This window comes from Pseudorhizobium banfieldiae, assembly GCF_000967425.1.
GTDB lineage: Bacteria > Pseudomonadota > Alphaproteobacteria > Rhizobiales > Rhizobiaceae > Neorhizobium > Neorhizobium banfieldiae.
The window spans coordinates 113,071-227,572 of record NZ_FO082821.1 but is presented as its reverse complement, the minus strand read 5'-3'; the positions used below and the strand labels follow the sequence as shown (position 1 = coordinate 227,572).

The 114,502-nt window shown below is 61.0% G+C and carries 105 protein-coding genes and 8 pseudogenes (1 of these 113 cut by a window edge); 48 read left to right on the top strand and 65 right to left on the bottom strand.

Translation table 11 applies throughout. The features are described 5' to 3' along the window. Positions 1-95: 95 nt before the first annotated feature. The 9 genes from acs to NT26_RS21530 form a co-directional block, all read right to left on the bottom strand. On the bottom strand, positions 96-2,054 hold the full coding sequence (gene acs, locus NT26_RS21570) for an acetate--CoA ligase (protein WP_052642791.1): 1,959 nt from the start codon (positions 2,052-2,054) through the stop codon (positions 96-98). 34 nt (positions 2,055-2,088) lie between these two features. After that, complete coding sequence (gene glcF / locus NT26_RS21565; RefSeq protein WP_052642790.1) at positions 2,089-3,399, bottom strand: glycolate oxidase subunit GlcF; 1,311 nt, start codon at positions 3,397-3,399, stop codon at positions 2,089-2,091. Positions 3,400-3,402: 3 nt separating this feature from the next. Further along, entirely contained in the window at positions 3,403-4,491 is a 1,089-nt protein-coding gene (locus NT26_RS21560; protein WP_052642788.1) for an FAD-binding protein, read from the bottom strand. Continuing rightward, complete coding sequence (locus NT26_RS21555; protein WP_052642786.1) at positions 4,488-5,921, bottom strand: FAD-linked oxidase C-terminal domain-containing protein; 1,434 nt, start codon at positions 5,919-5,921, stop codon at positions 4,488-4,490. The genes NT26_RS21560 and NT26_RS21555 overlap by 4 nt, the downstream gene beginning before the upstream one ends. Before the next feature lie 34 nt (positions 5,922-5,955). Next, a complete protein-coding gene (locus NT26_RS21550) occupies positions 5,956-6,381 on the bottom strand; it encodes a GlcG/HbpS family heme-binding protein (protein ID WP_052642784.1) in 426 nt (141 codons plus the stop codon). A 60-nt stretch (positions 6,382-6,441) separates the two neighbouring features. Further along, positions 6,442-8,574 (bottom strand): malate synthase G, encoded by a 2,133-nt coding sequence (locus NT26_RS21545; protein ID WP_052642782.1) that lies wholly within the window; start codon positions 8,572-8,574, stop codon positions 6,442-6,444. Positions 8,575-8,741: 167 nt separating this feature from the next. Beyond that, positions 8,742-9,155, bottom strand: a complete 414-nt coding sequence (locus NT26_RS21540; RefSeq protein ID WP_052642780.1) for an aconitase X swivel domain-containing protein — start codon at positions 9,153-9,155, stop codon at positions 8,742-8,744. After that, on the bottom strand, positions 9,152-10,378 hold the full coding sequence (locus NT26_RS21535; protein ID WP_052642778.1) for an aconitase X: 1,227 nt from the start codon (positions 10,376-10,378) through the stop codon (positions 9,152-9,154). Before NT26_RS21535 ends, NT26_RS21540 begins: the two co-directional genes overlap by 4 nt. Positions 10,379-10,890: 512 nt before the next feature. Continuing rightward, positions 10,891-12,702, bottom strand: a complete 1,812-nt coding sequence (locus NT26_RS21530) for a SulP family inorganic anion transporter (RefSeq protein ID WP_052642776.1) — start codon at positions 12,700-12,702, stop codon at positions 10,891-10,893. Positions 12,703-13,167: 465 nt separating this feature from the next. Here NT26_RS21530 and NT26_RS21525 point away from each other — a divergent pair, with 465 nt between their 5' ends. The 8 genes and pseudogenes from NT26_RS21525 to istA form a co-directional block, all read left to right on the top strand. After that, positions 13,168-14,202, top strand: a complete 1,035-nt coding sequence (locus tag NT26_RS21525; protein ID WP_152338686.1) for a TRAP transporter substrate-binding protein — start codon at positions 13,168-13,170, stop codon at positions 14,200-14,202. 50 nt (positions 14,203-14,252) lie between these two features. After that, a complete protein-coding gene (locus NT26_RS21520) occupies positions 14,253-14,732 on the top strand; it encodes a TRAP transporter small permease (protein ID WP_162197816.1) in 480 nt (159 codons plus the stop codon). Beyond that, on the top strand, positions 14,729-16,021 hold the full coding sequence (locus tag NT26_RS21515; RefSeq protein WP_082077846.1) for a TRAP transporter large permease: 1,293 nt from the start codon (positions 14,729-14,731) through the stop codon (positions 16,019-16,021). Before NT26_RS21520 ends, NT26_RS21515 begins: the two co-directional genes overlap by 4 nt. Before the next feature lie 13 nt (positions 16,022-16,034). Further along, entirely contained in the window at positions 16,035-16,904 is an 870-nt protein-coding gene (locus tag NT26_RS21510) for a GntR family transcriptional regulator (protein WP_052642768.1), read from the top strand. An 8-nt stretch (positions 16,905-16,912) separates the two neighbouring features. After that, the gene (locus NT26_RS21505) at positions 16,913-18,511 is read left to right on the top strand and encodes a GMC family oxidoreductase (RefSeq protein ID WP_052642766.1); all 1,599 of its coding nucleotides are present in this window, start codon (positions 16,913-16,915) and stop codon (positions 18,509-18,511) included. A gap of 39 nt (positions 18,512-18,550) precedes the next feature. After that, positions 18,551-19,123: a hypothetical protein gene (locus NT26_RS21500; RefSeq protein WP_065814609.1), complete on the top strand. Its 573-nt coding sequence runs from the start codon at positions 18,551-18,553 to the stop codon at positions 19,121-19,123. A 45-nt stretch (positions 19,124-19,168) separates the two neighbouring features. Continuing rightward, positions 19,169-19,771 carry a thiamine pyrophosphate-dependent enzyme gene (locus NT26_RS21495; RefSeq protein ID WP_052642763.1) on the top strand — a complete coding sequence of 201 codons (603 nt, stop codon included), beginning with the start codon at positions 19,169-19,171 and terminating at the stop codon, positions 19,769-19,771. Positions 19,772-20,541: 770 nt separating this feature from the next. Beyond that, a pseudogene (gene istA, locus NT26_RS21490) lies at positions 20,542-21,462 on the top strand (IS21 family transposase); the annotation flags it as partial. Between the two features lie 300 nt (positions 21,463-21,762). Here istA and NT26_RS21485 read toward each other — a convergent pair. After that, positions 21,763-22,872, bottom strand: coding sequence for an IS110 family RNA-guided transposase (locus tag NT26_RS21485; protein WP_052642759.1), 1,110 nt, complete (start codon positions 22,870-22,872; stop codon positions 21,763-21,765). A gap of 80 nt (positions 22,873-22,952) precedes the next feature. Then, the gene (locus NT26_RS21480; protein ID WP_052642761.1) at positions 22,953-23,540 is read right to left on the bottom strand and encodes a recombinase family protein; all 588 of its coding nucleotides are present in this window, start codon (positions 23,538-23,540) and stop codon (positions 22,953-22,955) included. 164 nt (positions 23,541-23,704) lie between these two features. On the opposite strand from NT26_RS21480, the pseudogene NT26_RS21475 reads away from it, so the two are divergent. The 3 genes and pseudogenes from NT26_RS21475 to NT26_RS21465 all read left to right on the top strand — a co-directional run bounded on the left by NT26_RS21475 (position 23,705) and on the right by NT26_RS21465 (position 28,900). Beyond that, positions 23,705-26,589 (top strand): annotated as a pseudogene (locus tag NT26_RS21475) (Tn3-like element ISRsp12 family transposase). An 80-nt stretch (positions 26,590-26,669) separates the two neighbouring features. Continuing rightward, positions 26,670-27,779 (top strand): IS110 family RNA-guided transposase, encoded by a 1,110-nt coding sequence (locus NT26_RS21470; RefSeq protein WP_052642759.1) that lies wholly within the window; start codon positions 26,670-26,672, stop codon positions 27,777-27,779. A gap of 800 nt (positions 27,780-28,579) precedes the next feature. Beyond that, positions 28,580-28,900, top strand: a complete 321-nt coding sequence (locus tag NT26_RS21465; protein ID WP_052642757.1) for an H-NS histone family protein — start codon at positions 28,580-28,582, stop codon at positions 28,898-28,900. Between the two features lie 88 nt (positions 28,901-28,988). On the opposite strand, the gene NT26_RS21460 is transcribed toward NT26_RS21465, so the two are convergent. From NT26_RS21460 to NT26_RS21435, 6 genes are all read right to left on the bottom strand, one after another. Beyond that, positions 28,989-30,011: an RES family NAD+ phosphorylase gene (locus NT26_RS21460; RefSeq protein WP_052642755.1), complete on the bottom strand. Its 1,023-nt coding sequence runs from the start codon at positions 30,009-30,011 to the stop codon at positions 28,989-28,991. Between the two features lie 4 nt (positions 30,012-30,015). Continuing rightward, positions 30,016-30,954 carry a sce7725 family protein gene (locus tag NT26_RS21455; RefSeq protein ID WP_052642753.1) on the bottom strand — a complete coding sequence of 313 codons (939 nt, stop codon included), beginning with the start codon at positions 30,952-30,954 and terminating at the stop codon, positions 30,016-30,018. Between the two features lie 7 nt (positions 30,955-30,961). Further along, positions 30,962-31,819 (bottom strand): sce7726 family protein, encoded by an 858-nt coding sequence (locus NT26_RS21450; RefSeq protein ID WP_052642751.1) that lies wholly within the window; start codon positions 31,817-31,819, stop codon positions 30,962-30,964. A gap of 349 nt (positions 31,820-32,168) precedes the next feature. Beyond that, positions 32,169-33,104 carry a DUF2493 domain-containing protein gene (locus tag NT26_RS21445; protein WP_052642969.1) on the bottom strand — a complete coding sequence of 312 codons (936 nt, stop codon included), beginning with the start codon at positions 33,102-33,104 and terminating at the stop codon, positions 32,169-32,171. A 378-nt stretch (positions 33,105-33,482) separates the two neighbouring features. Beyond that, positions 33,483-34,514: a DUF7146 domain-containing protein gene (locus tag NT26_RS21440; RefSeq protein WP_052642749.1), complete on the bottom strand. Its 1,032-nt coding sequence runs from the start codon at positions 34,512-34,514 to the stop codon at positions 33,483-33,485. 11 nt (positions 34,515-34,525) lie between these two features. Next, the gene (locus tag NT26_RS21435) at positions 34,526-38,980 is read right to left on the bottom strand and encodes a bifunctional class I SAM-dependent methyltransferase/DEAD/DEAH box helicase (protein ID WP_052642747.1); all 4,455 of its coding nucleotides are present in this window, start codon (positions 38,978-38,980) and stop codon (positions 34,526-34,528) included. Positions 38,981-39,163: 183 nt separating this feature from the next. Between NT26_RS21435 and NT26_RS21430 the strand changes: the two are divergent. The 3 genes and pseudogenes from NT26_RS21430 to NT26_RS21420 all read left to right on the top strand — a co-directional run. Beyond that, positions 39,164-39,367 (top strand): annotated as a pseudogene (locus tag NT26_RS21430) (hypothetical protein); the annotation flags it as partial. 83 nt (positions 39,368-39,450) lie between these two features. Beyond that, positions 39,451-39,714, top strand: a complete 264-nt coding sequence (locus NT26_RS21425; RefSeq protein ID WP_052642745.1) for a hypothetical protein — start codon at positions 39,451-39,453, stop codon at positions 39,712-39,714. A 48-nt stretch (positions 39,715-39,762) separates the two neighbouring features. Further along, complete coding sequence (locus NT26_RS21420; protein ID WP_244467742.1) at positions 39,763-40,404, top strand: nucleotidyl transferase AbiEii/AbiGii toxin family protein; 642 nt, start codon at positions 39,763-39,765, stop codon at positions 40,402-40,404. On the opposite strand, the pseudogene NT26_RS21415 reads toward NT26_RS21420, so the two are convergent. Beyond that, positions 40,376-40,768 (bottom strand): annotated as a pseudogene (locus NT26_RS21415) (antitoxin of toxin-antitoxin stability system); the annotation flags it as partial. The gene NT26_RS21420 and the pseudogene NT26_RS21415 sit on opposite strands and share 29 nt — an antisense overlap. Positions 40,769-40,964: 196 nt before the next feature. Between NT26_RS21415 and NT26_RS21410 the strand changes: the two are divergent. Genes NT26_RS21410 through NT26_RS21400 form a run of 3 tightly spaced genes read left to right on the top strand, consistent with a single transcriptional unit; the run spans position 40,965 to position 44,106 of the window. Then, on the top strand, positions 40,965-42,191 hold the full coding sequence (locus NT26_RS21410) for a site-specific integrase (protein WP_244467741.1): 1,227 nt from the start codon (positions 40,965-40,967) through the stop codon (positions 42,189-42,191). Then, on the top strand, positions 42,185-43,102 hold the full coding sequence (locus tag NT26_RS21405) for a tyrosine-type recombinase/integrase (RefSeq protein WP_052642742.1): 918 nt from the start codon (positions 42,185-42,187) through the stop codon (positions 43,100-43,102). Before NT26_RS21410 ends, NT26_RS21405 begins: the two co-directional genes overlap by 7 nt. Continuing rightward, positions 43,099-44,106 (top strand): tyrosine-type recombinase/integrase, encoded by a 1,008-nt coding sequence (locus NT26_RS21400; RefSeq protein WP_052642740.1) that lies wholly within the window; start codon positions 43,099-43,101, stop codon positions 44,104-44,106. The genes NT26_RS21405 and NT26_RS21400 overlap by 4 nt, the downstream gene beginning before the upstream one ends. A gap of 91 nt (positions 44,107-44,197) precedes the next feature. Here NT26_RS21400 and NT26_RS21395 read toward each other — a convergent pair. The 10 genes and pseudogenes from NT26_RS21395 to NT26_RS21355 form a co-directional block, all read right to left on the bottom strand. Beyond that, positions 44,198-44,458: pseudogene (locus tag NT26_RS21395) on the bottom strand (antitoxin of toxin-antitoxin stability system); the annotation flags it as partial. Beyond that, positions 44,451-44,870 carry a hypothetical protein gene (locus tag NT26_RS21390; RefSeq protein ID WP_052642738.1) on the bottom strand — a complete coding sequence of 140 codons (420 nt, stop codon included), beginning with the start codon at positions 44,868-44,870 and terminating at the stop codon, positions 44,451-44,453. The pseudogene NT26_RS21395 and the gene NT26_RS21390, both read right to left, overlap by 8 nt. 275 nt (positions 44,871-45,145) lie before the next feature. After that, positions 45,146-45,436: pseudogene (locus tag NT26_RS23200) on the bottom strand (DUF6915 family protein); the annotation flags it as partial. 133 nt (positions 45,437-45,569) lie between these two features. Further along, positions 45,570-47,630 carry a tyrosine-type recombinase/integrase gene (locus tag NT26_RS22905; protein WP_162197815.1) on the bottom strand — a complete coding sequence of 687 codons (2,061 nt, stop codon included), beginning with the start codon at positions 47,628-47,630 and terminating at the stop codon, positions 45,570-45,572. Positions 47,631-47,653: 23 nt separating this feature from the next. Further along, the gene (locus NT26_RS21375) at positions 47,654-48,763 is read right to left on the bottom strand and encodes a tyrosine-type recombinase/integrase (protein ID WP_052642963.1); all 1,110 of its coding nucleotides are present in this window, start codon (positions 48,761-48,763) and stop codon (positions 47,654-47,656) included. A gap of 71 nt (positions 48,764-48,834) precedes the next feature. Beyond that, positions 48,835-48,918 (bottom strand): annotated as a pseudogene (locus tag NT26_RS23440) (DUF6915 family protein); the annotation flags it as partial. 10 nt (positions 48,919-48,928) lie between these two features. After that, complete coding sequence (locus tag NT26_RS21370) at positions 48,929-49,420, bottom strand: DUF6878 family protein (protein ID WP_052642734.1); 492 nt, start codon at positions 49,418-49,420, stop codon at positions 48,929-48,931. Positions 49,421-49,518: 98 nt separating this feature from the next. Beyond that, positions 49,519-50,034, bottom strand: a complete 516-nt coding sequence (locus tag NT26_RS21365) for a hypothetical protein (protein WP_052642732.1) — start codon at positions 50,032-50,034, stop codon at positions 49,519-49,521. Between the two features lie 120 nt (positions 50,035-50,154). Next, positions 50,155-50,595 carry a JAB domain-containing protein gene (locus NT26_RS21360; RefSeq protein WP_052642730.1) on the bottom strand — a complete coding sequence of 147 codons (441 nt, stop codon included), beginning with the start codon at positions 50,593-50,595 and terminating at the stop codon, positions 50,155-50,157. 125 nt (positions 50,596-50,720) lie between these two features. Next, entirely contained in the window at positions 50,721-51,920 is a 1,200-nt protein-coding gene (locus NT26_RS21355) for a hypothetical protein (protein ID WP_052642728.1), read from the bottom strand. 150 nt (positions 51,921-52,070) lie between these two features. Here NT26_RS21355 and NT26_RS21350 point away from each other — a divergent pair, with 150 nt between their 5' ends. Both NT26_RS21350 and NT26_RS21345 read left to right on the top strand, forming a co-directional pair. Further along, entirely contained in the window at positions 52,071-52,421 is a 351-nt protein-coding gene (locus NT26_RS21350; protein ID WP_052642726.1) for an MbcA/ParS/Xre antitoxin family protein, read from the top strand. Beyond that, positions 52,421-52,933: an RES family NAD+ phosphorylase gene (locus tag NT26_RS21345; RefSeq protein ID WP_052642724.1), complete on the top strand. Its 513-nt coding sequence runs from the start codon at positions 52,421-52,423 to the stop codon at positions 52,931-52,933. Before NT26_RS21350 ends, NT26_RS21345 begins: the two co-directional genes overlap by 1 nt. 69 nt (positions 52,934-53,002) lie before the next feature. On the opposite strand, the gene NT26_RS21340 is transcribed toward NT26_RS21345, so the two are convergent. Beyond that, on the bottom strand, positions 53,003-53,407 hold the full coding sequence (locus tag NT26_RS21340; protein WP_052642722.1) for a single-stranded DNA-binding protein: 405 nt from the start codon (positions 53,405-53,407) through the stop codon (positions 53,003-53,005). Between the two features lie 423 nt (positions 53,408-53,830). Here NT26_RS21340 and NT26_RS21335 point away from each other — a divergent pair, with 423 nt between their 5' ends. Next, complete coding sequence (locus NT26_RS21335; RefSeq protein ID WP_052642720.1) at positions 53,831-54,148, top strand: H-NS histone family protein; 318 nt, start codon at positions 53,831-53,833, stop codon at positions 54,146-54,148. A gap of 118 nt (positions 54,149-54,266) precedes the next feature. Beyond that, entirely contained in the window at positions 54,267-55,361 is a 1,095-nt protein-coding gene (locus tag NT26_RS21330) for a Fic family protein (RefSeq protein WP_052642718.1), read from the top strand. A 144-nt stretch (positions 55,362-55,505) separates the two neighbouring features. Here NT26_RS21330 and NT26_RS23045 read toward each other — a convergent pair whose 3' ends face one another. The 4 genes from NT26_RS23045 to NT26_RS21315 form a co-directional block, all read right to left on the bottom strand. Further along, a complete protein-coding gene (locus NT26_RS23045) occupies positions 55,506-55,670 on the bottom strand; it encodes a hypothetical protein (protein WP_168624922.1) in 165 nt (54 codons plus the stop codon). 398 nt (positions 55,671-56,068) lie between these two features. Then, a complete protein-coding gene (locus tag NT26_RS21325; RefSeq protein WP_052642716.1) occupies positions 56,069-56,542 on the bottom strand; it encodes a hypothetical protein in 474 nt (157 codons plus the stop codon). Positions 56,543-56,641: 99 nt separating this feature from the next. Further along, positions 56,642-58,804: a ParB/RepB/Spo0J family partition protein gene (locus NT26_RS21320; protein ID WP_052642714.1), complete on the bottom strand. Its 2,163-nt coding sequence runs from the start codon at positions 58,802-58,804 to the stop codon at positions 56,642-56,644. 184 nt (positions 58,805-58,988) lie between these two features. Then, entirely contained in the window at positions 58,989-60,614 is a 1,626-nt protein-coding gene (locus tag NT26_RS21315) for an ISL3 family transposase (protein WP_244467740.1), read from the bottom strand. Positions 60,615-60,695: 81 nt separating this feature from the next. Here NT26_RS21315 and NT26_RS21310 point away from each other — a divergent pair, with 81 nt between their 5' ends. Beyond that, positions 60,696-61,064, top strand: coding sequence for an EamA family transporter (locus NT26_RS21310; RefSeq protein WP_082077842.1), 369 nt, complete (start codon positions 60,696-60,698; stop codon positions 61,062-61,064). Positions 61,065-61,192: 128 nt separating this feature from the next. Here NT26_RS21310 and NT26_RS21305 read toward each other — a convergent pair whose 3' ends face one another. Then, entirely contained in the window at positions 61,193-61,651 is a 459-nt protein-coding gene (locus NT26_RS21305; protein WP_052642711.1) for an MgtC/SapB family protein, read from the bottom strand. Between NT26_RS21305 and NT26_RS21300 the strand changes: the two genes are divergently transcribed. The 4 genes from NT26_RS21300 to NT26_RS21285 all read left to right on the top strand — a co-directional run bounded on the left by NT26_RS21300 (position 61,650) and on the right by NT26_RS21285 (position 67,818). Next, positions 61,650-62,363, top strand: coding sequence for an IS6-like element ISRsp9 family transposase (locus tag NT26_RS21300; RefSeq protein WP_052642709.1), 714 nt, complete (start codon positions 61,650-61,652; stop codon positions 62,361-62,363). The genes NT26_RS21305 and NT26_RS21300 overlap by 2 nt on opposite strands. A 102-nt stretch (positions 62,364-62,465) precedes the next feature. Continuing rightward, positions 62,466-63,074: a c-type cytochrome gene (locus tag NT26_RS21295; RefSeq protein ID WP_052642707.1), complete on the top strand. Its 609-nt coding sequence runs from the start codon at positions 62,466-62,468 to the stop codon at positions 63,072-63,074. A gap of 364 nt (positions 63,075-63,438) precedes the next feature. After that, positions 63,439-66,054: an outer membrane protein assembly factor BamB family protein gene (locus tag NT26_RS21290; RefSeq protein WP_052642705.1), complete on the top strand. Its 2,616-nt coding sequence runs from the start codon at positions 63,439-63,441 to the stop codon at positions 66,052-66,054. A 237-nt stretch (positions 66,055-66,291) separates the two neighbouring features. Next, on the top strand, positions 66,292-67,818 hold the full coding sequence (locus NT26_RS21285) for a Do family serine endopeptidase (RefSeq protein WP_082077841.1): 1,527 nt from the start codon (positions 66,292-66,294) through the stop codon (positions 67,816-67,818). 99 nt (positions 67,819-67,917) lie between these two features. Here the strand turns inward: NT26_RS21285 and NT26_RS21280 are convergent, their stop codons facing one another. The 7 genes from NT26_RS21280 to NT26_RS21250 all read right to left on the bottom strand — a co-directional run bounded on the left by NT26_RS21280 (position 67,918) and on the right by NT26_RS21250 (position 73,384). Continuing rightward, a complete protein-coding gene (locus NT26_RS21280) occupies positions 67,918-69,033 on the bottom strand; it encodes an FUSC family protein (protein ID WP_152338683.1) in 1,116 nt (371 codons plus the stop codon). Positions 69,034-69,157: 124 nt separating this feature from the next. Beyond that, on the bottom strand, positions 69,158-69,664 hold the full coding sequence (locus NT26_RS21275; protein ID WP_052642700.1) for a DUF2238 domain-containing protein: 507 nt from the start codon (positions 69,662-69,664) through the stop codon (positions 69,158-69,160). A gap of 2 nt (positions 69,665-69,666) precedes the next feature. After that, positions 69,667-70,344, bottom strand: a complete 678-nt coding sequence (locus NT26_RS21270; RefSeq protein ID WP_162197814.1) for a PRC-barrel domain-containing protein — start codon at positions 70,342-70,344, stop codon at positions 69,667-69,669. Between the two features lie 187 nt (positions 70,345-70,531). Then, on the bottom strand, positions 70,532-70,882 hold the full coding sequence (locus tag NT26_RS21265) for a hypothetical protein (protein ID WP_052642697.1): 351 nt from the start codon (positions 70,880-70,882) through the stop codon (positions 70,532-70,534). Between the two features lie 110 nt (positions 70,883-70,992). After that, positions 70,993-72,243, bottom strand: coding sequence for a PRC-barrel domain-containing protein (locus tag NT26_RS21260; protein ID WP_052642696.1), 1,251 nt, complete (start codon positions 72,241-72,243; stop codon positions 70,993-70,995). A gap of 107 nt (positions 72,244-72,350) precedes the next feature. Then, positions 72,351-72,884 (bottom strand): superoxide dismutase family protein, encoded by a 534-nt coding sequence (locus tag NT26_RS21255; protein WP_052642695.1) that lies wholly within the window; start codon positions 72,882-72,884, stop codon positions 72,351-72,353. 74 nt (positions 72,885-72,958) lie between these two features. Next, positions 72,959-73,384, bottom strand: a complete 426-nt coding sequence (locus NT26_RS21250; RefSeq protein ID WP_052642693.1) for an EF-hand domain-containing protein — start codon at positions 73,382-73,384, stop codon at positions 72,959-72,961. Positions 73,385-73,652: 268 nt separating this feature from the next. On the opposite strand from NT26_RS21250, the gene NT26_RS21245 reads away from it, so the two are divergent. Continuing rightward, positions 73,653-74,243, top strand: a complete 591-nt coding sequence (locus NT26_RS21245; RefSeq protein WP_052642691.1) for an exopolysaccharide biosynthesis protein — start codon at positions 73,653-73,655, stop codon at positions 74,241-74,243. 309 nt (positions 74,244-74,552) lie between these two features. On the opposite strand, the gene NT26_RS21240 is transcribed toward NT26_RS21245, so the two are convergent. Then, on the bottom strand, positions 74,553-75,611 hold the full coding sequence (locus tag NT26_RS21240; protein WP_235864290.1) for a nucleotidyltransferase family protein: 1,059 nt from the start codon (positions 75,609-75,611) through the stop codon (positions 74,553-74,555). Between the two features lie 268 nt (positions 75,612-75,879). On the opposite strand from NT26_RS21240, the gene NT26_RS21235 reads away from it, so the two are divergent. From NT26_RS21235 to NT26_RS21225, 3 genes are all read left to right on the top strand, one after another. Continuing rightward, positions 75,880-76,593, top strand: a complete 714-nt coding sequence (locus tag NT26_RS21235) for an IS6-like element ISRsp9 family transposase (protein WP_052642687.1) — start codon at positions 75,880-75,882, stop codon at positions 76,591-76,593. Between the two features lie 120 nt (positions 76,594-76,713). Further along, positions 76,714-77,811: a L,D-transpeptidase family protein gene (locus NT26_RS21230; protein ID WP_052642685.1), complete on the top strand. Its 1,098-nt coding sequence runs from the start codon at positions 76,714-76,716 to the stop codon at positions 77,809-77,811. A gap of 88 nt (positions 77,812-77,899) precedes the next feature. Then, the gene (locus NT26_RS21225; RefSeq protein ID WP_065814616.1) at positions 77,900-79,015 is read left to right on the top strand and encodes a flavin-containing monooxygenase; all 1,116 of its coding nucleotides are present in this window, start codon (positions 77,900-77,902) and stop codon (positions 79,013-79,015) included. Positions 79,016-79,298: 283 nt separating this feature from the next. Here the strand turns inward: NT26_RS21225 and NT26_RS21220 are convergent, their stop codons facing one another. Further along, the gene (locus tag NT26_RS21220) at positions 79,299-79,661 is read right to left on the bottom strand and encodes an ArsR/SmtB family transcription factor (RefSeq protein WP_142523791.1); all 363 of its coding nucleotides are present in this window, start codon (positions 79,659-79,661) and stop codon (positions 79,299-79,301) included. A 47-nt stretch (positions 79,662-79,708) separates the two neighbouring features. On the opposite strand from NT26_RS21220, the gene NT26_RS21215 reads away from it, so the two are divergent. From NT26_RS21215 to NT26_RS21200, 4 genes are all read left to right on the top strand, one after another. Beyond that, a complete protein-coding gene (locus NT26_RS21215) occupies positions 79,709-80,581 on the top strand; it encodes a cation efflux transmembrane domain-containing protein (RefSeq protein ID WP_052642956.1) in 873 nt (290 codons plus the stop codon). Further along, complete coding sequence (lspA, locus tag NT26_RS21210; RefSeq protein WP_052642682.1) at positions 80,582-81,043, top strand: signal peptidase II; 462 nt, start codon at positions 80,582-80,584, stop codon at positions 81,041-81,043. A 116-nt stretch (positions 81,044-81,159) separates the two neighbouring features. Then, positions 81,160-82,419 carry a cytochrome P450 gene (locus NT26_RS21205; protein ID WP_052642680.1) on the top strand — a complete coding sequence of 420 codons (1,260 nt, stop codon included), beginning with the start codon at positions 81,160-81,162 and terminating at the stop codon, positions 82,417-82,419. Continuing rightward, positions 82,416-82,721, top strand: a complete 306-nt coding sequence (locus NT26_RS21200) for a hypothetical protein (protein ID WP_052642678.1) — start codon at positions 82,416-82,418, stop codon at positions 82,719-82,721. Before NT26_RS21205 ends, NT26_RS21200 begins: the two co-directional genes overlap by 4 nt. On the opposite strand, the gene NT26_RS21195 is transcribed toward NT26_RS21200, so the two are convergent. Further along, on the bottom strand, positions 82,718-83,158 hold the full coding sequence (locus tag NT26_RS21195) for a MerR family transcriptional regulator (protein WP_052642677.1): 441 nt from the start codon (positions 83,156-83,158) through the stop codon (positions 82,718-82,720). The genes NT26_RS21200 and NT26_RS21195 overlap by 4 nt on opposite strands. Before the next feature lie 98 nt (positions 83,159-83,256). On the opposite strand from NT26_RS21195, the gene NT26_RS21190 reads away from it, so the two are divergent. From NT26_RS21190 to merA, 4 genes are read left to right on the top strand one after another with little or no spacing between them, the layout of a single operon-like run. Next, the gene (locus NT26_RS21190) at positions 83,257-83,670 is read left to right on the top strand and encodes a mercuric transporter MerT family protein (protein WP_052642675.1); all 414 of its coding nucleotides are present in this window, start codon (positions 83,257-83,259) and stop codon (positions 83,668-83,670) included. Positions 83,671-83,686: 16 nt separating this feature from the next. Then, positions 83,687-83,974, top strand: coding sequence for a cation transporter (locus NT26_RS21185; RefSeq protein ID WP_052642673.1), 288 nt, complete (start codon positions 83,687-83,689; stop codon positions 83,972-83,974). Between the two features lie 11 nt (positions 83,975-83,985). Then, positions 83,986-84,237, top strand: a complete 252-nt coding sequence (locus tag NT26_RS21180; protein ID WP_052642671.1) for a mercury resistance system transport protein MerF — start codon at positions 83,986-83,988, stop codon at positions 84,235-84,237. Between the two features lie 5 nt (positions 84,238-84,242). Further along, the gene (gene merA, locus NT26_RS21175) at positions 84,243-85,685 is read left to right on the top strand and encodes a mercury(II) reductase (RefSeq protein ID WP_052642669.1); all 1,443 of its coding nucleotides are present in this window, start codon (positions 84,243-84,245) and stop codon (positions 85,683-85,685) included. Here the strand turns inward: merA and NT26_RS22540 are convergent. After that, positions 85,665-85,907: pseudogene (locus NT26_RS22540) on the bottom strand (helix-turn-helix domain-containing protein); the annotation flags it as partial. The gene merA and the pseudogene NT26_RS22540 overlap by 21 nt on opposite strands. 81 nt (positions 85,908-85,988) lie before the next feature. Between NT26_RS22540 and NT26_RS21165 the strand changes: the two are divergent. Continuing rightward, positions 85,989-87,614, top strand: a complete 1,626-nt coding sequence (locus NT26_RS21165) for an ISL3-like element ISRsp8 family transposase (RefSeq protein ID WP_244467753.1) — start codon at positions 85,989-85,991, stop codon at positions 87,612-87,614. A 197-nt stretch (positions 87,615-87,811) separates the two neighbouring features. On the opposite strand, the gene NT26_RS21160 is transcribed toward NT26_RS21165, so the two are convergent. Together NT26_RS21160 and NT26_RS21155 are read right to left on the bottom strand one after the other, a co-directional pair. After that, the gene (locus NT26_RS21160) at positions 87,812-88,354 is read right to left on the bottom strand and encodes a hypothetical protein (protein ID WP_052642664.1); all 543 of its coding nucleotides are present in this window, start codon (positions 88,352-88,354) and stop codon (positions 87,812-87,814) included. 122 nt (positions 88,355-88,476) lie between these two features. Next, the gene (locus NT26_RS21155; RefSeq protein WP_052642662.1) at positions 88,477-89,166 is read right to left on the bottom strand and encodes a hypothetical protein; all 690 of its coding nucleotides are present in this window, start codon (positions 89,164-89,166) and stop codon (positions 88,477-88,479) included. A gap of 461 nt (positions 89,167-89,627) precedes the next feature. Here NT26_RS21155 and NT26_RS21150 point away from each other — a divergent pair, with 461 nt between their 5' ends. Beyond that, on the top strand, positions 89,628-90,446 hold the full coding sequence (locus NT26_RS21150; protein ID WP_052642660.1) for a chromate resistance protein ChrB domain-containing protein: 819 nt from the start codon (positions 89,628-89,630) through the stop codon (positions 90,444-90,446). Between the two features lie 2 nt (positions 90,447-90,448). Next, positions 90,449-91,852 carry a chromate efflux transporter gene (gene chrA / locus NT26_RS21145; protein ID WP_052642659.1) on the top strand — a complete coding sequence of 468 codons (1,404 nt, stop codon included), beginning with the start codon at positions 90,449-90,451 and terminating at the stop codon, positions 91,850-91,852. Positions 91,853-91,867: 15 nt separating this feature from the next. On the opposite strand, the gene NT26_RS21140 is transcribed toward chrA, so the two are convergent. The 7 genes from NT26_RS21140 to NT26_RS23195 all read right to left on the bottom strand — a co-directional run bounded on the left by NT26_RS21140 (position 91,868) and on the right by NT26_RS23195 (position 97,617). After that, positions 91,868-94,012 (bottom strand): xanthine dehydrogenase family protein molybdopterin-binding subunit, encoded by a 2,145-nt coding sequence (locus NT26_RS21140; RefSeq protein WP_052642657.1) that lies wholly within the window; start codon positions 94,010-94,012, stop codon positions 91,868-91,870. Continuing rightward, a complete protein-coding gene (locus NT26_RS21135) occupies positions 94,012-94,479 on the bottom strand; it encodes a (2Fe-2S)-binding protein (protein ID WP_052642655.1) in 468 nt (155 codons plus the stop codon). The genes NT26_RS21140 and NT26_RS21135 overlap by 1 nt, the downstream gene beginning before the upstream one ends. Further along, a complete protein-coding gene (locus NT26_RS21130; protein ID WP_244467752.1) occupies positions 94,464-95,072 on the bottom strand; it encodes a class I SAM-dependent methyltransferase in 609 nt (202 codons plus the stop codon). The genes NT26_RS21135 and NT26_RS21130 overlap by 16 nt, the downstream gene beginning before the upstream one ends. 63 nt (positions 95,073-95,135) lie before the next feature. Beyond that, positions 95,136-95,654, bottom strand: a complete 519-nt coding sequence (locus tag NT26_RS21125) for a Crp/Fnr family transcriptional regulator (protein WP_142586775.1) — start codon at positions 95,652-95,654, stop codon at positions 95,136-95,138. Between the two features lie 147 nt (positions 95,655-95,801). Further along, the gene (locus NT26_RS21120; protein WP_052642652.1) at positions 95,802-96,473 is read right to left on the bottom strand and encodes a hypothetical protein; all 672 of its coding nucleotides are present in this window, start codon (positions 96,471-96,473) and stop codon (positions 95,802-95,804) included. Between the two features lie 19 nt (positions 96,474-96,492). Continuing rightward, complete coding sequence (locus NT26_RS21115; RefSeq protein WP_082077839.1) at positions 96,493-97,224, bottom strand: HupE/UreJ family protein; 732 nt, start codon at positions 97,222-97,224, stop codon at positions 96,493-96,495. Between the two features lie 48 nt (positions 97,225-97,272). Continuing rightward, on the bottom strand, positions 97,273-97,617 hold the full coding sequence (locus tag NT26_RS23195) for a hypothetical protein (protein ID WP_052642650.1): 345 nt from the start codon (positions 97,615-97,617) through the stop codon (positions 97,273-97,275). Positions 97,618-97,737: 120 nt separating this feature from the next. Here NT26_RS23195 and NT26_RS21105 point away from each other — a divergent pair, with 120 nt between their 5' ends. Genes NT26_RS21105 through NT26_RS21090 form a run of 4 tightly spaced genes read left to right on the top strand, consistent with a single transcriptional unit; the run spans position 97,738 to position 100,435 of the window. Then, positions 97,738-98,013, top strand: a complete 276-nt coding sequence (locus NT26_RS21105; protein ID WP_052642648.1) for a metal-sensing transcriptional repressor — start codon at positions 97,738-97,740, stop codon at positions 98,011-98,013. A gap of 10 nt (positions 98,014-98,023) precedes the next feature. Then, positions 98,024-99,277, top strand: coding sequence for a nickel/cobalt efflux transporter (locus tag NT26_RS21100; protein ID WP_052642646.1), 1,254 nt, complete (start codon positions 98,024-98,026; stop codon positions 99,275-99,277). Next, entirely contained in the window at positions 99,274-99,714 is a 441-nt protein-coding gene (locus NT26_RS21095) for a YqaA family protein (protein WP_052642644.1), read from the top strand. The genes NT26_RS21100 and NT26_RS21095 overlap by 4 nt, the downstream gene beginning before the upstream one ends. 1 nt (position 99,715) lies before the next feature. After that, positions 99,716-100,435 carry an urease accessory protein UreH domain-containing protein gene (locus NT26_RS21090; protein WP_065814607.1) on the top strand — a complete coding sequence of 240 codons (720 nt, stop codon included), beginning with the start codon at positions 99,716-99,718 and terminating at the stop codon, positions 100,433-100,435. Positions 100,436-100,584: 149 nt separating this feature from the next. Here NT26_RS21090 and NT26_RS21085 read toward each other — a convergent pair whose 3' ends face one another. The 11 genes from NT26_RS21085 to NT26_RS21040 all read right to left on the bottom strand — a co-directional run bounded on the left by NT26_RS21085 (position 100,585) and on the right by NT26_RS21040 (position 111,377). Next, positions 100,585-101,343 carry an iron ABC transporter ATP-binding protein gene (locus NT26_RS21085; RefSeq protein WP_052642642.1) on the bottom strand — a complete coding sequence of 253 codons (759 nt, stop codon included), beginning with the start codon at positions 101,341-101,343 and terminating at the stop codon, positions 100,585-100,587. Further along, positions 101,340-102,281, bottom strand: coding sequence for an iron chelate uptake ABC transporter family permease subunit (locus NT26_RS21080; RefSeq protein ID WP_052642640.1), 942 nt, complete (start codon positions 102,279-102,281; stop codon positions 101,340-101,342). The genes NT26_RS21085 and NT26_RS21080 overlap by 4 nt, the downstream gene beginning before the upstream one ends. Next, positions 102,274-103,254: an ABC transporter permease gene (locus NT26_RS21075; protein WP_052642638.1), complete on the bottom strand. Its 981-nt coding sequence runs from the start codon at positions 103,252-103,254 to the stop codon at positions 102,274-102,276. Before NT26_RS21075 ends, NT26_RS21080 begins: the two co-directional genes overlap by 8 nt. Next, positions 103,251-104,159: a siderophore ABC transporter substrate-binding protein gene (locus NT26_RS21070; RefSeq protein WP_052642637.1), complete on the bottom strand. Its 909-nt coding sequence runs from the start codon at positions 104,157-104,159 to the stop codon at positions 103,251-103,253. Before NT26_RS21070 ends, NT26_RS21075 begins: the two co-directional genes overlap by 4 nt. Continuing rightward, positions 104,156-104,473 (bottom strand): DUF2218 domain-containing protein, encoded by a 318-nt coding sequence (locus NT26_RS21065; RefSeq protein ID WP_052642633.1) that lies wholly within the window; start codon positions 104,471-104,473, stop codon positions 104,156-104,158. The genes NT26_RS21070 and NT26_RS21065 overlap by 4 nt, the downstream gene beginning before the upstream one ends. Positions 104,474-104,535: 62 nt before the next feature. Continuing rightward, on the bottom strand, positions 104,536-106,644 hold the full coding sequence (locus NT26_RS21060; protein WP_425287751.1) for a TonB-dependent receptor: 2,109 nt from the start codon (positions 106,642-106,644) through the stop codon (positions 104,536-104,538). Positions 106,645-106,974: 330 nt separating this feature from the next. Next, the gene (locus tag NT26_RS21055; protein ID WP_065814612.1) at positions 106,975-107,901 is read right to left on the bottom strand and encodes a FecR family protein; all 927 of its coding nucleotides are present in this window, start codon (positions 107,899-107,901) and stop codon (positions 106,975-106,977) included. Positions 107,902-108,035: 134 nt separating this feature from the next. After that, a complete protein-coding gene (locus NT26_RS21050) occupies positions 108,036-108,551 on the bottom strand; it encodes a sigma-70 family RNA polymerase sigma factor (RefSeq protein ID WP_052642629.1) in 516 nt (171 codons plus the stop codon). A 313-nt stretch (positions 108,552-108,864) separates the two neighbouring features. Beyond that, positions 108,865-109,287 (bottom strand): type II toxin-antitoxin system VapC family toxin, encoded by a 423-nt coding sequence (locus NT26_RS21045; RefSeq protein ID WP_052642627.1) that lies wholly within the window; start codon positions 109,285-109,287, stop codon positions 108,865-108,867. Further along, the gene (locus tag NT26_RS22535; RefSeq protein ID WP_082077837.1) at positions 109,284-109,538 is read right to left on the bottom strand and encodes a type II toxin-antitoxin system Phd/YefM family antitoxin; all 255 of its coding nucleotides are present in this window, start codon (positions 109,536-109,538) and stop codon (positions 109,284-109,286) included. Before NT26_RS22535 ends, NT26_RS21045 begins: the two co-directional genes overlap by 4 nt. A 411-nt stretch (positions 109,539-109,949) precedes the next feature. Beyond that, positions 109,950-111,377 (bottom strand): ATP-dependent nuclease, encoded by a 1,428-nt coding sequence (locus NT26_RS21040; RefSeq protein WP_280136237.1) that lies wholly within the window; start codon positions 111,375-111,377, stop codon positions 109,950-109,952. A gap of 440 nt (positions 111,378-111,817) precedes the next feature. Here NT26_RS21040 and NT26_RS21035 point away from each other — a divergent pair, with 440 nt between their 5' ends. The 3 genes in view from NT26_RS21035 to NT26_RS21025 are tightly spaced (each overlapping or abutting the next) and all read left to right on the top strand, a layout consistent with a single transcriptional unit that may run on beyond the window. Continuing rightward, positions 111,818-112,393: a hypothetical protein gene (locus NT26_RS21035; RefSeq protein ID WP_244467744.1), complete on the top strand. Its 576-nt coding sequence runs from the start codon at positions 111,818-111,820 to the stop codon at positions 112,391-112,393. Beyond that, on the top strand, positions 112,374-113,768 hold the full coding sequence (locus NT26_RS21030) for a 7-cyano-7-deazaguanine synthase (protein WP_244467743.1): 1,395 nt from the start codon (positions 112,374-112,376) through the stop codon (positions 113,766-113,768). Before NT26_RS21035 ends, NT26_RS21030 begins: the two co-directional genes overlap by 20 nt. Beyond that, positions 113,752-114,502, top strand: the 5' portion of a protein-coding gene (locus NT26_RS21025; protein ID WP_052642623.1) for an XRE family transcriptional regulator. Its footprint extends 440 nt past the window's final position; the window shows 751 of its 1,191 coding nt (coding positions 1-751); its start codon is at positions 113,752-113,754; the stop codon falls past the right edge of the window. The genes NT26_RS21030 and NT26_RS21025 overlap by 17 nt, the downstream gene beginning before the upstream one ends.

Sequence of the window (114,502 nt, the reverse complement as noted above, 5' to 3'; positions counted from 1 at the left end):
CTCTTTTCAGCGGCCGGTTAAGCATCCGGGCCCGCGTCCCCTTGCCAGCGCCGGGTAGGCAAAAAAGACAAGGATCGCGGTTTTCAGTTCCGTCATCATGCCCCCCTGTTGGCCCGGTTCTGGATCAATTCGTCGATGACGCCGGGATCAGCCAGCGTCGAGGTGTCGCCAAGCGCACCGAAGTCATCCTCGGCAATCTTGCGCAGGATGCGGCGCATGATCTTGCCGGAACGGGTCTTGGGCAGGCCTGGCGCCCATTGAATCAGGTCGGGCTTGGCGATGGGGCCGATTTCGGTGCGCACCCATGTTTCCAGTTCGCGTTTTAGGTCATCGCTGGGATCGGCGCCGTTAATCAGCGTGACATAGGCATAGATGCCCTGCCCCTTCAGCGAATGCGGATAACCGACGACCGCAGCCTCGGCGACCTTTTCATGGGCGACCAAGGCGTTTTCGACCTCGGCCGTGCCCATGCGGTGGCCGCTGACATTGATGACATCATCGACACGGCCGGTGATCCAGTAATAACCGTCCTCATCACGGCGGCAGCCATCGCCTGTAAAGTAATAGCCGGGATATTGCTGGAAATAGGTCTCCATGAAACGTTCATGATCGCCCCAGACCGTGCGCATCTGGCCGGGCCAGCTGTCGGCAATGGCCAGCACGCCTTCGACGCCGTTGCCGTGGATGATCTGTCCCGAGGTGGGGTCAAGCACCTTGGGCTTCACGCCAAAGAAGGGCAGCGTGGCCGAGCCGGGCTTGGTCTCGATCGCGCCAGGCAAAGAGGTGATCATATGCCCACCGGTTTCAGTCTGCCACCATGTGTCGACAATAGGGCAGCGGCCCCGACCGACATGGTGGTCATACCAGACCCAGGCTTCGGGGTTGATCGGTTCGCCTACGGTGCCGAGGACGCGCAGGCTGGACAGGTCGTGCTTGTCGACCCATTCCGACCCCTGGCCCATCAGCGCCCGGATGGCGGTCGGCGCGGTGTAGAATTGCGTGACCTTGTGCTTGTCGCAAACATCCCAGAAACGACCGGGATCCGGATAGGTCGGCACGCCTTCGAACATCACCGTGGTCGCGCCATTGGCCAGCGGGCCATAGATGATATAGCTGTGGCCGGTGACCCAACCCACGTCCGCCGTGCACCAGAAGATGTCGCCGTCCTTATAGTCAAAGACATATTCATGCGTCATCGCGGCATAGACCAGATAACCTCCTGTCGTGTGCACGACGCCCTTCGGCCGCCCCGTGGACCCAGAGGTATACAGGATGAAGAGCGGATCTTCGGCGTTCATCGGGCGCGGCGGACAGTCGGGGCCGACCTCCTCCATCATCTTCAGCACGTCGACATCGCGGCCGTCGATCCAGGTGGTCTGGTCGCCGGTATGTTTGACGACAAGGCAACGCACCCGGTCCGAGCAATGCAGTAGCGCCGCATCGGCATTGGATTTCAGATTGGTCCGGCGACCGCCGCGAGGCGCGGTATCGGCCGTCACCACCAGTTTCGCGCCGCAATCATTGATGCGGCTGGCCAGCGCATCGGGCGAAAAGCCCGCGAAGACGACAGAATGCACTGCGCCGATGCGGGCGCAGGCTAAGATAGCATAGGCAGCTTCCGGGATCATCGGTAGATAGATTATCACCCGGTCACCACGCATCACGCCTTGCGACAGCAGGACATTGGCAAAGCGGTTCACCTTTTCCGACAGTTTGGCATAGGTGATGTGGCGGGCGGTTGCCTTGGGATCATCGGGTTCGAAGATGATCGCGGTCTGATCGGCGCGGGTTGCCAGATGCCGGTCGATGCAATTGACCGAGGCGTTCAGCATCCCGTCCTCGAACCACTTGATTGAGACCTGGCCCATGGTGAAGTCGGTATCCTTCACCTTCGAATAGGGATGAATCCAATCCAACCGCTTGCCCTCGCGGCCCCAGAAGCTGTCCGGATCGCGGATCGATTCGTCGTAAAGCAGCGCGTAATCCGCAGGCTTTACTAAAGCATCCGAAAAGCCGGACGGAATCGGGTGTTTAGGGATAATCTGGACAGTCACAGTTTTCTCCTCGGGTGGAACTGAAGGCGGGACGCTATGCCCCGCGCTTGATCTGGTTGGGATTGTCCAGCGCTGCGGGTTTCGGGCCACCATAGGCCCAGTCCAGCAGCTGGACCGTATGCACTACCGGCACCCCTGCGGCAGAACCGATCTGCATCATGCAGCCGATGTTCCCGGCCGAGATGACGTCGGGGTGGGTCGCCATCAACGCTCTGACCTTTCTGGATTTCAGCTCATTCGCGATCTTGGGCTGCAAAAGATTGTAAGTCCCTGCAGAGCCACAGCACAGATGCGGGTCTTTTGGCGACAGCACCTGGAAACCGGCGCGGGTCAACAACTGCTTGGGGTCCGCCGTCACTTTCTGCCCATGCTGCAGTGAACAGGCGGCGTGATAGGCTACGCGCAGAGGCTCGGCCTTGGCTTCGTGCAGATCCAGCGTCGTCAGAAATTCGGTGATATCCATTGCCAGCGCCGACACCCGCGCCGCATCCGCTGCCATGTCGGAATTGCGGAAGATATACCCATAATCCTTTACTGTCGTGCCACAACCCGAGGTATTGATGACAATGCCATCCAGCCCCGTCCCGTTGATTACATCGGTCCATGCGCGGATATTGCGGGCGGCGAACCCGTGGGTCTCCTCCTCGCGGCCCATGTGATGGACCAGCGCGCCGCAACAGCCTTCGCCCTTCGGAATCACAACCTCGACCCCCAGCCGGGTCAGCAGACGCAAGGTCGCGGCGTTGATTTCCGGATCCAGCGCACGTTGTGCGCATCCTGTCATCATCACGACACGCTTGCGCCGCTGACCGATGGCCTTGTGGGTCTGGGGCGCGTCAAAGGGCGACGGCGCTGCGACCTTGGCCGGAGCCATATCCAGCATGGCGCGCAGCCTTTCGTCCGGGATCAGTTTCCGCATCGGACGGGCGATTTTCGCCAACCGCAGCGCCATCCGGAACCGCCCCGGATAGGGCAGGATCATCACCAGCACCCGCCGCAGCCAGCGATCACGTAGCGGGCGGCGATAGGTCTTTTCGATATGTGTTCGGGCGTGATCGACCAGATGCCCATAATGCACGCCCGAAGGACAGGTCGACATGCAGGACAAGCAGCCAAGGCAACGGTCGATATGCTTAACCGTCGCGGCATCCGCCGGGCGGTCGTTTTCCAGCATATCCTTGATCAGATAGATGCGGCCACGCGGACTGTCCAATTCGTCGCCCAGCACCTGATAGGTCGGGCAGGTCGCGGTGCAGAAGCCGCAATGGACGCAACTGCGCAAGACCTCGTTTGAACGCTCGATCGCAGGGTCGCGCAATTGTTCGGGGGTAAAGGTCGTTTGCATTGTTTAGCTCCTACGGAACAGGCCGCGCGGGTCGAAACTGTCGCGAAGCCGTGCTGTGAGGCCCGCGACAGCCGCCGCTTGGGGTTCAAGTTCGGGGATGCCAGAACCGGCCTTGCCGCGCAGCAACGTGGCATGGCCATAGCCATTGCCCATCAGCGCGCGCAGATCCGTGCCCGCCGGGGCCGAGGCCCACAGCAGCGCGCCGCCCCAGTCCAGCTGGACGGCAATGCCTTGATCACGCAGGTTCTTTGCGGCAAGCCCACCCTGACTTGGGCGGAGCGATACGCGCCACACATCAGTATCCATTCCTTGGAACCGGCTGCAATCACGGATTTCTTGCCAAGGATCTTCGGCAATCTTGGCGGCCCCGGGCAGCAGCTTCATCAACCGCTCGGCGCGGTAGGAAACGGAATCCTCGAAGCCCTCGATCCGCAACAGTACACGATCACCGTCCCAGGCAGAGCCGGTGATCTCGTAGGGCGAACTGAGCGCCACTGCCATGCCGCGCACGGCGCGTTCCGGATCTGTCACGTCCAATGCAAGCGTGGCTACGGCTTCTGGCATCGGCAGCACTTTCAAACTGATCTCGGTCACGATGCCCAAAGTGGCGCGGGCGCCGCAGTTCAAGCGGGCAAGGTCGTAGCCGGTGACGTTCTTCATCACGCGCCCACCATTCTTGATGATATGCCCGATGCCATCGACCATCCGGACACCCAAGAGCAGGTCGCGCGCCGCCCCGGTCTGCAACCGACGCGGGCCGCAATGGTTCAGGCCGATGACGCCGCCGATCGTCGGCTGGCCAGTCGTGCCCAAAAGAGGGCGGTGGTCCATCGGCTCGAACGGCAGGCGCTGGTTGTGTTTGGCCAGCAGTGCGTCTATTTCGTCGATTGGGGTTCCCGCGCGGGCCACCAGCGTCAATGCGCCGGGCTCGTAAAGCTGCACGCCTGTCAGATTGCGGGTCGTCAGCGGTGTTCCCGAACGCGGGACATGCCGGGTGGCGCCGCCGCGGACCGAGATGCGACCGCTGGCCGCGATTATGATTTCGGACAGTTCTGCCTCGGTCGTGGGAGCATGAATGGTTGCGGTGGTCATTGGCCGCGCCTTTCTTCGGATACCGGCAGGGGAAAGACCTTGGCGGGGTTCAGCAGCCATTTCGGATCAAATGCGTCCTTGACCAGCATCTGCGCCTCAAGGTCTTCCCGATTGAACTGCACCAGCATCAGGTCGCGTTTTTCAACACCGACTCCGTGTTCGCCGGTCAGGCAGCCGCCGACTTCAACGCACAGGCGCAGGATGTCGGCACCGAATTCCTCGCATTTTTCCAGATCGCCGGGCTTGTTGGCATCGAACAGGATCAGCGGGTGCATATTGCCGTCGCCTGCATGAAAAACATTCGCCACGCCAAGGCCGTATTGCTGCGACAGCTCGCCGATCCGCTTCAGAACATATGGCAGTTCGGTCACCGGGATTGTGCCATCCAGACACATGTAGTCGTTGATCTGACCCATGGCGCCAAAGGCCGATTTGCGGCCCAGCCAGATCTTGGCGCTTTCCTCGGCCGAGCGGCTTTCGCGAATTTCGCGCGGGCCATGTGTTTCAGCGATGGCGCGGATCAGACCAAGCTGATGCGCGATCTCGGCCTCGGAGCCTTCGACCTCGATGATCAGCAGCGCCTCGCAATCGGGATAGCCCGCCTTGGCGAAAGCCTCGCAGGCAAGGATGCATGGTCGGTCCATGTATTCGATCGCAACGGGTAGGACACCGGCACGGATAATGTCCGAAACGCAGGCCCCGGCCACATCGGCGCTGTCGAAAGCAATCAGCACCGGGCGCGCGCCCTCGGGCTTCGGCAGAATGCGCAACGTGGCCTCGGTCACGATGCCAAGCTGGCCTTCGGCACCGCAGACCACCGAGAGCAGGTCCAGATCGCCCGCATCCATATAGCCACCGCCAATATCGGCGATAGTGCCGTCCATCAGAACGATCCGCACGCCCAACAGGTTGTTTACCGTCACGCCGTATTTCAGGCAATGCGCCCCGCCCGAGTTCATGGCGATATTGCCCGAAATGGCACAGGCAAGCTGCGACGACGGATCGGGGGCATAAAACCAGCCGTCATCGGTGATTTCGGCGGTGACGGACAGGTTGGTGCGGCCGGTCTGGACGCGGATCAAGCGGTCCATGAAGTCGACTTCCAACACATCCGCCATGCGGGCGATGCCAATAACGACCGAATCTGCGGTGGGCAGCGAGCCGCCCGCCAGCGAGGTTCCCGCGCCGCGCGGAATGACGGGAACGCCATAACGGTAGCAGACCTTCAGCGCCGCGGCCACCTCTTCGGTGGTTCGGGGCAGAACCACCGCAAGCGGGGCACAGCGATAGGCCGTCAGCGCGTCGCATTCATAGGCCTTCAATTCGCTTTTGCGTTCGATCACCGCATCACCTGGCAGCACGTCCAGCAAAGCTGCGACGATCTCGGCACGGCGGGCCAGAATGGTCGTGTTTGGCTCTGGCATCTGCATGGCGTTCCTCCTTTGTGCCCGCGGGGTGCGCGGATCAGCTGACTTGCTTTAGGAAGGCGTCGATGCCCGCTTGTGCGACGTCCTGATCCTGCCCGGGAGTTCCCGACGACACGCCGATTCCGCCGACGACCTCACCATCCACGATCACAGGCAGACCGCCTCCGACCACCATTAACCGCCCACCAATGGCCGCAGAGATGCCATATGCCGGGGCGCCTGGCTGGCTGGAGGCACCATATTCATGCGTGGCCTTTTTCGCCGCCGAGGCCGTGAAGCTTTTGTCGATCGCAATGGTCGAGGAGGTGACCTTGCCACCGTCCATCCGCTCGAATGCGATCAGGTTGCCGCCTTCGTCGGTGATGGCGATGCACATAGGCACGCCGATTTCGTCAGCACGCACTCGGGCGCCCGCGATCAGCGCGCGCGCGTCGTTAATGTCCAGTCTCTTGATGGTCAACATGGGTGTACTCCTTGTTCGGGACTGGTCCGGCGGAGTTCGCGCCGGACCCGGATTGACGTATCAGGCGTCCTGTTTGGCGCGGCGGCGTGCAGAGTGCAGCAGCGGCTCGGTATAGCCCGAGGGCTGCGAGACACCTTTCAGCACCAGGTCGCGGGCGGCGTTAAATGCCACGCCGTCAAAGCCCGGCGCCATCGGTCGATAGGCGGCGTCACCCGCATTCTGGGCATCGACCTTGGGTGCCATGCGACGGAACGAGCCTTCGACATCCTCGACCGAACAGACGCCGTGCAGAATCCAGTTCGCGAGATACTGCGCCGAGATGCGCAGCGTGGCCCGATCTTCCATCAGCGCGACATCATTGATATCGGGAACTTTGGAGCAGCCTATGCCCTGATCGACCCAGCGCACGACATAGCCAAGGATGGACTGGCAGGCATTGTCCAACTCGCGCCGGACCTCTTCGGATGAGAGCTTGCGTCCATGCATGACCGGGGGTGTCAGCAGCTGGTCACGCGATGCCTTTTCGCGCTGGCGCAATTCGGACTGAACCGCAGGCACCTTCACCTGGTGGTAATGCGTGGCATGCAGCGTCGCTGCGGTCGGTGACGGCACCCACGCCGTATTCGCGCCCGCTGTGAGGTGGCCGATCTTGACCTCCAGCATATCCGCCATTGCGTCGGGCTTGGCCCACATACCCTTCCCGATTTGGGCCTTGCCGGGGAAGCCAGCCGCAAGACCGCTGTCGACATTGCCTTTTTCATAGGCTTCCAACCAGTCGGAGGCCTGCATCTCGGCGCGCGGCACCATTGGCCCCGCCTGCATTGAGGTGTGGATTTCATCCCCGGTGCGGTCAAGGAAGCCAGTGTTGATAAAGACGCAGCGTTCCCGCACTTCGGCAATGCAGGCCATCAGATTGGCGCTGGTGCGCCGCTCTTCATCCATAATGCCTAGCTTGACGGTATTGCGGGCCAACCCAAGGATGTCTTCGACACGCGAATAGATGCGGTGTGCGAAGGCGACCTCTTCGGGGCCATGCATCTTGGGTTTGACGATATAGACCGAACCCTCGCGCGAGTTGCGGGCCCCTTCGGTCCGCGACAGGTCATGGACCGAGGCCGCGACCGTCATGATCGCGTCCATGATACCTTCAGGCGTTTCCTGCCCGTCCAGCATCACAGCATCCGTGGTCATCAGATGGCCTACATTACGCACCAGCAACAGGGCACGACCGGGATGGCGGACCTCTTGGCCCGCGGGATCAAGGAAAGTCAGATCGTCAGACAGGCGGCGGGTGACTTCACGACCGCCCTTGGTAAAGGTCTCGGCCATGTCACCTGCCATCAGACCCAGCCAGTTTGCATAGACCACGCATTTGTCGGCAGCATCGACCGCAGCGACCGAATCCTCGCAATCCTGAATCGCTGTAAGGGCGCTTTCCAGACGCACGTCCGAAATATGCGCCTTGTCCGTCGCACCGATCGTACTGGTCGCGTTGATCACTATTTCGATCAGCAGCCCGTTTACTCGCAGTAGCACATCACCCGACATGCGATAGCCCGCGAACTGGGTAGGATCGGCCAAAGCGACGCACTCGGACTCGATCGCGACGGTCAGGTTGCCGCTTTCGACGGCAAAGCCTGTCACATCGGCCCATTTCCCAGAAGCCAGCGGCGCTACCTTGTCCAAGTGCGCGCGTACCCATGCAATGACCTGTGCGCCGCGTTCTGCGTCATATCCCGGTCCATTCGCCGCGCCCGGAATAGCATTGGTGCCGTAAAGCGCGTCATACAGCGAACCCCAGCGCGCATTGGCCGCGTTCAAGGCAAAGCGCGCGTTCATGACCGGCACGACAAGTTGCGGACCTGCAACCATTGAAATCTCGCCGTCGACCTTGGTCACGTCGATGGCGATCGGCGCAACCTCTGGCAGCAAATAGCCGATCTCGGTCAAGAAGGCCGTATAGGCTTGCTGGTCGAAATTGCCTGGGTTGCTGCGATGCCAATGGTCGATCTGGAGCTGCAGATCGTCGCGCCTGGCCAAAAGTCGTGCATTTTCCGGCATCAAATCGCGCAGCATCGCGGCGTAGCCAGCCCAGAAAATATCAGCCGACACATCCTTGATGATTCGACCTTCGACCAGTGCGGCAAGTTCGGATGCGACTTGCAAGCCACCGCGCTCAACATATTCCGTCATTGAATACTCCTTCCAGGCCAGGACGGCCGTGTATTTGTGCGGCTGTCGCCGCGCCGATCAGTAGGGGACATGGCTGAATTCGGATCGCGGCTCGATTGGACCGTTACAGGCTTGATGGACTAAGCGTGTAAAACCGCGCTCCTCTATGCGTCTATATTGCGGGGCGTTCATCGATTTTTGATAGTGACGTTTCCGGTTTCTGGATCGACTTGGATCTGGTCTCCGGTTCGGATCAGGTCCGTGACGTCGCCATCCTCGAAGCGGTCGCACATGGTCAGGCCGGCCAAGGCCGCGCCCTGCGCCAGGATAGTGTTGGCCGAGTTGAACAGAATCGCTTTCGGGACGATGCCGCGGGCCTTCATCTCGTGCAGCATCCAGGCCGAGGCGACGCCGCCCTTGGCGGTGTTCAGCACTAGGATCTTGTCGTGATAGCTTTGACCCGCCAGCGCGTGGTCGGGGCGACTGAAGACGCCCTTGATACGGTCAAGGTCATAGCGAGCCGAGAAATCGTCCTTGGCCACCAGCGCTTCGCCTTCGACCGTCTGGCCGATGCCGACATGGCATTTCAGGATCGTCGTCATTGGATCACTCCGGTTTCAGCGGCGTCGATGCAGGCCGCCATGTCGGCCAGCGCGGGCTGATAGCCATAGCCGCCCAAGATGTTCACGATCTTCGCGGAATTGCTGAGGATGCGAGTCCAGCCATTGGCCTCGCCAACCTCGCGCGCGAAGCCGTTATAAAAGCAGGTGCCGACCAGCACCTTGCCGCCCGCCTGTTCGAAGGCATCGACAAAGCCCATGCGCTGCGCGTCGGGATAGACCTGCGGTGCGGCGCAGGCGAAGATCGGCACCTGGAACTCGCGGCCGCGCGACAGCTCGGCGACCATCTGCATTTCGGCCAGCGACAGTTGCGGCGCGGCAAAGACCACGACATCGACCTTGTCGCCCCGGCCACCAAAGCGCGAGCGCAATGCCCCCAGCAGATCCTCGCCCACCATCTCGACGGGCAGCTTGTCGCCGCCAACCGCGGCCAGCGTCGGCGCCTCGGGGGTGATACCGACCATGTGGAACAGCGGGGTCGAGCCATAGCTGGCCATGGCCGCGCCCATATGCTTGGCCTCGTCCGAGGTCGGCACGGCTTCCAGCCCCTCGATCACCGGCACGGCCCAATAGGACCCGGCCAACTTACCGACGGCAGCCCCCAGCAGGCCCCAATCGGTCAGGTTCTTCGGCTGCTCGGTGACGCGGAAACGCCGCGTAGCCTGCCGCTTTTCTTCCAAATGTAGGCCATAGCGCGGCGTGCGGCCGGTGAGACCGGCGGCCAGTGCCGAGGGACCGCCCTCGAAGTTCGAGCGCGCGCCGCAGATAGAGTTGGAATAGATCACGACGCCGGTATCACCAAAGGCGACGTGATCGCCTAGCACCGGCGGCATGACGGTCTGGTAGTTGATGCAGGTATTGGTCATCATAATGCCGATGCCGGTCATGGCCTCGACGATGCGACGCTCCAGCGTGGCCATTTCTTCGGTCTGGCCCAGAGGCGCATACCAGGACAGATCGACGCCGCGCGGATCGGTGATGGTCGGGATGGTGACGCGGGCCTGATCACGGCGCAGCGTTTCGAGCAGATCGGCCCCGGCTTCGCCCACGGCTTCGGGGTCGCCCATGATATGGGCCTGGCTGACAGGGACCAGGTCGGTGGCATCGAACATGCGTCCGACCTGTACAATGTGGTCGATCGCCCATCGCTTCACCGGCCCGAATTCCCCAGCAAGCATCGCTTGCTCTTCATCCGTAAGTCTCAATGTTCTCTCCTGCGTCAAAGGCTTCGTTGGTGAAAGTTGGCCGATCACATGCGATGTTCATCACTCAGACCGAACGTAGTCTCAGCGACATCCGGCACTAATAGAGCTATATAGCTCTATATGCCAGTAAAGGAAAGGCCAAGTTGAACCGCTCAATCGGAAGTCGAAGCTTTGGAATGGCGCTGGCAAACAGGAGAAGGTAAACCTCTACGTCGCCGGACATTTGCGGCCAAGCTCGCAGCGGGGTATGGCGATGCAGGGAGTTTGAAGGGAGCGGTAAAGTTAGCGCTTGCGGGGGTGAGTTATAGGATTTGGCGGCATGCCCACGCCCAACCTCTACCACCGCCACCCCTTTCCACCTGACCTGATCGCTTAAGCTGCGTAGCTGTACGGCTCTGATAATGGGTTGGGTAGCCCCTCCTGACGCCACTTGTGTCAGGTTGATCCGGACAGGATCAGGAGGATATGGCTGAAACGTCCCAATCATCAGAGCTTGTCGGGGTAGACGGTCATCAGTCCTGCCTCACTGTATGGTCGGCGGACGAAGCCTGCTCCGTGTCTGGATGGAGTTGAGGGCGTGTCGGACAGTCGTGCCAGAGTCGCACGTCGCAGATCTGGCAGATATCATGACGCAATTCGCCGATGGCGAAGGAAATCGCGTCGCCCTTGTATAGGTGCACCATGCCGCCTCCGATATGTCTCGTCACGCCGAATTTTTCCAGCTGCCGGATAGTGCGCGGGATCTTCGTCTGCACGTAGAGGCGACCGCCGCGGGCGATGCGCCGCTTGGCCTCCTCGATGAGCAGTTCGGCGGCAGGCAGGTCGATCTGGCCGACGCCGCGCATGTTGAAGATCATGTGGGTTTGCTCCCTATACTCGACCTCGATTCTGCGGAACTCGCGGCGGATCACGTCGACCGAGCCGAAGAAAAGCGGGCCGTCGAGCCCGACCACGATGAGCTGCGGGCAGACCGGACCGCCCACGTCCTTCACCGGGCGGAAGGAGCGCCGCCCACGAAACGGGAAGGGCACGCCAACGCTGAGGCGCGGATGCGCGGCCCGGTCGAGGAACAGCACCACCGAGATGATGACACCGCAGTAAATGGCGAACTCGAGGCTTATGGCGAGCGACGAAACGAACGTGATGATGAAGATCCCACTTTCGGCTTTCGATACTCGGAAGAAATGCATGATTTCCCGCAGGTTGATGAGCTTCAGCGCCACCACGATGATGGTGCCACCCATGGCCGGGATCGGCACGTAGGCGAAGAGGTCGGAGACGAAGAGCAGGATCACCGCCAGCGCCAGCGCGGCGAAGATGCTGGCCATCGGGGTCTTTGCGCCGGCCTCGTAATTCACGCCGCTACGGGTGAAGGAGCCCGAGCTCGGGTAGCAGCGAAAGAAGCTGCCCACGAGGTTGGCGATGCCCTGGCCCATGAATTCGCGATTTGGGTCGATCATCTGGCCCGAGCGCATGGCCAGCGCTCGCGAGATCGAGACCGCTTCGAGTAGACCCACCAGCGCGATGGCGAAGGCGGCAGAGCCCAGCGTCGAGACGTCGTCCATGCGCAAGCCCGGCAGGCTGAAAGTGGGGAGCACCTCGTCGATATGGCCCACGGTGGCCACGTCGGCGGCCAGCGGCCCGAAGGCGAAGTAGAGCCCGGTGCCTGCCGCCAACGCGATAAGGTAGTTAGGCCAGCCCGGCCTGAAATGCCGGACCGCAAGAGCCACGCAGAGCGTCAGTAGGCCGATCGAGAGGCTCACCGGGTTGGTATGGCCGATCTCGGCCACCAGTCCGGCGCCGAACGCGGCCAAGTGCTCGGGGCGGGGCAGGTCTATCCCGAAGACGTAGCGGATCTGGCTCAGCAAGATCAACAGCGAGGCCCCGGTGATGAAGCCCGTCATGACCGAGTGGGACACGAAGTTGATGACCGCGCCAAGCCGGAAAGCGGCAAATCCGATCTGGATCAAGCCGACCATCAGCGATAATATGATCGCTGTGCGGATGAATTCCGGGTCGCCGACCGCGTAGATCCCCGAAAGCGACGCGAAGACCATCGCGGAGATGGCTGTCGTGGGTCCAGTGACGGCATGCCACGACGAGCCGAAGAACGCCGCGAATATCGGCGGAATCATGGCAGTGTAGAACCCGTATTCAGGGGGCAGCCCAGCGATAACCGAGAAGGCCACGGCTTGCGGCAGGACAATAGTGGCGCCGGTGAGCCCGGCGAAGAGATCCTGCCGCAATGTCTGCCTATTGATGCGGTCAAACCAGTCCGGGCGTCTCCGCCATGCGGAGGCCTTGGTGCCTTCAAAGTTTGTCATTGTCTTCTTTCTGGCCGCAAACCGGCCTGATGTGTTTGAGGGGCGTGCATCCTGCGCGACGGCGAGAACAGCCCGGCAATCGTCGATTCTGGCTGGTCACGACCTCATTCTCCGGGCCACCCACGATGTGCGCTTGGCTCATGTCGATTAGATCTTTCACCTCGAATATCAGTCCGGTTCAAATCATGCGATCCGGGGCCCATAGAACCGCCCCCCCCTTCTTCACCGGCAAGAATCGCCTTTTCGTTTTCGCTTAGTCCCACCTCTTTCGCCCCACTATGCTCACGCAACCGCCTCGATATGAGGAAAGGCACATTGACAGCGGCCAATCATCTACTATAGAGCTATATACGACTTGCTGAGAGGTGGCAAGTCGCTGCCCCTTCGCGAAAGCTCTCGGGAGGAAACCACGCAATGCCGGCGAGAGGTGAAGAGGTAAATGGTTAAAACCAAGGGAGGAATAGCGTGACTATTGGACTTAAAAACAAAACGTTTATGGGGCTCGTGAGTGCGTTCGCCCTGTTTGCATCGACACAGTTCGGTGTGGCGCAAGAGGTGAAAGTTCCCTATGTGAAAGAGGCTGCGGCGCAGGCGCGCATCGCACATGCGCTCACCGAAGGGTCTCCATATGACATCGGAGCTCAACGGTTCGCTGAGCTGGTCGACGTCTACACGCGCGGCGAAGTGAACTTCAAAATCTTCCCCAACGCGCAGCTTGGCCTTGAGCAGGCTACCGCGAAAGACACGCAACTCGGCCTGCTCGAGGCATCGCTCGTGGCTATCAACAACGCGACGCAGTGGTATCCGCCGCTCGACGTGACGCTGCTTCCGTTCATCTTTCGCGACCGAGAACACGTGAACAAGGTCATCTACGGCGATATCGGTAAAGATCTGTTCGAGGGGTATCGCGAGGCCAGCGGCATGCGCATCGTCTCGGTTCTCGAGTGGGGCGATCGCGGCATCATGAACAATGTCCGCCCGATCGCTAAGGTCGAAGACTTGTCGGGCATCAAGCTTCGCCTGCCGAAGAACTCGACGATGATCGACACCTACTCTGCGCTCGGCGCGAACCCGACCGCGATTGACTGGGGCGAGCTTTACAGCGCCCTCCAGCAAGGTGTGGCCGATGGGCTCGAAGGCCCTCCGCAGGGCATGATCGATATGAAGTTCACCGACTTCCTCGAATACTATTCCTACGTGCCGGTGTTCCACGGGCTCGCCGTGATCTTGGTGAATGACGCTTGGTTCCAGGCGCTTTCCGAGGAAAACCAGCAGGCGGTCCTGAAAGCTGGCCGCGAAGCGGGTGAATACCAGCGCTGGATCTCGGCCAAGTCGCACGTAAGCGGTTTGTCCAAACTGGCCGAACTCGGTGTCGAGGTGAACGTTGTCGAGGACGTCGAGCCGTTCATCGAAGCGACGAAGGAGATCTACGAGTCGAACCGTGACCGGATCGGCGCCGAGTGGATCGAGCGCGTCCAGAAAGCCGGGTTGGAGGAGTAAATTAAGCCATGCGTTTGATACGTCTTATCGATCGCAGGCTGGAAGAGGCCATGATCGTGCTGTGTTGCACGATCATGGTCGTCGGCCTGAGCTTCACGGCGATCGTGCGTTATTTCCTTTCCAGCACGCCTCTTGGAAAGATGACACATATGGCCGAGGAGCTGAGCGTGTTCGCGTTCGTGTTTCTACTCTATTTCGGCTCGGTACTAGCGGCACGTGAGAATGGACATTTCCGCGTCTCCGCGCACCTAGACATGTTGCCCGCGCGGCTCCGTCACCTGCGGTTTCTCGTGGGCGACCTACTTTGGCTCGGCTTCTGCATCTTTGCCTCTTGGCAGGGCGTGAAACTCGTGCAGACCACCATGCGCTCCAGCGAGCCCAGCATGTCCCTGAACATTCCCATGCAATACATCTACGCGATCATTCCGCTAGCCTTCGCCTTGACCGCCTTCCGCATCTTGCAACGCTATGCGTTGGGCCGGAACCGCGACGAAGACGCCTTCGGATTTGTCGAAGGGGGAGGTGAATGATGGCCGATCCCAACATTGCCGTCATCATCTTCGGTACCCTTGGCGTCATGCTGCTGCTCGGCGTACCGATCGGCTACGCGCTCGGCATCGCCACGGCGGCCGCGCTGACCTTTTCGCCGACGCCATACATCTACATAGCCCAGACGCTCTATACCGGCACCGGGCTCTTTGCCCTGATCGCCATTCCAGGCTTTATCCTGGCAGGCGAGTTGATGGTGCGCTCGAAACTGACAGACCAGATCATCCGTGTGATGTTCGTGCTGGCAGGCAACATCAACGGCGGCCTCGCGGTCTGCACCTTCCTGTCCTGCGCGTTTTTCGCGGCGCTATCCGGCTCGGGCCCGGCGACGACAGCGGCTATCGGCAGCATCATGATTCCGGCGATGGTGCGCGCGGGTTATCCCGTCGCATGGTCCGCGGCCGTGGTCGCGAGCGGCGGCACGCTCGGCATTCTAATCCCGCCCTCGAACCCTATGATTGTTTACGCCGTGTCGGCCAATGTGTCGGTTACCGGCCTGTTCCTGGCTGGCCTGATCCCCGGATTCCTGCTGGTGGCAATGTTCTCTGCCTATTGCTGGGTCTACGGCCGTATGACCGGGCTTGGGAAATCCGGCGAACCGTTCCGCATGAAGGCCTTCCTGACCGCGCTGTGGGAAGGCAAGGCCGCGATGATCATGCCCGTGCTGGTGCTCGGTGTCATCTACGGAGGGTTGGCCACGCCCACCGAAGCCGCGATGCTAGCCGTCATCTACGCCAGTGCCGCGGGCATCATTAGCCGCAATCTGGGGCTGAAAGAGTACATCAATGCGATGATCACGACGGGCAAGCTGACCGGCGCAGTGCTCATCATCATGGGTCCGGCGACTGCCTTCGGTCGTTTGCTTACCCTCTACGGTGTGCCTGACCAGATCGCCCAAGCCTTCATCTCTATCTCGAATGACCCGCTGTTGATCCTGCTGCTGGTGAGCCTTCTGCTCATCATCATCGGCACCTTCATGGAGACGCTAAGCTCTATCGTGCTGCTCACGCCGATCCTACTACCGCCGCTGGTGCAACTCGGTGTCAGCCCGGTGCAGTTCGGCATCCTCTTCGTGGTGCTGTCGCAGGTGGGCATGCTCTCTCCGCCGCTGGGAGTAAACCTGTTCGTCGCCTCGGCGGTGTCACGAACCACCATTGAGAAGATCAGCTGGGCGGTCCTGCCGCTAATCGGCCTAATGCTGGTCCTTGCGGTTGTCCTGATCATCTTCCCGAGCCTGAGCACTTTTGCCTATGGTATCGTGGCACGCTGACCAGGAGGGCCCTATGACAAACACCAAGAAAATCACTCTTCCCGCCGACATCATCCATGTCGGCGGGGGCAAAACCCCGGAAGAAAGGGTCGCCGCTCCGAGCAATCTCTCGTGTCAGTTAGACGCTCTTCGCGAAAAGCTTTCAAACCCGGCGTACAAATCCGAGCCGCTCTACAAACGGCTTGGAAATGCTTTCCGCGATGCGCTCATCGAGGGGCTCTGGCTGCCAGGTGACAAGCTGCCGGCTGAAGTGCTACTTGCCAAGGAACTTAAGATCAGCCTCGGTACAGTACAAAACGCGCTGAACGCATTGGCCTCCGAGGATATCATCGTGCGGCGGCATGGCTCGGGCACCTTTGTGTCGGCCGGGAAAGGTCAGTCACGCCAACTTCTGCACTTCCGGTTCTTCGATGAGGAAACTGGCGAGATCCTCCCTGTATATGCCGAGCTGGTCGACCGGACACTTATCCGCGACAACGGCCCAATCGCCCGGTTTCTCGGCGGGGCGGGCGAGTATATCCTCGTACGTCGCCGCATCCGAGTAAACAATGAGTTCTACTGCCTAAGCGAATTCTATATTGAAGCGGACCGTTTCGCGCCGATCCTCGAGATGCCGCATCAGGATCTCGAGCGTGTGGTGATCCGCCACGTGATGGCGCGCAGCTTTAATGCGCCGACCCTCATGTTAAAAGAATACGTCCGTTCGGAAACCTTCAATCAAGAACGGGCGAAGCTGATGCAGATGACAGATACTCCGGCCGCCGGAATGGTGATCGACGTGCTCTCATATACGCATCTCGACACGCCGGTCTCCTACCAGAAGATCTTTGTTCCCGCAGGTGTGCGCAAGCTCGAAATCCTCGAAACAGAAAAGCTGAGTTGAAAGAAAATATGGAAACTTATGATTACGTTATAGTCGGTGCAGGCACGGCCGGCTGTGTCCTGGCGAACCGGCTTTCCGAAAATGGAAAGCACAGCGTGCTGCTGCTAGAGGCTGGCCCGAAGGACCGCTACCACTGGATCCATATCCCCGTGGGATACGCCAAGACGATGTTCAACGAGAAGTACAACTGGTGCTTCTATACCGAACCCGACCCCGAAATGCACAACCGCCGGATCTACTGGCCACGCGGCAAAGTGCTGGGCGGATCGAGCTCGATCAACGGGCTGATCTACGTCCGCGGTCAGCCGCTCGACTACGATCTGTGGGCCCAAGAAGGTAATCGCGGTTGGGGCTGGGACGATGTGCTGCCCTATTTCCGCAAGCTGGAAGGCAACGAACGTGGTGAAAGCGAATTCCACGGCGGCGATGGCCCGCTGAAGTGCTCCGATATCCACGAGCGCCACGAGCTGATGGAGGCCATCATCCGTGCCGGCAACGAGCTGGGCGTGAAGACCACCGACGATTTCAACGGCCCCGACCAGGCAGGCGTGGGTTATTACCAGCTCTTCACCCATAACGGCTTCCGCTGCTCGACGGCGGTGGGCTATCTCAAGCCGGCCCGCGATCGGGCCAACTTGCGCGTCGAGACCGGTGCCATGGCCAAGCGGATCGTCTTCGACGGCAAAAAGGCCACCAGCATCGAGTATGTCCAGAACGGCGAGACCAAGGTGGCCCATGTCGGCCGCGAGGTGGTGCTCTCGGCGGGCGCGCTGCACAGTCCGATGTTGCTCGAACGCTCCGGCGTGGGCCAGTCGGAGCTGCTGCGTTCGATGGGCATCGAGATGGTGCATGAGCTCAAGGCGGTGGGCGAGAACATGCAGGACCACCTGCAGTTCCGGCTCCAGTTCCGCTGCAAGAAGCCGATCACTTCGAACGACAAGCTCAACTCGTTCTGGGGGCGGATGGGTATTGGGGCGCAATACATCCTGCGCCGCACCGGACCAATGGCCGTGGGCATCAACCATGCCGGTATGTTCACCCAGGTACTGGAGGAATCCGCCGGGCCCGACATCCAGTTCCATTTCTCGGCACTCACCGCGAGCCTGGCCGCCGGCAAGCCCGACAAGTTCCCAGGGTTTACCTTCTCAGTCTGCCAGCTGCGGCCGACCTCGCGCGGCTCGGTGCATATCTCCTCGCCGGCGTATGATGGCAAGCCGATCATCCACCCGCGCTACCTGACTACCGATCTCGACTGGCGCTGCTCGCTCGCCGGCGTGAAGTTTGCCCGCCGCCTAGCCGACAGCCCGGCCCTGGCCGACTACAAGGAAGCCAACCATCAACCCGGTCCGGAGGTCGAGAGCGACGAGCAGATCGTCGAGTGGATGCGCGACGCGGGGGCCACAATCTTCCATCCGAGCTGCACCACGCGGATGGGCAGCGACGACAACTCGGTGGTCGACGAGCGCCTTCGTGTACACGGGCTGGCCAACGTGCGGGTCGCCGATTGCGGTATCATGCCCAACCTCGTCTCGGGCAACACCAACGCCCCGGTCGTGATGATCGGCGAGAAAGCCTCCGACATGATCCTCGAAGATGCCGCGCTTTGATGCGCGGTTCTTCCAACGCTACAACAGACAGGACAACACATGACCCAAGCACAACCCGAATACCACCCGGCGCAAGCCGGGACAGCGCCCAACGGTGAGCAGGTTCTCCAGGTTCTCCGTGCGAATGGCGTCGGCAATGTCGTGACGGTATCCGACTGGGTGCAGCTCCCCCTGCAACGCGCGCTCGACACGCAACAGGACACCGCCGAGGCGCCGGCGGTGCGCGTACAGAAATGCACCACCGAAGATGAGGCTTTTCTCGTGGCCGCCGGGCTGCATATCGGCGGCCAGCGCTCTGCCGTTGTGATCCAGAACCAGGGGCTCTATGCAGGGCTCAACGCGCTGCGTGGCATTGGGCTCGATTCCAATATACCGCTGGTGATGATGATCGGTCAGTTCGGGCGCGAACCCGACAATTTTGGCCAGCCGACCACCGCCTCCTCGCGCCGGATCGTCCGGATTCTGGAGCCGCTACTCGAGCTGCTCGATATCCCCTACTGGAAGGTCGAGACCACGACAGACCTCGCGAAGATCTCCGAAGCTTATGCCGAGAGCGAGCGCCGTAGCTGGCCCACGGCAGTGATCTTCGATCGCAATATGGCGTGGCAGTAGGCGCGTCCGCGTCTCCGATTTCGGCGTCTCAGGAAAGGATAAGCCATGAAATGCGAACAGGCCGTTAGGGCCGTCATAGAATATGTCGGCGAAGGCATCCTCGTGCCAACGATGTCGGCGATTAAGTGGGTCGACACCCTGGCCCCCGAAACCCTGCGCGTTAGCTGCGTGCCGCTGATGGGCGGCGCCTCGGCGCTGGGGCTCGGCCTCGCGCTGAGCCAGCCCAAACGGTCGGTCATCGTGCTCGACGGCGACGGTAGCCTGCAGATGCAGCTGGGCTCGCTCGTCACTTGTGTCGAGAACGCACCGAAAAACTTCATCCACATCGTCTTCAACAACGGCGTGTGGTTCGAGAACATGGTCAATCTCGATGTGCCGGGCAGCGCCGACGTGCGCTACAGCGAGATGGCCCAGGCGGCGGGCTACAAAAGCACGCATCACTTTGCCGACCATGAAGCCTTCCGGAAGGCCCTGCCCGATCTACTGGTAGCTCCCGGCCCGCATTTCGTGGAACTCAAGATCGAGCCGGCATGCGGCAACCTCTGGGGAGCCGAAAATTTGCAGCCGGACCTGCCGGATTACCACTTCGCCCGCATGGGCGTGGAGGCCGAGAAGCTGCGCGGCACCCTCGCGGCGGCTCCGAACTGACTAGGCAGGGCGCCCCGAACCGCGTGGCGCCCGCCACTCTTTCCTTCTCCGTGCAGTGGCCGGACTAGCGGATGCGGTTGGGCTGAAGCTTCGACTGAGTCGTAAGTCTTCTTGTTCCGGTTGCACATGGGATCTGGCAGCGGTGTCAGGTGATTGTGGATTGCGGTTGTCAGAATAACAATTTCAAGGGTGTGCATTGCCCTAAAAGACAGCAATCTAGCGGATGAATCTAGGATATCATTCGCCCTTTTTGCCTCCCTGGGGGCGACCACTTGGCGGCGCCGGATACTCGGTGCCGCCTCTTTTTCATGCAAGGCATGAGGGGCCCAGTTAAACATCGAACGCGACATTGACCCGAACAAATCGGGTCACCAGTGCAAGCGCTGGCAGAAAAGCGGGTACAGATGAACACAAGACAGGACGAAAGCACGGCGATTGCCCGTTTGGTCGGCGGCTCATCGAACTGGATATCAACGCCGAAGTAAAATCCGGCCACGTGGCGGCGCAAAACCAGGCCAGTCGTAGGGGCGCCGGCGGCATGTGGAGACCATTATTTTGGGGGCAGAGGAGGTCGGTCGTAGTTGCCGTCAAAATCTCGCCCGGAGTTGCACGGTGCGGACTGTGAGTATGATCGTTGGGTTGAAGTAACAGGCCATCTGTGAACAAGCATGCAGAATTGACCCCGTGGCGGGGGTGATCGGCATCCAAAAATGACCCCCTTGCACTGATGGTGATGATGCTCCCGAGGTTATCGGGGAGCACAGTGTGGGATGTTGGTCGTGGAGACGATTTCGAAGATCCGGCGGGCGTATTTTCAGGAGAAGAAGATCAAGGAGATCTGCCGCGAGTTCCGGGTTTCGCGGAACACCGTGCGCAAGGTGATCAGGTCCGGTATCACCGAACTGACCTATGAGCTCACCGTCCAGCCGTTTCCGAAGATCGGGCCGTGGACCGATGAACTGGACGAGATGCTTGCGGCCAATGCCCGGAAGGCGAAGCGTGACCGGCTGACCCTGATCAGGATTTTCGAGGAGTTGCGGGCTCGCGGGTATGATGGCGGCTACGACGCCGTCCGGCGGTATGCGGCATCCTGGAGTAAGGAAGAACGATCGGCATCAGCCGCAGCCTATGTTCCCCTGACCTTCGATCCCGGCGAAGCTTACCAGTTCGACTGGAGCCATGAGATCGTGCTCATCGACGGGGTCACGACCACGGTAAAGGTCGCCTATGTTCGCCTGTGTCACAGCCGCATGCTTTTTGTCCGGGCCTATCCTCGCGAGACGCAGGAGATGGTCTTTGATGCCCATGACAAGGCCTTCTCTTTTTTCGACGGCACCTGCACGCGGGGCATCTACGACAACATGAAGACGGCGGTGGACACGATCTTTGTCGGGCGCGACCGAGCCTACAACCGGCGATTCCAGCAAATGTGCGGTCACTACCTCGTCGATCCGGTCGCCTGCACCCCGGCTTCGGGCTGGGAGAAGGGTCAGGTCGAGAACTAGGTTGGCGTCGTGCGACGGCGGTTCTTCGTGCCGCGGCCGAGGTTCAAGAGCTACGCCGAGCTCAACGCCTGGCTCGAGGATCGCTGCGTGGCCTGGGCGAAGGCCAACCCCCACCCGGAACTCAAGGATCGAACGAACGGGGATGTCTTCCAGGCCGAGCGCGAGAGCCTGATTCCCTATGTGGGGTCTGATGCCGGAGGGGGCAGAATCCTACGCTCTCATGAGCGTTTTCAGGGTTCCTGACACGATTAAACTACCCCGCTGACACGGGTTGGTCAAAGATGTAGCCTGTGCAGGCGCTGGAGACGGTAGGCCGAACCGATGGTTATCATACTCTCATCCGCGGGTTGGTTACCGCCTGACCTGGTCCGATACGGGATTGCCTCTCTCTAAGAACGGATATGTTTCCCAACGTACTCCGAGGGTTTCCCTATCATTGGCCGCTGCCATCTCCAGCGTACTGCACAGGCATTCTGATCTGCCGAATTACGCTGGCAGAGGCGTCTTGCGAGCGATGTCCCAGATGAAGCCTGCCAGTTCACGCGCGATAGCAGCGAGCACTCGTGGCTGAGGTTTCCCTGTGTTTGACAGATGGCGGAACCGCTTGCAAAGCCGCGTTTGTGCCTTCCAGCCGATGTCCTTGATCTCCTGCGGCAGCTCCGCTGAGCGTTTCAGGAACTGTTGCCCCTCCTTGGGCGGGTGGCGATAGGACCATCCCGCTTCGACAAGCATCGTTCGGGCTAGGGCATTCCCGGTCTTTGTCAGGCGCCCACGTCGCGTGGTACTACCGCTAGAATGCTCGCTTGGGACCAACCCAAGCCAAGCCATCAGCTGGCGGGGGTTTTCAAAACGGGTGATGTCGCCAATTTCTGCAACCACTGTCGCCGCGATGATCGTGTTCACGCCTCGTAACGCGCGCAGCGCATCAACCACGGATGAAAAACGCCAGTCCTGAACTGCTTCATTGATTGCCAGATCCAGCGTCGCGACACGCGTCTCCGCCTGATCGACAGCGCGCTTCAACTCCTCGAATGCCAATTGCTGATAGGAGAAGCGGAAGCGACGCAGTTCAGCCAGCCATCGGCGGTGGCGCTTTGTCCAGTAGCTGCCATTCTCGTATCGCAACCCGTGCCGAAGCAGGAAGCTGAGCAGTTGTTGCTTGGCTACCTTCACGGCATCCATCGCCTGCTTGCGAGTGCGGATCAGGTCGCGCATGGCTTCCTGCTCCTCATCAGGCGTCCAGATCGGTGTCAGTTCCCCTGCACGCCACAACCGTGCGAGCATTTCAGCGTCCCGACGGTCCGTCTTCACACGATCCCCAGCCTTGCGGGGGATCATCGCGGGCGCAACAACGGCGCATTCAAAGCTGAGTTTCGTGAGAAGCCGATGCAGGCCATACCCACAGGGACCCGCCTCGTAGCAAAAGCTAGGTGTGTTGCCTGCAGCCGCAAGCTGCTTGGTCAGCCGCAAAACAGAATCGGCAGTATGCGCAATCGTGCCAAAAAACCGGATCTCACCGCCGCGGCCGTCCTGCGCAACGGCAACAGAAATCGTATCTTTATGAACGTCTAGTCCCACGTAAGTGACTTTTTTCATTCGCGTTTTCCTTTCAAACTACTCCGTGTTCGTCAGAAAACCACACTTGCGGCTCGCGCGCCGCAAAACGCTCATCTGGTCTAAGGAATAGCTTGGGCCGATTTCCGCTGTAGCGTCCTGTAGACGGTCGGCCTTGAGACCGAGAAGATCTCAGCGAGATCGCTGATAGAGTAGTCGCCGGAGGCGTGCATCCGGCCCAGTTCTTTTTGTTGTTTTTCCGAGAGTTTCGGCTGCTTTCCCCGGAGTTTGCCCCTAGCGCGGGCGATGGCCATACCTTCGCGGGTGCGCATGCGGATGAGGTCGGCCTCGAACTCGGCGAAAGTGGCGAGGATGTTGAAGAACATCTTTCCCATCGGGTCGGCCGGATCGTAGACCGATGCGCCGAGGGCAAGCTTGACGCCCTTCTTTTCCAACTGATCCGCGATGGCCCGGGCGTCTGGAACCGAGCGCGCGAGACGGTCGAGCTTCGGTACGACCAGCACATCGCCTGCGCGCACGGCAGCGAGAGCTTGGTCGAGACCGGGCCGGGCGCGGTTTGTGCCCGTCAAGCCGTGGTCGGTGTAGATGTGATCTTCGGTGACCCCAAGTTCTGCAAGGGCAGCGCGCTGCGCCGTCAGATCCTGACGGTCGGTGGAGCAGCGGGCATAGCCAATCTTGGTTGCGGTCATGCAGCGAGTGTACGGATAAGGGGCCGCATGTGCGAATCAAATCGTACCATCTATACGAGACGTGGCGGGGTGCGGTTTCCTTGCCGCCCTCCGCCACCTCGACCACGTCCGCTTATCGATCCCCTTACGGACGGTCGTCCATCACGATTTCCTGAAGGATCGCCATGCCAAGACGCAGCATTCTGACCGACCGCCAACGGGCGGCATTGTTCGACCTGCCGACCGATGACGCCTCGATGCTGCGCCACTACACGCTGGCAGACGACGATCTGGAGATCATCCATGCCCGTCGCCGCCCCCACAATCGCTTCGGTTTTGCGTTGCAACTCTGCGCCCTGCGATATCCCGGGCGGTTGTTGGCGCCGGGCGAGGTCATACCGCTGCCAGTCACGCGCTTTCTGGCCGCGCAACTTGGGATAAAGCCTGACGATCTGGCTGGCTACGCCGCCCGCGAGGAGACCCGGCATGAGCACCTGGCCATCTTGCGCGAGATCTACGGATACAAGATGTTCACCGGGCGGGGCGCTCGGGACCTGAAAACCTGGCTTGAGGATACCGCAGAAACCACTCGGTCGAACGAGGACCTGGCACGGCGCTTCGTCGAGCAGTGCCGGGCAAGCCAGACCATCCTGCCGGGGATCACGGTCATCGAGCGGCTTTGCGCGGATGCGCTCGTCGCGGCTGAACGGCGGGTCGATGCCCGGATCGCCGGTCGGCTGAACGATGACATGCGAACGCGGCTCGATGCCCTGTTGACCGATGGTGCGGGCGGCGCGGTCACGCGGTTCGTCTGGCTGCGTCAGTTCGAGATCGGGCGGAACTCGGCGGACATGAACCGCCTTCTGGACCGCCTGGAATACCTGCAGACCTTGGAACTGGCCGGGGCATTCTGGCTGACGTGCCTCCTCACCGGATTGCGCGCCTGCGCCGGCAGGGCGAGCGATACTTCGCGGGTGATCTGAGGGATATCTCGGGTGACCGCCGCCTCGCCATTCTTGCGGTCTGCGCGCTGGAATGGCGCAGTTCCATTGCCGACGCCGTTGTCGAGACCCATGACCGGATCGTCGGCAAGACGTGGCGCGAGGCGAAATCGCGATGTGACGCCCGGATGAACGATGCCAAATCTGCGCTGAAGGACACCCTGCAATCCTTCAAGACATTGGGCGCGGCGCTTCTGGAAGCGCATGAGGACCAAGCCTCCCTTGAAGAGGCCATCGGTACTGCGGGCGGCTGGTCATCCCTCAAAGGGCTTGTCGCCACGGCCGCCCAACTGACCGATACATTCGCCGCGGACCCGCTGGCGCATGTTGTTCACGGATATCATCGCTTCCGGCGTTATGCGCCGCGCATGCTGCGGGCGCTCGACATTTGTGCCGCGCCCGTGGCGGAACCGCTGCTGGCGGCAAGCAGGATCATCGCGGGCACGGAGACGACTGACGACCGACCGCTGACCTTCCTGCGCCGCACTTCAAAGTGGCATCGCCACCTGAATGGCGACGATGAGCACCGAGTATGGGAGGTCGCGGTCCTGTTCCATCTGCGCGACGCCTTCCGTTCCGGTGATATCTGGCTGGCGCATTCGCGAAGGTATGGCGACCTGAAGGACGCGCTTGTCCCGGTCGAGGCCGCCCGCGACACGCCGAGGCTGGCCATGCCGTTCGAGCCCGAAACCTGGCTGGCCGACCGAAAGGCGCGTCTGTCCGATGCTGTATGCCGACTGGCTCGCGCTGCAAAGGCCGGGGCCATACCGGGAGGTTCCATAGAGGATAGCACCTTGAAAATCGATCGGCTGACCGCAGCGGTTCCCGAGGAAGCCGACACCCTGGTGCTCGATCTCTATCACCGCCTGCCCGAAGTCAGGGTCACCGATCTCCTGCTCGAAGTGGATGCGGAGGTCGGCTTCACCGAGGCCTTTACCCATCTGCGCACCGGAGTGCCTTGCAAGGACAGGATTGGCCTGCTGAATGTCCTGCTTGCCGAGGGGCTGAATCTTGGCCTCAGCAAGATGGCCGGGGCCACGAACACGCACGACTTCTTCCAGCTCTCCCGCCTGTCGCGATGGCATGTCGAAAGCGACGCGATGGCTCGCGCCCTGGCCATGGTGATCGAAGGACAGTCGGCACTGCCGATGGCGCGCTTCTGGGGCGCCGGACAAACCGCTTCGAGCGACGGGCAATTCTTCCCGACAACGCGTCAGGGTGAGGCGATGAACCTGATCAACGCCAAGTACGGCCATGAACCCGGTCTGAAGGCCTATACCCATGTCTCCGACCAGTTCGGCCCTTTCGCCACACAGACCATTCCAGCCACCGTGAACGAGGCACCCTATATCCTTGACGGCCTGCTGATGACCGGTGCCGGCCAGAAGATCCGCGAACAGTATGCCGATACAGGTGGCTTCACGGACCATGTCTTCGCGGTCACCGCCCTGCTGGGATTCCAGTTCATACCCCGCATCCGCGACCTGCCGTCAAAGCGCCTTTACCTCTTCGATCCGGCAGCCTGCCCGAAAGAGCTGAAGGGGCTGATCGGGGGCACGATCAAGGAACGTCTTATCATGACAAACTGGCCTGATATCCTGCGCAGCGTGGCGACCATGGCGTCAGGGGCCATGCCTCCCAGCCAGCTCCTGCGGAAGTTTGCATCCTATCCCAGGCAACATGAGCTGGCGGTCGCTTTGCGGGAAATCGGACGGGTCGAACGGACGCTCTTCATCATCGACTGGCTGCTCGATGCCGACATGCAGCGCCGCGCCCAGATCGGCCTCAACAAGGGTGAGGCCCATCACGCCCTGAAGAACGCTCTCCGCATCGGCCGCCAGGGTGAAATCCGCGATCGCACCTCCGAAGGCCAGCACTTCCGCATGGCCGGGCTGAACCTCCTCGCCGCGATCGTCATCTACTGGAACACCAAGCATCTCGGTGTCGCCGTCTCCAATCGCCGCCGCGAAGGCCTGGACTGCTCTCCCCACCTCATGGCGCATATCTCGCCCCTCGGTTGGGCACATATCCTGCTCACTGGCGAATACAGATGGCCGAAACGGGCTTAGACCAGATGAGCGTTTTGCGGCGCGCGAGCCGCAAGTGTGGTTTTCTGACGAACACGGAGTAGTTTGAAAGGAAAACGCGAATGAAAAAAGTCACTTACGTGGGACTAGACGTTCATAAAGATACGATTTCTGTTGCCGTTGCGCAGGACGGCCGCGGCGGTGAGATCCGGTTTTTTGGCACGATTGCGCATACTGCCGATTCTGTTTTGCGGCTGACCAAGCAGCTTGCGGCTGCAGGCAACACACCTAGCTTTTGCTACGAGGCGGGTCCCTGTGGGTATGGCCTGCATCGGCTTCTCACGAAACTCAGCTTTGAATGCGCCGTTGTTGCGCCCGCGATGATCCCCCGCAAGGCTGGGGATCGTGTGAAGACGGACCGTCGGGACGCTGAAATGCTCGCACGGTTGTGGCGTGCAGGGGAACTGACACCGATCTGGACGCCTGATGAGGAGCAGGAAGCCATGCGCGACCTGATCCGCACTCGCAAGCAGGCGATGGATGCCGTGAAGGTAGCCAAGCAACAACTGCTCAGCTTCCTGCTTCGGCACGGGTTGCGATACGAGAATGGCAGCTACTGGACAAAGCGCCACCGCCGATGGCTGGCTGAACTGCGTCGCTTCCGCTTCTCCTATCAGCAATTGGCATTCGAGGAGTTGAAGCGCGCTGTCGATCAGGCGGAGACGCGTGTCGCGACGCTGGATCTGGCAATCAATGAAGCAGTTCAGGACTGGCGTTTTTCATCCGTGGTTGATGCGCTGCGCGCGTTACGAGGCGTGAACACGATCATCGCGGCGACAGTGGTTGCAGAAATTGGCGACATCACCCGTTTTGAAAACCCCCGCCAGCTGATGGCTTGGCTTGGGTTGGTCCCAAGCGAGCATTCTAGCGGTAGTACCACGCGACGTGGGCGCCTGACAAAGACCGGGAATGCCCTAGCCCGAACGATGCTTGTCGAAGCGGGATGGTCCTATCGCCACCCGCCCAAGGAGGGGCAACAGTTCCTGAAACGCTCAGCGGAGCTGCCGCAGGAGATCAAGGACATCGGCTGGAAGGCACAAACGCGGCTTTGCAAGCGGTTCCGCCATCTGTCAAACACAGGGAAACCTCAGCCACGAGTGCTCGCTGCTATCGCGCGTGAACTGGCAGGCTTCATCTGGGACATCGCTCGCAAGACGCCTCTGCCAGCGTAATTCGGCAGATCAGAATGCCTGTGCAGTACGCTGGAGATGGCAGCGGCCAATGATAGGGAAACCCTCGGAGTACGTTGGGAAACATATCCGTTCTTAGAGAGAGGCAATCCCGTATCGGACCAGGTCAGGCGGTAACCAACCCGCGGATGAGAGTATGATAACCATCGGTTCGGCCTACCGTCTCCAGCGCCTGCACAGGCTACATCTTTGACCAACCCGTGTCAGCGGGGTAGTTTAATCGTGTCAGGAACCCTGAAAACGCTCATGAGAGCGTAGGATTCTGCCCCCTCCGGCATCAGACCCCTGGGTGGTCCGGGCCTCCGGGGACTGACCGATGTTGCCGGCGAGGATGACGATGTTCTGCATTGTGGTTCTCCTGAGATTTCGCTGAAGGGACCATCCCTTCGACAAGACCCGTCAGAAGCCTGTCGGGAGACATCCGCACGGCGGGGCCAAGGGACCAGCCGGAAACCCCCGAGGGCCCGGGGTGGCGCGGGCAGCCCTGGCACAGGGCAACACGGCCCGGGCAGGAGTTGGGGTTGCGGGCAGGAAACCGAACAGGCTTAGGGGATTGTCAGTCGAAGGGAAGGTGCCTCAGCCGGATCTCTGGGGGAGAAACCCAAGCAGACAGGCTCAGACCGATCTCATCCGGCAACGTCAGGACCAGGATGGAAGACCCCGGGAAGGGAGAGTGGGATCACCGCGCCCACCTGACCCCCCTGCCCTGCGCCCCCGCTGATCTCTTGCCGCGCGGGCTCAGCACGAGGACGCCAGACGCATTGGATCAACCGGAGCACCCGATGCCTTATTTCAACCTGGCGGCCATGTCGCTCGCTGACCTGCGCGATTTGCAGACGTCCGTGGCCTCTGCCATTTCCACCTTCGAAGTGCGGCAAAAGGCGGAGACCCGCGCAAAGGTCGAGATGCTCGCCAAGGACCTCGGCTTCACCCTCGCCGAACTGGCGGAACTCGAGGAGCCAAAGCACAAGCGGGCGCCTTCGACGAAGATCTACCGGCATCCCGAGAACCCGACCCTCACTTGGTCCGGACGGGGACGCAAGCCGGGCTGGTATGCCGCCCACCTAGATGCAGGCAAGAACCCGGACGAGCTACTCGGCTGACTTGTCGGAACGATCGTCAAATCGACCGCCTCGGCTGAAATGCATTCTGCGATGGTGGCGTTGCCGACCTCGCGTCGGCGCCTACGAATCAGACGGCCACGACTTCCACGCTGACCTTGGTAATCTTGTGGAGCGTCACCGCACCCGGGGCGGCCTTAGCAGCGTCGAATAAAGCAAGGTTGATCCCCTCGCTCACGGAACTTCGATAGACGACACCATCATAGCCGACTTTCTTGATGAATTCGCATAGATATTGACTCGGGATATAGTCGATCGCCGCTCCACTCGGCAGGACGGGGCGGGTAAGCTCGTCACCAAGCCGCTCCAGAAACGCAATATCAGCGCGGAGTTGCCCGATAGCGCGAGCATCGGCGAGGAGAAACGGCGATACCAGCCCGCGAGGGTTTCGCAAGTCAACAGCGTTGAGAGGGGGGGGCACGGTAAAGTCGGCGACGCAAGCGACTTCCCCAGTATGCGGTCGGACCTCAGCGACAGCCGTCGGTGGCTGTGAGCCCAAATAAAGGTATGGGATTCCCGCTGGATTAGCCCGCCCGTGGGTTGCTTTGCGAGCGGGAGGCGCTCCCATCTCGCCGATCAAAAAGGGCTGCTCGCGATCAAGGATGCGGGCACGATACCAAGTCGTGGGCATGTCGTCGGCCGGGAGATGACCGAGCAGTTCACGCAAACGATCTGTATCAAGCACTTCATCAAGAAAGTAGCGGTTCTTCCACATCAACTCGTCGCGCAGCGTCTCCCAGCGAGCTAGCGCCTCACTGTGATAAGCGGCCGACGGCGAGAACTTTGCGCGGACGATATCGCCATCGTCTAGGATTTCACTGAGCAATTCCTTGGCATGGGCGTTGTCCATCGCCGGATGGCTAAAGAGGTCCCAATCGGTCTTGAGCCAGTCGACTAGGGTCTGGCCATCTGAGTCGGGTTCATACACGCTGATGAGGAGTTCGAAAACGTCGCGCAATGCAATCGGCTCGACGAGTGGCACTCCAACAGTCGCACAGTATCCGCAATTTCCTTCGCCGACGCTGAGGGTCGGAATGATATCACGGCGAAGGCCGCGGTCCCCAAAACAGTTGTGGCAGCACAACCTAGACATCGTGTCACCCTAGGAAGTTCGCCAGTGTCTCGATATGATGGTTCATCGACAGCTTCTTCACTGAGCCGAGCCCAGGGAAATGGCCCTTCTTGTGAAGATCACGAAACTCCTTGATCGCGCTGCTGTCGAAGAGGTGGGAGTTCCCGCCGTCCAGTTTCTTTATTAGCTTATCTAGTGCCTGCGCGAACTTACCCGCTGGGTCCGTCGGGGTGTCCTTCGTCGTCGAGACGAAATGATAGATATACATCACCTCGTCCGCATCGGGATCGATAAAGGTCAGGTGGATCGCGACCGCATAGGCCGGACCCCCGCCCTCAGTATAATCGTCGCCGACAATCAGAAAATCGCCGAAGCCATCCATATCCTCCTCTTCATAGGTTACATGGAGATCGGAGAAGAGTTCGACGGTCGGGTGGTCGGCGTTGCGGCGGCGCTCGAAACCGTCCCGCAGCAAAACACGTTTTGCCGCGCCTTTGAAATGCTTGCGGTATAGCTTGTGACAGTATTTCTCAAAAAAGACATGGCTCGTGTTGGCCAGCCCTTCACCGAGCTTTTCTGCGAGCGTTTTCGCCTCTGTAAAACCGGCGTGGATGAAACTTGGGGAGTGCGCCTTGTGCTTCTCATAACACGCCAGGGCGTCGTCGATGCTCATGTCGTTCTGTAGAAGGATTCCGGCAGTGATACCGCCCTTGCCGAGAAAGCTCTTTTCGAGCAGTGCTGTGATGCTTCCACCGTCTTCTGAGTGGTCGCCGTGGAACGGGTTGACGATGACGATCGCATTTCCCTTAGCGTTGCAGATTTCAGTAAGCGCACGTTCGAGCCCCTTAAGCGCCTCGCGAACAGGCTCAATGATCGGCACGAAGCCCGAGGCTGCCATTAGCGGCGCCATCTCGCGAATGGTGATCAACTCAAACTGCTTGCCGCGAAAATAGGGATGATACATGCTTTAGTCAGGCCCAGACCTTTGCCGCACAAAGCGGGGTGGAGACCGCCTCGACGATCCGACAGTGATCGGCGCGCCGGATTTGGATCGAAAGCGCGGCCGCATGCAGCGAGCGCGGCAGATGGTCAACAAGTTCACCAAGCGGAGCAAGGTCTCGGGTGCCCTTGAGAGTTGTCACCATTGCTTCATGAACGGCGGTCGGATCTAGCTCAGTGAAAACAGCTCGCATTGCTGCATGGCGCTGTGTGTTAGGAACACTGGGAATGGCAACCTTGAGGCGCTTTAGGATCGCCACGGCCTCCGCCGACCGCAGCGACTCGAATACTGTTGTCGGGCAGATACGGTCGGGCCGGTTCTCGGCCTCGCGCACCGTCGCAATGCGGTAACGCGATCCAAGCATCATCACGCCAACATCCTCTGAAACAGTGTCGAGCACGCCCTTAACGTGGCCTTCACTCGCGATCACATAGACCTTCGCGAAGACTTTCTTGTAATTTTCAATCTGGTTTGCGAGACGAGAAAGCGAGTCGCGCTCCGATTTGATTTCATAAACGGTCGCGGTCCCGTTCAAGATCGCAACGTCAGCCTTGCATGCACCAGCACGAAATTCGGTTAGCATGCACGCAGTGTTGAGCGAGTGCTTGCCCAAAAGGATGTTATGTGTGAGCGCCGAGCGGTAAACATATTCATCACGTCGGCCTTCCGCTCTTAGAATAGAAAAAACGGAGTCAAACGCATCTCCAACGGTAGTGTCGCCGACAAACCGATCTGCTAAGCCAGTTAGCTCAAAAAGACGGGCGAAGAGTGGCGATCGACCTTTTTTCGCCATTTCACGAAACACGGCCGACGAGAATATGCGCGTCATCGCCGAGAGCTGAGTTGGACGTAGTTCCACTGGTCCTCGCAACGCTACAGCGCTTCACCCAAGAAAGGACGTTCTTTCCAACGCCATAAATCACAGTAGCGGATCACTGCCGTCGAGGAAACCTCGATCTTTCGGCTGCGAGATGAAGTCGGCGAACGTGCTTTGTGCCGTTCCTCTTATTCGTGCCGTTTCCGTAAGCTGCGGGCACCGGCTCGAAGCATCAACGCAGGCTTTGGCGATGACACTATCAGGCGCGGAACGACCCCCTTTCGCATGCCAAACGGACCTAGGGCTCGTTTGTCAACCAACGGCAGCTTGGGACTGGACGCGGAAGTCTAGGGGGGGGGGCTCACGCCCCCCTCTCGAATTTCACGACCGGGATGCCGAGCTTCTTGGCCTTGTCGGCGAGGTTTTCCTGGATGCCATTGCCCGGGAAAACGAGGACGCCGACGGGCAGGACATCCAGCATGGCGTCGTTGCGCTTGAAGGGTGCGGCCTTGGCGTGCTTGGTCCAGTCGGGCTTGAAGGCGACCTGCGTCACGCCGCGAGCCTCTGCCCATTTGGCCGCGATGAGTTCGGTGCCCTTGGGGCTGCCACCGTGGAGAAGGACCATGTCGGGATACTTGGTCCGGACCTGATCCAGCTTGCCCCAGATCAGGCGGTGATCGTTGAAGTCGGTCCCGCCGGTGAGGGCCACCTTGGGACCTGCGGGCAACATCACCTCGGTCTCGGTGCGACGCTTGGCGGCAAGGAAGTCGCGGCTGTCGATCAGCGCGGCGGTCAGGTGCTGGTGGTTCACCATCGAGCCGGTGCGGGGCCGCCAGGTTGAACCCGTGTGGTGCCAGAACTCGGTGGCGGCGTGGTCGCGCATCATGTCCATGCAGTTCCGCCGTTCGGTCAGGGTTAGGCCCTCGGCCACCAGGCGCTCGAGCTCGGTGGATTTCACCTCGGAGCCGTCCTGTTCCCGCTGGAGGCGGCGCTGCCCCTGCTCGTTGTCGTCGAGCGACCGCTCGATCCGGGCCGTGGCGCGGTGGAAGAGATTGACCTGGCCCCAGAGCACTTCTTCGAGGTCGGGTTCAATCCGGGTGTCGGCGAGGCTCGCGACGAGGGCGTCGAAGATATCGGCGACAGCGCCCCGGAGACGGTCGGCATCCGGCATCGGGCGCGGATCGGGCTCGTCTTCGAAGGGGCGGTAGCCGTAGAGCTGCAACTCTTCCAGCGCATGGGCGGTCTGGGACGCGGTGTGGGTGGGCTCATAGCTGTCGTCGCGGGTCTGGAACGTCATCTTCTTCTTGCCTCCGGGCTCTTGGCGGTCCGCGCGTTCTCCCGCGCGGCCTTCATGGGCTGCGAAAGCCGTCACGGGGGACGACCCTTCACCCCCTCTTTGGGGCCGGAACACATGTGGAGGAGGACGGGGGGCGGCTGATTTGCCTTTCGCGATGCAAAGGCGGGGCTTGTCCCCGCCGGCGGAAAACAGTTGCCCCCCGTCCTTGAAGGGGCGGCGCCTTTGACGGCCGCCTGCCCATCTCTTGAAGGCCGTGCGGGGAATGCGGGGATCGACTGGCCCCTGAGGGAGGCAAAAGATGAAGGTCCAGAGCCGGGACAGGGGGATGCCCCCTGCCCCACTGTCCTGAGACTGCTCCCTTGCGCAGGACGAGTTGCTTCAGCGCTCCAGGCGCTTGCGATCCTCGGGCCCGATCTGCTCTGCCAGATGCTGACGCAGTGCTTCCGGTCCGTCGGCCCGGAGATCGTCGTTGAAATCCCCGAGCTTTGGTTCCAGCGCCCTAACGGCAATTCCGGCCTCAGTGGCTCTGGTGGTCAATCTCTCCGCCGCGCGACGCCCCGCCGGATCGCGGTCAATGGCAATGTAGAGGCGCTGCAATCCCTCCGGCAGCAGGACGGCTCCAAGGTGAGAAGACGAGAGCGCCGCCCAGACAGGGAGGCCGGGGGCCGCCTCTCGAACGGAGAGCATGGTCTCGATGCCTTCGCCAACGACGAGGATGTCATCACTCGGGGTCAGCCTGACGGCATTGCCCAGGAGGTGACCCATCGCCCGCCGCTGGACCTCGACAGGCGCCTTGTCCTTTCCGTCTTGCGCGAGCCAGGTGCGGTGTGCGCCTTGCAGGACCCCTGCCCCATCGGTGACCACAGCGATCAGTGCCGGTCTGTGGGTGGATTTGGTCTGACCCTCATCCCGATGCCAGCACTTCGGGTGGAAGCGAAGGGCCGTGCTTGAGACCGGCAAAGTGATGCCCCGGCTCAGGAGATAGGTTTCGGCAAGACTGCCTGCGACCGGCACCGAGGCTGCAAACAAGCGAGCGGCGGCTTCTGGTGTTCCGCCCGGGGGCTTCGGCTTCTTGGGGGATGGTCCATCCGGGACGACCGGCGCCGGACGGCCAAGATGCGCGCGCGCCTCGGCGAGAAGGTCGGGGAAGCGGGTGATCCCCGTCCGCTCTCTGATGATGTCAAGGAGATCACCATGCTCACCTGTTGCGCCGTCCGTCCAGCGACCGCTGGACCCCGGCCCCGAGGTTGGCCCTATGAGCCGCACGAAGAGCGAGCGGCCGGGGTTGTTCTGCAGATCGCCCACCATCCAGTAGGAGCCTTCCCGCCTGCCAGCGGGAAGGTAATGACGACAAACGCTTTCGGCATTCTGCGCAAGTTCGCGCAAGAGATTCTCTGTTTCCAATGACATGAGCACACCAATCAACCATTGCGTGCATGTAGGCCGGTGACCGGGATGCGTGCAAGCAGGCGCTCCAGGACGGCGATGCCGCTGGTGTCTGTCGGGCAGAACAGGCGTAACTTCCAGCTGATGATCTCCGAGAAGAAGCCGTCAGCCTTAAGTCGGTCTTTGGCGGCCTCGGAGAAACCGGAAAGCTCGATCCGGTTCACCCCCATGACCCGGGAGCGGTAGAGTTCCATTCCCTCGGCCAACCGCGCCACGGTCTTGCCCTCGAGAACGAGGGCATGGACCTGCGCCGCCGAGAGCGTTGGCGCGTCGGCGGCGAGCGTGGTCGCGACCCAGGCGGGCGAGACGCGGCGGCCGATGATGCGCTGACCCTCATCGGTCTGCAGCCGGTAGACGCGGGTTTCGTCCTGGGGAAGCTGCTTCCAGATCGGCAGCAGAAGACCCGCGACGATGTGCAGCGTGGCTTCGGAAAACTCTGGCACCTCAGCCAGTTCGGCGGTCCAGGCGGCGGCGAAGGCCGCGCGGTCAGCCTCGAGCCAGTTTGTGTCCTCCATGATCTTGGCCGGGAGGGTGCCGGTCTCCGTCGGACGGATCAGCCGCAGGCGCGGTTCGATGGTGCCATCATCCAGCATCAGGCTAGTAGCTGGCACCTGCACCGCCGCCCGACCCGAGCGGCTGTTGACCAGCAGGCGTGCCTTCGGGTCGTTGAGCCAATCGAGGGCATCCGCGAGAGAAGTCGGCGTGTTGCGCCGCTTTTCCGCGATGGTCAGGAGCTGGGACTCGGTACCGGACCCGGGACGGGTGTAGATGACGCGCGCATCCGTGACGCGGAAGCTCTCGGCACGCAGCGTCTCGAGCCCGAGATCATAGATCCCGGCGGCGATGGCCCCCTCGATCCGTTGGTCTAGAAGCTCCTCGAAAGCCGAGAAGAGCACGGCCTGCATGTCGATCGTCAGCGCCAGCAGGCGATTGAGGAAGGTCGTGATGGGTGGCAGATCGTCCTTCAGCCCGTTGTCATCGGTCAGGCTGAGGCCCGTCGCATCCTCGAAGGCCCCGAGCGAGCTGCCCGCGACATCGCCGCGATAGATGCGGCGGTAGAGCTGACGCAGGGCATCCCGAGCGTAAGGCGACTCGAGGTTGTCCTCTGGCCTGAACAGCCCCTGCCCGCCGGTCTGGCGCTGGCCGCGCGTGATGGCGCCGAGCGTGTCGAGGCGGCGGGCGATGGTCGAGAGGAAGCGCTTCTCTGCTTTCACATCCGTGGCGACCGGCCGGAACAGCGGCGGCTGCGCCTGGTTGGTGCGGTTGGTCCGTCCCAAACCTTGGATGGCCGCATCGGCCTTCCAGCCGGGCTCGAGGAGGTAATGAACCCGCAGACGCTGGTTCTTGGCCCCAAGATCGGCATGGTAGCTGCGCCCTGTGCCACCGGCATCCGAGAAGATCAGGATCCGCTTCTGGTCGTCCATGAAGGCGGCGGTCTCGGACAGGTTGGACGAGCCAGCCCGGCTTTCCACGACAAGGCGGGCCGCAGGACCCTCGCCCTTCCGCACGATGCGACGCGAGCGACCAGTGACTTCTGCCACAAGATCGGTGCCGAAGCGCTGCACGATCTGGTCGAGCGCCCCCGGGACGGGCGGCAGTGACGCCAGATGCTCGATCAGCGCGTCGCGCCGTCGCACGGCCTCGCGGCATTCGACCGGCTGGCCGTCGCGGACGACGGGCCGGGAGGAGAGGTTGCCCTCGCTGTCGGTGAAAGGCTCGTAGAGCTGCACCGGGAAGGAATGAGCAAGGTAATCAAGACACGCCTCCCTGGGCGTGATGTCGATCCTGACATCGTTCCACTCATCGGTGGGAATGTCGGCGAGGCGGCGCTCCATCAACGCCTCGCCCGTTGAGACGATCTGGATGACGGCGGCATGGCCCGCCGCGAGATCGGCCTCGATGCTGGAAATCAGGGTGGGGGTTTTCATCGAGGTGAGCAAATGGCCGAAGAAGCGCTGCTTGGCAGACTCGAAGGCCGAGCGGGCGGCAGATTTGGCCTGTCGGTTCAGCGTACCAGCCTCACCTGTGATATTGGCCGCCTCCAAAGCTGCGGCCAAATTTCTGTGAATCACGCCGAAGGCGAGCGCGTATGCATCGTAGATGCCGCGCTGCTCGGGGGTCAGGGCATGCTCCAGCATCTCGTATTCGACGCCGTCATATGAGAGCGACCGGGCGGTGTAGAGCCCGAGCGAGCGCAGGTCACGGGCGAGGACTTCCATCGCGGCAACGCCGCCCGCTTCGATGGCTTCGACGAATTCAGCGCGGGTGGCGAAGGGGAGTGAAGGATGGTGCCCCAAGGGGGCAGGCGAAGCTCCAGTGGAGCTTTGCCAATCCTGAACGCCCGGAGCGCAAGCGGAGGGCCCGACCCCACCCCAGAGGCCGAGCCGCTGCGCATAGGCGAGATTGTGGACCGTCGTCGCCCCCGTGGCAGAGACATAGACCACGCGGGCATTGGGCAGCTTGTGCTGAAGGCGCAGGCCCGCCCGACCCTGCTGCGAGGCCTCGGTATCGCCGCGCTCGCCCTTCGATCCGGCGGCATTTGCCATGGCGTGGCTTTCATCAAAGAGGATCACGCCGTCGAAATCCGCCCCGAGCCAGCCCACAATCTGATCGACGCGGGACTTCTTAGCGCCGCGCTCTTCGGACCGCAGCGTGGCATAGGTGGTGAAGAGGATGCCTTCGGCGAGCGGGATGTCGCGACCTTGGGCGAAGCGCGAGAGCGGGGTCACCAGCAGGCGCTCCTGACCCAGGGCCGACCAGTCGCGTTGCGCATCCTCGAGAAGCTTGTCGCTCTTCGAAATCCAGAGCGCCTTGCGGCGGCCCTGGCACCAGTTGTCGAGCAGGATCCCGGCCGACTGGCGGCCCTTGCCCGCGCCGGTGCCGTCTCCGAGGAAGAAGCCACGGCGGAAGCGGACGGAGTCAATGTCATTGTCCGGCGCTGCTGAGACCATGTCGCCGGCCTCATCGACGCACCACGATCCGGCAAGATGCGCGCCATGCGCCTCGCCCGCATAGATCACGGTCTCGAGCTGGGCGTCGGACAGAAGGCCATTGCGCAAGACGGTGGTGGGCAGCTTGGGGCGGTAGCTGGGTTTCGGGGGCGCGACGGAAGCCATGGCGGCGGACTGCACCAGCTTGGTCGGGTGCGGTGCCGCGCCGGGGATTTCGATGGCCTGAAGGCGGAAGGTCTCGTAGATGGCGTCGGACAGGCGCGCAGCGCCGAAATCGTCCATCGTCTGACGCAGAGTGTAGGCGAGGTCTTCGGCATCCGGCGCGGCGACATTCGCATCGGTCTTGGCCGACGGCGTTGTATGCGAGCGTCGAGTGGCAGTGCCGGACGCACGGGCAGGAATCCCCCGGAAAGAGGAAGTGGGATGGATCCGGGCGACCGTGCCCGCATCCAACTCGAGGCGCGGCGGGACTTTGGCCGCAATCCGAGACAGGAGCTGCGACACGTCAGAAGACATGGGTTGGCTCAGATTTGCGGTGATGCCGCCCAACTCGCCACCACGGCATTTGTCGAAGACCGAAATGCGCGTCTCGAAGCTGGTGCCGTGTTTGGCAAAGGCCGAGCCCGACACCGCGCCGGTGAAGACGAGATGCGCGGTCTCGGTCAGGCGGCCGAAGGTCTCGGACCAGGCCGGAGCGTCAGGGGCGAAGCCCGCCCCGGTGATGGCCACCAGCCGTCCACCGGGAGCAAGGCGGGCAAGGGCCGAGCGGAGATGCCGCGCCGTCGCCTCGGTCGTCCGGCCATCGACATTGGCCACGGCCGAGAACGGCGGGTTCATCAGGATGACGCTCGGGCACAGGCTCGTGTCGAGATGATCGTCGATCTGCGCGGCGTCGAAGGTGGTGACGGGTCGCCCCGGAAAGAGGAGGCGCAGAAGATCAGCGCGGGTCTCGGCCAGTTCGTTCAGGGCGAGGCTGCCGCCCGAAATTTCCGCGAGGACAGCCAGAAGTCCGGTCCCGGCAGAAGGCTCGAGGACCACATCGCGGGGCGTAATCTGCGCGGCGGCAAGGGCCGCGAGTCCCATGAGCAGCGGCGTCGAGAACTGCTGGTAGAGCTCCATTTCTTCCGAGCGCCGCGTATGCGTGGGCAGGAGGGCCGACACCCGGGTCAGGATCGGAAGCAAGGCCGCGGGCGATCCGGCCCGCGCGAGAAGCGCACGGCCAAACTTCCGCAGGAAGAGGACGAGCGCGGCTTCGCCAGCCTCATAGGCCAGTTTCCAGTCCCAGGCCCCCGCCGCATCGGAGCGGCCGAAGGCGCGCTCCATCTCGGCGCGCAGCAGGCCGGTGTCGATAGGCTGGCCCGCCGAAAGCGCGGGCTGCAACGCTTCAGCGACGGCGAGGATTTGGGTGACGGTGCAAGGCGGAGCGAACAGCGCGGCAATCGGCACATTCGGTACGGTCAAAGACCAAAGTTCATTCATCGGAGAAACCTCAGGAGAGCAGAAGGGGTCATTTCCGCGCGGCGCTCTCTCTCATCCGCCGGAACCTGGCCCCTTCCGGCCACCCTCTCACTCCCTTCCTCGCACCAGGGACTGTTGCCCGTATGGGGGGAGACTGCCAAAGCAGGCTTCCGTCCTTAGGACCAAGGCGCGGTCCCGGCGAGGGAAGTCCAACAGGATCGTCGCTCTCTGAGCGCCTGGATCGACGCGCAAGCGCGGATGAAGCCTCTCTCCGAACTCGACCGCCTGCCCTCGTCGAAGCAGGTCGCGTTCGCCGAACGCCTGGCCCGCATCAAGCGCCGCGCCGTCCCGGAAGAATGCTTCCGCGACAAGGGGCTGATGTCGAAGTGGATTGACGGAAACAGGTGAAAACCAGCGGGGTCGCGGCTTTATTGCTTTGTAGACCTCCATCTCCTATATTGCTTGGGAAGTTTCCGCACAGAGATGATGCAATGGCCTCGGTCGCCGCAAAGGTAATGTCGACAGTCAGCGCGCCCTACGGCGTGCTGCTGACGGCTGCGCAGCTGGCCGAAAAGATTGCCGACATCAAGAGCGCCGACACTTGCGATTGCAGCGTGTTTGCCTTCCTGTCCGAAGTGTCGCCCAAGCTTCAGCAGTCGTTTATCGACGAGATGGGTGTCCACAAGGATGCCGTCATCGCAGTTGCAGGGAAGTTTTCCGATCTCGCCGGATACAAGCTTCCGCTCGCAATCTGAATGAACACCCCGCAGCCAAGCCGCTGGCCCGAGCTTTTTGATGTGGCAATGTCGATCATCGACCAGGCCAACGGCCAGGGTATCGGCATGCACAATTGGAGCTTTGGGGGCGGCACTGCCCTCATGTTTCAGATCCAGCACCGCGAAAGCCACGACATCGACCTGTTCATCGACGATGCCCAGTACCTGCCTTACCTGAACCCGGAGACGCAAGGCTACGATCTGACTCTTGCGCCGAGCGACTACGAGACCGATGGCACACGGGCGTTGAAGATCGTGTTCGACGGTGTCGGCGAAATCGACTTCATCTGCTGCGACCCGGTCACCGAAGAACCGTTTGCCGTTTCCGAAATCCGCGGACGAAGCGTCAAGCTTGAGACTCCGGCCGAAATCCTCGCCAAGAAGGTCGTGTTCCGCGGCTCGCACTTGCAGCCGAGGGACATGTTCGACATCGCCGCCGTCGCCCAGGCACTGGGCGAGGACTATGTTGTTGACGCATGTTCAAGGTTTCCGGCCGCCTGCGAAGAAGCGCTTCGGGTGACTGAAAAGATGAACCCGAGGCTCGTAGAATCTGTCACCGCAAAGTTGTTGGTGTCAGAGGGCTTTCAGGCCCTCCAAACCCTAGCGCAGACGATCACGAAAGAACTGCTGACAGCAGTCGTCACCCGAACCGGCGTCCAGCGTCGGTGAAGGTGTATTCGTTGATGACGATCCCTTCCTCCACCGCCTCGTCAGAGGTCAGGTGGTCATATTCGGCTTCCAGCTGCCGATAGAGCCAGCGGGCGAGGTCGCGCAGCGCCTCTACAACAGTCTCTTCACTTCCTTCGGCTGGAGGCTGCCCGGTCGGGCTGTCGCGCGACACGTCGATGCTCATGCAATATTCGTGGTAGTAGCGCCCGCGGTGGGTCACCTCGGCGTGGAGCTGATAGAAGTTCTGCCGCTGAGCGGCCTGAAGACGACCGGCGATGCCGTGCAGGGTCTGATCCTGCGGGGCGTAGGAGCGGATTTCGCGCGTGGATCCCTTTGCGTGTCCAACCGTCGCTTCGAAACAGGCCTTATGCAGAGCACCGCATAAAGCCTGTTATGCCGAGCGACAGATTATGCGGAGCGGTCAGGTCATCACGCTGTAAACGCGAGGGATTTTCGACAATCTGCTCCGCATAACGACGGGCTTATGCCCTCGCGCGTTCTTTTGGGCGAGAAGTGGTTCGCCGGAATTTTCCGGCATTGAGCCCATGTCAGGAGATCGAATGTCCAACACCCCCAAGAAAAGGCGGAACACTCCGCGGTATCTCACGCTTTCAAGACTTCATTTCGCCGGCCCCCACTTCGAGGGCTATGTCCGTTGGCTTCAGGCACGGAATTACACCAAGACAACGATTTCGATGCTGACCATTTACTTGGGGCATTGGACGGATTGGATGCACGGCGCTGGCTATGGTCTCAGTACTATCCACAGCGGATACGCAGCATCTGTACCGGCCTTCAGGGCCATGCCGAATTACTACATGCGCTTGCGATCAGGTGCCCTCTTTGTACTTTTTCTTGAAGAGCAAGGCATCGTCGACCCACTGCCGAAGCCGCCTTCCCCGAGTGAACGATGGCCGATCCTCGGCGAGTTCCGGGATTGGATGCTCCGAAATCGTGGGGTGAAAGACAGCAGCCTCGATACCTATCAGAACATCCTTGTTCACCTGTTCCTGGTCCTTGGCGACGAGCCGGAGGCTTATAGCGCCCATGCCATCAGGGAGTTTGTGCTTGGACGCGCGGGCATGCACGGCCTTGCTCATGCAAGGATGACGGTGACCGCCACTCGCGCATACCTGCGCTTCCTGATCGCAACTGGACGTTGCCCGGCCGGCCGTGACCAGGCCATCCCGAATTTTGCGGGCTGGCAATTGGCAGCAGTGCCAGACTTCCTCAACGATGCGGACATCGCGAGGATCGTGGCAGCTTGCAGCGGCGAGGCCCGCCTGCGCGATCGCGCGGTCATTCTATTCCTTGTCCGACTCGGCTTACGCGCCAGCGAAGTCGCAAACCTTGAGTTCGGTCACATCGACTGGCGGAATGGTCGCATTGCCATCAGGGGTGGCAAGTCCCGTCGTGAAGAATGGCTGCCACTTCCTCAAGAAGTCGGCGAAGCGCTGCTGGCCTATCTGGACAGGGGGCGGCCGACATTAGCCTCTCCGCGCGTGTTCGTCACAGCGCAAAATCCGATGCGTCCGATGTCGAGGTTTGCTGTCAACTGTCTAGTTCAGGCGGCTCTTGACCGGGCCGGCATTCAGAGTGGTCGACGCGGTTCCCACCTGCTTCGTCATTCGGCGGCGACAGCGATGCTTCGACATGGGGTCAACCTTGCCGGGGTCGGAGCGGTCCTGCGGCACCGTTCGCTGTCCACGACCATGCAATATGCGAAGGTTGACTTCGCTCTGCTCCGCGAAATCGCCCAACCCTGGGCGGGGGAGGCAGCATGCTGACCGAGGAAATCAATCGCTACATCGCATTGCGAAGGTCTCTTGGCTTCAAGCTCAAGGAGACGGCCAAGAACTTGGCTTCGTTCGGCCAGTTCGTCGAAGCCAGAGGTGAGCGGCACGTCAGGACGGCAACAGCGGTGGCCTGGGCTGAAGGTGCGTCGACGCCAGACACGCGGTATCGCCGCATAGCGGATGTCATCCGGTTGGCAACCTTCCTGCACGCAGAAGACGCTGCACATGAGATTCCGCCGGCAGGCATCTTCAAGGCGCATCGGACCAAGTTCATTCCTTACATCTTCACGCCTGATGAATTGGCGAGGTTCATCGTTTCGGCTCGGGTCAGGCAACAGAACGAAAGCTCTCCAGTTCGGCGCGAAATCTACGCCGTCCTGTTTGGCCTGATCGCATCGACCGGGCTACGGATATCAGAGGCTTTGAACCTGACCCTGAGCGATGTTCTGCCGGATGGCATCTTGCACATCCGAAAGACCAAGTTCGGCAAGAGCCGAATGGTTCCGCTGCATCCGAGCATGATGTGCGCTCTCAACCGGTATCTGGAGCTGAGGCTGGCGGTGGTGACAGAGGACGACCACCTCTTCCTTTCTGAAGGGAAGCGGAAAATCTACTACTCTGTTCCGCAAAAGGCGTTCCACGAGATCCTTGCCATTGCGGACATCGCGCCCGGTCGTCCCAGACGCCCCCGCATCCACGATCTGCGCCACACCTTCGCGACACGGGTGCTGGAACAATCTGGGGCCGGGCGCGAAGCGATCGCGCGCAATGCTGTCGCGTTGATGACGTACATGGGGCATTCCAACCTCAGATACACGTATTGGTATCTCCATCGGACGCCCGAACTGCTGGCCGAAATCTCTGCCGCAGCCGAGGAACTCTTGACGGAGGGCGGCTCATGACAGCCCTCGCGCCGGTCATTACGCAGTTCATGCAGGATTACCTGCCTCGGCAGCGCGGGTTCAGTGTCCACAGCAGCGAAACCTATGCGCATGCCTTCAAGCTTCTGTTCCAGTTCGCGGCGACGCGTGTCGGATCCAGCCCGTCGCAGCTAAGCATCGAGCAGCTGGACGCACCATTGATCCTGGCCTTTCTGGATCATCTCGAGACAGATCGCGGAAATGGCGCCACTTCGCGAAACGCGCGGCTTGCGGCCATCAAGTCGTTCATGCGGTTCGTTGAATACCAGCATCCAGCCCTCCTGACGCAAGTCGCGCAAATCCGGGCGATCCCGACAAAACGTTGCGAGAACAAGCTGGTCCAGCATCTGTCCAAGGACGAGGTGCAGGCGGTTTTGAATGCTCCCGATGTCACGACGCGCTTGGGTGCAAGGGATCGCGCCATGATGCACCTGTGTTTTGCGGGTGGATTGCGCGTGTCGGAACTCGTGGGGGCTGCCTTGACCGATCTAGTTCTAGGCCAGGCTCCGAGTCTGCTGGTTCGAGGAAAAGGGCGAAAGCATCGGCACTTTCCACTCTGGAAGCAGACAGCCTCAGATCTGCGGGCTTGGCTTGCCGTGCGTGGGCTTGCGCCTGCACCGGAGATCTTCGTCAATGCCGAGGGGAGAGCGATGACGCGATCAGGGTTCGAGTATGTGCTCGACAAACACGTCGTGAAAGCTTCTCGGTACTGCCCATCATTGGCGGGGCGTTCAGTGTCGCCCCACCAGCTCAGGCATAGTTGCGCCGTGATCATGCTAGAGGCGACCCGCGACATCCGAAAGGTCGCGCTTTGGCTGGGCCACGCGGACATCCGAACGACCGAGACCTATCTGCGCGTTGATGCAGCCCAAAAGCTCGAGGCAGTAGAGGCGGTCATCCCGCCCGAGTTGCGTCGTGGAAAGTTCAAGGCTCCGGATGCGTTGATTGCGATGCTGATGACCGGAAGGAAAAACACACTGAACTGAACCCTTCCGGAGTTATGCGGAGCGGATTGTCGAAAATCCCTCGCGTTTACAGCGTGATGACCTGACCGCTCCGCATAATCTGTCGCTCGGCATAACAGGCGCCATCGCCTTGCGACGAAAACCCCGAGAACCAGATGCTGGGTTTCTGACGGGTGCCGCCGCCCATCAACCGGACAGAACGGGTCTTCAGGCTGACCCCGAGGATATCGCAGATGCGCTCGAAGTCGTCATAGACTGCATCCCACCAATCATCGTGGAATGCCGCCTCGCGATACCAGCTGCGCGCCTGCTCCTTGGCTGCGTCGGACAGTTCCGGGAACTGATAGACGGTCGTGCAGATAACTTCAGGCATCGGGATCCTCCCCGGTCAGCGCCTGGGTAAGCCAGGTCTGGGTTCCGACCCAACCGACGACTTTGCGCGCGCCGAGGTCGATCACCGTCGCGCCACCGCCAAAAGACCCGACAATGGGAAGAGATGCAGTGTACGCGAAATCGAACCCCCAGAGGCCGCGCAAATCGAGTTCCTCTGCCAAGCGCAGGACGAAGGCGACGACGCCGTCAGGATCGCCGCTGTCGTCATCGTGGATCCACAGTTCGCCGGACTGGCCTTCGTCCTGCAGCGATATCTCGAAGCCACGATACTGCGGTTCGTCAGACTCGTTGTCGTCCGCGCGGCAGCGCTGAAACATCGCCATCGCGGCGGCGGCTCTTTCGGCGCTGCCGACATCAATGAGACAGGAGAAGTGGGTAAAGTAATCGGCCATTTGGCCCTCCAGATATGAGAACGCCCGACCCGAGTGGCCGGGCGCGATGTAAATTCGGGATCGACGGATGACGCGGGCGTCAGTGCGGTTGTACTCGCGCTAGGTCTCGCGCCGCGTGGTGGGCGCTGAGCAGATCGCGGCAGTAGCGCTTGCGCGCCGCGCGCCAACTGCGGACGGCCAGAGTGTCGGGATGAAGCCGCCGCATCGCCGTGCGCAGAACCGTCAGGTTCGACGCCTCAGGTGGCAGGCAAAGGTCTTGGTAAGCCCGGCACATGTCAGCGGACCTCCAGAACTGGCGGGGCCAGATGCGGGTCGACGAGGGCTTCGATCTTCTCGGCTCGGCCCATCCACGGCTCGGGCCGGATGGTTTTCACCCAATCCGTGAAACTCGGGATGAAGCCCAGATCCTCGCGCACATGCTGTTCGCCAACCCATCGGGTCGGGATGATGCGGCCGGTCGAGAGCGTGATCGTCGTCCCGAAGATCGCCTCCGAGAGCCAGATCCCGGCCGAGTGGTGGAACATGGCCCGGTGACGAAAGTCCGCAGAATGGGCTTTCGAGCTATCATTTATCCGGACAATCAAGCTGTTTTTGTTCTCCCGGTCGGGGTTTGTCGTGGTTGTCCATAGGAGGGCCCCCGCCGCCCGCGTAGCGCGGATACGCGCGCAGCGGAGCGGGCGGCGGGGAGGTACCTGTGGGCTACCGCGACATTTTCCGTGCCGCTTCGACCGTCTGCCCGACCTCCTGGGCCGCGTCTGAGACTGGCTCGCCCAGTTCGACGAGAAGCTGTTCGATGCGGGAAGCTATTCCTGAATGCCGTTCGATCTCTCGTGTCCAACCGCGGCAACGCGCATCTTCCGTCAGATTGAGTTCGAGGCGATGGCGCGCTCGCAGCCTCGGCGCATAAGATCGGGTGGTGACGAATTTGGCGCAGTTCAGATAGAGGTCGCATTCACAGGGACCTTCTTCCGGCAGCCGGAGACAATGGCCGAGTTCGAGCTCGGTCTTCAGGAAGTTGCACTTCAGCCAATCGACCGTGCTTTGCGGCAGGCGCTGATTGCGGATGATCTCTGCCGCGGGTCCGGCGATCGGCGCATCAGGTTTCAACACGGCCTGATAGTCCGCGAGAACCGCTTCATCGCTGACACGGATATAGACCATCGACATGTGCAGGCTTTGATGCCCAAGCACGTCCATGATCGTCTGCATCCGGGCACCGCCTTCGGCGAGTTCCGTGCCGACCGTATGGCGGAAGCGATGTGCCGAGATGAGATTCTGCCCTTTTCCATCGACCAGGCCGAGTCGGTGAGAGATGTCTTTGAGTGGATAATTGAACAGGTAGTCGGGCGAGATCGCGACACCGCGGCGGTAGAAGAGAAACTTGACGTATTGGCCGGTTCTCGCATCCGGGACCGGGCGTTCGTCCGACTTTGCGCGCAGGTCGATGACCTTGCGAAGAGCTTCAGCAGCCTCAGGGTGAAGCGGCACGAGCCGTTCCCTGTAGGTCTTTCCCGCCGGAATACGCAGCCGTGGCGTTCCGTCCGGATAGGCGTCCAGACAGTCGACGGGCAACCTTGCGATCTCTGTCCGACGGGCGCCGGACCAACGCGCGGTCAGGATTGCGGCGCGCTGGAAATCGCAGGAAAGCTTGCGGACCTCTTCCATCAGGGGGCCAAGCTGTTCGGCGGGGATATACCGAGGGAGGCGCTGTGGAAGGCGGGGAAGATCGCGCGTGTTCAGCACTGGTCGCGTCGGAAAATCCGGCCACTCCCAAGCCGCGCCCTCACTGAGGAATTGCGCAACATGAAGCGCGCGGGATCTCTGGGCGGTAATCGACAATGTACGCTTGGTTCTGGCGCCGACTTGGCTCCTAAGATCGATCAGGAAGGCAGTCATCACCTCGGACGTGACATTGGCGAACTTCTCGATCTTTGGATCGTGGCGAACTAAGAAGTCGACAAATCGGCGGAGCGACACGGCGCAGTGGTCGACCGTCACCCTGGAAAGGCTGGTGCGCTTGATCTCTAGCCAGCGCTCGATGAAAACACCCATATCCGGCCTCGGATAGACATAAGGCCTGCGCTTGTCGGCGGTCATTCGTGGTCGCGCGATGCCGTTGCCGAGGTGGTGCAGTACAAGCTGTGTCTGTCGGACATAGCGGTGCCAGAAATGGGCGGTCGCCTTGGCCTTCTGCGAGTCGTAGCCATGGAAGCGCTTCATCACGGCAGACGCCGCATATGCAGAAATTGCATCGTTCAACGCGTCGAGGTCGTCGGAGGTGATAAGTTCAGGCGAACGTATGCCGGCATGAAGCGCAATTCGGGAAACCACCCAGATGGACGACCCCTGTGGCGTCGTCTGGTGATACCCCATCGCTTTCTGGCGCTTGCGGAGATCCGGAATGCCTAGATCGATGCCCAGCTGTTTTGCGAGTTGGGCGGCATACATGGGCGAAATCGACAGGAGGAACCCATAGTCGAGGCGGAGGCGGTCCGTGAAGGCTAGGTAGTAGAGATATTGCCGCGCCCAGAACGAGGCGGGGTGTTCAGGTGTGAAGGCGGACGTTCCGTGAAGTCGGCCGAGCCGAACCTCAAGCGGTTGTTCGCACCAAAGAGCGAGATCGGGAAAAGCGGCGACGAACTCTCGACGTTGAGCGATATACCGGTTCTTCATATTGCGGGTCATGTCGAGGCTGAGGATGAATGTGCGGTATTCCCCCTCCCCGCTATGCGACGGCGCGATGTCGGTCGGAAACGTCATCAGGGCATCCGGCAATGGGGCCGTCATGGCTTCAGCCCCATTGCACGGCTGTACTCGGCGAGCACAGTGGCGTCGGACACGCGAGTATAGATGCGCGTCGATTCCGGTGATGCATGCCCGAGCCGGCGCTGCAGGGTCAGCTCTCGCATGCCTGCTTCCCACATGCGGGTGGCGTGGGTATGTCGCAGCGCATGCGGTGTGACGCCGGGGCATTTGATCCCGGCGCGTTCCGCCGCTCGCGCGAAGGCTTTTGCCAACGCGGCATAGGACAAGGGCTCAGACCGCCTCCTGCCGTTTCCGCCGACGAGAAAGATGAACGGCGTCTCTGTCTCGCGGGGACGGTCACGCATGACATAGGCGCTGATGGTATCGAGGGCCTGCCCGTCATGGAGGTCGACGACACGCTCGACGCGTGACTTTCCGCGTGCCCCTTTCGGGTGGTCAGCGCGACATCGAACGGTCACGCGCCGCCGCCCATAGGCGATATCCTCGAGATGCAGACTGAGCGCTTCGCCTGGCCTCAGCCCACCGTGCAGCATCAGCAGCACAAGGGCGCGATCGCGTAAGCTGGTCAACTCGGCGAGTAGACGTTCGATTTGGTCGTCGCTCAACGGGCGAGGCAGGCGGTGAACGCTGCGGACACGGATCACGCGCACACTCGCTGAGCGACGGGAAATGCCTTCAAAGAACGGTCTGTGCCGATCAGTGACCGAAGGCTTGTTGATACTCTTGCTGACCCGCATCGGGTTCGGCGGGGTCAGCGTCCCTGCGATGATCGCCCAGTCGCAGAAAGACGACATTGCCGCCAGCGCTCGATTGACCGTTGCCGGTGACAGCCGATCCGGGCCAGCCGCATTTGCGGACCGGCCGGGGCGCATATCGATCCGGTCATGCAGGTAAGCGATCAGATCAACGGCGTTCGAAATGTTGAAGCTCTGCCACTCGAGCCCTTGGGCTTCGAAGAACTCCCACACGCGCCGCAGGTCGTAGGCGTAGGAGCGAATGGTGTTCGGGGATGAGCCCCGAGCGTCAAGATAACGGAGGAAATCGTGAATCGGTTCGACGGAATTACCAGCATCGTCGCGGACAAAATAGCGAGGGACAGTCCCCTCTGGAGTTCTGGTGACTTGCATAATCGGCCCTCGGAAAAAGGTGAAAACTTCAGCCTTGGATGTGAAATCGCAAGTGTCCAGATAATCGATGACCACGCGTGGATGGCCTGGAAATCGTCGACCGTGCCGCCCCATTTTGTCACCGAGGACAGGGCGTGATGATACGGATGTGCCATCGCCGCCCCCTCAGAAATCATGGGTGAAGAGTTCGGACGACGTGAACCGTTCGTTGAACTCGAGGTGGATGGTGCGGGCCGCGGCATCAAAGCAGAACTCGCCAAAGGCGCCGTCGTTGTTTTCCCAGCCGCCATGGGTGTCGGACAGGAAATCATAGGCCAGTTGCTCGGCCACATCCTGAAGCGAGAGGCTCCGCATCTCGACCTCGGGACGGTCCCAGGTCAGCGCGGCATAGGCGATTTCGACTTCGGGAAAATCGACGGCCGTGTCACCGTCCCAGGCAGCAATGCTTTCGATCTGGCCGCTGTCGCCTTCTCCATCGAAACTCACGGTGACATGGGTGATACCCGCAGCCGCCAGGCCGTCGAACAGACGGTCCTTATTGGCGGGGCGCAGGGCTGCGATCCGGGCGGTACGCTCGGCGTGGGCCGCGAAGATCGACGCGAGGTCGACGGTCGAAGGCGGCAGCGGGGTCGCAAGAGTGGGTTGGGTCTGGGTCATGTCTGTCTCCGGGATAGGGAAGGGATCTGAGCCGGACGGGCGATCTCTCTCACCTGCCCAAGCTCGCTATCCCCCTGCCCTCCTCTGCCTCTTTGGAGTTATGCCGCGATCTGCAGCGCGCGGGCGGCAAAGCTGCGCCACAGCGGATCGACCAGACGCGCCTCGAGGAGATCGGCCCGCTGGCGGAGCCGGGCGGCGAGGTCGGGCTCACACCAATCACCAGCGCGAGCACCTTGGGCGCGGAGCGCGCTTGCCTCGATGACGACGGAGCGCGCCTCGGTGGCGCTCTGCACCGGATGGCACCAGGCGATGGCGCCGGACGACGCGAGGCCCGCCAGAACCAACCGGTCGTCTCGGTCGAGAACGGCGAGGATCTGCGGCGCGGTCTCGCAGTCCATTTGGCCGACCGCCGTGACGGCACCCTGCATGGCATCGGTCAGGCTCGCGAAACGGGCGAGAGCCTCGGGCTGCGCCATACCCGACAGGGCTGCGGCGGGGTCCGCATTGGGCAGGGTCAAAGCAAAGGGATGATCCGGCGAAAAAGACGCCGAGAGGAAGGCAATCGGAAGCCCGGTGGGCGACATGGGGGAAGCCAAGGTGACATGATCAAACATCGGACGATCTCCGACGGTGCGGGAAGCCACTCCTCCCGCTTCAGCCGTCAAAGTCTAAACCGCCGCCCTCTTTCTCGAAGGGCGGCAGGATGGCAGGAACATTGGTCAGCTTCGGAGCGATCACATCTTGCCCGATCCCTGCAGCGACAGCTCGTAGCCCGCGCCAACGATGATGTGGTCGTGGAGCGTCAGGCCGAGATATTTGCACCCCTTCTGGATCTCCTTGGTCATGCTGAGATCTGCCTCCGACGGCGTCGGATCGCCCGATGGGTGGTTGTGGATCAGGATCAGGGCGCTGGCGTTCAGCATCAGGGCTCGCTTGATCACCTCGCGCGGATAGACCGGGACATGGTCGACCGTGCCGGTAGACAAAAGCTCATCGGCGATGATGCGGTTCTTGCGGTCGAGATATAGGACATGGAAGCGTTCGATGGGACCTCGGACGGTCAGAGCGCAATAATCCATCAGCGCCTGCCAACTGCCGATGACCGGGTTTTGGCTGAGGTAGCGGCCGAGGATGTCACGGGCCTCGAGGACGATGGTTTCTTCGTGGGGGGTCATGGGGGTCTCGCTGAAATGCGCAGGCCGAAGCCCCCTGCCCTCTCGGGGCGGGGCCAGTGGCATGCATTTGGACGGGGAAAGCGCGACCGCCGCCGATGCAGGCGGTCGCGTTGTCGGGCCCGGCGTCAGCCGACCCGGTCGAGGAGCTTCTTGGCGCGTCCTTCCATATCGAGGCGGGCATCCTGCTGGGTCTTGTCGCGCGCAAGCCGCGTGATGCCCTGCACGAAATCGAAGATGCTCTCCGGCGGGCGGCCCTCTTCCATCAGAACCTTCTCGATGATCTTGCCGCCCTCCGCCTTCGAAAAGCCCCGCTTCCTGAGGAAGTCCGCGCGATCCTCGTCGCTGCGCGCCACGATCTGCTGCCGCGCCGCCTTGATGCCGTTTACGAAGCCCTGCGGCGAGGAATTGGAGAAACGCGTCAGCGCCGGCGCCGCCTCATGGGCGAAGCGCGATGCGGCGTATTTCGAGTGGCGGATCTTGATCTCCTGGAAATCCTCGACGCCCCATAAATTCCTATTTTGGCACACGGCCCGCAGGTAGAAGCTCGCCATGCCGAGCGTCTTCGCCCCCACCTCGGAGTTCCAGCAGTAAAACCCCCGGAAGTAGAGGTCTGGAGAGCCGTCGGGCAGTTTGCCAGCCTCGATTGGGTTGCGATCATCGACCAGGAACAGGAAGACATCGCGGTCCGAGGCATAGAGCGTGGTCGTGTCGCGGCTGATCTCGACATCGGGGTTGTAGACCCCGGTCGACCAGTCGAGCACGCCCGGCACCTTCCAGCGCGTGTCGCCCGTGCCATTGCCCGCGATGCGCTGCACCGCCTCGACCAGTTCGTGGTCATGGATACGGCCGTAGTCAGGGCCGGTCACCGCGCGCAATTCCGTGCGGCCATCTTCCGTCTCGAAGGTCTTCACCTGCTCTGCGCGGTGGTTGGTCAGGCCGTATTGCAGGTTGATCCCCGCCAGCGGCGCGGGCAGCTGCCGCAGGTAGGACGCCGGAGCGCCGACGATGCTGGCAAGCTGTCCGAACGCCCAATGCGTGGGTGCGACCGGCTCCTGCGCCTTCGGCAGCACCAGCTGCAACCGCTCGGCGCTGTCGCGCGCCGCCTCGACCCGGATATCCGCGGTTTCCACGATCCGGCTGCGGCTGCGCTCGGACCGACCCTTCACCGAAGCCCAGAGATCGTCGAGCGACAGATACCGCTCGTCATCAGGCCGATTGAACCATTCGGACGACACCCGCCCGTTCCGCTCGCCCCGGCTCACATCCACCTTCCAGCCACCCGCCCGTGCCGGTTGCACCGGGTCCAGAACGTCCACAACACCCATCGGCTATCTCCCGCGACGGGCGCCGGAAGCCACTCTCCCGATCCTTCAACCCGTCACGAAAGCTCCAGCCTCACTCTGACTCTCCCCAAACCTTGAATGTCGCCAATTATGACGCTATATACCGTCATAATAACCGATTGGACTCTTGTCATGCACATCATGAACTTCGCAGAAGGCGGACAGTTCGAACCCCGCAAGATCGCCGCTGCACTCCGCACCTCGGCCGAAGAGGTCGCCATGACGGTGGGGCTCGGCAAGGACGCGCTTCAGCGTCGCGCCCGCATTAATTCGGACAAGACACAGCGCCGTCTGCGCGAACTGGTCGAAGTCCTTAACAAGGTGGAGCCGCGCTTTGGCTCAGAGTTGATGGCCTATGCGTGGTTTCGATCGGAGCCCCTGCCCGGTTTTGACGGACGGACCGCGATGCAACTCGTGCAGGAAGGCAAGGCCCAGCAGGTGCTGGAATATATCGACGCGGTTGACGCCGGCATTTTCGCCTGATGCCGCTGAATGATATGCGCTATGCGGGGCAACTCTACCGAGCGCTCAACCCGGTCTATGCACGTGAACCTCTGTCAGGCCGCGGCGCCAAACTCTACGGCGGACGCTTCAACGCAAAGGGAACATCGGCACTCTACACCGCACTCGATCCGGCAACTGCCTTGCGTGAAGCCAATCAGGCGGGTCACCTGCAGCCAACTACCCTCGTTTCCTACCACGCGAATCTGGGACCAATCTTCGATACACGCGACCCAAAGGAACTGGAAAAGCGTGGGGTGTCGGCTGAGATACTCGCCAATCCCGACTGGCGGGCAGCGATGCTGGATGGTCGTATAGTGCCAACGCAGGATTTCGCTCGCGCCCTCGTCGAGGATGGTTTCGCGGGTCTCCTCATCAGGAGCTATGCCAAGGGCGCATCTGACGCCAACCTGAATATCATCCTTTGGCGATGGGCTGGCGACGGCTGCGCCCTCGAAGTGATCGATGACGAGGATCGACTGGGTCGAATGTAAATGTAATTGCCGTGGACGCCGTGAACCCGGCGGGTTTTCCCGCCGGGCCCTGGGGCGAGGCCCCGTTCCTCAGAACGGGATCTCGTCGTCGCGATCGACCAGGTCGGGGCTTTCACCGGCGCTCGCTTTCGGGCGCGAGAGGAAATCGACCTTCTCCGCGATGATCTCGCAGCCGTAGCGGTCGGTGCCCGAGGCGTCGGTCCATTTCGTGTAGTGGATCCGGCCCTGGACCAGCACCTTCATGCCCTTTTCGCAATGCTCCGCGACAGTCTTGCCGAGGCCGTTGAAGCAGGTGATGCGGTGCCATTCGGTGTCCATGACCCGGTAGCCGTTGTCATCGCGGATCACCTTGCCTTCGGAAAGGCGTGGCCGCGAGGTGGCCAGCGTGAAGTTGGTGATCTTGGTACCACCTTGCGTGGTGCGGATCTCGGGGGTCTGACCGATGTTACCAGCGAGGATGACGATGTTCTGCATGTGAAGCTCCTGTTTCTCTGTCGCCGGGACCGTCCCTTCGACAAGACCCGGAAGAAGCCCGCCGGATGACGCGCGCACGGTGGATGGCACGGACGCCGGACACCCCCAGAGGACCGGGGTGGTGCGGGCAGACCTGGAACAGGTCAACTCGGCCCGGGACGGCGCGGGGTTGCGCGCGAGAAGCCGAACGGGCTTAGGGGATTGTCAGTCGAAGGGATGGAGCCGGGGATAGGGGCGACCTGGGGCTCGTGCAGACCTCGGCCTCCTGGCCAAGGCAACGGGGTTGAAGCATTCACGAAAGCATCGACCCTGCGGCTCAAACCAACCTCACCCCCCCGACCTATTCGCAGTGAGCGCCATGGGAGTTGCGATCTCGCGACCGGACGGCTATCCCGGATCGATCATTCAGGACACGGGGGCCAAATGGCTGATTTCAATCTCGAGGCACTGTCGCTCAAGGAGCTGCGGCAATTGCAGAAAGACCTCGCCAAGGCGATTTCCACCTACGAGGACCGGCACAAGGCCGAGGCCCGCGCCAAGCTGGAGGCAATCGCCAAGGAGATGGGCTACTCCCTCGCCGACCTGATCGGTGTAGAGGTGAAAGCCACCCGTTCGGCAGCCGTTGCGAAGTACCGTCACCCTGAGAACGCGGCTCTCACGTGGTCTGGCCGCGGCCGGAAACCGCAGTGGTTCGCTGATCACGTCAATGCCGGCAAAGACCCGAGCGATTTGGCGATCTGACAGAGGGCGGTCCGATCACACTCGCCGCATGTCTCCAAGTTAAGAGAACGGCTTTTTGCTGACACGACACCAAGCTCATGTTAGCAAAACGACACTTTCTTAACGCGAGGCAGGGATCATGTTAAAGCCGACCTATGCCATTCCCAAGCTACCCCCTGCAGCGGATATCGAAACTGTCCCGGTCCTGAAAGCGCTCGCTCGCGCCAGCCGAGCGCTGGCTGACCTTAAGGGTCAGGCCAAGACCATCCCGAACCAGGGCATCCTGATCGACACGCTGGCGCTTCAGGAAGCCAAGGCCTCGTCTGAGGTGGAAAACATCGTCACGACGCAGGACGAACTGTTTCAGGCGGACCTCTTCCCAGATGACCCGCAGTCTCCCGCAGCCAAGGAGGTTTCTCTTTATCGCGACGCCCTACGGCTTGGCTATGCACGTTTGCGCGAAACCGACGGCCTGATTCCAAACTCGGCGCTGATCGACATGTTTCGCTTGCTGAAGGGGCGAAGCGACGGATTTCGCGGGACACCGGGAACCGCCCTGAAGAACGAGCAGACGGGCGAGATCGTTTTCGTACCGCCCCAGGACGCGCACGAGATCGCCAGCCACATGACGGCGCTCGAAAAGTTCGTCAACATCGACGATCTCTGCGACCTCGATCCGTTGATCAAGATGGCACTGATCCACCATCAGTTCGAAAGCATCCATCCGTTTCCTGATGGGAACGGACGAATTGGGCGCATCCTGAACGTGCTGTATCTTACCCGGACCGGTTTGCTCGACATCCCGGTGCTGTACCTTTCGCGCTTCATCACGCGAAACAAGGCGGACTACTACCGGCACCTCCAGGCGGTGCGCGATACCGGCGATTGGGAAGCATGGATCATCTACATGCTGGAGGCTGTTGCGGAAACATCCGCCACGACTGTCGAGATTGTGACGGGCATCCGCCAACAAATGGCAGATGTGAAACATAGGCTTCGCGACGAGTTACCGAAGATCTACAGCCAAGAACTTCTGAATAACCTGTTCCGCCACCCCTACACGCGGATCGAATACCTGCAGAATGATCTGGATGTCAGCAGGCAGACGGCCGCGAAGTATCTCGACACCTTGGCCGAACACGGCTTTGTCGAAAAGCACCGCTCTGGGAAAAGCAACTACTTCATCAATGTCGCCTTGGTGAAACTCTTCCTCGACGTGTCGGGCGGGCCGTAAGGCCCAGTTTGAGCCGTAAGGCTTTGAAGGGCAGCTGGGCCCAACACTTGTCGGCTTGTTTTTCCGGTCGGCCGGAACGGCGACAGGTAAAGGCTCGGATCGGGGCCCCAGCCCCGACGCCGAGCCCTCGTTGAGGCCGTGGGCTCATGCCCACGGGTCCACCTCACCCACCACCTGAACCTCGTCGCCGTCGATTTCATCGGCGGGGACGGCGCCAAAGGTCCCATCACCTGCCTGGAAGACGACGATCGAAACCATGAGCGTGGCGGCGAGGGAGGCGGCGAAGGCGTGTGCATCTTTGCGGGACATCTGTTTGGCTCCTGTCTTGGAGGCGGGGGACCATCCCCCGCGCGACAGGACCTCGCAGGCCCGAAGACTGGCAGACATCACCGGGTGCGTTCGGCCCCCTCTTCAAACGGGGCCGAATCCACCCGGCGGCACGGGTTCGCCCGTAGTCCGACCCCTCGCGGGTTGATCTCGAAGACAGGATTCGGGGCAAGGAAGGGAATGGCGAGCGGGGGATGGTACGACCGCTGACTGGAGCCGGGTGTCCCGCTGATGCTATCGCTGCCAGCCTCCCGGCAGACATTTGGTACCAGATCTAGTTCCGTGTTGGATTGGAACCTATGGTGCCCCGCGATCTCGCGGGACGCGGTCGTGATGGGTGAGAGGCCCGCGCTTTGGCGGACCCCTTGGATTCTACAGGCTCAGGCGGCAAGTTCCGCATCCCCTGCCCTATCGCCGCCCTCGCTGCCGACGATCTCGAGCCGCGCATTGCGATAGCCTTCTCTGGCGATCCAGAGTTCGGCTGCCGTGACAGACTCGGCCAGGTGGAGCAACTCCGAGCAACCGCCGAAATCCAGCAGGACGCGCACCTGTCCAGGCTTCGGTTCCTCTGCCACCTCGAAGGTCAACGCACTGTCAGCCGAATGCGTTCGCATGATGGTGACAAGAATGACCCCATCCGAGGAGAAGTTGCCCTCGTGCAGCGTGAACGACGCCGGCGCCGTCCAGGTCGGATAGGGTCGCGGCGGCTCCTTCTTGACGAGACGGCCGACGCCGTTCGAGCGCTCCCAGGCCGCGAGCTTCTTCGTGAACCGCGCAGGCGGTTTCGGACTGTTGTCGGTGTAGCGAATGAGCGCCCCCAGGGGCGCGGTGTCGAGAATGGTCGTTGCAGACATGATTCCTCATCCTGAATGCGCAATTTTGCATTCATCCTATTGATATTGTTACATTTTATGTGATTGAGGGCGGGAGAACCCGCCCTCGGATAGCTTAGATCACTCAGCAGCCATCATCGAAGCCTCGTCACCCGGCAGGTCAGCGGTGAGGAAGGCGGGAAGGTCGACATCTTCGGCCTGCTCGGCGTCGGAAACGAGTTCAGGCGCCCCCTGCCCTTCCGCACCGCCGAGTGCTACCATATCGTGACGGCAAAGAACCTCCGGCAACCAGCCGCTGCCTTTCAGCAGACGCTCGGCTTCGGTCGCCATCTCACCCTTCTTCAGGTGATCGAGGAGCTGCGCCGTCCCCTCCCCTTTTGCCTCACGCACGGCCTCGAGGATCCGGGCCTTGGGCACGCGGTTCAGGTAGGTATCGGCCGTCGGCTCCCAGCCAGCCTCGACCATGTCGAGTTCGACCGCCTGTGCGACCAGGTCAGACTGGGTCATTCGCCTGGTCAAACCGCTGGCGGAGATACCGGCACCATAGGGGTTCACCTTCTCGTGGAGCGCGTTGATCCCGAAGCTGAGGCAATGCGCGAGCAGGGACAGCCGGCTCGCCTGATCGAGGGAAGCCAGGTAGTCCCAAAGAACGGCATCGTCACCAAGCGGCAAGTCGGCCTCCCACTCCGCGTGGCGATCGTCCAACAGCTTGGCCACCACGCTGTCTTTCAGATCGCTCGCCTGTGCGGACATGTAGACGTGACGGACCGAAGCCTCGAGGCAACTGCCCGACGAATTGGATGTCCGGAAGGTGTCATTGACGAGCTTCAAGAGCAGCAGCGTCAACGCGACGTCAGGGGAGCGCCCGACAGCTTCGCGCAGTGCCAATGTCCGGTGCGCCGTCAGCTCCATGACCAGCCGCTCGGGCAAGGGCTTCAACGCACCATCATCCTCGTCTTCGGGCACGATGGCGGCAAGCGCCTGACCGGCAGAGGTGATCACCGTGCCGTGGCCGACACCATCCGCGCTGCTCGTAGCTGAAAGCTCAGCGCCCTGCCCGTCTGCCGCCTGTTCACCGCTGTGGACATCTGCCCGTGGCTCATCCTCGGGCCGTACGAAGCCCCGATAAACGGCAAGCTCGCCATAGCGGTCAAGCGTCACGAAAGCCCCTGCCCGCGCGATCGCCTCCACGTCGAAGATCAGCGGCCGAGCCTCGAGCTTCTCCATCGCGACTTCCAACGCGCCAAGACGCGCGTCGATCTCTTCGGGGAACTCATCCTGACCCTCGTATTCCTCTTCGATCGCTCGGTACTCGGCAAGCAGCTTGGCATGCGCCGCGCCTTCGTCATCCGTCATCGGCGCCAGGTCTCCGCTCAGCCGCCGCAAACCGTGGCTGTAGCCATAGGGCAGGTCGAGCGAGACCTCGATCCATTTCCAACCTTCGGTCGCAATCGCTTCGGCTTCAGACTGAAGCTTCTCGCTGACCAGACGATCGAGCAGGGCAGGGTCTTCCAGCCAGCCGCCGTCATCGCCCTGGAAGAGATCATGCAACATGGTGCCACCAGCCTTCTCGTACGCCTCGACGCCAACAAAGACGGCCCGACGGTCAGAGGCGCGCACAGAGGTTTCTGTCAGCATCCGCCGGATCTGATAGGGTTCCTTGTTCCAGGACGACTTGATCGCCTCCCAGACCTGAAGCTGACGCTCGTGATCCGGATTGACCGTGAAAGCCATCAGCTGCTCCAACGTCATTTCATCCTCGGCATAAAGCTCGAGCAGGGCAGAGGCCACGGCGGCGAGTTTCAGGCGCTGTTTGACTACCTGTGGTGTGACGAAGAAGGCGGCAGCGATCTCTTCATCGCCCTGACCCTTCTCCCGCAGCGCCACGAAGGCGCGGAACTGATCGAGCGGATGCAGGGCCGCGCGTTGCATGTTCTCAGCCAGAGAGTCGTCTTCGGCGAGGATCGCAGAATTGGCATCCCGTACGATGCAGGGAATGGGCGTCGTCTTGGCCAGACGTTTCTGTTTCACCAGGAGTGACAGGGCTTGGAAGCGCCGGCCGCCGGCGGGGATTTCGAACTTGCCGGTCTCGTACCCATCATCCGCCAGAACGGGCCGGACGCTCAGGCTCTGCAGCAACCCGCGGCGGGCGATGTCTTCGGCCAGTTCCTCGACCGAGATGCCGGCTTTGATGCGCCGGACGTTGGACTGGCTCAGCACGAGCTTGTCGAAGGGAATGTCCCGGGACGGGGACAGGGTGACTTTCTGGGCAGATTTCGCCATCAGATCTTCTCCACGACGGGCGTCGGGAGCCACTCTCCCGATCTCACTTCCCGTCACCCCTCGAACCAACAAACCTTTCCCTCTCTTGTTCTAACGCTCCCGAGACAGCACCTTAACAGCTGTTAAGTCGTCAGTCCCGAGGCGGCGGAACAGGCCGCAGTCTCTCAACTTTAACGGTTCTTCCTCACTTTGTGTGGAGCCGCGGCAGCATTCGTGCCTTCAGCAATTCAGGGCCTGCCCGACCGTACATTGCTCGCTTGAGGGTCTTGAGGCGGTTGATCTGGCCTTCGGCCTGCCCGTTGCTCCAGGGAAGCTCGATCGCGTTGTTGACGGCATGAATGTCTCTGCGGAGGACGCGAGCGAACCGCATGATAGGAATGAGGTCGGAGTCGATCGCATCGTCGATCCATGCATCCAGTGGTGCCGATCTCTTGCCGCGAAGGATGCCGTTGAAGCGCATCGCCAGGCGTCGCATCTCGGCAAACGCCTCAGATCCCTGCTTCAGGGCATCGACCTTCCTTGCCTGCCGGTCCGTCAGCAGGCCTCGCGGCTTGATACATAGCGCCGCGGCAACCACCGGAGAGATTGCATGACCGGTTTCGGGATCTCGAACCGGTTCCGACTTCAACGCGGCGGGCGGTACATCATCGGCCTGTCGCCTTTCGGCCCGCCGCCAAGCTCCGAGCAACCGCTCCAGATTGGAGAAGCTGCCGGTGTAGCCGCGCTGCTTGACGTCATGAAACAGATGCCGTCCACGCCGGTTCCCATCCCTCCAGCATTGGGCAAGGAAGGCTTCGAAATACCATGGTGATGTGGGGTTCAGTGCTGCTCGTCGCCTGTCTGGTGGAGCTTCGAACTTGAGCCACTTCGTTATGCTGCGACGCTCATAGCCGGTCCGTCTGGCGATCTCGCTGTAGGACAGCCCTTGCTGGCGCAAGGCATGGAGCATGTCGAATATCTCCTGGCGAGATTGCCTATGCGCGAGACGGGCGCGCCGGCGATGTGTCGCAGCGTCAACAATTGCGTCCTCCGAAAGAATGGCCCTGCCGGTGGCACGCCCAGAAAGGTTCATCTGTTCTTCGATGGCCGAACGAAGGTTCTGGACCAGATGAAACCGATCGGCAACCTGCCGGGCCTGCGGTGCGCCTTCACGGGTGGCCTGCGCATACAGGCCGCAGCGGTCGCGGCTGACAATCTCGATGGAAGGATGACTCCGAAGCCACTTGGCCGCATTCTCGACGCTACGGTCATCCAGTATGTCAATGACCGAGCGGCGCTCGAGGTCGACCATGATGGTCCCATAGCTCGTCGCGCGCCGCCAACTCCAATCATCGATACCGACTACACGTATCTTGGAATTGCGTTGGGCAACTGCAGCATCCCGTTTCAGTTGCCGCAGGATGGTGTCGTCGCTGACCGGTATGCCGAGCCGCTGCATCAACCGCTCGCCAGGACGGCCGCCAGTGCTATGCCCGAGCAGCCCGACAATCTCTCCGACCCTTCTCGTCCGACGCGCGTATGGATCAGCTACCGTCGGAAGACGGTCGGTGAACGTTCGTCGTGCGCATTCCCCATGTGCACATCGCCAGCGGCTCAGCAGGAGCTTCACTGTGACGGGCTTGCCCTGGACTGGCAGATCCTGGAGGCTGCGGCAGGACCAGCCATGCCGACTTCGGCTTCGACATCCACAATCGGGGCAAATTCCGATCTTGGATCCAGCTGCGGAAACAACCCAACCGTCATCAACGGTGAGCGCGACACCCAGTACTTTGACCCCTGGGCCGGGCGACCATTTCGATTTCGTTCGCATGCCCGCCCATAGCCAAAACCTCGCTAACGGCGAATGAACCACACAAAGTGAGGAAGAACCCGATTAAGTGCCACGCGACAGCTGAGAAAACTATCCCGGGGGGAGAACCCCGTATTGTTCGGTTTTTGGATCATCGTGTTCACGGTGCCATGGCTGGTGCCGACGGGTGCACGCGAGCTGGTCTCGCTGGAGTTTACAGCGTTGCCACTGTCGGTCTGGGCCACCCTTGCCTACCTTTCCATCGTCACGACCGCCTTTACCTTCTTACTGCTTCAGTACGCGTCCATGCGTCTACCGGCTGCCAAAGTCCTTGGTTATGGATATCTGACGCCCAGCTTCGTTATCGTGCTTGAGGGGCTTCTGGGGCACGGGTGGGCTGCTCCCCCGGTCATCCTCGGCGCCCTCGTGACTGCGGCAGGACTCATAGTCATGGGCGTTCTGAAGGACTAAAGCATCCCTCCCCCGGAGATGTCACAGGCGACCTTGAATGGTGAAGCGGGAGGAATTTGCTTTCGAAGCACCTAATCCGGCTTCGAGGTCCTAGCTGACGGAGTGCGATATCGGGACGATGTATCTGCTCAACTTGGATCAGACTCGTTCGGGCCTGATTTCTTCGCGGACAGCTTTGGAAGCATAGCGGGTACTGCCGCGAGAATGATCAAGACCACGAAGGTTGACAGGACGGCGGTTGCTTCCAATCCCAGGCCCGCTATCACTCCAATTCCTGCCGTCGCCCAGATGTTCGCTGCCGTCGTCAAACCCTCGACCTCCCGCCGCGCTGCACGAACCATGATCGCGCCCGCACCGAGAAAGCCGATCCCTTGTACAATGCCCTGCAGCACGCGGGATAGATCTCCAATCTCCATTCCGCTTTGCAACGGACCTAGTACGAAAAGTGCTGCACCGACGGCCACCAGCATGTGCGTCCGCACGCCAGCGCTTCTTCCCTTCAGTTCCCGCTCATATCCAAGGATCCCGCCGAGCGGAGGCGTCGCCTTAACCGGCTGGTGCGGATCGAGGCAATAGTCTATCGGCATGACTGACGATGCGTCCGCCCGATACAAACGCCACCGCTTTCCAGCCGAGATCATCGCGCATGCGGTATGGCTGTATTACCGGTTCCCGCTGAGCCTGCGCGATATCGAAGACCTGCTTGCCGAGCGCGGCATTGCCGTCTCGTTTCAGACCGTCTCAGATTGGACGACTAAGTTTGGCCTGAAATTCGCCCACCAACTCAAGCGGCGGTCGATCGGCAACTTCGCAGACAAATGGCATCTCGATGAGATGGTCGTATCGATCAAGGGCAAGAAATACTGGCTGTGGCGCGCCGTCGATGCCAACGGCTACGTTCTCGATGCTCTGCTGCAAAGCCGCAGAAACAAGGGAGCCGCTCTTCGGCTGATGCGCAAATTGTTGAAGAGCCAAGTTGTTGCGCCGCGCGTGATGGTGACAGACAAGCTGCGTTCTTATTCCGCCGCAAAGCGAGAGATCATGCTGGGGATCGAACACCGTTCGCACAAAGGGCTCAACAACCTCGCAGAAAATTCTCACCTTCCCGTTCGACGACGAGAGCGACGCATGATGCGGTTCAAGTCGGCAGGTCAATGCCAACGTTTCGTCTCAACCCACGGCCAAATTGCCAATCTTTTCCAACTTCATCGAAAACACCTGAATGCCGCTGATCATCGCCAACTCCGCGCCCTCGCCAGCGCCACCTGGCGTGAGATCGCGTTGCCGATCCAAGCCTGAAATTCAGGACAAAGAAATGATTGCGTCCTACGTCAGGTTAAGGCGACGCCACCGTATGCGACGCTTCAGGCATTCGCGCACGGAGAGAGACAGAGCGGCTTCATGGAGCCGCCCGCACGAAGGTACGCTCCAGAGATTCTTGAGGCATTGGCCCGCTACTACTCAGAACAACCGGCAGCGCAGGCTGCGGTTCCGGGAACCTCGCGGTCCCAGAACATCGTCGCGCCAGCAAGAGAGGTTCCATTTGCAGATCCGGGTCCGGGCAACAGCGTAGGCGTCGCCACACTGCCCTTTTCCCGGCAGGACGAGGCCGGCGTCCTGGAAGGCGAGGGGAGTCTATCCTACGCGGCCGTCCCAACGGCCGCGAGCGCCGGACCGCCGTCCCGCCGCGAGGAGCTGCTGGAGCTAGGAAGACGCATCGCCGTCGAGGGCATCGGACCAAGAAAGATTCCCGCCTGCCAAAGCTGTCATGCATCTGAGCCACAGGGCGGCAATCCGTTTTATCCGTACTTGGCAGGCCAGCCAGAATGGTATCTTTCCCGGCATCTTCAGCTTTGGCAGGAGGGCGAGCGAGGCGGAACGGCCTATGCCCACATCATGGACCAGATTGCTCGGAACATGACGGACGAACAGATTGCAGCAGTCTCTGCCTGGTATTCTCAGCGTCCGCTTGCGCGATCCATCTCCGTCCCGCAGGACACGTTACGGTGATAGTCTGATCTTTAGGACAGCAGCCACCGCCGGCCTCGGGGTCAGCATCACAAGAATGTCAGCCGTGACTGCGGCTCGGACCATGTGCCTTGTTCAGTACGACCGCCTTAAATGCAGAAAGCGAAGCGTCGCAGATCAAGGGACGCGCACTTGACCAGACAGGATAATAGCACAGGCGAGGCGAGATCAGCGGCGAAGCAATACACCGCTTTTGGTTCACGCGGATCTACCACCATTCATTGCCAATCCGGCTGACGCACTGGTTTCTTCACTTCTGGAACTTTCGACGGCCGTACAGGAACAATCGTTTTTTCGCCTTGTTGAGCTCACGGCTGCGACATCAACCTCAGGAGGCATACGGCTGATGACCAATCACACGTCCCCCCGCACAACTCCTCGTCAAGCGCCTGGCTGGTACGCGTTCCTGCTGGGACTTCTCCTGGTCCTGCTTGGCCTTGTCATCGGCATTGGCGGCATCTGGCTGATTACGCTGGGCGGTTCGTGGTATTACGCGGCCGCCGGTATCGGGCTTCTATTCTCGGGTATCTTGATGGTGACAGGTCGATACTTGGGTGTGCTCGCCTATGGGGCCACCTATGTGTTCACGCTCATCTGGGCCCTTTGGGAGGTCGGGCTTCAAGGGTGGCCGCTCGTACCCCGAGTGGTTGCACCGACGGTCATTCTGTTGCTGGTTCTCATAGCCATACCGTCCCTGCGCCGTAGCGACCCGCAACACAGCACCCGTCAACGAGGACTGGCGACCGCAATGGCCGTCCTGGCAGCCTTGGGGATCGGCGTAACATCCGCGCCCTGGCTTCGGCCCGCCTCCGTCTTTGCTCAGGCCGATACACAAGAGGGACCGGCCGACCCTGCCGCGCAGGCGCCGGTGCAACCACCGGCCGATGGCAGTAGCATTGCCCCGGCCGCGCCTACCGCACCCCTCACCGATCGGAACTCCGCTCAGGAGCCATCGGCAGGTAGCGAAAGCGACGTCGTCATCAATCCGGAGGTTCCCCACGATCCCGCGCCGGAGGGTCAATCCGCAGAAGAGGATCGGTCCGCACTTGCCATGCGCGAAACCGGTGCCGACTGGCCGGCCTGGGGCGGCAACATTCACGGAACCAAGTATTCGCCGCTGACCCAGATCACGCCGGACAACGTCGACCAGCTCGAACGGATCTGGGAGTTCAACACCGGCGACCTGCCATCGTCAGAGGCGGAGGGCAAGTATTCGCCTGAGAACACGCCGCTGAAGATCGGCGAGAAGCTCTTCACCTGCACGCCAATGGGCAAGATCATTGCCATTGATGCGGGATCGGGCAAGGAAGAATGGCGCTATGATCCCATGGTTCCTGCAGACGCAATCCCCTATGGCGCAACGTGCCGGGGCGTAGCCTATTTCGACGTCCCGGATGCACACCCCTACGATGCCTGCGCGACCCGGATCATCTGGGGGACACTGGATGGGCGCCTCATTGCAATCGATGCCGAGACCGGCCGCCTCTGCACCGAATTCGGTGACAATGGCATGGTCTATCTGGAGCGCGGGCTGGGCGAGACAGTGCCTGGCTGGTATTCCTTGACATCGCCGCCCGTCATCGTCCGCGGCGTGGTCGTTGTCGGCGCGCAGGTCAAGGACGGTAATGCCGAAGATTCCCCGTCCGGCGTTATCCGCGGCTTCGATGCCGTCAGCGGAGAATTCGAATGGGCCTGGGACATGGGTCGTCCCGGCGACACCAGCCAGGCCGGGCCTGAAGAAGTCTATACACGCGGCACCCCGAACATGTGGACGATCCCCGCCGGCGATGAAGAACTGGGTTATGTTTTCCTGCCGCTCGGCAACTCCGCCGTCGACTACTACGGCTCCAACCGGAGCGAACAGGAAAACGAGTACTCGACCTCGCTGGTGGCGCTGGACGTAACGACCGGCCAGCCCGCCTGGCACTTCCAGACGGTTCATCGGGACGTCTGGGACTATGACCTCGGCAGCCAGCCGACGCTGATCGATTTCCCGACGGACAACGGCGGGGTGCCGGCCGTCGTCCTGGCATCCAAACAGGGCGACATATTCATTCTCAACCGAGAGACCGGTGAATCCCTCTTTCCCGTCGAGGAAAGGCCCGTGCCGCAGGGTGGCGTCGAGCCGGACTACCTGTCGCCCACCCAGCCTTTCTCCACATATCATACGCTGGCCTTTCCGGCGCTGGAGGAGGAGGACATGTGGGGCATGTCGCCCATCGACCAACTCTGGTGCCGCATCCAGTTCCGCCGCTCCCACTACGAGGGCATCTACACGCCGCCCACATCCGACCAGCGCTGGATCCAATATCCCGGCTATAACGGCGGCAACGACTGGGGGTCGGTCGCTGTGGATCCCGAGCGGGGCCTGCTTATCGCCAACTACAACAACATGCCGAACCACAACCGGCTTGTGCCGCGCCAAGAGGCCGACGAAGCAGGCCTCAGGGCGATCTACGAGCCGCCGGCGGACAGCGAAGGACCGCTAGGGGAAGCAGGGCCACAGATCGGCGCCCCTTACGCGATCGACGTGAATGCCGGCTGGCGGGTGAAGTATACCGGGCTCCTGTGCAAGGAGCCCCCCTATGGCGGCATCCGTGCCATCGATCTTGCCACCGGCAATACGGTCTGGGATCGGCCATTCGGCTCGGCGCGACGCAACGGTCCTTTCGGCATCCCGTCCATGTTGCCGGTCACCATCGGTACACCGAACAATGGCGGTCCGGCTGTAACTGCGGGAGGACTGATCTTCATCGCAGCAACCACCGACAACCTGATCCGCGCGATCGACATCAAGACCGGCGAAACTCTCTGGAGTGACACCCTTCCCGGCGGCGGTCAGGCAAACCCCATGGTGGTGGAAGTCGACGGGCGACAGTTCGTGATCATCTATCCGGGCGGCCACCACTTCATGGAGACGCCGATCAGCGACACGATCATCGCCTATGGGTTGCCGGAGTAGTAACAGCGCGCGGTGGAGGCGGTAACCGGAGACGTGCTGCTTCGTTCCTCCGTTACCCCCGCTTTGCGGGCTCTCCCGCAAGCTGCCGCTTCGCAGTCCCGGGCAGTCACAGATTACGAGATGGAAAGGCGAACTTTAACGATCCTTCATATGCCTTCCACCTCCTCGTAAGGTCAGCGTCTCTATCTTCCGGGCCATCGAGCCGGACGGCTCACAATGGAAGGAGATTGTTTATCAATGAGAATCAACACGAATAGCACGCGCCTCAAAACCATCCTGAAAAGTTCAGCGGCTGCAGGCCTTGCGACTGTCATGGTCTATGGCGGAGCAACTGGTTACGTTGCGCAGGCCTTTGCTGATCCGGTCAAGGTAGACGCAGCGGCCGCGGCTCCGGGATTCGCAGATGTCGTCACGGCGGTGTCGCCGGCCGTCGTTTCTGTCCGCGTCAAGGGTGAGATGAAGCAGGTATCCGATAGCATGCCGGGCTTCGGGTCGGGTCAGGGGTTTGGTGACCTTCCTGAGAACCACCCGCTGCGACGCTTCTTTGACCAGTTCGGCGGACCGGGGTTCAAGGGCATACCTGATGGAGAGAATGCTCCGCAGCACGCTCGGCCAATGTCTCAAGGATCCGGTTTCTTCATCTCTAAAGACGGCTACGTTGTGACCAACAATCACGTCGTCGACAACGGCACCGAGTTTAGCGTGCTGCTTGACGACGGAACCGAACTCGAGGCGACGCTTGTCGGCAAGGATAGCCGCACCGATCTGGCGGTTCTGAAGGTCGATGCAAAGCGCGATTTCACCTATGTCGATTTCGCCGATGATAAGAAGGCGCGCGTTGGCGACTGGGTTGTCGCTGTCGGCAACCCGTTCGGACTCGGCGGGTCGGTCACGGCCGGCATTGTCTCGGCGCTTGGCCGGGACATCGGAAGCGGCCCTTACGACGACTACATTCAGATCGACGCTGCCGTGAACCGCGGCAACTCCGGGGGCCCTGCCTTCAACCTGGATGGCGAGGTCGTGGGCATCAACACCGCAATCTTTTCACCTTCTGGCGGCAATGTCGGTATCGCCTTTGCGATACCCGCCTATGTAGCGCAGGACGTTGTGCAGGATCTGATCGACGACGGCGAAATCGAGCGCGGATGGCTTGGCGTGCAGATCCAGCCGGTCGACGCGGAGATCGCCGAGTCGCTGGGTCTTGAAAAGCAACAGGGTGCGCTTGTCGTCGAACCGCAGGAAGGGTCTCCTGGCGCCAAGGCGGGTATCGAGGCGGGCGACGTCATCCTTTCCATGAACGGCGAACCGATCGAGGATGCGCGCGACCTCTCCGTCAAGGTCGCTTCGGCGGGTCCCTCGAAGGAGGTCGAGCTTTCAGTCTGGCGCAAGGGCGAGACGAAATCCATCGACGTGACCCTTGGCGATCTCGCCAATGCCGATGGCAAGGCGCAGGAAGGGCAGAAGGAGAAGGCTCCTACGCCTTCCAGCCAGGATGCCCTGCCAAGCCTTGGTCTGACGGTTGCACCTGCTCAGGATGGCAAGGGACTGCTGATTGCCAAGGTCGACCCTGAATCTGAGGCCGCGGCGCGAGGCATATCGGAAGGTGAACGGATCGCCTCGATCAACAACAACGAGGTAGCCGACGTCGACGATGCGAAGGATATCCTGGCGGACGTGCGCAAGTCGGACAGGAGCCATGCGCTCTTCCAGATCGAAGGGGAGCGAGGCAGCCGCTTCATTGCTCTGCCCATCCAGCAGAGCTAACGGGAGTTCTCGCCGCGAACGCAGGCTTGGCCATGCCAAAGCCTGCGTTCTGCTGTTTCCGTCCCGGGCGGTAAGTTTGAGCTGCGCTAGTGCGCTTCGTCATGCCGCAGGATTCAACGCTGCATGCGCTTTGGCATCTATACGAGCGACTCCTTCGACCAGAAACTTGCAGGAGAAGGTGAGAGCGAAAAGGAACTGGACTTCCTCGACCGGTCGATCCTCGATGGAGACGTCCATTTTGTCGAGATCCTCCAAGAACTCGGCCGGCTGCTGCCGCCACAGTTCAAGGGGCTCGGCTGTTCTCATGGATCGAGCCAGATGAAGCAGCCGATCCCGGACCGCCGCGCCAAGCTCCTCTACCAGATCCATGGCCTCCTTCGGTAGACGGGCAGCTCGCAGAGGCTCCGTAAGATGGTCGAGGAAGCGAAGCCCATACCAGAACCGCTCGATCTCGGCTTTCATTGCCGCCTTTGCCTTGACCGCTTCGCCGGTCGGCCGCAGTTGCGGTCGAGTTTGGTTAAGCAAGGCGCGAGACTGTGATAGTGCCTGTTCGATCCTGTCCTGGCAGCGCCTCTGCCCGGCATCTGCAGTGGAAACTATGCTCCGCAGGTCTGCGGCGACGAGATCGGCAGCGGCCTCCAGGGCGTCGGCCAACCGGTCGTCCACCAGCCGATGGGCAGGCCGCGGCATGACTGCAGCGGCAGTGGCGGCACCGCATAGAGAGCCAAGCGTGATCTCCACCGCCTTCACCAGCGCCCCCTCGATGACTTCCACGCCTGGTGCGAGGATTAGTATGGTCACGGTAACCAGACCATAGCTGAGGCTAGGCTTGATCGCAGCAAGGGCGGCCATCATGGCCACGCCGATCGTAAGTCCCAAGACGGTCATAGAGCCTCCAGTTCCGATCAGGAAGATCGTGACCAGACCCAAAACAAGCCCCACGGCGCCGCCCATCAGGCGGCTGAGAGCACTTCGGATTGTTCCGCCCAGGCTCGCCTGGGTCACGAAGAGCGCCGAAATCACGGACCACGACGGCTCCGGCGTGCCAGCGGCATTCGCAGTCACGTAGGCGAGAGCCGCGCCACCTCCAGTCTGCACTGCCAGACGAAAAGGTCGATCATGGGAGAGTCGCGACAAGCTCCAGCTTTGAGTAGATGGGGGCTCGTTGGTGTCGCTGTGGCAACTGGTATCACTGGAGACCAGATGGCTAATCATGGTGCTGGTCCGCACCTGCCCTTGTCGGACCGGCGGCGGATCTCTGTTCCTCTATTTGGCTCACGGACATCGGATGCTGGAGGTGAGCCCGTCGATCTGGCAATCCGGCCGGCCCACGCGGTGATCACGAGACTGACGTCGCGCGCGGATTGTCGTCATCCGCCACAGCCCGCTGTCGATCCTCGCCTGCATTCCCCCGGGGTTCCCCGCGATCGAACAGGAGTGCCAGCGCCGACGCGGCAAGCGCGCCGATGGTATCCATGATGATGTCCAGAATCGTGTCATGCTTGCCCTTGATCACGTCTTCATTCGAGACGTAGTCAAATGCCCACTCCACCACCTCCCAGACGGCGCCGGCAGCAATACCGACTGAGACAATCAGCAGTATGGATCGGATACCGGCCGAAAACCGTGGCTGTATCAGAGGCAGGACATGGAGGATCGCCAACCAGTAGGTGAGCGCCAGGATGGTGAAGCCATGCAGGACACGATCGAACCACCACCATTTGTCGTAGAGATCGAGAGCGTATCCGGCAACATTTGCAATGACCGCAGATCCTGCCAGCAGCCAGGCAAGCAAATGACCGCCAGTTCGCAAAGAATTCTCTCGGCGCTGGATCATGTTCGGCATTGCTACTCGATCGAAATGGCGCCGGTATGGCTGCCAGAAACGAGTTTGTCGTAGTCGAACTCCTCGATGTCAGCGATCTGGTTCTCATTGAGTGGCAGCGTGTAGCGCCGGCTGCCTGGATCAATCTGTGGCTCCCCATCGAAAGGATAGGCATAGTGGCGGGAAGGCCCCTGCGCCGCGACTTCGACGACGATCGCGACCAGTCGTCCATCGCGAACAACCAGATCGTTCACGTACCCCCAGCGACGATCATTCGCGATATAGGCGTGATCGCCCATCAGATCTCGTGCACGAAATACCTTCTCTCCGAGATCCAGCCCCCGGTCTGCTTCAACCGTGCCGATCTTGGAAGTATCCGCTTTGGTCAGAATTCCGCTCTCGTCAAACTGAGTGTAGTCAGCAAGATTGTCTTCGTCGATGGGTGCTTTCGCGGTGAGATCGTCATCAGAGAGATCCAACTGGTTCCAGGGGATGCTGACGTGAGTCCCGCCCATTTCAAAGTAGCCGCCGATTTCTGCAATAACGGCCAGAGCCTCGCCATTGTCTGCGAAGATCAGGCTCTCAATCTTGCCGACGTCGCCGCCGGATCTGTCCAGCACCCGGCCCTCATCCAGCAACTCCTCAACGCTTATCCCCGCATCATAAAGCGGCCGATAGCTCCAGCCGGGAATGATCTTCACGGAGGGGTCAGACGACCCATCCTGCGACGTGCTTTGCTGTGCAACCGCCACCGGGGCAGCTATCGCCGCAAGAAGTGAGATGGACAGAACTGAAGCAGTGATTCTCCACATAATCTTCTCCCGATTGGTTTTCAGGGTATTTGATGTTGCAGGCGGTCACGCACGCCACCGCCTGCAACAGCTGAAGTCAGTTGTTGGTCTTCTGCTCAGCATCGGAACTGGTGCTGGCATCGCCAGAAGTGCCGCCGATCGGCGGATCGATCACCATCAGCACCGTGTTGCCGTCCTCTGTCTGGGCTCGCACGAGATAGGATGCGTCAAGGATTTCAACGTTCTGGAACCCAGCCTTCGTCAACTGATCCCGGACCTTGCTCTGCGCCATGGCGGAGCCGCTGTCGGACTGGCTGGTCTCAGCCGACTGGTTTGTCGTCGTTGTCGACGCGTCGGTGCTGTTGCCAGTTGAATTTCCGCTATCCGTCTGTGCAACGGCATGAACCGCGAACAGGGCTGACGCGATGGTTAAAGTTGCCAGTTTCATGAGTGTCTCCTTTCGTTTTGTTGAGGTCACTTGACCTGAAGCCGACACCTCTGCCGGCAGTGCCCGGCGCAATCGGCGCCGGATGCTCATTGAGCGGTCCGCAGCTAGGATCAGCCTTCGTTAAGACGACTGCGATCGAATGGCTCAAGCGTACTGACTTCACCGCGATCGTACGGAAGGTCGTAGTACGGGTTGCCCGGCGTCCAGCCGTAGCCATAGCCATAGAAGGGATAGGCCACCGCGCCCCGTCCATCAGGACCCGCCGGATCCCTGTCGACGACTGCCGCTGTCACCTTGCCGTCATTGAAGATCAGGTCTTCGACATAGCCGTACCCGCGATAGGTCCCTTCCGCCTGGCTGCCACGTTCGCGGACGCGGGCGATGTCGCCGATCAGTTCGGACGCGCGCCACGCACGGGGCCCAAGCTCTTCATTGTCGAGATCTGAGACAATTCGATTTCCGAAGTTCGTCTCACTTCCACGTAGGACACCGTAGTCATCGGCATTTTCTTCGGTGACGGGGATGGCGATCGAGCCGTCCACACGAACGGTCACCTCTTCCCACGGTACGCTTACATGGGTGTCGCCGATATCCCAGAGCCCGCCAACCTCGGCGACGACCGAAAGCAGCTTGCCGTCAGGACCGACGATCAGATCTTCGACGTCGCCGATCCTCTCGTCTCCGGCTCCGTAAACAGGTCGGTCAAACAGTGCTTCGGCGCTCCAGGCAGTTTTGTAAAGTTCGTCCGGATTCCACTCGGCCAGAGGGATGATTTTTCCAACTTCAACTCCTTGGCTTCTGGCTGCGTCATCACCTGCCCCCTGAGCGTTCGTTGACGCGGTGTTTTCCTCGTCGGGCACGAGCACGGTCACAATAGCAACCAAGCGCTCAGACTCTTGCTCATCCAAGGTGCCATTCTGGTCGCGGTCGTTCACGGCTGTCAGGCCCGAACGAAACTCCTCAGGCGTCAGGTAGCCGTCCTCGGCGCCCTGCCATTCGCCGGTGAGATCCGCATTGCTAAGAGCAATCTGGAGTTCTTCGTTGGAGAGAGCCCCGTCTTCATCTTCATCAAGCGATGCAAAGCTCGGCGGATCGGCGCTGAACCAGTTGTTCCAGTTTTCGGTGAAGGCCTGCTCGCCTAGCTCACCGTTGGCGCCGCTCCACGCGTCGTGGAGCCCGCTTGTGAACTCGCCGTCTTCCAGACGATCATTGCTGTTGCTGTCCCACTGCGAGAAGGCATGGTCGCCGAGTTTGCGGACCTGATCTGCTCCGCTCGAGGACGCATCACCGGCACCTTGAGCGGCTCCCGGCGTGATTGAGCTGGCGAGAACCAGCGCGAGTGCGGTTTGCATCTTTCTCATCTTCTTCTCCTTTTCTGTCGTTGCAGGGCGAGCGCATGGGTTGAGCCGCGCTTGCGAGCCCTGTTGCTTTGGCAATGTCTCTTCAAACTACGTCCTGCAGGACGTCATCAGCCTTGCTTGATAATGGCGCAGGCGATCCGGTCGTCTGAGCTTCCAGAAGGCTGGCTGCGATAGTCGTCGGCCGTCGCGTGGATGACGAGTGCGGCGCCGTCATCGTCCAATATGGGGTTCTCGACTTGCGTGAGCCGAAGGTTCTCATTGAAGACCTCGACTACCATCGTGCCATCAGCAATGGCTGTATGGTTGGCGATATCGCCGGCATGCGGTCCCTTGTCGGTCATGAAACCATGGTCGTTGCCGGCTGGTGCAAAGTGACCACCGGCTGACTTGAACCCGTCTTGAGCGTCACACTTGCCGGTTTCGTGGACGTGGAACCCATGCAGACCGGGAGGCAGGTCAGTTGCCTTGCCCTGGATCAGCAGTCCGTGGGGCGTCTCCTGGAGGGTGGCGGTCCCGATGGATTCGCCGTCAGTGTTGATGAACGTCGCCCGCGCGACGCCTGGGCTTGTCGTTGCTTGCTGCGCAAGCGCTGGCGGAACGATTGCAGCCGTCAAGACTGCGGCTTTGACGAGATGTCTCATTCGCGTCTCCTTCTGCTATCTGATTGGGTGAGAAGCGGCCAGCACAGCCGCTCCTCCGCATGGCGGTGTCGCCCTTAGACGTCGAACCAGCCATCATCGCCCATGTCGTCACCAAGGTCGCCATATTCCGGCTCCTCGATCACGTCGTTGTTGTTCTCATCGTAGCTCGAGTACAGACCGTCGTAGTACTCGTTCTCATCGATGCCGGCATCGGCGTTAGCGTCCCAGTCATCGAACCAGCCGTCGCCGTAACGATCACTGAACGCCTGTTCCTTGTCGCCGATGCCTTCCTTGAACTCGGCTTCGCTAAGCGAACCATTGCTGTCGGTATCCCACCTGTCGAAGGCTTCGTTCTTCTCAAAGCCGGCGCGGAACTCGGTTTCGCTGATACCGTCCGTGCCATCGGTGTCCCAGTCGCTATAGTTTGCGGCCATGACCGGCGCGGCCAGCAGAGAGAGCGCAAACGTGGAGGCCGTGAGTCGTGCGATAGTGGTTTTCATGGGTTTCTCCTCTTTTGGTTCTCTTGGCGAGTTGAGAGCATCGGAAGCCGACACTCTGAGGGGGCAACATGTGACATATGGAAATGTTTCGTGAGCAGCAGTAACGATGGGTCACATGGGCGACACGCATTCGTGAGCATCTATGCCCATTTCCGGAATGACGATGACAGCCGGTCCGTCGGCGGCTGGACGTCTTTCAGGAGTACAGGTCAAAGACCTTGAACCCCTTCGCCGCGCTGCCATCTGTTTCCGCGCAAGGAGAAGATGCATGGATGCAGAAGACGTCACTCAGCTGAGCGAGGTGCTCGATCGACTGGAGAAGTCGGTGGAAGGAAATGACATAGCAGTGGACGATCTGCTGAGGGGAATGGGGCAGCATTCCTTCGCGTCGATCATGTTGGCTTTCGCTCTGATCTCCACGTCACCTGCAAGCGCGATACCGGGCATCACCGCAATGGTAGCCGTCGTCGAATTCGTACTCGTCGTTCAGTTACTCGCCAGGCGGCGCACGCCTTGGCTGCCGCACTTCATCACAAGCCGCCGCATTTCCACGGAGAAGCTGTGCCGGGGCATTCAATGGCTTCGAAAGCCAGTTCACTGGGTTGAGCGCCTGCTCCGACCACGGTGGACGTTCCTGATCCACCCGCCATGGATATATGTGCCACTTTTGCTGGTGCTGTCCCTGACGCTGTTCATGCCGGTGATGGAGGTCATCCCGACCTCCGGCTCAATCGCATCCGCTGTCATCGCATTGTTTGCGGCGGGTGTTCTGACGCGGGACGGTCTGGTCGTCGCGCTCTCGATGCTACTGCTGGCCGCCGTACCCTTCGCCGTCTGGCAGTTCGGATTCAGTGCCTGACTTTGCAGTCACGCATCGTCCAGATTACCCCGACGGGAACCGACACTCGCCTGGCGGCGCTTCGACGTAACGGAAGCGCTACGGTTTTGAAGGGCACAGTCGACGTCACACTGCCATGGTTGGATGTCCGTCTTGGAGCGCCTCAGGGAATAGGCCCAACGACCGACCTGCGGGCGCTAAGCGGTCATAGCCTCGCTCTTGAACGGATGTGAACCATCGCTCCCTATAAGGTCACAGCTGTTTATGGGCCCGCACAACCTGATGCGAATGAGTATTGTCATCGGCGTTCCTTTTGAGGAGGCCTAACCTTTATCTCTTGAGAATGCCAACCAATCGATTGATAGCGTCCCCATATTCCTTGTGCATGGTTTCGGCTGCTTCCGAGATGGCCAGCTTCCAAGCAGGTCCGCGATCCCATGCCTCTTCCAGAGCGTCAGCCAGTGATGGCCCATGGCCCGTGACCGGCAGGACGTCGAATAGTATTCCTGCCTGTCTAAGGTCTTTATCCCGTTTGGCCTGGCCGCCGGCGTCATTCTGACGGCGGCCGGCAATGATAAGCTTGTGCACCGCGTACCTGCAAGGATCAGGGATAACAACTGAAATACCGGCACCATGTAGCAAGATCGAACGAACGGGATCGCGGATTAAGAAATCCATGAATCTTAGCGGTTCGGCTGACGCGCCGCCGAGAGCAGGCATGTTGGCGGGTTTTTCCGAATATTCTTCGGCTCCCCTGTTTGTCGTCATGAACTCGACCCTGTAACCGCTCTGGTTCCGGAAGGCATGAGATCGAGAGCTGCCGCTGATATGCGGAACTGCGCGGAACGTTGGATCAAGCCCTTTCAGGAGATCGAGGATCGGCGGCAGCGAATCTGCCACCTCGGCGGAGATCGCGAAATCCTGGGCCAAGTCTGCATCACCTGTTAGGATCGCCGCCGAAGGCAGACGGATGCCAAGATATGCCGAGTAGCATTGAAAAGCGACAGTGCCGATGAGAACACCGCGCAGCCGGAAGAGACCGGCCTTGGCAAGCGCCTGTACGATGTCGCCGGTAAAGCGATCAGCGGCAATTAAACCGGCTTCGCGCGTAAGCGTAGAAACGTACTTGCGGCGAGCCTTATAGTCAGACTTCTCACCCTTGAAGGTTTCGACCCGTTCCGAAATCAGGGGGTCGTCGGCAGGCCCGACATACCGGCGCTTCTGCCCACCCTCCCCGTCGGGCTGGTCGAAATACCAGTAACGCCGGCCATCAACTGCTACTGGCACGAATCTACCCGATGGGGGGAAGTCTTCCGCCCAATCATCATCGAATGCCCGTTGCTGGAGTTCCGCGACCATGGTGCGAAACATGAGGTCAATCTGCTTAATCACGCCACCCTCTATATCGTTTTAACAAATCTAGTATAGTTAGCATCAGCAAGCGGGCTTTGCGGCTCTCCCAGTGGACGCTGCCCGCCTCCGCCAATGCAAGGCACCACCACCGTGATCCTCACTATACTACCTTCTCGAATATAATATAAGACCGGTGTCGAGATGCCCATCTTGATAGGACCTGAACCGTCGACCTTGCGAGGCGCCCTGCGTGGGAGGCGTCGCCTTAACCGGCTGGTGCGGATCGAGGCAATAGTCTATCGGCATGACTGACGATGCGTCCGCCCGATACAAACGCCACCGCTTTCCAGCCGAGATCATCGCGCATGCGGTATGGCTCTATTACCGGTTCCCGCTGAGCCTGCGCGATATCGAAGACCTGCTTGCCGAGCGCGGCATTGCCGTCTCGTTTCAGACCGTCTCAGAATGGACGACTAAGTTTGGCCTGAAATTCGCCCACCAACTCAAGCGGCGGTCGATCGGCAACTTCGCAGACAAATGGCATCTCGATGAGATGGTCGTATCGATCAAGGGCAAGAAATACTGGCTGTGGCGCGCCGTCGATGCCAACGGCTACGTTCTCGATGCTCTGCTGCAAAGCCGCAGAAACAAGGGAGCCGCTCTTCGGCTGATGCGCAAATTGTTGAAGAGCCAAGGTGTTGCGCCGCGCGTGATGGTGACAGACAAGCTGCGTTCTTATTCCGCCGCAAAGCGAGAGATCATGCTGGGGATCGAACACCGTTCGCACAAAGGGCTCAACAACCTCGCAGAAAATTCTCACCTTCCCGTTCGACGACGAGAGCGACGCATGATGCGGTTCAAGTCGGCAGGTCAATGCCAACGTTTCGTCTCAACCCACGGCCAAATTGCCAATCTTTTCCAACTTCATCGAAAACACCTGAATGCCGCTGATCATCGCCAACTCCGCGCCCTCGCCAGCGCCACCTGGCGTGAGATCGCGTTGCCGATCCAAGCCTGAAATTCAGGACAAAGAAATGATTGCGTCCTACGTCAGGTTAAGGCGACGCCACCTTCGAGCGACATGAGGGGGACCTTGGTCTCGAAAAGCAGCACGAAGTCATCGACCGACGTCAGAGGAATGCACTTGATCGCGACCGTCCGGAGCAGGAAGACTTCCCTTCAGCATGCGATACGTCGTCTCGCGGGCATGGCAGCCGTGGGACTGCTGCTGTCGAGCTGCGTTGCAGCCGACATGGCCTTGGACGGGGCCGCCAAGGCTCCGCCGCAGATCCCGAGCAAGATGATCGCCGAGATGTCCAAGAAGGGCATGAAGGTCGAAAGCCCTGTGCTTGTCAGGATCTTCAAGCAGGAAAGCGAGCTTGAGGTCTGGAAGATGGACGGGGCGGGCCGGTATGCCCTGCTCAAGACGTATCCGATGTGCAGATGGTCCGGCAAGCTAGGCCCGAAGACGAAAAACGGGGACCGTCAGGCTCCGGAAGGCTTCTATCATGTGACTGCGGGCATGCTGAACCCGAAGTCCCAGTACTACGTGTCTTTCAATCTCGGCTATCCCAATCGGCTCGAATCCGCTCTCGGCTATACGGGGGATGCGCTTATGGTCCATGGCGCATGTTCCTCCGCAGGATGCTACGCTCTTACCGACCAGGGCGTCGGCGAGATTTACGCGATCGTCTCGAAGGCGCTCTCCTCCGGTCAGAACCACTTCCAGGTGCAGGCCTATCCGTTCCGCATGACGGCCGACAACATGGCGCTCCACAGGAGCGATGAGAACCTGCCGTTCTGGCGGATGCTCAAGGAGGGCTACGACGCCTTCGAACTTACGAAGCAGCAGCCGAAGGTCTCGGCCTGTGGTCGGCGATACGTGTTCAACACAGCCTTCGAAGGGGGCGAGCCCCGCGATCCACTGGCAGCTTGTCCAATTCCCGTCACGCAGCCGGATCCGCAGATCATGGCGAAGATCGATGCGGAGAAGCAGAAGGTCGACGCCGCCCTGGCGGAGAGCAAGGCCTCTCCCGTAACCGCCTATGTCGACGGAGGAATGCACCCCAGCTTCCGCACGCTTCTGGAGAAGAACGGCCCCGAAAAGCTGGCAGCCAGCATCTCCGGCATCAAGTATCCCGTCAGCCGCCCAGAGGCGGCGCTTGCCGATCCGTTCCAGGGTGCGAGGAAGAGGGCGGGAGCCGGTAGCATCTCCGACCAGGCATCCGGAAACTGACGTGACGAACGATGAACGTCAGGAGCATCGTGAAGGCCGCAACGCTTGCTGCGAGCATGCAAGCTCTCACTCAGGTTCGGCCCTCGGCATGTCGAGCGACGTCAGCGACAGCGGCTGTGGACCCCTTCGGACGAACGTCCTCGTCATCGGCGCAGGACAGGCGGGGCTTGCCGCCGCGAACGAACTGAAGAAGGCGGGGGTCGACTACCTCCTGGTAGATGCCGCCGCCGCGGTCGGCGATAGCTGGCGGCAGCGTTACGAAACACTGACGCTCTTCACGCCGCGGAGCATCAGCAGCCTCCCCGGGCTGCCCCTTCCAGGCGATACGGAGGGATATGCTACTAAAGACGAGTTCGCGGCATATCTCGCCCGGTATGCGAAGGTAGGCGGCCACCGTATCGAGACCGGGACGCGGATTTCAGCTCTCCGTCGGAAACACGGCGTATTCGAAGCCGTGTCCAGCGACGGCAGGATCTATGCTGCCCCGGCGGTCATCGTGGCCACCGGGCCGTTCTCGGTCCCGCGCGTGCCGGCTATGGTAAATGAATTCCCGGACGGCATCCAGCAGATACACGTCTCAGACTTTTGGAACGCCGAGTCGGTTGCCGAAGGAACCGTCCTGCTCGTAGGAGACGGAGCAAGCGGAAGGGACGCCGCTCTGGCCCTTGCCGCCAGCCATCGCGTGCTTCTTGCAAGGGGACGACCCCGCAAGCTCTTTCCCGAACGAATCCTGGGGCAGAGCACCTGGTGGTGGCTTAAGCGTCTTGGACTGCTGGGCGCAAAGCCTGACAGCATCATCGGGAGAAGGATGCGCCGGATCGATCCGTTCCCCAACCGAGGCAACGACGACGCCACGCTGGTTCGAAAGAACGTCGTGTTGATGCCGAGGCTAGTTTCCGTCGACGGCTGCCATGCCGTCTTCGCGGACGGGTCGCGCGAAGCGCCGCAGGCGGTCGTCTGGGCGGCCGGCTACCGGGACGAGTTCGACTGGATAAAAATCGAAGGCGCAGTGGATGCCGAAGGACGGCTCCTGCACCAGGAGGGCGTCTCTCCAGTTCCCGGTCTCTACTTCGTCGGCAGGCCCTGGCAGAGGAACAGAGCCTCCGCTCTCATCGCAGGGGCTGGCGACGACGCCGCCTTCGTCGTCGGCACGCTCATGCACTCTGTGCGTTCTCGATATAAAACCTCAAAGCTTCTTCGTTGATCGGCGCGCTGCGGGTCGAGGTCTCGGCTTTGGGTAGAAGCATGAGGCGTAGCCGATCATCCTGGGCGGATTCCTGTTACAAATCATGTCGCAGATATTTGCTTGGGCCTTCGGTCACCCGCGCAAAACCAGCCTTTTTGCGCAAGTTGGCGTGGTTCCTGGCTCGTTTGGCTTCTGGTGCTCGACGTACTGGTTCTCGTTATCGCCGCCTTGGTCAAATATCCGAGGCGTTGAGAAGCGTCCCGCCTTTCGATTCTATGCGCCGCGCAGCCCTCTCTGGGGATCAGTCCGATTTCCCGGGCTCGTAGTTGCGGCAGGGATAAACCCCCTGCGCCGTTCCAGCCACCAGCTCGTCTGCCAGGCTCAACAATGTTTCCAGATGCGGATCGCTAAGGCGGTAATGGACGAAGCGCCCGCGCTGCTCGCCCGCGACCAGACCGCATTCGTTCAGGCAACGTAGATGGTTCGAGGCGTTGGGCTGCGAAAGACCCGTGCTCGCGACAATCTCCCCGACCGATCGCGGCCCCGCGCGCAGCGCGTCCAGAATCGCCAGCCGCGAAGAATCGCCAAGCCCCCGGAACAGCTTCGCCCGCAACTGGACTACGCGGGTATCGACCCGCAGCATCAATTCAGTTTCGCTCGACATATCAGCCATCAATGATATCATATCTGTCGGAATTAAGGAAGATGATCATGAGCATAGCGCCCTCGGTAGTTAATGCACAGGAAACGGCATGGTACCGCGTCACCGGCATGGACTGCGCGTCCTGCGCTGCCAAGATCGAGAAGGCGGTGCGGTCGGCCGGCGTGGAGAATGTAAAGGTTTCGACCGCGACCCAGATCATGACGCTGCACGTCAACGATCCTGCCGCGCGGCTGCCGGAAGTCGAACGCACCGTTTCCGGCATCGGCTATCAGCTCGATCGTCTGGATGGCCCCAACACGCAAACCGAAGGCGACATAGACGATCTACCGAAGGACGTTTCCCACATCACGCCGGCCTACAAACGGGCGCTTTGGATCGTGATCGTGCTCAATGTCGGCTACGGCCTGATCGAAATGGTCGGCGGCTTCATATCGGGATCGCAGGCGCTCAAGGCAGATGCGCTAGATTTCCTCGGCGACGGGCTGATTACCTTCCTCGGCATTCTCGCCATCGGCTGGAGTCTGCTCTGGCGCGCGCGTTCGGCCCTCATTCAGGGGCTGTTCCTGGGCGTGCTCGGATTGGGGGTTCTCGGCAGTACGGCATACCGCGTGCTGGTGGAAAACCAGCCAGAAGCCGGATTGATGGGCCTGTTCGGGATCATCGCACTGGCGGTAAATGTGGGGGCAGCGCTCGCGCTGATCCCGCACCGGACGGGCGACGCCAACGTGCGGGCAGTCTGGCTGTTTTCGCGCAATGATGCGATCGGCAACGCGGCCGTCGTCGTGGCGGCGGGCCTAGTCGCATGGACCGGAACGGCTTGGCCTGACCTGGTTGTGGCGGCAGTGATCGCCGGTCTGTTCCTGCAATCCTCATGGGTGATCGTGCGCGATGCGCGCGCCGATCTGCGCGAGACGGCGTAGGTGGGCCGCGGCGTCGGCATAGGCTGCGCCCTGGCGGCGTTCTCTCTCGATCAGGGCACCAAGGCGCTTGCCCTTGGCACGCCCGCCCTGGCGCACGGCGTTGAAGTCATCCCCGTCTTAAACCTTGTGCTCGTGCGCAATCACGGCGTCAGCTTCGGGATGCTCGGCGGCGTCGTGCCGTGGTGGGGGCTGATCCTGCTCAGCCTCGCCATCGTGGCCGCACTTGTCGTCTGGCTATGGCGGTCGGAAACCCGGCAGGCCAGCGTGGCTCTTGGACTCATCATCGGCGGCGCGCTTGGCAACGTCATCGACCGCGCGCGCTTTCAAGCCGTCACCGATTTTCTGGATTTTCATCTGGCCGGCTACCACTGGCCCGCCTTCAATCTTGCCGACGTGGCGGTCGTCTGCGGCGTGGCGTTGCTAATGTTCGATGGCTTTCGCGCCGGAAGGAAGAAGGCATGAGAAAGCCTGAGAGGAAAAAAAACGGCGACGGCCGCGCTGGCCGAGAACCGTCCAGAGTAGCCCCGCAGTGGCGGCGGCCTCAGCCTTCTCCGCTCAGGTTTCGGGGAGGATGAGTGATGTCCCGCATCCCGCGCGACCGGAGTTTCGATAGCACGTTGGCCCTGCTCCTGGACCCTTACGGCTTTATCTCGAAAAGATGCCGCCGATACGGGGCCGATCTCTTTCAAACCCGGCTCCTGCTCCGCCCGACGATCTGCATGACCGGCCCCGAGGCGGCCGAACTGTTCTACCGGCAGGACTTGTTCGCCCGGAGCGGAGCTGCACCGGGCCGGGTTCAGAAAACCCTCTTCGGGCAGGGCGGCGTGCAGGGGCTGGACGGCGAAGCGCATCGGCACCGCAAGCAGATGTTCATGTCGCTTATGACACCGGAGCGCATCGAGGCGCTGAAAGAGCTGACCGCCGAATGGTGGCGCACCTACGCCCAGAAATGGACAACGATGGACCGGGTTATCCTTTACGACGAGGTGCAAGAACTCCTGACGAGAGCTGTTTGCGCATGGGTCGGGGTTCCGCTGCCGGAAGCAGAGGCCGGTCGGCGCGCGGCAGAGTTGACGGCGCTGTTTGATTACGCGGGGTCGGTCGGACCGAAGCACTGGTGGTCGCGCCTATCCCGCAGGCGGTGCGAAAGCTGGATCGAGGGCATTGTTGAGCAGATTCGTGCCGGCGATCTGAGCCCGCCGGAAGGAAGCGCGGCGCGTGTCATCGCCACTTGGCGGGATCAGGACGGCGCTCTTCTCAGCCCGCGTATTGCCGCCGTGGAACTGCTGAACATATTGCGGCCAACCGTAGCCGTGGCGGTTTTCATTGTCTTTGCCGCCCACGCCCTGCATGGGTTCCCGGCCTGCCGCCCGAAACTTCAAACCGGCGACGAATATCCGGAGCTGTTCGTGCAGGAAATCCGGCGGCTCTATCCCTTTTTTCCGGCGGTGATGGCGCGCACGAGGCACAATTTCGAATGGAACGGCTATCGGTTTCCCCGGGGACGGCGCGTGATGCTGGACCTCTACGGCACCAACCGGGACGCGCGGGCATGGGATGCGCCGGAGGAGTTCCGGCCGGACCGATTTCGGAGTTGGGATGGCAGTCCCTTCAACTTCATCCCGCAGGGAGGCGGCGACCATCACATGAATCACCGCTGCCCCGGGGAATGGATGACGATCGAGCTTATGAAACTGTCCTGCCGATTTCTGGCGGCAAGCATCGAATACGACCTGCCGGATCAGGATCTGCGGATCGATATAACGCGACTGCCGGCCATACCGAAGAGCCGCTTCGTAATGAGCAACCTCAGATATGCGATCGGGGGCGCGTCATGATCGCCGTCTGGGCCGGGGTTCTTCTTGCAGCCGTATGGCTCGCGCATTGGGGCGCTGAGCACCTGTCCGATCCGCTCAAGAAGCTGCGCCGGCAATGGGGTTTCTCGGTCGCTGCGGGCGGCTCTTTCGTTGGTCTCGCCGCTGCCTCGCCCGAGATCGGCATTAACACGACAAGCGCTATTCGCGGCGTGAGCGATATAGGCCTTGGCGCGCTGCTCGGTTCCAACGTGCTCGCAATCCCGATGATGGTGGTCGTGGCCTATATGGGGTCGGAACAAGAGCAGTTCAAAATCCTGCGCTAAGGTCGAACGGAGCGGGAACGGCCCACTGGGCGCATCTCGAATAGAGCATCAATGATCGGGCATTCCGGAACCTGGTTGCCGGTGCATTGCGCGGCCATATCCGACATTGCCCGCTCCAGACGTCGTAGATCGGCGATTTTCTGACGGATATCTTTCAGGTGTTCGATGGTGAGGTCATGAACCTCACGGCAGGTGTAGCTATGCCCGTCGACCAGGCGAAGCAGTCCACGCAGTTCGTCGAGGCTGAAGCCGAGCTCACGGCCGCGCCGCACGAAATGCAACCGCCTTGCGTGATCGTTGCCGTAGACGCGATATCCGCCCGCGCTGCGCGCTGGTTTCGGCATGACGCCGATCTTCTCGTAATAGCGAATCGTCTCGATGTTGACGCCGCTGCGTTCGGACAGGACGCCGATCGAAAATTCATCAGCCTGTTTCATCACATAGCTCGCACAACACCGTGAAACTTTCCCGCTTGACCCTGTAGTTACTACAGGCATTAGGGTCACCATAGATCAATTGCGGGAGCATGTGAACGATGATGCAGAACGAAGCGCGGCCACTGGCAGATACGGCCCTGGAGCCCGTCGAAAAGGGTTTTGATCAGGCAGCGCTGCTCTCGGTTGGCGGCATCGTGGCGGCACTGGGCGCGGCAACCTGCTGCGTGGTGCCCTTTGTCTTGTTCTTTGCCGGCATCAGCGGCGCGTGGATCGGCAATCTGACCGCGTTCGAGCCCTATCAGCCCGTGTTCGTCACGATCGCGCTCGCCTGCCTCGGCTACGGCTTCTATCTCGTCTATCGCAAGCCGAGGGCGGCTGAGTGCATCGAGGGCTCCTACTGCGCGCGTCCGTCGTCCCATCGCAACGCCAAGATGGGCCTTTGGATCGCAACGATTCTGATCATCGTCGCCGTGGGCTTTCCCTATGCAGCGCGGTTCTTCCTCACCGCCTAACCTCAAGGAGTTCCTGATGAAAACTTTACACCTTATCGCTCTCACCGCGTCCCTGCTGGCGAGTGGCGCCGCTTTTGCCGCCGAGCAGACCGTCACGCTGAATGTCGCCAATGCCACCTGCGAACTTTGCGGCCCGATCGTGAAGCGGGCGCTCAGCAACGTGTCAGGGGTGCTCGCGGTTGACGTGTCGGAGGCGACAGATGGGGCGATCGCCAAAGTGCGGTTTGACGACGGCAAGACAAATGTCGCTGCGTTGATCACCGCAACCACCAACGCCGGCTATCGCTCCAAGGTTTCGCAGTAGGGAGGCTCAGCATGACGGATGGAAAGTTCATCGGCATGGGCGGTGTCGGGCTTCTCGCCGTCATTTGTTGTGCCGCCCCATTTCTTTTGGTCGCTGCGGGCTCCTTCGGGGTTTCCGCATGGCTCGCTGCAGCCGGCTATGTGCTGATCCCGATCGCACTCGCTGCTATTGGGCTGGCGGCATTTTACCTTTATCGGCGCCGCCGTTCCGGCCCATCGGCTGATGCCGATTGCTGCTCAATCAATGACAAACGACAGGGATAAGTTAGATGTGCGAAGCTTGTGATGCTCCCAGTTCCAGCAAAGGCAACGGCCGTTACGATCTTGTAGTCGTCGGGGCTGGCTCGGCCGGATTCTCTGCCGCGATCACGGCCGCCGAACAAGGCGCGCAAGTGGCCCTTGTCGGGCACGGCACGATTGGCGGCACCTGCGTCAATATCGGTTGTGTGCCCTCGAAAGCCCTGATCCGGGCCACGGAAGCCGTGCGTCACGCCAATGATGCGGAAGCCCGCTTCGATGGCATTGAAAGCGGCGCGCGCGTCGTCGATTGGGCCGCTCAGATTGCCCAGAAAGACGCCCTGGTTGCGGGTCTTCGGCAGGCGAAATACGCTGATCTGCTGCCGGAGTATAACAATGTGGTCTATCGCGAAGGGCAGGCCCGCCTCGTTGACGGCGGCGTCGAGGTCGCGGGCCAGCGCCTCGCCTCCGAACGGATCATCATCGCGACGGGCGCGCGCCCAGGCCTGCCGGGAATTCCGGGGATCGTCGACGTGTCGCCGCTCGACAGCACGACGGCGCTGGCCCTGGCCGAACTGCCGCGCTCGATGATCGTGCTTGGCGGCGGCTATATCGGTGCGGAGCTTGCCCAGACGTTCGCGCGGGCCGGCGTCGCGGTGACGCTCGTATTCCGCAGCCGGCTTCTGCCGGAGGCTGAACCCGAAATCGGATCGGCGCTTGCAACCTACCTGGCCGATGAGGGCATCAGGATCGTCAGCGGGATCGCCTACGAATCCATCCGCAAGACCGATGACGGCGGTGTGGCGCTCACCATCGCGCGGGACGGTCGGCCGGAAATCCTGACGGCCGAACGGATTCTCGTGGCAACGGGACGCCGCCCGAACACCGAAACCCTTGGCTTGGCTGAGGCGGGTATTGCCGCAACGCCGGCCGGCGCCATCATTGTCGATGACCGCATGCGCACCTCAAAGACCGGCGTCTATGCCGCCGGAGACGTGACAGGAAAAGATCAGTTCGTTTACATGGCCGCCTATGGCGCCAAGCTCGCCGCCAAGAACGCGTTGAACGGCGATGGCCTGCGCTATGACAATTCCGCGATGCCTGCTGTCGTGTTCACAGACCCACAGGTGGCGAGCGTCGGCATGACCGAGGCGCAGGCGCGTGTTGCGGGGCATTCGGTTCGCACGTCCGTTCTTTCCCTCGACAATGTCCCGCGGGCGCTGGCGGCACGCGATACACGCGGCCTGATCAAGCTGGTTGCCGACGGGGCAAGCCGGAAGCTCCTGGGCGCGCATATTCTTGCGCCGGAAGGAGCTGACAGCATTCAGACGGCGGCGCTGGCTATCCGCGGCGGCCTGACGATCGACGATCTGTCGGAGGCGATCTTCCCGTACCTGACGACCGTCGAAGGCTTGAAGCTTGCGGCTCAGACCTTCGACAGGGACGTGAAAAAACTATCCTGCTGCGCGGGGTAACGGCGAAAGGGAAACGGGTGCGTGCTCAAGTTGTGGCTTGGACGAAGCGGGCACTTCATCCCTGACGCGCATGATGGTCTGGCGGCTGGTGTCGAATTTTCTGGCGAGAGCGGAAACGCTCATCCCTGTCGCGAGATCCTCGCGCACTTCCTGTTTCTGTTTTTCGCTCAGGGTGGAGGGGCGGCCGAGGGTCTTTCCTTCTGACTTGGCGCGCTTGAGGCCGTGTCGCTTTGCAGTTAATCGGGTTCTTCCTCACTTTGTGTGGTTCATTCGCCGTTAGCGAGGTTTTGGCTATGGGCGGGCATGCGAACGAAATCGAAATGGTCGCCCGGTCCAGGGGTCAAAGTACTGGGTGTCGCGCTCACCGTTGATCACGGTTGGGTTGTTTCCGCAGCTGGATCCAAGATCGGAGTATGCCCCGATTGTGGATGTCGAAGCCGAAGTCGGCATGGCTGGTCCTGCCGCAGCCTCCAGGATCTGCCAGTCCAGGGCAAGCCCGTGACAGTGAAGCTCCTGCTGAGCCGCTGGCGATGTGCACATGGGGAATGCGCACGACGAACGTTCACCGACCGTCTTCCGATGGTAGCTGATCCATACGCGCGTCGGACAAGAAGGGTCGGAGAGATTGTTGGCTTGCTCGGCCATAGCACTGGCGGCCGTCCTGGCGAGCGGTTGATGCAACGGCTCGGCATACCGGTCAGCGACGACACTATCCTGCGGCAACTGAAACGGGATGCTGCAGTTGCCCAACGCAATTCCAAGATACGGGTGGTCGGTATCGATGATTGGAGTTGGCGGCGCGCGACGAGCTATGGGACCATCATGGTCGACCTCGAGCGCCGCTCGGTTATTGACATACTGGATGACCGTAGCGTCGAGAATGCGGCCGAGTGGCTTCGGAGTCATCCTTCCATCGAGATTGTCAGCCGCGACCGCTGCGGCCTGTATGCGCAGGCCACCCGTGAAGGCGCACCGCAGGCCCGGCAGGTCGCCGATCGGTTTCATCTGGTCCAGAACCTTCGTTCGGCCATCGAAGAACAGATGAGCCTTTCCGGGCGTGCCACCGGCAGGGCCATTCTTTCGGAGGACGCAATTGTTGACGCTGCGACACATCGCCGGCGCGCCCGTCTTGCGCATAGGCAATCTCGCCAGGAGATATTCGACATGCTCCATGCCTTGCGCCAGCAAGGGCTGTCCTACAGCGAGATCGCCAGACGGACCGGCTATGAGCGTCGCAGCATAACGAAGTGGCTCAAGTTCGAAGCTCCACCAGACAGGCGACGAGCAGCACTGAACCCCACATCACCATGGTATTTCGAAGCCTTCCTTGCGCAATGCTGGAAGGATGGGAACCGGCGCGGACGGCATCTGTTTCACGACGTCAAGCAGCGCGGCTACACCGGCAGCTTCGCCAATCTGGAGCGGTTGCTCGGAGCTTGGCGGCGGGCCGAAAGGGGACAGGCCGATGATGTACCGCCCGCCGCGTTGAAGTCGGAACCGGTTCGAGATCCCGAAACCGGTCATGCAATCTCTCCGGTGGTTGCCGCGGCGCTATGTATCAAGCCGCGAGGCCTGCTGACGGACCGGCAGGCAAGGAAGGTCGACGCCCTGAAGCAGGGATCTGAGGCGTTTGTCGAGATGCGACGCCTGGCGATGCGCTTCAACGGCATCCTTCGCGGCAAGAGATCGCCACCACTGGATGCATGGATCGACGATGCGATCGACTCCGAGCTCATCCCTATCATGCGGTTCGCTCGCGTCCTTCGCAGGGACATCGATGCCGTCAACAACGCCATCGAGCTGCCCTGGAGCAACGGGCAGGCCGAAGGCCAGATCAACCGCCTCAAGACCCTCAAGCGAGCAATGTACGGTCGGGCAGGCCCTGAATTGCTGAAGGCACGAATGCTGCCGCGGCTCCACACAAAGTGAGGAAGAACCCGATTAAGTGCCACGCGACAGACGTCGCCGGCTCTGCGCCATTTCAATTTCTGATCGAGGCAAACGCAGAAAGGGCTACGGACCGGCAGCAGTTCGCCGCGATAGCGCTCTGTCTCGTCGTAATCCACCCGAAGCTCTGTGAGATTCCTGCGACACGGAATGGTCCAGCGTTCAAAGGAAGAAGATGGTCATCGTTCGAAGCGCTCGAGCATCTTCTTCAGCTGCGCGTTTTGGATCCTAAGCTTGCTTGCCAGTTGCGCCCTGAGCACCTTGATCTCATCGTCCAGGCTTATCGTGTCATCAGACTGACTACGGGACCCTTGCAAAACTTGATCAGCAACGACGGCCGGTCGACTGTACTTACTAGGGGCCTTCTGCTTGCGCGCTGGGACTTCGACAGCCGGCTGGAATTCCATGGCGTCTGTAGCGGTGACAGCGACGCCAGGTTCACCAGCTGAACTTAAACCACCAAATGCTGGAATGCTGTCGGCCGTTACGCCGATCTCGGTCGCCGCCTCGTCCACCGACGCAGTCTCTGAATAAACAGCGTCGTGTGGCTCCTGATCAGGTGGCTCAAGAGCTGCTGGCGGAGCCGCCTCCCCTGCAACCGGCTCGGTGGCATCGGCAATCGCCAGGACATCCGGTTTTGCCTCGTTCAGCCCATCGGCGTCTTGCTTTCGCTCGCCTCGACCTGACACCAGTCGGCGTAGAAACCTCAACGGAGATGCCATGATCTAACCTCAAGCTTCACCATGAGCGCTATAAGCTCCCCTGGTCTGGCAATGAATTGACAGGCCGCTAGCGTGTTATCGCGAGCGACGAGTTATGGCCGGGATTGAAGGCTCCCTCTACGTCAGCCGAGGTTGAGCTTCTTCCGCAGGTCGGCGTTTTCCGCGCGTAGCTTTTCAGCCAGAAGCTTACGAAGTCTCTGGTTCTCCTCCTCCAACTGCAGAAGGTCTGCCATTTCGTCACCAGCGGAAGTCCCCTCCACGGCTGCTGGCTGCTCATTCTTGCTCGCACGCTTCACTGGCTCGCGATTTGCGGCTGCTGCTCCTGCGAGCGCCTTCGGCTTGCGACCGCGCTTCTTCTGACCAGCACCGCCTTCCGCTGCAGTGTTAGCCGCAGCTGTTTCAGGAGAGCCCTTCTTCATGCGTGGCTTGCGCTGCTTCTTAGGCGCAGGCTCTGCTTCGACAGCGCCTGGTGCACCGGCATCGGAAACAGCATCGGCATTGGCGGTATTGTCGGCATTGACAGTCGTGTCGTTCTCGTCGGCCATAGAGATCTCCTGTTGCTCCGCGACAGCTTTCAAGGTCGCGGCCGGCGCTGTCAATGTCGGCAACACACGAAATGCTTTTGGCGGGGAGACTTCGACGTCAGATTCAGCAACTGCGCGGCCATCGGGCTGCATCGGCATTACCGATCTCTCTACGTCAAGTGCGACAGACCTCAGATCCAGATTGCCCCAGATGGAGTTCGGCTTTGCTTCTGTCCTACGGCGGCCGGATTTGTACTCGACGGCAAAACTGCGTGGGGGCTTTCTCACTTGGGGCCTTTGATTGTTCTGGAGTCGATGTCCCAGCCAGATGCTCGACGCTCACAAGCAGGGGAAGTAGCGATTAAGCCGCGGTCCGTCCAGTCCTCTCGCCAACACAGTTCCACCGGCTCCCATTGTACGATGAAGCGACTGAAAGCTGGACAAGCTGAGTGGCACAGAAAGTTTCGAACCGACCGCACGAAGGGGACGCAACCGACCACCTATGCCCGTTGAAGCTCCGTAGCCTCGCTCTTGAAGGGATCTGAACCTCTGACCCAGTCCCTCACCTCCGCGTTATCATTGTCAGCGGAGATAATGAGAAAGTCAGAATCTTGTCAAGACTATGCGGCAGTCACGAATTGACAGCCTCCAAAACTGCTGTAAATCAATCTCACATGGGGTCGCGATCACCCCACGAGGCGTCATGCTAGAGAATCGCGTCCATTGACCCGGCTAACGGAGGACGCGCGATGCCGTCGTTTCTTGAAATTTCACCCGAAAAGCTAAACCGCCTTATTGGTACACCGAGTGCTCCGGTGCTCATCGACGTGCGCACGCACGACGATTTCCAGGCCGATCCGAGGCTGATCCCCGGTTCGCGCCGCCATCCCTATGATGATGTCGCAGCCTGGGCGGGGCATGTGACCGGCGAAGCTGTCGTGACCATCTGCCAGAAGGGCAAGAAGCTCAGCCATGGCGTGGCCGCCTATCTGCGGACGGAAGGGATCAGTGCCGAAGTTCTGGAAGGCGGGTTTGAGGCGTGGCAAGCCGCGGGTCTTCCGCTGGTGCCGACCAGTCTCATTCCGGAGCGCGATGCTCAGGGGCGAACCGTCTGGGTGACGCGCGCGCGGCCGAAGATCGATCGTATTGCCTGCCCCTGGCTGATCCGGCGCTTCGTCGATCCGGACGCTCTCTTCCTGTTCGTTGCGGCAAGCGAAGTCGCCGCCGTCGCCGAACGTTTCGGTGCCACGCCCTTCGATATCGAGGATGTCCTCTGGAGCCACCGGGGCGAGCGTTGCACGTTCGATGTGATGGTCGAGGCGTTCGGACTTTCGACACCGCCGCTCCTGCGGCTTTCGACGATCGTGCGCGGCGCCGATACGGCCCGGCCGGATCTGGCACCCGAAGTGGCGGGCCTGCTCGCTGCATCGCTTGGCCTGTCGCGCATGTTCAACGATGACCTCGAACAGCTCGAGGCTGGCATGACACTCTACGACGCCTTCTATCGCTGGTGCCGGGATGCGACGGGGGAGGCGCATGACTGGCCTTCCGCGAGAAAGGGAGGCTGATCATGGCGGACACGATCGTTTCGGTGAAACCTTCGCGCGGGCCGACGGAGCACGGCGTCTCGTTCAGGGAGGCGTTCAAGGTCTGGCTGCGCGTCGCGGCGCTGAGCTTCGGCGGTCCGGCGGGCCAGATCGCGGTCATGCATCGGATCATCGTCGACGAGAAAAAGTGGGTCGGCGAAAGCCGGTTCCTGCACGCGCTGAACTACTGCATGCTGCTGCCCGGCCCCGAAGCCCAGCAACTCGCCGTCTATCTCGGCTGGTTGATGCATCGGACCGCCGGTGGTCTCATGGCAGGCATCCTCTTCATCCTGCCCGGCTTCCTATCGATCCTTGCGCTCAGCTATATCTACGTCCTCTACGGCGAGGTTTCCGTGGTCGCGGGGCTGTTCTTCGGACTAAAGGCCGCTGTGCTGGCGATCGTTGTCCAGGCCGTTTTCCGCATTGGCGGCAGGGCGTTGAAAAGCCCCGCGATGGTGCTGATCGCGGCGGCGGCCTTCATCGCAATCTTTGCTTTCCGGGTGCCCTTTCCCGTGATCATACTGGCGGCCGGGGCCATCGGCTTTATCGGGGCGAGAGCCGGGTACGGCTGGTTTTCGATATCGAACGGCCACAAGTCGGCGGCAGGAAAAACCCTGTCCGATGCCGACTCCGTTCTCGGGGAGGGCATGCCGGAGCACGCGAGGCCAAACCTTCGATGGTCGCTTCGCGTTTCAGTGATCCTGTTGCTGCTTTGGCTCGCGCCCGTTGCAATTCTCTACGTCACGCTCGGTCCGGACAATGCCTTAACCCAGATCGGCCTCTTCTTCAGCAAGATGGCCGTGGTGACCTTCGGCGGCGCCTATGCGGTGCTGGCTTATGTCGCGCAGGAGGCGGTGCAGAACTATCAATGGCTGCGGCCGGGCGAAATGCTCGATGGCCTCGGGATGGCGGAAACGACGCCGGGACCGCTGATCATGGTGCTGCAGTTCGTGGGCTTCTTGGGTGCCTACCGCGACGCGGGCGGTCTCGGTCCCCTGCAGGCCGCCACGATCGGTGCCGTGCTTGCGACCTGGGTGACCTTCGTGCCGTGTTTCCTCTGGATCTTCCTCGGGGCGCCGTTCATCGAGCGGCTGCGTGGCAACGCGGCGATATCCGGCGGGATGGCGGCGATCACGGCCGCCGTCGTCGGCGTGATCCTCAACCTTGCGATCTGGTTCGGTATGCACGTCCTGTTTGCGGACGTGACCGCTATCCAGACCGGGCCGTTGTCGATGGAAGTTCCCGTGCTGTCGTCCGTCGACTGGGCCTCGCTCGTGCTGACGCTCCTGGCGATCCTTGCAATCTTCCGCCTGAAGATGTCGGTGATGACGGTGCTCCTCGGCAGCGCGGTACTCGGCATGGCCTGGACCCTTGCCGGCATGCGGTGAGGGCGGGATTTATCCTCACGCGACGCTTACCGGAAGCCGCATCACGGTTTCACCGGTGATGGCCGCGACCGCGTTGGTGATGGCGGCCGTCGCGCAGACGATGGCCGTCTCGCCGGCGCCGGTCGGCGCGGCACTGCCCTCGACAAGCCGGATGTCGATGTCGGGCACATCGGACAGGACCGGAACGGCATAATCGAAGAAATTCTCGGGCGTGATTGCGCCGCCGTCGATGGCGAGCGCTTCCCTGAGGGCCATGCCGATGCCCCAGACGAGATTGCCCTCGATCTGTGCGCGAACCTGATCCGGATTGATCACCAGGCCGCAATCATGGGCGCACCACAGGCGCGCCACCTTGTATCCGCCGTCCGTGCGGATCACCCGCGCGATGGCTGCGGCATAGGACATGTCCTTGTAGATACCGCAGGCAAGGCCCATCCTCTCTTCGCCCGAGCCCGGACGATCGCTCCAGCCGGCCATGTCCGCGACCTCTTCCAGGACGGCCTTCAGTCGCTTGTGCTCCGGTGGCAGCGCCGCAAGCCGCATCGCCAGCGGGTCGAGCCCCTTGACCCGGGCGAGTGCATCAATGGCCGTCTCCATCGCCCAGTGGTTCGCGGCAGCCCCGAGGCCGCGCCATGGACCCGTCTTGACCGGGAGGCGCACATCCTCGAAGGCCACATGCGTCGCATCCGCGCGATAGGGCGGGATCGCACCCCGCCCGACGCCGGGATCGGGGACGAAGCTCGTGGCGAACTGCAGGCCCGGTCCCATGGCGGCGGAGGTGAAGATGACGTGACCGGAGCGGAACATGTGGTGCCAGCGCAAAATGCGCCCCGTCCCGTCGGCTGCCGCCCGGATACGGTGGCAGGACGGCGGTCGATGGAACCCCGCCTGGAACTCGTCGCGCCGTGACCATTGCACCTTCACCGGCCTGCCGCAGAGCCTGGCCAGCCTTGCCGCCTCCAGCTCGGCCGCAACAATGGTCCGTGCGCCAAAACCGCCACCGATCCGCATGGCATGCACCCGGACGGCTTCGCGGGAGAGGCCGAAGGCGGCGGCCAGCGTGTCGCGCACGAAAAAGGGATCCTGCGTTCCGGTCCAGATTTCCAGGCCGCCATCGACGAAACGGGCAATGGCCGTGCGGGGCTCGATCGAGGCATGTGCCGCGAGTGGCACGGACAGCGTGATATCGATGTCGAAGGGACCGCGCCCGGCCTCGCCCTCGTCGAGCATGACGTGCTCCATCTGTCCGGCGTCAGCCACGTCAAGCATAGTATCGACGTCGGCGGTCGCGTTCGGCGGACCGTTGTCCTCGTCGATTGACAGCAGGTCCAGCGCCTGCGCGAGCGCACCGCGACGGGTGGCCACGATGCCGACGAAATCGCCCTCGCGGTAGAGGCCGACATAGCCGGGCACGACGCTTGCAGCCGACGCATCGACGGAGCGGATCTGCCCGCCGATCGTGCGCGGACGGACGACCGCGCCGAACACCATGCCGTCGAGCCTGATATCGTCGGCATAGAGCGGCCGGTTGCCGGTGACGATCGCCTCGATGTCGTGCGTCGGAATGGGGCGGCCCACCGCGCTGTGACCATCCCGCCTTTCCATCAGCCTCGGCCGTGCTGTCCCGACATCCTCCGCCTTTACGAGCAGCGGCGGGCCGGACGCGAGCGCCTCGAACGTCAGAAGGCTGGCGATGCCGTCGCTGACGCCGTCCGCAACAATCTCGAGCGCCGAGACGGGCCGACCGAGCCGCTCGGCGGCCTTGTTCAAGATGGCGCTTCGAAGGGCGGCCGCCGCTTGGGCCACCAGCGGTCCGGTCTCGCGCATCGCATCGGAACCGACCGTCGAGCGGGCGACGGGAATGAGCGCCGTATCGGGCAGTTCCAGATCGATGTGATCGAGTTCGATGCCCAGTTCGCCGGCTGCGACCTGTCTCAGCCCGATGGATATGCCTTGCCCCATTTCCACGCGCGTCGACAGAAGCCTGAACCTGCCGCCCGGCCGCAAGCTGATCCAGGCGGCCGCGTCGGAGGGCGTCGATCTGTTGCGCGGCGGCAAGACGGGTATCAGCGCGAATGTCGCCCCGCCAGCAACGACCGTGATGCCCGCAGCACTCCAGCCGAGCGCCTTGAGAAAACGTCTCCGGGACAGGTCTGCCATCACCGTTCCTCCCGCATCATCGCCTGCGCCCGGATGATCGCCTTGTGTATCCGCGCCTGCGTTCCACAACGGCAGAGCACGCCATCCATGGCTTCGGCGATGTCGTCGGCACCGGCCTCGGGCCGTGCGGCAAGCAGCGCATAGGCGGTCATGATCTGCCCATTCTGGCAGTAGCCACATTGCGGCACGCTCTCGGCGATCCAGCTCTGCTGGAAGGGATGCAGTTTTGCCCCGGCGGACAGTCCCTCAAGGGTCAGGATGGCTTTGCCGTCGAGGGAACCGGCGGGGAGCAGGCAGGAGCGCTGCGCCTCGCCATCGACAACGACGGTGCAGGCCCCGCAGGAGCCGACGCCGCAGCCGAATTTCGGGCCATTGAGCCCGAAATGGTCCCTGAGCACGAAGAGCAAGGGCTCTTCTGCAAGATCGTCTGGAATGGTCTCCGCCTTGGTGTTCAGAAGGATGCGCATTGCGAGGCCTCCCGCTCGTGAAGCGATGACGTGCGTGCGATCCGGTAGACGCTTGCCGGCGGCAGGTTCAGGGGCACGAAGCGACGAAACCATGCGGCCAGGCCAAGCCGGAGCAGGACGGCTTCGGGTACAGGGCATCGCGGACCGTAGGTGAACTGGTAGAAGCACGCGTCGCCGACAAGGCGCTCGAATGCACCAGCGAGGATGCGTTCGACCTGACCCGGCGGCATCGACAGAAGCGGCAGGCCGCTGACGGCCGCCGAAAAGCCGCGACATCCGGAGGGTAGTGTTGCCGCATCGCATTCGAGCACGGATGCGGCCGGAAAGCGTATCCGCAGCAATTCGGCGAATGCCGGTTCGCGTTCGACCAGCGTCAAGGCCGCTTCGGGAATGCCACGTCGCAGGAGCGCTTGCGTAAAGACCCCGGTACCCGGTCCGAGCTCCAGAACAGGGCCGGAGCGTGGCGAGATGTCGGCGGTGATCGCCTCGGCGAGCCGGCGGCTCGAAGGGGCAACCGCGGCCACCTGGAGGGGCCGGCTTATCCATGACCGGAGAAACAGTAGGTGATCGGGCGTGCGTCGCGACAGGTTCATGTTCGGCTCCATCATTGATGAAGCCGATATTGCGAAGACCGGTTCGGTCCGCATTAACCCGGGTTAAGTCTCGCGCACGCCGGCCCGGACACGGCGCGCGATACGGCTCAGGCCGACCGGCGTGATGCCGAGATAGGAAGCCAGATCCTTTTGCGGCACGCGGGCCGCCAGATGCGGCTCCTCGTCGAGCAGCAGCCTGTAGCGGGTTTCTGCGGACATCGTCAGGAACTGGCGCTCACGGCGTTCCTTGCGCTCGGCAAAGATCATCAGCGCATTGCGCACCATGCGCGACCAGGCCAGATCGCGATCCGCCAGTTGTTCGACGACCCGGAACGGCATCCTTTCCAGCACGCAGGCCTCGATCGCGCAGACGGAAAAACTCGCCTGGCCCGAGCGCAGCGCCGAGAGGCTCGCGAAAAACTGCCCTTCAGCGACCAGCGACTTTGTCCATTCGTCGCCATGCGCGTTGAGGTAGGTCAGCTTCAGCAGGCCCTGCCGCACCACATAGATGAAGGGGTGGGCTTCGTCCTGCGAAAACAGGGCCTCCCCGGCGTTGAGATGCCGCAGTTCGATGGCGTTCATCAGGAGGTCGCGCTCGGCAAGGATTTCTCCCGCGATGCTTTCGAACAGGCCGATGGCCCTGCAATCCTCAGGCCTGACGCGCACCTTGAAATCTCCTGTTTGGACGTAAGGAAGGGCCGGCGGAACAGCATCCGCCGGCCTCGATTGTTACATCATGCGCTTGATGTCGGAATAGGCGCCATCGGTCTTCAGCGTCACCGTGACCGGATCGCCGGTGCGATTGCGCCAGAACCAGCCATGGTTGCCGTCGAAGGCAGCTTCCAGAACGCCCGAGTCCTCGGCGACGCCGCGACCCTTTTCATAGGAGATGCTCTCGCCGCCGCCATCGCCATGGGTGTCGAAGTTCACCTTCGAGCCGTTGGCCGTCCAGGCATAGTTTGCCTTGGCCCCCTTGATCATGACGAGCTTGATCTCGGCACCCTCGCCGGGCTGCAAGGTGATGGACATTTCGTCCTGCCGCGGTGCCTCCTGCGCATGGGCGGACGAGACGCCGAACTCGCGGATGATGCGATCGAGAAGGCTCGATCCCTCGACAGGTGCCGTGCCCGTCGCGGATCCCGCCCCCTGATCCAGCGAGGCGGGCTGGTTCTGGTCGATCTGACGATCACGCTCGGCCTCGTCCGAAAGCTGGGTCTTGATCTCGCCCATCTCGGTCAGCCCCAACGTGGAGCCGAGGCCGGTCGGATCGATGCCGTATTCGGACGGCATTACGACGGTGACGAGAAGCGCGGCAGCGGCGACGACGGAAATGACCGTCGACTTGACGAGTTGCGCGGAGGTCGGCAGGTCATCGGGATTGGGAGCTTGTGAATTAAACATTTGAATTGTCCTTGTTGGATCAGGAGACGAAATAGCCGGTGAGCTGATAGCCGACGAGCAGCCAGCCCGCGGTCATCATCAGGACGTTGGCGGTGTAGGCATGGCGCAGGAAACCGGAGGTCTTGCGCCAGTAGCTCATGGCAATGAGGATGACGGCGAGCGCGATAAGCTGGCCGAGTTCGACGCCGACATTGAAGGCGAGAAGGTTGGGAACGAGCCCGTCTTCTGCAATGTCGTATTCCAGGATCTTGGTTGCGAGGCCGAGACCATGGAAAAAGCCGAAGATCAGCGTCGCCAGCCTGGTGTTCGGCTGGAAGCCCAGCCAGCGCTGGAAGGCGCCAAGGTTGTCGAGTGCCTTGTAGACGACCGAGAGCCCGATGACGGCATCGATCAGATAGGCGCTGACATTCCAGCCATAATAGACGCCGAGCAACATCGTCGTCGAATGGCCGATGGCGAAGAGGCTGACATAGATGGCGATGTGCTTCAGCCTGTAGAGGAAGAAGATCACGCCGAACAGGAAGAGCAGGTGGTCGTAGCCGGTGACCATGTGTTTGGCGCCGAGATAGACGAACGGGATCAGGTGGATGCCCGTGATTTCCTGGATGTAGCCCTTGTCGCCTTCGGCGACGGCGTGGGCTGCTGCCGTGCCCGCGAGAAGCAGAAGCGAGAGCGCGACAAGCGCCGCATAAAGAAGCGTGTGCCGGACGGACTGGCCGTGCGACACACCTCCGCGGAGTGGTGTAGTCATGAGTGTTTTCCGTAAACGAGGTGAACCGGCCGCGGGATGCGGCGTGGATCAGGCGCGGTTTACGGAGCGCGGGGGCCGGTCGATGCCGAATGGAAGGCCCCCGTCGAGGTATCCATCGACGAGCGCATAGTCCGCCTCCAGGGCGTTGCGCAACATGTCACCCGCCACCGCGACCAGACCCGCCTTTTCGTGCGTGTGATCGGCGTGATGGTGATCCGGCGCATCGGCGGCGTTAAGGGCGAACTCCAGATCGTCATCGTGCGAATGATCGCCGTGATCATGGGAATGGGCATCGTTTGCGACGACGACTGCCGGCGCGTGTTGGCTCAGCGAATGCGTTCCGGCCGGCATGGACGCGAATACGAGCATGGCAAAGCCTGCCAGCACGGCCATTATCCTGGTCCCGAATCGTGATCTCGTGTGAAACCGCATGTTGCTCCTGATAGACGCAAACCCCGGCGGAGACAAGAATCCGCATTGAAATATCCTCTCCAGGGGGATAGGAATTACATTATGACAGAACATCGACACGAATCCCATCCCGACATCATCAAGCGGCTGAAACGCGCCGAAGGACACCTCAAGAGCGTCATCGCCATGATTGAGGCCGGCAGGCCATGCCTCGACATCGCCCAGCAGCTTCACGCCGTCGAAAAGGCGGTCGAGAATGCCAAGCGAACGCTGATCCAGGATCATCTCGACCATTGCCTAGACGAGACCGTCGGCGCGCTCGATCGCGAGCAGCGCAAGTCCATCGACGAGTTCAAGGCGATCACCAAATACCTGTAAGGAGGGCGACATGCCCGGCTTCGCCGAACTGCTCAGCCAGGGCTCCGCCCATGCCTGGCTCTTCATCCCCAGCGCGATCCTCCTCGGCGCGCTGCACGGGCTGGAGCCCGGCCATTCCAAGACGATGATGGCAGCCTTCATCGTGGCCATCCGCGGCACGGTCTTGCAGGCCGCGCTGCTCGGCATCGCGGCGACGATCTCGCATACCGCCGTCGTCTGGGGCATTGCCTTCGCCGGCCTCTATCTGTGGCGTGGCGTCGATGCCGAGACCGTGGAACCCTATTTCCAGCTCGCTTCGGCGGCGATCATCATCGCCATCGCGCTGTGGATGCTCTGGCGCACCCGGCAGGACCAGAAGATGGCAAAGGCCGCCGCCGGGCACTCGCATGACGGACATCACGGTTCGCACGATCATGGGGTTCAAGGTCATCATCACGCGCATGGGCACGATCATGACCACGGGCACGGCCATGGGCATCGCGGCCACGGCGAGGAGGTGCGCCGGATCGATACCGGGCATGGCGTCGTTGCGCTGGAGATCTTCGAAGCGGGCGTGCCGCCCGTCTTTCGCCTGCGGACCGAGCGGGGCCATGTCTGGCAACCCGACGACGTGAAGATCACGACGGAACGGCCGGATGGATCCGTTCAGGTCTTCGCTTTCGCCGACCGGGGGGACTATCTGGAATCCCTGACCGAAATCCCTGAGCCGCACGAATTCATGGCGCGCCTCAGCCTCGGGCACGGCAATCACAGCCACGACTACGACCTCTCCTTCGTGGAGGGCGACGGTCACGACCATATGCATGAGGAGCTGCGCGGGCTGGACGTCGCGACCGATGGCTATCAGGATGCGCATGAACTGGCCCATGCCAACGATATCCGCCGCCGCTTCGCCGACCGGAAGGTGACGACCTGGCAGATCGTCCTCTTCGGCCTGACCGGCGGCCTGATCCCGTGCCCCGCCGCCATCACCGTCCTGCTGCTCTGCCTGCAGCTCAAGGAATTCACGCTGGGCTTCATCCTCGTGCTCTGCTTCTCCATCGGCCTTGCCATCACGCTGGTGACGGTCGGGGCGATCGCGGCACTCAGCGTCCGGCACGCGACGAAACGCTGGTCGTGGTTCAGCACGCTGGCACGCCGGGCGCCTTATGTCTCAAGCCTGCTGATCATCGCGGTCGGCATTTACATCGGCATCCACGGCTGGCAGGGCTTGGCCGCGCGGGCCGCCGGCGAACCGCTTGCCGTCGGGCAGGTGGACGGGTGACGGCCGATCTTGCGGCTTATTTCGGCCTCTTCGGCGCGGCATTTCTGGCAGCCACCATCCTGCCCGCCCAATCGGAGGCCGTGCTTGCCATGATGATCCTTGCCGAGCGCTATCCGCTTGCCATCCTGATCGGGATCGCGAGCCTCGGCAATGTGCTCGGTTCCATCGTCAACTGGGCACTCGGGCGCGGCATCGAGCGCTATCGCGACCGCCGCTGGTTTCCGGTTTCGCCGAAAAAGCTCGAAAGCGCCGAAGGCTGGTATCGGCGCTATGGCAAGTGGTCGCTTCTGGCAAGCTGGGTGCCAATTGTCGGCGACCCGCTCACCGTCGTCGCGGGCATCTTGAGGGTACCGCTTCCGACCTTCGCAGCATTCGTCACCATCGCTAAGGCCGGCCGCTATCTGGTGCTGGCCTGGGTAACGCTCGAGGTCGCCTGACATGCTGACCTGGATTCTCGAGTTCCAGAAGGAGACCTATCTCACCTTCGGGGAGCATATTCGCACCTTGGCGGGCGGAGGCGGCTCGGCAGCGCTTCCGGCCTTCCTTCCCATGGGACTGCTGCTGGGTGCCGTCCATGCCCTGATGCCGGGCCACAGCAAGCTGCTGCTGGCGACCTATATCGCAAGTTCGTCGGGCGGGATGTGGAGCGCACTCCTGACCGCCTTCACGCTGGCGGCGACACACATATCCATCTCGGTGCTGATTGTTCTCCTGTCGCTCCCGGTGATCGATTACATGTTCGGCGGCTCGGGACCGGGTTCCTCGCCGCTGCTCGAACACATGAGCCGCGGTGCCATCGGCCTGATCGGCCTCTGGATGATCTGGCGAGGCACACGCGCTACCGCCCACGGTCACGCGCGCCGCGACGGCGCGGGCTTCGGCTTCGTGGCAGGTCTCATTCCCTGTCCGCTCACCCTCTTCGTCATGACATATGCGGCGGCCCGTGGCGTAACAGGCGCGGGACTGCTGTTCGCTGTCCTGATGCTGGCGGGCGTCGCTCTGACACTGGGTGCCGTGGCGCTGCTGGCGGTGTCCTTCAGAAAGGTCTTCGACCGGTTGTTCATCCGAAACAAAAGGCTGCTCGACAAAGTGTCGCGAGGACTGGAGATTGCTGCTGGCCTCGGCATGGTCGCTGTCGCTGCGGCGACCATTTTTTGACCTCGTTTATTTAAGGTCTTGAGGGGAAGTGAACCTGCGATCCCGGAGCTCCCAGTTAACAACATCCGCTGGAGAGTTCGGACGTCTATCCAGTATCTGCCTGCGAACCGCTTGCAGTCCGCGTTCAGCGGAAGACGCGTCAAAGACAACTACTGAAAGTGCAGGACCACTGGGGTGCCGTTGATCGTTTCCACCTCCATCTCAAACCCGAAGATATCGAAAAGCATCGGCGGGGTAAGGATCTCACGCGCCGAAGCATTGGCGACGACGCGACCGTCTTTCATCGCCACGATCCGATCTGCATGGGAAGCCGCCTGATTGACATCATGAAGCACTATGACGACAGTCTTGCCGTGTGCTTTGGAGACAGCCTTGAGAGAGCGCATCAGCTCACGTGCGAAGTACATGTCGAGGTTGTTGAGAGGCTCGTCCAGAAGCAGGTATTCAGTATCCTGGGCGATTGTCATGGCGACGAGAGCACGCTGCCTTTGGCCCCCTGATAGTGTCTCAAGGAACCGATCCGCCAGATCCGTCAAATCGAACTGCTGCAGTGCCCGCTCCACCAACGCGTGATCCTCGTTCGTCAGCTTGCCCCGTCCGTGCGGGAAGCGACCGAAGCTGACGAGCTCCCTTACGCGCAGTCGGCTGGTTACGAGCGGCTCTTGCCGGAGGATCGCGATGACTTTCGCGAGCTCCCTGCTGGGTGTGGCGTGGACTGGCAAGCCGCCGGCTGTGATCTGTCCGGCCTGCAAGGGCTGCAGCCGGGCGATCAGAGATAGAAGGGTTGATTTGCCTGCTCCATTCGCGCCCACGAGCGCCGTTATGCCACCCTTCGGAATGTCTAGCGACACGTCCTGAAGGATCGTCTTGGAGCCGCGAGAGAAGGAAACGTTTTCAATACGGATCATCTACGGCTTCCGACAAAGAGCAGGATGAGAAACACGATGCCGCCGGCGAATTCAATGACGATCCCGAGGGTGGCGCTATTGCCCAACCCATGCTGGAAGATGGTCTGTCCGCCAACAAGGACTACCACCGCAGTCAAGGCAGCGGCCGGAAGAAGCACAGCATGCCGTCTTGTATCGACGACGATCTCCGCGAGGGCGACTACCAGCAAACCGAAGAACGCAACCGGGCCAACCAGCGCGGTGGAAACTGCAGCAAGCGCTGACACCAGCAGCAAGAGCCCCGCGACAGTGCGTATCCACGACACGCCGAGACTTATCGCTGCATCGGCGCCAAGCGCAACGATGTCAAGCACGTGTCTTGCCCGCCACACAACGAGGAAGCCGCCAACCGTGATCAATGACGCCAGGAAAAGCAGCGAAGTCTCAACGTCATTGAAGTTTGCGAAGCTGGCCCCCTGCGCCACTGCAAAGTCGTTTGGATCCACCAGTCGAGCCAGCAAAGACTGCAGGCTGCGAAAGAGGACGCCCAGAATGACCCCCGTCAGGAGCAAGAATCCCATGTCCAATCGACGCCTGAGCATGGGAAGCAGGAGAGCCGCCGACATCGCCATCAGCAACAGGACCTCGCCGCTGAACTTGATCTGAGCGTCAAGGGCCGAATAACCCAGGCCTCCGAGCAGGAAGACGAGCAACATCTGTCCGAACAGGTAGAGCGCGTCCAGGCCCATGATGGAGGGCGTCAGGATTCGGTTGGCTGTGATGGTCTGGAAAACTACGGTTGAGATCCCGATCGCTATGCTAACCTGAACCAGGGCAAGCAGCTTGGTGGCTCGTAGCGAGAGCACGAAGGGGATGTTTCCTCGTAGCCCGATCGTCATATAGGCGCTCATACAAACAAGAGCCGCAACCGCGAGATAGATGACGCGCCGGTTACTCATCTGCAGCTCGCCGCCAGACAAGCCACAAGAAGACCATGCCGCCTACGCAACCGACGACCGTACCCACCGGAATTTCGTAGGGAAACCGGATTAGTCTGCCGAGAATGTCGCAACCAAGGACAAGGACAGCGCCGCAAAGAGCAACAATGGGTAGCGTCCCGCGCAGGTTGTCGCCCATCATCCGCGACACAATGTTCGGCACGACAAGACCGACGAAGGGGATTGTCCCCACGATAACTGTGCCCAGCGCCGAGATCACCGAAACGATGACAAGGCCCAGTTGCAACATCCGAGAATAGTCGACACCGAGCGCGATGCTGGCGTCGCGTCCCAATGCCATGATCGTCAGCCGGTCTGCGATGAGCCAGGCGACGACGACCATGATGGCTCCAAGCCACAGAAGTTCATAGCGGCCGCGAAGAACGCCCGAGAAGTCGCCTTGCGTCCACACGGACAGATACTGAAGAAGGTCGGTCTGCCAAGCAATGAAGGTAACCGCTGCGCCAATCACTCCGCCATAAACGATGCCAAACAGCGGAACGAGAAACGGCTGGGTTGGTGGCAGCCGGTGGGCCGTCGCAAGGAAGACGGACGTTCCAACAAGTGCCGTACCAACGGCGATCAAGCTCTTTAAGAACAGGCTCGCCGAAGGCCATAGCAGAGTGACGAACAGCACTCCGAGCTCGGCACTTTGCGCCGTCCCCGCCGTCGAGGGCTCCACGAATCGGTTGCGGGCAAGCGTCTGCATGATGACGCCCGCAATCGCCAATCCGGATCCCATAAGCAGTGCCGCCAGTGTCCGGGGCAGACGACTGATCATAATAAGCTGCAAGGCCTCAGGGTTGGAAAGCATCTGCCCGACTGTAAGCTCGCCCACCCCTACAAGGAGACTCGCCAGACAGAGAGCGGGCAGCGTCAGTGCCATCGTCAATAGAAACGGGGAGGAGGCGCCTTGATCTTTGCCGATGCTCATTGCGCGCGTGAGAACGCCTCGGCGATGGCGGCAAGAACACGCTTCGTGGATTGGATACCGCCCGCGGCGATATAGAAATCTGCCGCAGGGAGATAGACGACCTGTCCCTTCTTCCAGGCAGACGTCTGAGCGACCAGCTCGTTGTTCAAGGTGGCCTCCGCGCCCTGGTCACCAGAGCCAATCGCTTCGGCTCGATCGAGGACGAGGAGCCAATCCGGATTTGCCTTGGCAATGAACTCGAATGAAACGGCCTCGCCGTGATTGGCAGCTTCCAGATTGGATACAGCAGGGGGCAGGTCAAGCGTCGAATGGACCCAGCCAAAGCGCGAGCTAGCCCCATAGGCCGTGATCTTGGGTCCGTTGGTCATGACGATCAGAGCGGTCCCCTTTCCGGCAGTCGCTGCCCTTGTAGCCTCGATTTGCTCATCAAGCTCCGATGCTGCCTTTGCCGCCGCCTCCTCCTTGCCGAACAGGGTAGCGTAGGCTGCAAGACGTTGCTTCGCCTGCTGCACAAGATCTTGCCCCGTCATCGTCATGTCGATGGTTGGTGCTACCTGCGAGGTGGCGTCCACCTTGGTTGAGGAACGACCACCGAGAATGATCAGATCGGGCTCCAGCGCGCTCAGCGCCTCGAGATCAGGTTCGAAGAGATTTCCGACGACCTCTGCGCCATCCAACAGGGGCTCGAGCTGCGGGAGGTAGAGCTTTTCGGGGAGACCGGCAGGTTGCACGCCCAAGGCTTGTAGCGTGTCGAGCGCCGCCATGTCGAAGACAGCAACCTTGGCCAGTGGCGTCGCGACTTCGACCGGACCGCGTGCTGTCTCGATCTCTGCGGCTTGTACGACAAGTGGTGATAAGGCAACAACGGCCGCGGTCACGACAGTCATCAGACGACGAGGGCTCATGCTTTGTCATCCTGGTCTGTAGATTGAGCGGCCGGCCTCCATTCCAACGCTTCCAAGTTCTCGCGATATGCGAAGGTCACGAGATGGCGTTCGATCACCGACTGCGTCTGCTGGAGCTGCTCGTCATCGGGCGCGCTGACGGTAATATCCAAGCGATCCTCGTGGGCATGAAGAAGAGCGGTACCGCATGCAAATCGGCACTCTCCGTCACGTTCAGTGTGGACCACCTCGATCTTATGGCCGAAGTGCTTGCACAACTGAGCCAGATATTTCTGCGCCTCCGCTGTCTGCCAGCTCGAATTTGACTGCACCACGTTTGGCTCCTTCACATCATAGGGCAGGCGCAGCGGCCATAAGGCCGCTGCGCGGCCGCGATTTAGAACGTCGCTTTTGCCGTCAACAGGAAGGATCGCCCAGGCTCGTAAAGAGGCGTGACGGTGCCAAATTCCTGTCCATAGGTCGCGCGATCCGAATAGGTCTCGTCAAAGACATTCTTCAGGTCGGCGCGGAAGCTGAAGTTTGGCAGCGTCTCTGGCTTCCATTCCGCAAAAAGATTGACCACTTCATAGGCTTCATATGCCGGTGCACCTGCAGCAACGCGATCATACTCGGGCGCGAGTTCTATATCGCCGCCGACCGTGAGATTCCAGTCCAGGAAGGTGTGGGCTGCGGTAATCGTGATCAAGTCGCCGCCTGGCGTCGCGAGATAGTTGCCGGTGTCCGAGTCTACAGGTTCACCGTCAACATTCACGTTGATGTGAGCATATTTAACCTTCACGTAGCCGGTCGTCCATTCGTAGCCGAGAGCGATCTCGAAGCCCTTGGAAACCAGATCTCGATTGACCAAAGCGCCACTTGCGGGCGGTCTGTATCGAGCTATTCGGGCATCCTGGATGCTCGTCCTGAAGAGGCTCGCATCTGCGGTGAACCCTTCATAGTTGGCCTCCAGCCCAACGAGAACGTTGTTGGCGGTAACGGGCTCTGGACCATCGGCACCATAGGTCCAGCCTGGATTTATGATGAAGTTTTCCGCGAGCGGAATGCCGGCCCAGACATGCGAAACTCCGGCCTTCGCCGTCAAGACGTCGGTCAGGTCGTACTCCGCCGAAGCGTTCGCGCTCAAGCCACCGTTGTCGAATTCGTCCCCGTTCACGCCAGTGAACCACTGATGGTCCGCACGTCCGCCGAAGGAAAGCCTTGTACGATCCCACGGCTCAAGCCTCGCCTGAGCATAAAAGCCGATATTGCTCGCTCGCTCCCTGCCATCGTCCGAAAACCCAAGCGCCGCACTGGAAGCCACCAACTCTGCCTTGTCGCGGTAGAAGTCGACGCCAGCCACGATGTTGCCGAGATCGAAGGCGAAGTTATTCTCGAACTTTCCATTGAAGCTCGAAGTCTCGCCGATGGTCGGATAGCTGGAAGGGACGCCGGACGGGCAACCGGACGGGCAAATGAAGCCGAGTGTATCCACTTCCGTGCTGCTATAGGCGAGTTTGAAGGTTGGATCCCACCATCCTTCCGGCGTCGTATCCGTATAGGTGAAGACGGTGTTCTGCCGGTCGATGCGGATATCGCGCACACGCGGTTCCCAAGGCGGCCGCCCGGAAATGAAACCGATATTCGAGCGGAAAGGTCTGATGGCGTCATCGACGGCGCGGTCATAGCTGATCTCAAACCTGTCGCCGCTTTCCGCCTCATAGGCAATCTTTCCGAGACCGCTGATCAGGTCGGTACCCGTTCCAGGTACCTCGCTGCCGGTTCCGGCCACGAAGTCATCACCCTTTCCGAATGAGAAGTATCCGAGGAAATCAAAACCCTCATGAGCCCCATAAGCCGACAAGCCGGTCGTTACAGCATCGCTATTGAAGTTGTAGGTCGAGGTGACGAACCCGCCAAACGACTGGCCCGGCTCTAACAGGTCGAGTGCGTCGAGAGTTTCGTAGTGGATCGAACCCGCCAGCGCGCCGGGTCCGGCGTCGGCAGGTGCGATACCCGCATCAACATCCACCGCCTTCAAGAGGGAGGGGTCGATGAGGTTGGTGGCATTGTGATGAAAGACCTTGTTGTTTTGCCGAGAGCCGTCGATCGTCACCGCAAGATTAGTCTCCTCCACGCCGTGGACGTAAACCTTCTGCGACATAGGCAGCGAGCTTCCGACCTGGATCCCAGGCTCCTGTCTGAACACATCTCCCAAATCGCGTGGATTGATCTGGTCTAGTTCCTCTGTGCCGATGACTGTTTCCCCGACATCACCCTGACCCGCCCTGGAGGATTGAACGACGATAGTCTCCAAAGCAGTTGCGCCGTTCGCTAGCGTCGCCTGGTCACTGGAGGCATCGCTTATAACCGCGGTACCACCCGCGATGCGGTATCGAAGACCTGTTCCGGAGAGCATTCTAGCCAAAGCCTGCTCAGCGCTCATGCTCCCCCTGACCGGGGCTGAGGTGACGCCTTGGGACGATGATGCAGCGAGCGTGACCTGCAGGCCCGACTGCCTGCCGAAAGAGTTGATGGCAGCGCTGAGAGGTTGCGCGGGAATGTCAAAATCGGTGGTCGCTGTCTGCGCGAGGGCTGGTCGTTCCAGTATTGGACTTGCGGCAAGCACGACAAAGGCAACACTGGTTTGCAAGATCATCACAAGGGCTGATCCCCCGACCCCAGAGCTTACTCGCTTCAATGGCACACTGTTTGGAAAATTCATGAACCCCGTCTCCTTAACGCATACTGTCCAGCCCCCCATTGGCCGGCGCTCAGCGTTAAGACGACTTCCGCTGCAGGTTTTTTCACCTCAGAAGGAGAAAGTTTGTGGCTTTGGCTAGAGGAAGCTGAGCACACGCAGGTAAGGCGAGACATGGTGGACCGTCCCGCCATGCGGGGTCACAAGCGCCTCAAGTGCACGGTCTGGCTGAGAAAGGTCATACAGCCCTGTCACCCGACGGCTGGCAAGATCGGAGCTAGGAATAGTGATCCAGGCCTTGTGATACCGCCGCAGCTCCTCGACTACGGAGGCGATCGTCGCGTTCTCGACGAAGAGACGATTGTTTCGCCATCCCGCCATGTCGTCGGGAGATTGGCGGGTTTGGGTTGTTTCCCCGTCCGACTGCCGCACAAGGAACGAATCCCCTGGCGTCAGCTCAAATGAGCGGTCGGACTGTTTAGCAGTCAGCTCTACACGACCGTGAACCAGGTCAACTGAGGTGGCCTCGCGTTCAACGTGCACATTGAACGCGGTGCCCACAACCTTGATCTCGACTCCCGAGGCATTGACTATGAACGGGCGGCTGGCATCTGGCTCGACGGTGAAGAAGGCTTCCCCCCGAAGAAGGGTAACGCTGCGCGATGTTCGTGAGAAATCGGTGTCGACCGCAGTAGCCGGCGCCAGCTCGACGCGAGTACCATCTTCTAGCGACACCGTAAGACGCTCTGCCGCTTGCGTCAGAAGATCGGCTTTTAAATGTCGCGTTATGTAGGGGCTGGCCAACGTCAACAGGAGACAGGCTGCGACTGCTAACCCGATACGCCCCGCCGTCTTCCTGTAAGCCGACTGGGCCTCGCCCGCAGATCGGCTGGGAAGGGCACCCGAGCGAACATCCTCCGGCGACGTCTCGCCGAGAAGCTGCCAGGTTCGACAGGCTTGTTCCCAGGCCTTGCGGTGAGCCGAGGAGGTGTTGATCCAGTTTTCGAATGCTTGCCGATCGAGGTATGCGTCAGGCGCTTCGCGCAAGCGGATAAGCCAGTCCATGGCCTCTTCAAGTAATTCACCCCCGATTGTGCCGTGTCTCGTCAATTCAAACCTGCACTTTGCTGACCACACGTTTCCGATCATTCCTGCGTAGGAACGATTGAGGCTTTAGATTTTTTCAACTCGAGAGAGGATTACCGAACTTCTTCGTCAAGCGCGACTGCGATCTTCACCATGGCATCGCGAACATACCTGTGTGCGGTTGCCACTGACACACCCAGATGTGACGCGACCTCTTGAAGTGTGTGACCGCCATGGCGGTACATCTGAACTGCAATCCTGACGTCTTCCGGGAGGCGAGCAAGTGCGGCGGCTGCGACCTCCGCCTGATCTCTGAGAATTATCGTCTGCTCTGGAGTCTCGACCGGTTGCGGGAGTATCCAGAAGGGAGGATCGTCACAATGTCCGCGTCGCTCGATCCCTCGTCGTTTCAGAGCGTCTAGCGCCAAGTTGCGAACAATCCTGTAGAGATAGCTCACCCGATGTGCAGTTCCTAGGGTCGCAGCCCTTTCAGGAGCCAGGCGTAGGTACGCCTCCTGGACGATATCTTCTGCAGCCTCCCGCGAACGAAGAATGCTGGAGGCGTAGTCTATGAGCGCTGACCGGTGAACCAGATACCAGCCGTCCTGCTGCTGTACTTGTACGCTCATGGCGTTTGCATGTTCCGTCTGTGTCGCCGTTGGTCACGGTGAGCCAGCAGCCGACAAGGACTTATGGTTCATCATAAAGATGATGGCAATAGTCTACTTTAGCGATTATCTTTCAAAGCCGCCACCGCTTGATGACGCGGATGGACGATGTCCGCTTTCGGGAAGGCACAATAATAGCGTCAATGATATAGGTGGCGGTGCGAAGCTGTCACTGGACTTGAACCACAGCTGGCTCGAGCAAATACCTTGCCAGTGTCTCGCTCTTGATAGGACCTGAACCGTCGACCTTTCGAGGCGCCCTGCGAGCCTTTAGTCAGGCACGCCATGGGTCCACGAGGATAACGCCGGTGCCCTGGAAATCTTGAGTGTTGCGTGTAACGACCACAAGCCCGTGCACGACCGCCGTGGCAGCGATGAGTGCATCAGCTTCGTTGCGGCGATCCGGAATATGCAAGTGGGCACATCGCGTCGCAATCGCTTCATCGATAGCAATGATGCGCTGAGCGAACTCCGGGCGTACTCGGCTATCCATCCAGGCTCGTAAGCGAGCGCCCTGCTCAATGTCACGCCGCTGGATGCTGAGTATCCCGCGCTCAAGTTCTAGAACCGTTATGGCAGAAATATACAGATCGCGGGAATCCTGCGCGCTTATCCAAGCCGTCACGTTCTGATCAGCTTTACCGTCCCCAACCTTACGGAGCTCGGAGACAACGTTTGTGTCGAGCAGATATCTCAAGACAGATCGACTTCGCGAGTTGCGATGACTGATCGAGACGGATCGAATTCGATGTTGGACAATCCGGGCATGGAAAGGGCATCGACAAGACTGCGACGCTTACCTGTCAGACGCTCAAACTCACCGTACGTCATCAACACGTGCGAAGGTCTGCCTCGATCAGTGATAACGACAGGCCCCGCTTCAGCAGCTTTTTTTGCTCTGCCAACATCATGATTCAATTCGCGGCTGGTCAAGCTGATAGTGGCCATATACACCTCCATGTAGGAACGTACCTACATATAGCGCCTTCATCCTGCCTGCGCAATGCCCTCCTGGTACGACGTAGCTGTCCAGGCTTCTACGCCTTGACCGGAACCGCGGAAAGGCTCTTCAGCTTTGCTCAGCCGGAACACCGCCGAAGGTGCGGAGCAAAGCAATACCAGGGATGACAGATCGTGCCGACTGCCTGTGTTACAGGCTCGACTTGACCCGCTTTACGCATTTTTAAGCGCCCGCTCCTAATTCCGCACGCCCTCGGCCTGAGGCCCGAGAAAAGATGCGGAATGAGACATGCCCAACGAAGAGCTTTCCAGACGCCATTTTCAGAAGAAGATTTCGACTTACTGCGACGTCCGGCTTGCTCCCGTCGCGCCGGATTGGATCGTAGAGAACATACGGCCCTACCTTCTGGGTCTGATATCAGCATCGGCCACGATGGCGCATTTCTTCTCGAGCGATCCGGCGCGGAACAGTTTGGCATAGACGTCAAAGTGGACGCCATGAATCGCGATAACTGAGATGCCGAGCCGCTCAAGCCTCACGCCGTACACTTGCTCGATCATCGCCGGGATCAGGAACATCTCGGCTGGACCTTCGACCAGCATGACCTTGCGCGCATAGAGTAAGGCGCTCTTGGTTGCGTCGAGGTAGCGTTCGAGATCGGCAATTTCTGGCGCGGTCAGCGCGGCATTGAGCGCGAGATTGCCGGCAGCGATGGTCGCGTCCTCGCGCTTGGTGAGAGATACAATACTGCTCAGTGGAACCTGAGAGGTTACCTGGGTGCTGTGACTGGTCAGGATGGTCTGCACGTTGATCGCGCGTAGTGCCGCGATCAATGAGAACTGCAATTGAGGATGAAGATGCGCTTCTGGCTCCTCGATCAGTATCAATTGGCCGGCCGAGCGGTTGAGCGCGATCCGCCGCTGCAGGTATTCCATCAGGATCGCGATATAGAGAATGTTATTCATCCCAAGACCGTTGCGGCCAGGTTCGAACGAGGTGAGTGAAAGGTCCGATAGAATAATTTTGAGGTTGCGTATGATCGCGCGGAAGGTCGCTGCGGAGAGGCCGAGAGTGGCGTCCATCTCGAACGCGGGGCCAGAGACATCCTTGAACCGTGCGTCAATTGCCCCCGCTATTTCGGCAATAGTCGCCGAGTTCGCGATCGCCTGATTGGCCTCGTCGAGTATGGCGATTAGGGCATCCTGCTCGGCCGCATCAATCTCGAACGCCTCGATCAGACGGATGAGTGGCGACTGGCGGGGATTACGCAGGTCGCTCTCGACATCGCGGAGCGCAGGCAGATGAACAAGAAGGTAAGACTGCAGATCTGCAAAGCGCACCGACTCGCCGATCCCGTCGTCATCCCAGGCAATCTCCGTGAGGTCGATGGCAGGATCACCGCCACCGCGGATTTCCCACTGATAATCTTCGAGGGTCAGCGCCCCGGGTAAGATATCGCCACTTACAAGCTGCTCCCGGACAGCTGGCCGCGGACGGAAGCGGTAGAATATACGCGCGCGGTCCGCAGCCGTCTTCCAGGTACTAACTAGCGCCTCTTCATTCACACGTCCCTCGAACCCAGCCAGTTCAATTCCTATCAGAACCTGGCTGGGCTGGGCGATATCGATGGCGGAGTGGATGTCCTCGCGCATCAGCGCCCGGAAACTCGACGGCAGCATGTTATCTAGACAAATTTGGATTGCGCGAAGGATCGCGGTCTTGCCAGTATTGTTTTCTCCGATGATACAGCACAGATCATCCGCGACATTCACGTCGAGTGACGCGAATGTGCGAAAATTCTGGATCACTATTCGAGCTACTCGCATCATCCCCCCGGCTGTCGCGCGACCAAACACCGCGATTCATGGTTGTATCAAAGGGATGGTCAAGACAAGCGTGTGATCAATCTCGCACAGCCTCAGAGTAAGGGATCCTCTGCCTACCCCTTCAAAGGCGTTTATCGACCAAAGTTCGAAACGAAAGCCCTCGAGTCGGTGCCAGCTGTCCCCGCCAAGCTGTCCGCGACGCAGCGATGAGTACGTAACCATGTCCGTCAAATCTATTGCTGGCGATTCTATTCAATCCTCTGATAACGTGCTCCGCTTTCGATTTAAAGGAACTCGGAAGGCCCGGCGGCTCGGCTTATCGGCCTTAATGTTCGCCGCCATCTTTGCTGGCTCATGGATTGAATCCCCGATTGTCAGATTTTTCTTCTTGTAAATTGACTTTGTCAGCTTTGCAGTGAATATTGCCAACATTGGAGGCGATGATGACCGACGGACCTTTCCGAAATTCTGCGTTGAGCAATAAGTGGAAGCAGTATGGACGGGACCTCGTCAATGACGCGGCCTCGCTGGACGAGCGTGCTAAGCAGGCCTGTCACAGCGTTCTTAGTGCCATCGATATGAAGGCATTCGATCGGCTCTATCGTGAGCTGGATTCTCGTGCATCTCGTGACCAGATGGATCTGGATTCAGTAGCCGCGACGGAATCCATCTTCGACAACTACGAGCGCTCGTCTCTCAGCGACGCGCTCGAACGAAATCTACTCAGCAATCTCCGCGAAGGGATGTCGGAGAGAAAGTCACTCGATGCGGCCCTTGGAAGCGCTGTGAGTGAGCTTCTGGAGAACGCTGAGAATCGCATTCACGAGGAATGTCTTCGCGCCAGAGATGTTGGCGATATGAGCCCAGCGGATTTTGCAAAAGGCGTTCAACGCAATCGAGAAACCTTCGCGAGTATCGATGTTGGCGGCGTGTGTGCTGCTCTCGAAAATGGCAACAAGAACGCGTTCCGTCGGACCGCGCGCACGGATGTGAACGATGGACCGGATGAAGACTGAATCGCACTCTGAAGTCCATCATGAAAAACACCTTTTCGCTGTTGAGAAAGGCCGGGCAGCTCGACATCCGGAGTTGGATAAAGCTGTCGTTGCCGAGATAGGCAAACATATACAGTTCGTTCCAGATATTCTTGATACTTTTGACGTAAAAGGGTTTGCCGCCAAACACTATGACCTGATGGTCTTGGCAGCCGCGATCGAGTTCGCCGACCGCCGGTGGAGGCGACCGGCATCATGGCTGCGCAATCTGCATGTTACGATCCCTGTCATCGACCACGCATGTTGGTCGAGGCCTGAGGTGCAGTCGTCACTCCGAAGCGCCATGAACTTTCTGACCGGCGACAGCTGGCGTTTCACTTTTGTCAAAGCCGCGAACGCGTCCCCAGTCGGTTGGCGGCAGGTCCCGCTTATGTTTGAGCAGCCGAAGACTTTCGCGATCGCCTACAGCAACGGATTGGATTCGCGTGCAGTATCTGCGCTGAGCGGCCCGGCCTCCGAGGCACTATGTATCCGTGTTGCCAGCACTAAGCAGCGCCGGATGGATGGCGACAGCCACTTCACTCAGATTCCTTTCCGAGTGAAAGGCTTCAAGGGCAAGGAGAGTAGCTTCCGATCTCGTGGTTTCCAGTTCGCGGCAATGGCGACAATTGCTTCGCATCTTTCCAATATAAGCAGGATCATCGTGCCCGAGAGCGGACAAGGTGCTCTCGGACCGGTTCTCGTGCCGCTCTACAATATCTACACTGATTACCGGAATTTTCCGGCATTCTTCAGAAAGATGGAGCGGTTCACTCGGGCCTTGCTCGACTGCAGCATAAAATTCGAACAGCCACGCCTATGGTCGACCAAAGGTGAGACGATGAAGGCGTTCCTAGGTTTGCCAGGCAGGAAACACCAGCATTTGATCAATACCCGTTCGTGCTGGCAGACGCGCAGGATCGTCAATGCCGAGCACCGGCGGCAATGCGGTCTCTGCGCTGCCTGCCTTTTGCGCCGAATGAGTCTTCACGCCGCAGAAATCGTAGAGCCGAGTGACACCTATGTCGTCTCGGATCTATCCGCTTCGGAAGTTGATTCGGCGCTCGCGAGCATCACCGACGACGCTGATCGCGACATCATGGTTGAATACGGAAGCGTGGGGGCCCGCCATCTCGACCACCTCGCCACGATGTCCGCATTGGCAGATGCAGCGTTACGGCCATTCGCTTCACAGATTGCCGCCGCGACTGGTGAGGCCTATGAGCAAACTCTTCGAAACCTGAGAATAATGTTGATGACGCATGCCCAAGAATGGCGGACTTTCTTGTCCGCGCAAGGTGAAAAAAGCTTCTTGAACAGCTGGATGGGCGGAGGCCGCTATGACCGTTCTAAATGAGCTGAGCGCGCAAGAAATCGGTCGCCGGCTCCGGATTGCCCGTGAGAACGCCGATATTCGCCAAGATGACGCTGCGCAGTTCATCGGCGTCTCTCGACCGACGCTGGTCTCTATCGAGAAGGGCGTAAGGCGCGTTCGCATCCAAGAGATCCAGACCTTGGCTCGCCACTACGGCGTGTCGGTAAATGCACTGCTGCGACGCGAGGCCGTCCATACGGACCTGATGCCGCGGTTCCGCAAGCTGCGGAAGACGGAAGACGAACATACGCTAGAGGCAATACGGCTGCTCAACGAGCTCATTAAAGCAGACGTGGAGCTTGAAAACATTCTCGGTATACAGCGCCGCCGAAACTATCCTCCGGAACGGGGCGTCAACGAGGGTGACGCAGTCGCTTTAGGGGAATCCCATGCGAAAGAGCTTCGAGACTGGCTCGGCCTAGGATCGGGCCCGATCGCAGATATCTTTTCCATCGTGGAGCAGGGGCTTGGCATTCGCCTTTACCAGCGGCGCCTTTCTTCACGGTCTCGGGTAGCGGGTTTGTTCACTTACGATGAAAACGTGGGCGCTTGCATTCTTCTGAACGCAAACCATCCGCTGCCTCGTCGGGTTCAGACCCTGGCACACGAAACGGGGCATTTCTATGGGACGCGGCAAATTCCTGAGGTCCTAGAAGAGGATGAGAAATTTCTGTCGCGGGACGAGCGCTACGCAAATGCCTTCGGCCGCGCTTTCG

Bases quoted from the DNA above. Each gene is read 5' to 3' on its own strand.
- NT26_RS21495 (WP_052642763.1), top strand. From the start codon at position 19,169: ATGAAATGCGAACAGGCCGTTAGGGCCGTCATAGAATATGTCGGCGAA.
- NT26_RS21255 (WP_052642695.1), bottom strand. From the start codon at position 72,884: ATGAGACATCTCGTCAAAGCCGCAGTCTTGACGGCTGCAATCGTTCCG.
- NT26_RS21465 (WP_052642757.1), top strand. From the start codon at position 28,580: ATGCCTTATTTCAACCTGGCGGCCATGTCGCTCGCTGACCTGCGCGAT.
- NT26_RS21165 (WP_244467753.1), top strand. From the start codon at position 85,989: ATGCGAACGAAATCGAAATGGTCGCCCGGTCCAGGGGTCAAAGTACTG.
- NT26_RS21515 (WP_082077846.1), top strand. From the start codon at position 14,729: ATGATGGCCGATCCCAACATTGCCGTCATCATCTTCGGTACCCTTGGC.
- NT26_RS21190 (WP_052642675.1), top strand. From the start codon at position 83,257: ATGATGCAGAACGAAGCGCGGCCACTGGCAGATACGGCCCTGGAGCCC.
- NT26_RS21150 (WP_052642660.1), top strand. From the start codon at position 89,628: ATGCCGTCGTTTCTTGAAATTTCACCCGAAAAGCTAAACCGCCTTATT.
- NT26_RS21305 (WP_052642711.1), bottom strand. From the start codon at position 61,651: ATGCCGATAGACTATTGCCTCGATCCGCACCAGCCGGTTAAGGCGACG.
- NT26_RS21320 (WP_052642714.1), bottom strand. From the start codon at position 58,804: ATGGCGAAATCTGCCCAGAAAGTCACCCTGTCCCCGTCCCGGGACATT.
- NT26_RS22905 (WP_162197815.1), bottom strand. From the start codon at position 47,630: ATGACGTTTCCGACCGACATCGCGCCGTCGCATAGCGGGGAGGGGGAA.
- NT26_RS21090 (WP_065814607.1), top strand. From the start codon at position 99,716: ATGCTGACCTGGATTCTCGAGTTCCAGAAGGAGACCTATCTCACCTTC.
- NT26_RS21425 (WP_052642745.1), top strand. From the start codon at position 39,451: ATGGCCTCGGTCGCCGCAAAGGTAATGTCGACAGTCAGCGCGCCCTAC.
- NT26_RS21480 (WP_052642761.1), bottom strand. From the start codon at position 23,540: ATGACCGCAACCAAGATTGGCTATGCCCGCTGCTCCACCGACCGTCAG.
- NT26_RS21410 (WP_244467741.1), top strand. From the start codon at position 40,965: ATGTCCAACACCCCCAAGAAAAGGCGGAACACTCCGCGGTATCTCACG.
- NT26_RS21365 (WP_052642732.1), bottom strand. From the start codon at position 50,034: ATGTTTGATCATGTCACCTTGGCTTCCCCCATGTCGCCCACCGGGCTT.
- NT26_RS21505 (WP_052642766.1), top strand. From the start codon at position 16,913: ATGGAAACTTATGATTACGTTATAGTCGGTGCAGGCACGGCCGGCTGT.
- NT26_RS21140 (WP_052642657.1), bottom strand. From the start codon at position 94,012: ATGGCAGACCTGTCCCGGAGACGTTTTCTCAAGGCGCTCGGCTGGAGT.
- NT26_RS21390 (WP_052642738.1), bottom strand. From the start codon at position 44,870: ATGGCCGATTACTTTACCCACTTCTCCTGTCTCATTGATGTCGGCAGC.
- NT26_RS21555 (WP_052642786.1), bottom strand. From the start codon at position 5,921: ATGCAGATGCCAGAGCCAAACACGACCATTCTGGCCCGCCGTGCCGAG.
- NT26_RS21225 (WP_065814616.1), top strand. From the start codon at position 77,900: ATGTCGAGCGACGTCAGCGACAGCGGCTGTGGACCCCTTCGGACGAAC.
- NT26_RS21560 (WP_052642788.1), bottom strand. From the start codon at position 4,491: ATGACCACCGCAACCATTCATGCTCCCACGACCGAGGCAGAACTGTCC.
- NT26_RS21085 (WP_052642642.1), bottom strand. From the start codon at position 101,343: ATGATCCGTATTGAAAACGTTTCCTTCTCTCGCGGCTCCAAGACGATC.
- NT26_RS21080 (WP_052642640.1), bottom strand. From the start codon at position 102,281: ATGAGTAACCGGCGCGTCATCTATCTCGCGGTTGCGGCTCTTGTTTGT.
- NT26_RS21280 (WP_152338683.1), bottom strand. From the start codon at position 69,033: ATGATTAGCCATCTGGTCTCCAGTGATACCAGTTGCCACAGCGACACC.
- NT26_RS21295 (WP_052642707.1), top strand. From the start codon at position 62,466: ATGGAGCCGCCCGCACGAAGGTACGCTCCAGAGATTCTTGAGGCATTG.
- NT26_RS21290 (WP_052642705.1), top strand. From the start codon at position 63,439: ATGACCAATCACACGTCCCCCCGCACAACTCCTCGTCAAGCGCCTGGC.
- NT26_RS21370 (WP_052642734.1), bottom strand. From the start codon at position 49,420: ATGACCCAGACCCAACCCACTCTTGCGACCCCGCTGCCGCCTTCGACC.
- NT26_RS21435 (WP_052642747.1), bottom strand. From the start codon at position 38,980: ATGAATGAACTTTGGTCTTTGACCGTACCGAATGTGCCGATTGCCGCG.
- NT26_RS21220 (WP_142523791.1), bottom strand. From the start codon at position 79,661: ATGTCGAGCGAAACTGAATTGATGCTGCGGGTCGATACCCGCGTAGTC.
- NT26_RS21120 (WP_052642652.1), bottom strand. From the start codon at position 96,473: ATGTTTAATTCACAAGCTCCCAATCCCGATGACCTGCCGACCTCCGCG.
- NT26_RS21500 (WP_065814609.1), top strand. From the start codon at position 18,551: ATGACCCAAGCACAACCCGAATACCACCCGGCGCAAGCCGGGACAGCG.
- NT26_RS23195 (WP_052642650.1), bottom strand. From the start codon at position 97,617: ATGGCCGTGCTGGCAGGCTTTGCCATGCTCGTATTCGCGTCCATGCCG.
- NT26_RS21135 (WP_052642655.1), bottom strand. From the start codon at position 94,479: ATGCGCATCCTTCTGAACACCAAGGCGGAGACCATTCCAGACGATCTT.
- NT26_RS21260 (WP_052642696.1), bottom strand. From the start codon at position 72,243: ATGAGAAAGATGCAAACCGCACTCGCGCTGGTTCTCGCCAGCTCAATC.
- NT26_RS21160 (WP_052642664.1), bottom strand. From the start codon at position 88,354: ATGGCATCTCCGTTGAGGTTTCTACGCCGACTGGTGTCAGGTCGAGGC.
- NT26_RS21100 (WP_052642646.1), top strand. From the start codon at position 98,024: ATGCCCGGCTTCGCCGAACTGCTCAGCCAGGGCTCCGCCCATGCCTGG.
- NT26_RS21485 (WP_052642759.1), bottom strand. From the start codon at position 22,872: ATGAAAAAAGTCACTTACGTGGGACTAGACGTTCATAAAGATACGATT.
- NT26_RS22535 (WP_082077837.1), bottom strand. From the start codon at position 109,538: ATGGCCACTATCAGCTTGACCAGCCGCGAATTGAATCATGATGTTGGC.
- NT26_RS21250 (WP_052642693.1), bottom strand. From the start codon at position 73,384: ATGAAAACCACTATCGCACGACTCACGGCCTCCACGTTTGCGCTCTCT.
- NT26_RS21230 (WP_052642685.1), top strand. From the start codon at position 76,714: ATGCACTTGATCGCGACCGTCCGGAGCAGGAAGACTTCCCTTCAGCAT.
- NT26_RS21265 (WP_052642697.1), bottom strand. From the start codon at position 70,882: ATGAAACTGGCAACTTTAACCATCGCGTCAGCCCTGTTCGCGGTTCAT.
- glcF (WP_052642790.1), bottom strand. From the start codon at position 3,399: ATGCAAACGACCTTTACCCCCGAACAATTGCGCGACCCTGCGATCGAG.
- NT26_RS21275 (WP_052642700.1), bottom strand. From the start codon at position 69,664: ATGCCGAACATGATCCAGCGCCGAGAGAATTCTTTGCGAACTGGCGGT.
- NT26_RS21340 (WP_052642722.1), bottom strand. From the start codon at position 53,407: ATGCAGAACATCGTCATCCTCGCTGGTAACATCGGTCAGACCCCCGAG.
- NT26_RS21315 (WP_244467740.1), bottom strand. From the start codon at position 60,614: ATGCGAACGAAATCGAAATGGTCGCCCGGCCCAGGGGTCAAAGTACTG.
- NT26_RS21115 (WP_082077839.1), bottom strand. From the start codon at position 97,224: ATGACTACACCACTCCGCGGAGGTGTGTCGCACGGCCAGTCCGTCCGG.
- NT26_RS21345 (WP_052642724.1), top strand. From the start codon at position 52,421: ATGCCGCTGAATGATATGCGCTATGCGGGGCAACTCTACCGAGCGCTC.
- NT26_RS21375 (WP_052642963.1), bottom strand. From the start codon at position 48,763: ATGCAAGTCACCAGAACTCCAGAGGGGACTGTCCCTCGCTATTTTGTC.
- NT26_RS21350 (WP_052642726.1), top strand. From the start codon at position 52,071: ATGCACATCATGAACTTCGCAGAAGGCGGACAGTTCGAACCCCGCAAG.
- NT26_RS21105 (WP_052642648.1), top strand. From the start codon at position 97,738: ATGACAGAACATCGACACGAATCCCATCCCGACATCATCAAGCGGCTG.
- NT26_RS21130 (WP_244467752.1), bottom strand. From the start codon at position 95,072: ATGAACCTGTCGCGACGCACGCCCGATCACCTACTGTTTCTCCGGTCA.
- NT26_RS21445 (WP_052642969.1), bottom strand. From the start codon at position 33,104: ATGACGTTCCAGACCCGCGACGACAGCTATGAGCCCACCCACACCGCG.
- NT26_RS21215 (WP_052642956.1), top strand. From the start codon at position 79,709: ATGAGCATAGCGCCCTCGGTAGTTAATGCACAGGAAACGGCATGGTAC.
- NT26_RS21400 (WP_052642740.1), top strand. From the start codon at position 43,099: ATGACAGCCCTCGCGCCGGTCATTACGCAGTTCATGCAGGATTACCTG.
- NT26_RS21040 (WP_280136237.1), bottom strand. From the start codon at position 111,377: ATGCGAGTAGCTCGAATAGTGATCCAGAATTTTCGCACATTCGCGTCA.
- NT26_RS21530 (WP_052642776.1), bottom strand. From the start codon at position 12,702: ATGACAAACTTTGAAGGCACCAAGGCCTCCGCATGGCGGAGACGCCCG.
- NT26_RS21055 (WP_065814612.1), bottom strand. From the start codon at position 107,901: ATGGACTGGCTTATCCGCTTGCGCGAAGCGCCTGACGCATACCTCGAT.
- NT26_RS21405 (WP_052642742.1), top strand. From the start codon at position 42,185: ATGCTGACCGAGGAAATCAATCGCTACATCGCATTGCGAAGGTCTCTT.
- NT26_RS21325 (WP_052642716.1), bottom strand. From the start codon at position 56,542: ATGTCTGCAACGACCATTCTCGACACCGCGCCCCTGGGGGCGCTCATT.
- NT26_RS21355 (WP_052642728.1), bottom strand. From the start codon at position 51,920: ATGGGTGTTGTGGACGTTCTGGACCCGGTGCAACCGGCACGGGCGGGT.
- NT26_RS21285 (WP_082077841.1), top strand. From the start codon at position 66,292: ATGAGAATCAACACGAATAGCACGCGCCTCAAAACCATCCTGAAAAGT.
- NT26_RS21360 (WP_052642730.1), bottom strand. From the start codon at position 50,595: ATGACCCCCCACGAAGAAACCATCGTCCTCGAGGCCCGTGACATCCTC.
- NT26_RS21450 (WP_052642751.1), bottom strand. From the start codon at position 31,819: ATGACGCGCATATTCTCGTCGGCCGTGTTTCGTGAAATGGCGAAAAAA.
- NT26_RS21035 (WP_244467744.1), top strand. From the start codon at position 111,818: ATGATGACCGACGGACCTTTCCGAAATTCTGCGTTGAGCAATAAGTGG.
- NT26_RS21540 (WP_052642780.1), bottom strand. From the start codon at position 9,155: ATGACGACGATCCTGAAATGCCATGTCGGCATCGGCCAGACGGTCGAA.
- NT26_RS21300 (WP_052642709.1), top strand. From the start codon at position 61,650: ATGACTGACGATGCGTCCGCCCGATACAAACGCCACCGCTTTCCAGCC.
- NT26_RS21510 (WP_052642768.1), top strand. From the start codon at position 16,035: ATGACAAACACCAAGAAAATCACTCTTCCCGCCGACATCATCCATGTC.
- NT26_RS21550 (WP_052642784.1), bottom strand. From the start codon at position 6,381: ATGTTGACCATCAAGAGACTGGACATTAACGACGCGCGCGCGCTGATC.
- NT26_RS21440 (WP_052642749.1), bottom strand. From the start codon at position 34,514: ATGTCATTGGAAACAGAGAATCTCTTGCGCGAACTTGCGCAGAATGCC.
- NT26_RS21455 (WP_052642753.1), bottom strand. From the start codon at position 30,954: ATGTATCATCCCTATTTTCGCGGCAAGCAGTTTGAGTTGATCACCATT.
- NT26_RS21460 (WP_052642755.1), bottom strand. From the start codon at position 30,011: ATGTCTAGGTTGTGCTGCCACAACTGTTTTGGGGACCGCGGCCTTCGC.
- NT26_RS21520 (WP_162197816.1), top strand. From the start codon at position 14,253: ATGATCGTGCTGTGTTGCACGATCATGGTCGTCGGCCTGAGCTTCACG.
- NT26_RS21195 (WP_052642677.1), bottom strand. From the start codon at position 83,158: ATGAAACAGGCTGATGAATTTTCGATCGGCGTCCTGTCCGAACGCAGC.
- NT26_RS21205 (WP_052642680.1), top strand. From the start codon at position 81,160: ATGTCCCGCATCCCGCGCGACCGGAGTTTCGATAGCACGTTGGCCCTG.
- NT26_RS21545 (WP_052642782.1), bottom strand. From the start codon at position 8,574: ATGACGGAATATGTTGAGCGCGGTGGCTTGCAAGTCGCATCCGAACTT.
- NT26_RS21420 (WP_244467742.1), top strand. From the start codon at position 39,763: ATGTCGATCATCGACCAGGCCAACGGCCAGGGTATCGGCATGCACAAT.
- NT26_RS21030 (WP_244467743.1), top strand. From the start codon at position 112,374: ATGGACCGGATGAAGACTGAATCGCACTCTGAAGTCCATCATGAAAAA.
- merA (WP_052642669.1), top strand. From the start codon at position 84,243: ATGTGCGAAGCTTGTGATGCTCCCAGTTCCAGCAAAGGCAACGGCCGT.
- NT26_RS21070 (WP_052642637.1), bottom strand. From the start codon at position 104,159: ATGAGCCCTCGTCGTCTGATGACTGTCGTGACCGCGGCCGTTGTTGCC.
- NT26_RS21470 (WP_052642759.1), top strand. From the start codon at position 26,670: ATGAAAAAAGTCACTTACGTGGGACTAGACGTTCATAAAGATACGATT.
- NT26_RS21330 (WP_052642718.1), top strand. From the start codon at position 54,267: ATGTTAAAGCCGACCTATGCCATTCCCAAGCTACCCCCTGCAGCGGAT.
- chrA (WP_052642659.1), top strand. From the start codon at position 90,449: ATGGCGGACACGATCGTTTCGGTGAAACCTTCGCGCGGGCCGACGGAG.
- NT26_RS21200 (WP_052642678.1), top strand. From the start codon at position 82,416: ATGATCGCCGTCTGGGCCGGGGTTCTTCTTGCAGCCGTATGGCTCGCG.
- NT26_RS21335 (WP_052642720.1), top strand. From the start codon at position 53,831: ATGGCTGATTTCAATCTCGAGGCACTGTCGCTCAAGGAGCTGCGGCAA.
- NT26_RS21185 (WP_052642673.1), top strand. From the start codon at position 83,687: ATGAAAACTTTACACCTTATCGCTCTCACCGCGTCCCTGCTGGCGAGT.
- NT26_RS21245 (WP_052642691.1), top strand. From the start codon at position 73,653: ATGGATGCAGAAGACGTCACTCAGCTGAGCGAGGTGCTCGATCGACTG.
- NT26_RS23045 (WP_168624922.1), bottom strand. From the start codon at position 55,670: ATGTCCCGCAAAGATGCACACGCCTTCGCCGCCTCCCTCGCCGCCACG.
- NT26_RS21125 (WP_142586775.1), bottom strand. From the start codon at position 95,654: ATGAACGCCATCGAACTGCGGCATCTCAACGCCGGGGAGGCCCTGTTT.
- NT26_RS21180 (WP_052642671.1), top strand. From the start codon at position 83,986: ATGACGGATGGAAAGTTCATCGGCATGGGCGGTGTCGGGCTTCTCGCC.
- NT26_RS21075 (WP_052642638.1), bottom strand. From the start codon at position 103,254: ATGAGCATCGGCAAAGATCAAGGCGCCTCCTCCCCGTTTCTATTGACG.
- NT26_RS21235 (WP_052642687.1), top strand. From the start codon at position 75,880: ATGACTGACGATGCGTCCGCCCGATACAAACGCCACCGCTTTCCAGCC.
- NT26_RS21050 (WP_052642629.1), bottom strand. From the start codon at position 108,551: ATGAGCGTACAAGTACAGCAGCAGGACGGCTGGTATCTGGTTCACCGG.